A 107,602-nucleotide genomic window follows, 5' to 3' on the forward strand; every position below is an offset into this window, starting at 1 on the left:
GAACGTGCTCGACAGCGAAATGGTCATCGCGGACCTGAAACGGCACGGGTACGAAGTCGTCGATTCGCCCAATGATGCGGACTTGCTGCTCTACAACACGTGCAGCATCCGTGAACAAGCCGAAGAAAAAACGTACAGCGCGTTGGGCAAACTCCGCGAAACCAAAGCTCGCCATCCGGACAAGAAAATTGGGGTGCTCGGCTGCATGGCTCAAAAAGACCAAGAAATCATTTTCCGGCGGGCACCGTTCGTGGACATGATCGTCGGTCCCGGACAATTGCACGCCCTGCCGGAATTGATCACCAAGGTCGACGCCGGAGAGGGCCGACAAATGGCCGTTTCGCTTGGTCGCAAAGACGGCAAACAATCGCTCGTCGCCCGTTCGCACGAAACGTTCGACCCGCTCCGTGATCCGACGATGCGTCCGACGCCGTTTCAGGCTTACCTGCGGATTCAGATCGGCTGCGATAAGTTCTGTACCTACTGCGTCGTGCCCAACACCCGCGGCCCCGAACAAGGACGGGCTCCGTCGGAGATCGTCGCCGAAGCCCGCACGCTCGCCGAGCAGGGCGCCCTTGAGATCACCTTACTCGGACAAACCGTCAACAGTTATCGCCATCGTGGTGAAGACGGCGAAACCGACCTGGCCGCTCTGTTGGAACAATTGCACGAAATCGACGGCATCCGCCGCCTGAAGTTTGTGACCAGTTATCCCAAAGACATGTCCCGGAGACTGCTTGAAACCGTTCGTGACTTGCCCAAATGTTCGCCATACCTACACGTTCCCGCCCAAAGCGGCAGCGATGCGGTGTTGCGACGGATGAAACGGGGCTACACCATCGCAGAATATATGGAAATGTTCGAGCGGATCGAAGAGATCCTGCCCAACGCCGCCGTCAGCAGTGACTTCATCGTCGGTTTCTGCGGCGAAACCGATGCCGATTTTCAACAGTCCGTCGATTTGGTCCGACGATGTCGGTTTAAGAACAGCTTTATCTTTCAATACAGTGTTCGTGCCGGGACGAAAGCGGCCGAGCGTCTCGAAGACGACGTGCCTCGTGAAGTCAAAGCCCAGCGGAACAACGAACTGCTCGCCGTCCAAGACGAGGTCGCATACGATGACAACCAAAAGCTCATCGGTAGCACCGTCGAAGTGCTCGTCGAAGGCCCCAGCAAAAAGGCCAGCAAAGCCGACCCTGATGCCGCCGCCGTCCAAATGACGGGACGAACGCATTGTGATCGAATCGTGGTGTTCGACGGAAATCGTCGGCAAGCCGGTCAGTTCCTTGACATTCACGTCGACGACGCAAGCAGTCACACTTTGATCGGCCGCGTCCGCCAAGTCGAGCTGGTTTCGATCGGAGTCTGAATGACAACTCAACCCGCCGAAAAGTGTCGAACTCAAAACCTCACCATCGAAGCATCCCACTTGACGGAGTCCTGATCCTGTCCACGCTTGCCAACCCTGATATTCGTACCCGCACGCTGGCCAACGGGATGACGGTCGTTTGTCAACCGATGCCTTGGCTGCGCACGGCTTCGTACACTTTGTGGTTACCCGGCGGCATCTCGGCGGAAATCCATGGCATCGAAAACGAATCTGAATGTCTCGCTCGATGTGGACTTTCATCGTTGACCGTCGAGATGGTCCAACGCGGCGCTGGGCCGTACAACAGTCGTCAATTCGTGGCCGCCGAAGACAACCTGGGCATCGATTCGGGCGGATCGAGTTCGACCAGCGTCACGTCGTTCTCCGCCGCGATGCCCGCCGAATCGCTCGTGCCGGGAATCGGTTTGCTGGCCGACTTGGTCCGACGGCCGCACTTGCCGATCGACCAGTTCGAAGACGCCAAACTGATGATGCATCAAGAGTTGATGGCTTACCTGGACGAACCAACCCAGCGGTTGATGCGACGGTTACGAGAACGGCAATACGGGGTTCGATTGGGACGAGGTGGCATCGCCAGCGAAGAGAGTTTGGAAACGCTCACGATGGAAGACGTCCGCGAGTTCTATGAAAATCATTACCATGCCGGTCAAAGCATCCTCGCCATCGCTGGAAACTTCGACGACGATTCTCTCGACGAAGCGATCGACGAAGCATTCGGCGATTGGAAAACCGGTCAGTGGCCGGGGCTCGCGGCGGCAGAGCCGATCGACGGATACGAACACATCGAGTTACCCAGCAGCCAAACGCACATCGGTTTTTCGTTCGATAACATTCCCTATGGGCATCCCGATTACTTTGTCATGCGAGCGGGCATCGGAATCCTCAGTGACGGGATGAGCAGCCGGTTGTTCGATCGAGTTCGCGAACAGCACGGATTGTGCTACAGCGTTTGGGCAAGCACGCACTCTTTGCCACCGATCAAGAACAGCCCCGATCCCGAATCGCAAAAGCGTGGCGTCGGAGCTGTGTTCGGATACGCGGGCACGACCCCGGCGCGAGCCCAACAGACACTCGATTTGACGTTGCACGAAGTCCGCCACTTGGTCGACGATTTGGAACCCTCCGAACTGGAGCGATGGAAAGTGCGGATCCAAAGCAGCTTGATCATGGAGCAAGAATCCTCCGGCTCTCGGGCTGGTTCGCTCGCGTCAGATTTATTTCAATTGGGCCGCGTCGTGCCTACCGAAGAACTCGAACAAACGATCGAATCGATCACCTTGGAACAAATTCGACATTACTTTCAATCTCACACGCCCGATACGATTCGCGTCACCACGATCGGGCCCGAACCCCTTTCCAAGACATCTGCCGATGAGTGAGTTTCGACACGTTACGTTGCCCAACGGATTGCAAGTCGTTGCCGACATCGACACACGAGGCTATTCGGCAGCGATCGGTTATTTTGTCCGCGCCGGTGCGAAAGACGAAACCGATCCGCAGTCCGGATTGAGCCATTTCCTCGAACACATGATGTTCAAAGGAACCGCCACGCGATCGGCCGCCGACGTTAACCGCGAACTCGATGAACTCGGCGGCAACAGCAACGCCTACACGAGCGAAGAACAAACGGTCTACTACGCCTCGGTCCTTCCCAAGTATCAACGTCGGATGGTCGATTTGTTGACGGACATGTTGCGTCCGTCGCTGCGAGCGGATGATTTCGAAACCGAAAAACAGGTCATCCTCGAAGAGATCGCCAAGTACGAAGACCAACCTCCCTTCGGCGCGTTCGAACGCGTAATGGAATGTTGTTACGGCCCGCGGGGTTTAGGACGCCGGGTGCTCGGCACGACCCATTCGATCGAGAACATGCGGGTCGAAACGATGCGGGATTACTTTCACACCCGCTATCGATGCGAAAACATCGTTTTGGCGGCGTCGGGCAACGTCGATTTTGACGATCTTGTCGCGCAAGCGACCGATGCGAACGCAACATGGAACGACGTGCCTGTTCCCCCAGCGACGCCGGCGGATGACTTGGACCGATTGCCCGAAGGCATTCAAACGAATCCTCGGATCGATATTCCGGACGCCTCGCAAGCTTACCGTGTCACGTTGTCCGACGGGCCATCGATGGCCAGTCCGGATCGGTACGCGATGCGATTGCTCACGTCGATCCTTGGCGACGATGGCGGCAGCCGCCTGTTTTGGGATTTGGTGGATACCGGTCGTGCGGAGATTGCCACGCTTTGGGGCCAAGAGTTTGCCGAAACGGGCGGGCTGTTCACTTATTTGGTATGCGGCCCCGATCAAATGGAATCGAACACGCGCCTGATGAACGAGGCAATCGAGATCGTAGCCCGTGAAGGTGTCGACGAAGACGAACTGAAACAAGTCATCAACAAGACGGTAGCGGGAGTCATTATGTCTTCCGAACGTCCGTCTCAGCGTCTTTTCAGTATGGGCAGTCGATGGTTGTGTTGCCGCGAACATCTCGCACTGGACGAGTTGCTCGACGCCTATCGTGCGGTGGACGTTGATGCGATCGGACGAGTCGCCAAGGCGCATCTACAATCCGAACCGACCGAAGTCATCGCCACCGCATCGCTTGCTCACACTTAAATACACCCCTAGTGCTTTCTCAAAGTTTAAAATTAAAGTTAGTGAGCCGACGGCGCTAGCCGCGGGTTTTGCTCGACACACGGCGCTAGCGGGCTGTTGATTTAGTGGTATCGCGACCTCTTTTCGTTTAACGGCAAGCCGTAGGCGTCAATTTGGGGGCATCGCTGACGCCTTCGGCTTGCCGTTAAACGACTAAATCAACAGACAGCTAGCCGCGGGTTTTGCTCGACGCCCGACGCTAGCGCGTTCGGCTCACCCCAAAATTGAATGTTGACGAAGCACCAGTGGATCTTGTTAAAGATCCCAACCGCCGGATCTTTAACAAGATCCACTACACCGTCGGCGACGAATTTTGATCGCTCTCTTCCTTCATTGGCCACCCGCATGGACGTTCCACCTCTGCTTCGTCTCGACGATCGCACGACGGTATTGCCGATCATCCACGGCAGTGGCCAGTTTGCATGGTTGACCCGCCGGTTTTTGCTCGAGCATCCATTCGATTGCGTGGCGGTGCCGTTGCCGGAATCATTTCGCGAGCCGGTTGAACAGGGCGTCTTGGAACTTCCGCGACCTTCGATCGTGATTCAGCGACCGCTACCCTCGTTCGAGTCGATCTTCGAACATGACGGGGAAATCGACGACGAGGAAGAATCACCCGACGAGATCCCGGCCAGTTACGTGCCGATCGATCCTTGTCAGGGCGTCATCATGGCGCTCCGCGCGGCCATGGGGGAACACATTCCTCGAGCGTTCATCGATCTGGAAACGAATCATTTCCAACCGTTCAGTACCGTCATGCCCGACCCGTATGCGGTGCGGCACGTGAAGGTGGAAAAGTTTGCCGCAGCGGTCTTGCCGAGCATTCCTCGACCGAGTGACGAGCACACCCGCGAACGCATCGCGTACATGGCCGCCCGTCTCGCTGAACTGAATCAGCGGCATGAACAAACGTTGCTCGTGACGAGTGTCATGGAGTGGCCGTGGATACGCGAAGCCTACCGATTGCTCCGCGAAGGCCGAGGACGTGAACTCGATACGTTTGAACATGACAATGTGGATGTGGCGCGACTTCATTCGGTCGATCCTCGGACATTGTTGTTCCTGTTCGGTGAGATTCCGTTCATCACATCGCTTTACGAACGCGCCCGCGCCGATCTGGAAGACGACGAGAATTTACAGATCGACGGTGTGAAAGAGTTGTTGATCGCGGGCAAAGAAAAATACGTCGCCGAATTCGGCAACCGGGCACGCAACGTGACCCCGTTGTTGCTTTCCAAATGTCTGAAGTACATCCGCAATCTGTCGTTGATGAACCGCCGGATGACACCCGACATGGTCACAATCGTGACCGCGTGTCAGCAAATCTTAGGCGATCAATATGCCTTGCACATTGCCGAATCGGCCAATCGATACGAACACAGCCAACCCGAGCAGGGAACGCCTGTAACACTGGGCATTGATCAAGCTCGATTGCCTGATGGTGAGATCGTTTCATTGGTCAATCGATTGCCCGGTCCGCCATTGACTTGGCAAACGATCTCGTTGCAACGTCGCCCCACGACCGATGAAAAGCATCGATGGGAGTACAGTTGGAACCCGTATTCGCAGTGCAGTTATCCGCCTGAGGACGAACGGATCGAAATGCTCCGAAACCGCGTCTGCGAACGGGCTCAAGCGATCATGGGCCAGGACCTCGCACGGACGGAGAAGTTCACCACGAGTGTCAAAGACGGCATCGATATTCGAGATACGTTGCGACATTGGTACGAAAAGGAAATCTACGTCAAGGTGATTCCGCCAAGTCGCGGGCAACTCGACGCGTGCATCATGCTGTTCGATTCTCCCGCCGACCCGCGTGATTATCCCTGGCGCACGACCTGGTTTGCCGAACACGAATGGGAGTCCACACTCGCGTTTTTCGCAAGTGACTTCACGAGAGAGATGGTCGGCCCCGGTATCGGGTTGGGCTCGTACGGCGGAGCGATGTTCTTGTACCCGCCCGTGCCGATCAAGGATATCTGGCTGGATCGCCGATTAGATTTTACGGAAACGCTCGAGGAACGACTGATCGCGGCCGCGTGCATGCACTCACGGGGCAAACAAATTGCAATGATGAGTCCGCTGCCGCCCGGCCGAGGTTGGCGACGATTGGCACGCAAGTATAAGAAACAATTGGTTCACGTTTCGATGTCGTCGTTCAGCGACCAAGAGGTCAAGCAATTGCGAATGGTCCATGTGCTCAACGGCAGCGAAGTGCGAAGTTACGCGGCTGACTTCATCCGCAAAGCGTAACCATCGAACTCATTGATAGAACCGTTGATACTCTTCCAGGTGCTCGTCAACATGTCGCGAAAGCATCCGACCATTGAGGCGCCCCGCGATCACGGTCGCGTAATAGATCGGACTGGCGTGTTCGGGCACCAAACCGCCGAGCGTAGAACCGACATAGGTGCCAAAGGCCGGATATAGGATTCGGTTGGCTTCGATCAACCCGTCCCGATCGGCCCGGCGATAAAGATAATCCATCACATCGCGAGACGCGATCGATTCGGCCCATACGGGAAACACCGCGTATCCGATCGAGTACCATCCGATTTGAGTCCGTTGCGAAAAGTCCTTCGCGTGTGCCAGTTCATGCAACGCGATCGCGGGCACATCGCTGTAAAGATGAACCGTTTGTGTAAACGGGTTGTAATGATCACCTCCGATCAACCGACCCGGCAATAACGCTTCCCCTCCGACCGAGAGCAAACCGAACGTGTACCGGCACGGCCAACTCACGGTCTTGTTGTTGCGTAAACGATGAAGATCAGCGATCGGTGCGTATTGATTCATCCGAACTTTGACATGGCCTAGTCGGTTCGCTTGCATGTACTCCACGGCGGCCTCCACGGTCGGTTCGGTGAACCGATGGCGCGAGATTCGTCGATCCCACAACAAGAGTTTGTCGGGAACGCCCCATATCCAGCCCGCCGTGTCCAACCACGGGATCGGACGACCAAACTCGATCGGCGTGTCGTTCATCGCCGCCAATTCGGGTGCAACATGAATCGGCCCATGTTGGATCGGCATCGGCGTCAACACATGACAACCGCTCAAACCAACCAAACAAGCGGCGATCAAAGTAATCCTGATCGGAGTCGTCACGCGGGCAATCAAAAACATTGCCGGACTCCCAGGGAAAGCCCCACGTAACTGGCGTCGTCAAGGCTGCCTTCACCGCCAAGACCTCGACGAGATGAGGCCATCTCCGAAAGCGTCAGCCCGTAGAATCCAACTTGAAAGTGCGTATGCGAAAAGATGCGAACGCTCGCCCGCGCGGTTAATTCGGTGAGCATCGAGTGCGTCCACTCGTCCGATTCATAGGCGTTGACAAACGGGACGGCGAAGACGTCCCCCGCTTGATGAGCAGCGTTCAATCCAAACCCTCCGGCGAGAGCCGCCGCGATCGACCAGCGGCCGTATTCCCAATTCAACGCAAGTTTTCCTTGCGCGTAGCCGGCATGATTGCGGGCTTCGACGAGGTCATCCTGGACAGCAAATCCGGGTACGGCAGCGAGATAGTATTCGTCGCCAACGAATGTGTATCGACCACCGACCAACATTCGGGTGCGGACACCGAACACGGTCGACTCCAAGCCACCGTTGGCTTCGATCGTCGTTAATTGTGACTCAACGATCCAGTCCTCGAAGCCAACTAAGTAACGATTCTCGTCCTGCCCCCAAACAACCCCTGCTTCCCAAACTCCAGCTTGCGTTTGCCCTCGTGCATGGCCCAGCGACTTGGAGACGGCTAATCGCAATCCGCCCATGGAATCGGATTGCATGACGATCCGTTCGGCAACGGGTCCGGGGGCGAAAATGATCGTGTGCTTGTCATTTCGAATTAAGCCGAGGAACTCGGCGTCGAAGCTCCATGGCGGATCCTGAGGCGAGATGAAACCCGCATGGTGACTGACCGGCATCGGATAATCTGGTGACGGTTCGAGGCCCGCATCAATCATCGCGAATTCGTCAAATTGCGCGTGCGCAGCCGGAACGGCGATCAGCATCGCCAACCCGCCGAAACCGCATAACTGGAATAACCGGAATATGTTCACACCGAGATTATCGAACCTGCCGCGCCGGTCCCGTTAATCAGAATTCCGGAAAACACCGGGAAACACGTCTGGGCTCGCGACGTGTTGATTTGGTCGACATCGTAACCCGACGCGTGAGCGAGGGATCATTGATACTGACTCATCCCTCGCTTACGCAGCGGGTTACGATTAGATCAACAGCCCGCTTGCCTCGGCTGTCAAGACTTGAAGGTAGCGAAGGTCATGGCGACTTTCGCTACGATCTAAACAGTCGATGAAGGGTTAGGCCTTGGCCAGTTTGGCAAGCTTCTCTTTCGCAGCGCCTTCGTCGATGGCATCGGCGGCAAGCCGGCATCCGGCCTGCAGGTCGCTGACCCGATCGACCAGCCACAACGCGGCGGCGCATCCCGCGATCACGGTGTCACGTTGGGGCCCGAGTTTTCCCGAAAACACATCGCGGATAATTTCAGCGCTTGCCGCTGGATTACTCGCCGCCAATGATTCGCGATGGGCAGGCAGCAGACCAAACGTTGACGCCGTCCACTCGTGAGTTTTCTGGCCATCGGAGGTGACTTCGAGACAACGCGTCACGCCGTCCAACGACACCTCATCCTGGCCGTCTTCGGCGTGCAAGACGAAGCTTCGCCGAGTCTGCAATTGCGTCAATGCTGCCGCGATCTTGGTCTGCGTGATCGGCGATGCCGTGCCGAGCAACTGATGCGTCGCGCCGGCCGGATTGCACAAGGGGCCCAATAGATTGAAAAGCGTCGGCACGCCGAGCGACCGCCGAACCGAGACAACATGCCGCATTGCCGGATGCAGTTTCGCGGCAAAACAAAAACAGATCCCGTGTACGTCGAGCGAACGGGCCACGGCGTCGGGCTCGGATTCGATCGGCACGCCCAAGCATTCCAACACGTCGGCCGATCCGGATAAGCTTGTGGCTTTGCGATTGCCGTGTTTGGCGACCGCGACCCCGCAGGCCGACGCCAAAATGGCGACTGCGGTTGAAATATTGAAAGTCCCCGAGCCGCTGCCGCCGGTGCCGCACGTATCCAATAGGATCTCGTGGTGGTGTTCGATCCGCGTCATGTGCGCTCGCATCGCCGTGGCCGCGCCGACTAATTCACTGACCGCTTCGCCTTTCGCACGCAGTTCCAACAGCAATTCCCCGACCTTCGCCTCGGGTGCGTCACCACGAAGCATCGTGTCGATCAACGCCCCGGTTTGCGGGGCCGTCAGATCCGTGCCGGCTTGAACGGTCGCAATGGCTTCATCGAATGTCAGCATGAATGTTGGCAACAAGGGTATCAAGAAAACGCGGCCGAGGACGAAACGACAGCCTACTCGAAAATGGGTCGGCACAGGCGACGTGTTGATTTAGTCGGATTCAACAATGCGACGATTAGCCGATGGGCGTTAGCCCCGGTTAACGGTCGCGGGAACCGCCGCTAACGCGGTACGGCTAATTAAATCAACAGCCGCTAGCATCGAGGTCATATCATGTTGACCCGTCCGAGATCAATAACGCCCGATCAACGCTAATCGGTGCCGTTCGGGGGAACCCTTTCACCCGATCGGGAGAGTTCCTAAACTAGCTCTTATGACAAAAAAAATAATTCTGGATTGTGATCCCGGGATCGATGACGCGGTCGCGATCACGATGGCCCTTTTCGACCCGCGTTTGGATGTGGTCGCCATCACCGCGACCGCCGGCACGGTCGATGCCGCACAGGCCAATATCAACACGGCAGGTATCCTCGCCAAATTGGATCCGGCTCGCTATCCGCGGATCGGGACGGCGGTACCGCCCACCGACGCCCCGGTGCTCGACGACAGCCACCTCAATGGACTCGACGGATTGGGCGGATGCCATTTTCCTGCAGCCACGAAACAAAACGACCACCCCAGTGACAAGGTGATGGCGGATCTGATCCGGCAATATCCGGGCGAGATCACGCTGGTTTGTCTAGGACCGCTATCGAACTTGGCACGGCTGGCGCGTCGCGATCCGGGTGTCTTGGCAATGATCGACAAAGTCGTCATCAGCGGCGGATGCGTTTCGCATTCAGGCAACGCGACGGTGACCGCCGAAATGAATTTCTTCTTCGATCCGTCCGCCGCAAAAGAAGTGTTCGCGTCGCCAACGACTAAGAGTCTGATGCCATTGGACGTTACCGATTCGATCACGTTCGGATTGGACCTGATCGAAAAGCTACCGTCGGCGTCTTCACGAGCCGGTGAGTTGCTGCATCAATGGTTGCCCTACAAATTCCGAGTCGGCCACCAGAAACTCGGTCGCGAAGTCATGCCGATGCAAGACGCCGTGACGTTGATCTCGGTCGTCGAGCCTGAGCTTTTCCAATGGGAAGAAATGGCCGGCGATGTGGAAGTCAGTGGAACCTTGACGCGTGGCATGACGGTGTTCGATCGCCGGTTGCGTCCGGAATGGCCGATGAACATGGAAGTCGCCCGGCGAGCCAGTGTCACGGATGTTCGTGACGCGATCATCCGGGGCCTTCGCTACGCGGGACAACAAAGCGGCTGAAAACGATCAACCGGACTCATCGGTCGCGGGATGTTCGGGCAGCCAAAACGACAAAACCGCGCCGACCAAGTACACGAACAACGCCACCCAAGCCGCCGCGATCGCGGTACTGCCCGACGGCAACATCGTGGTCAACCAAGCCGTGACGGCGGCGAACGAAGTCCCCAACATCCGCCCGCCGATGTTCGCGGCAAAACTCTCGCCGGTCCCTCGCAAATGCAAGGGGAACGCTCGCGGCAAATAGTTGCCCCAAAAGCTGAACTGGGCCACCGTGAAGAAGCCCGCCAGGAAGATGCCCCACTTGAGCAACTCGAGGTTGTCGCGAGCCGGAAAGAAAAACACGAGTGGCACGATCACCAATCCAGGCCATTGGAAGACTCGCAGCAACCGCCGCCGACTGACAACCACGATCGCCAGCGAAGCCAGCGCGAAGCGACCGAGCAAACCGCCGATCTCTTGATAACCGTTCACCGTCGCGGCAACTTCTTGCTGAATCATTTTCTGTTTCGGGACCGGTAAGTCCTTGGTCAGTTCGCGGACTTGGGGAAGCCCAGGCACTATCGACGGGGTTTGTTGCAACGCACCGAATGCGGCTCCGTAACTGCATGCGAACATCAACGTCGTCACGATCGTGGTTCGTCGCAGGTCGGGCGCAAACAAAGCCGCGATGCTGGGCCGCTGCAAAGTCCCCGCCGCTTTCTTGGCCGCCCACTTGGGAGATTCGGGTAAGAAAGGTCGGATCAGGATCAATGGTATCGCGGGAATCACACCGGAGACCACGGTGTATCGCCATGCCTCGTGGCCGCCCGCGATCTCCGGCAATGACATCGCGTAGCGAATCGCCAACACATTGGCACCGGTCACCAACAAACCGCCGATCGACGAAAACGCTTGTGTGTAACCCAGTGCCGCTTCGCGTTGTTTCGGGTTGTCGAACAACTCGGCGATCCAAGCCACCGCTGCGACAAACTCCACGCACACGCCGATGAACACGAGGCAACGCAGAAACAACAGCATCGGCAGTGACGTCACGAAACCGCTCGCCAACGCCGCGAAGGCGTACAACAGAATACTGAGCGTGAGAACCCGGCGGCGTCCCCAAAGGTCCGTCAAATAACCACCGGCCAAACCGAATATCCCGCCAACGAAAGCGGGGACGAAGAACATCACTCCGCGCCAAAATTCGAACTCAGGCGTTCCCGGGGCGATGCCTCCGAGTTCCTGAAGTGCCGGTCGCAAGATCAACGGCAACATCAATAGTTCGTAAATATCAAAAGCAAACCCGATCGCCGCGATCGTGCAAACGACCCAAATCAATCCTTTGGACGTTTGAGCCGATGCCGGGGAAGCATCGTTTGTAAGTTGATTCATTCGTTCGGCACCACGCTAACATTGTCGATCATGATTTCTGCGTTCGTCGCATTGCCGAACAATCCAGGACTGCCTTGTGAGTTAGGGGAATCATCCGTGGCGGTCAAGGTCCATTGTGACGGTTCGCCTTCGTCGCGTGGCCAAACCTTGCCCTTCAAGATCGCTTGGTTATTTTCTAGCGACGCGGTAAATTTTAGCCGATACCAGCGTCCCGCCTGCCAAGCATAAGGAACGCTTCGAGCCATCCGAAGCTGGGCCGTCCACGTGCGGATCTGCAACTGTTGAGCTTCGCCCATCAAGTCCAACGTGTAGCGCTGATTGATGAGGCCCATGTCCGGCAGTTTTTCACCGGTATCCTGAGCTTGGACATCGACGGTGATGGTGTAGCCGCTCAGATCGGGTGAACCCATCCACGTTTGACTGCGAGTACCCTTGGGGATCGTCGTGATCTTAACGATCGCCGGATCGCCGTTGACGGATCGGGCTTCATGCCGATAGCGGGCACCAATCCAAGTCACCGGAACGACTTGATTTGAAAAATCGAATTTCCATGGCAACGGTGCTACCACTCGATAACGCGAACTTCCGATGACATCGCCCAAACGCACCGTCAGACTGACCGATTCGGCGATCTCGTCGGTGCGAACTTGCAGCTCATTCGAATCCGATACGGTCGCCGATCCGGTAACTTCCCAAACCAACGGCTTGTTCTCAATCGACACGCGTTGACCGAGCGAATTGAAGCCACGAACTTCCAACGCAATGGACTGGTCATTCGATAGGATCGCTTCGGCGGGGATGATTTGAAGCGAGGCGATCACGGTGTCTTCGGCCGATGGTGTTTCGAGGTCACCGAATTGAGATGCTTTAGAAATCGGTCTTGCAACCGATTCACCCGATCGATCTTCGGAATCGCTCAAACAAAACAGACCACTGGTCGTGGGCAAGTAAAGACATCCGTCGGCTACGATCGGGCTTCCGCCAACATCGTGCCCCTTGGGCAATCGAGTTTTGAAAACGGTTTCAACACCATCGGCCACCGGACGTAGCACGTAGAACAACCCGGTGCTGGTGGCGGCGTAAATCTTACCGTCGGCGTACACCAAACTGCCACGCATCGCGGTACCAAGCTTCAGCGGTTCGCCGATTTCAACTCCGGTTCGCGCATCAAGCACGTGCAAGCGGGAGGAATCCTCAACCACATAGAGTCGATCACCAAGCGATTCATCTTTGATCAAGAGCGGCGAACTTTTCCCGACGATCAATTCTTCGGTCCGCCAAACCTCGGCCGATTGGGAACCACTGTTCGCCGCCGAAATATCCACGCAAACCACCGCACCCATCGCGGTGCCTTCGGGGTTTTCTTCGCCATGACCGATGAAAGCAAACCCGTTGGAATCGATTACCGCAGTGGTGTTGATCCCGCGACGCGAGATCGCGACGTTCCAAAGACGTTCGCCGGTCCGGGGATGAAACCCATTGACCCGGCCGTCTCCGGAGCCAGCGATCATGATCGCTCGGCCATCAACCACGCCGAACACCGGAGTGCTGTACGTGGTGTCTTCGGGCAACGGATTGGTACTCGACGTCCAAACCAAAACACCGGATCGTTTGTCGAACGCAAAAAAGCGGTGAGCGGGGCGTGCCGTGAGGTCCCATCCGGTGGTCACGCCACTGATGATCACAAGGTCTTCAAAGATGACAGGAGTGTTCGTGCGGCCACCGTAGGTGCTCAGCATTCCAAACTCTTCACTCATCGAGTGTGCCCAGCGAGGCTGCCCGGTGGTCGCATCAAGACATTGCAACAAACTGCACGCACTGAGTGAATACACGCTATCGGTTTCCACGTCGCCGGTCACGTTGGACCAGCCCACTCTCTCGGCGGGCACGTCGGACAAGAACACGTTCGTCGTGTGTTGCCAGAGGACCTCGCCCGAGGCGGCGTCCAAGCAGATAACTTGTTCGCCTTCGGTCGGCGTGCTTGGCTGATGACGGACGATCGTGTACAGCCGGCCATTCATCGCGATCGGCGTCGAGATTCCGGCGGCTGCTTCGCTCTTCCACCGCACGCCCGATTCTTCACCACCACGCGGATCAAACCGTTCGATTAGTATTGCATCACGTGAACCGGCATCGGTGACCGATGCGGCGACCCCGTTTTGATGAGGACCTCGCCAAAAGGTCCAGTCTTCCGCGTCGACGAGCGTATCGCCGGCGACGGTTAACGCGAAGATTGCTGATAGAAAACAACCCAAGGAAGCCGACGATCGGCACTCCTCCAACCACAGCCGAGGCTGTAACCAAATTGTGGGCACGTTGCGGTAACTTTACCGAAGAGAGATCGCGAAGCGAAAATATTTTCCGCCGCTCGCGAGACCGTGCGGAAACTGCGTCCTCTATAATGATCCGAGTGCCAGATTGGGAAGTGGGTGAAAACAAATTTTCGCAAAAATCACCGTTCGCTTCTTAAATCGTTGACGCAACCAGTCGCGAAAGACGCCCTACCGGTCACGGCTAACGCAAAAGTACAACTCCCCCCCGTAAACGTAAACTTAAACTTAAACTTAAACTTACGCTTAAACCTAAACCTAAACCCCTCCCACCCAATTCCACCCCCCATCACCCCTTCAACGTCACTCGATCGCCCCTCTCATCACGCTTGGTTTTGCGGTCGCACCCGCTTAGCTTGGAAGAACCTAACTCACACCTTGACGCGGACCATCGTTTCGATCGGCGGCATCGGGTTTGCGATTCTGTTGATGTTCATGCAGTTGGGTTTCTTGGGCAGCGTGGGTGACACCGCGACGGTGGTATTGAACCGCATGCCGTGTCAGATCGTGGTTCGTTCGCCCGATTACCTTCATATTTACGACACCTCGTCGTTGCCAGGCAACTTGCCGCAACTGCTTGAAAGCGTTTCAGAGGTGCGGGACGCTTTGCCCTTGGACATCGGCGTAACGCAGTGGCAAAATCCGATCGACCATTCGTTTCGAGCGATCGCGATGATGGGCATCGACTTGGAACAACCCGCGTTCGAGTTACCTGAACTGACGCCAAGGATGATCTCGACGTTACGACCAGTCGGCTCGGTCCTGATCGACGATGCGAGCGCCATCGATTTTGGTCCCGCCAACCGATCCCATTTCGGACGATTGGACGTCGGAACAACCACCGACGTCGCGGGAGAATCGGCTCGTTTGGCGGGCACGTTTGAGATGGGGACCGGGTTGGCGGCCAATGGAGCGTTGCTGGCATCGCGTCAGACGTTTGAAAAGTTAGCCCCAGGCCAACGTCCCGGTCGAGTGTCATTGATCCTGATTCGCCTTGATGATCCGGCACAAATCGCAAGCGGTCTGGCGGCCGTACGCAACCGATTGCAATCCCTCGGCGGCGAAGCTTCTTACGCCCAAGCGATGACCCTTGATGAAGCCAAAGCCGCCGAGAAGGATCGGTGGTATCGCCAAACGCCCATCGGACTCATCTTCATCGTTGGCGTCGGATTAGCGGTCGTCGTCGGAGGCGTGATTAGCTATATGGTGTTGGCGTCGGACGTCGCCGCTCACTTGCCGGAATACGCGACGTTGCGAGCGATGGGCTACAGCGACGGTTACCTTGTCAAGACGCTGTTATCGCAATCAACGCTGCTCGCGTTGGTGGCTTTTCCGCCATCGGTAGTGGCGGCGATGGGACTTTACTATGTCACCTCGATCGTCTCGTCGATCCCGATTCGGATGACAAGCACTTGGATCGTCGTCGTGTTTTCACTGTCCCTTGGCATGTGCAACATCGCCGGAGTGATCGCACTGCGCAAATTGCTCAAGGCCGAGCCTGCCAATTTGTTTTAGAGCCTATCGCCTCCAAAGGATTCGCCCCCCCCTTTTTCGGATAGGCTCTTAACGTGCTAACGAGCGGCGCGGTATTTGCGTCAAGACTTGGAGACCAATTCTACCTATCCAGGCAGGTAAGTCCTTTCAGCTCGACGGCCTGCGGCTTTCGATTGAGAACCTTTCGCCGCACCGTAACCGGGTTTAGTTCCGTGAAAACCGGGGCTAACGCTCGTTGGTGAAACGAGTGGTCGATCGGCGTGCGTTCGGCGTGCCGCCTATTTCTGTCAAACGAGTGATATCGAATGCTTCCAAGCGAACGACTTTTATGATTCCGCTCGTCGCTGTTTGGTCGCTAATTATCGGAAGCGTGTTTCTGTTGGCGGCATTGGGTAAAGGCGTGTTTCGCCGATTGCCGATCTCGCTACCTGCCGTTTATTTGTTGATCGGCGTGGGAATCAGCGATGCCGGGCTGGGACTGATGTCGCTCGATTTGGTCAACGACGCCAAATTGATCGAAACGCTCACCGAGATAGGCGTGCTCGTCAGTCTATTGACTGTGGGACTGAGGTTAGTTCCCTCATGGTCTCGGTTTCGCTGTTCGGCAATTCCGTTGGCATCCGTCGCCATGGTAATGACAATCGCCGGCGTCGCCGCGGTCGGTTACTTTCTCGTCGGGTTACCGATCGGAGCGGCGGTACTACTGGGTGCCGTTCTCGCGCCGACGGATCCGGTGCTCGCGTCGGAAGTCCAGATCAATCATGATCAAGACACCGATCAATTGCGATATTCGCTAACCGGCGAGGCGGGGCTCAATGACGGCACAGCGTTCCCGTTCGTCATGCTCGGACTCGGATTGGTCGGCATACACGACCTCGGCGAGTTTGGTTGGCGGTGGGTAGCGGTCGATCTTGTCTGGGCGGTCGTCGCGGGGTGTGGATTCGGTGCGTTTGTGGGGTATCTGATTAGCCACGTAAGCAGTTGGCTGAAGAGCCATCGAATCGATCCGATTGCCGACGAAGAACTTCTCACGCTCGCGATGATCGGCTTGGCTTATGGCGGTGCGATTGCGATTCACGCTTACGGTTTTCTGTCCGTGTTTGCCGCAGGTGTCGCGATGCGAGTTTTCGCTGAATCCGACGACGATGAACAACACGAACACGCTGAGACGCTAATGAGGACCGTCGCGAGCGTCAATCAACGTTTCGGAGAGATTCTTGAAGTTGCGCTAGTGGTGCTGATCGGCGTGTTGTTGCCGACATACTGGACGCTGACCCAAGACTGGTGGTTCGCCCTGCTTCTTTTCGCCGTTTTGCGTCCGATCGCATCCTACGCAGCACTTTGGTTCTCCGACATCGGAAAGTACCAAAAACGATACATCGCATTCTTCGGCATTCGCGGGATCGGTTCCCTCTATTACCTCAGCTACTCGATCGATCACGGCCTGGACGAATCGCTCGCTCATCGGCTCGGCGGCGTTGTCTTGACCACAATCGCATTGTCGTTGTTGATTCACAGCAACATCGCGTCGCTATTGCTATCTCGGTACCAAAGACAGCAACATTGAGCATTCAACTACGAGCCTATCCGAAAAGGGGTCTGACCCTTTGGAGGCGATTCGACATTCGTTGCTTTCTTGGAATCGCCGGAGAGGGTTAGACACCTTTTCGGATAGGCTCTAAAAAAAAGCCGCCGAATGTTGCCATCCGGCGGCGATCGTCTCGTCTCACGAAAGATTCGGATAACGCGACGTCAACTAACCTCGGTCTCCGGATTGATTCCGTGATTGGAAGCGTTTGGTGTCTTCAAGACCCATGAAGAAAACGCGAAAAGAAAGAAGATGCCGATCGGCGATCGGCGGCTAGCGTTCGACCAAGCGACTCGTTAATCCGAACACACCGAGGGCTGCGCTGCTGCTGTGGTCGAGCACGAACGGTCCGATCGTGCGGTCCAAATGAAACAGTAGCACGGTTTGCTCGTCCGGTGCATGACGTTGTTCCGGAGAAAAATCCTCGTCATAGCGGGCGACTTTGGACAGACGCACCTCGTCGAGCAGGCAAGCCATCCCACGCGTCGGATTGCCGCGAGGATCCGGGTCGGCACCGAGGTACAAGGGAAGATCGTTGCGTTTCTGCTTCGCCGCCGCTTCGGTAGGCTTGAATGACTTGCTTTCAATGCTCTGCTGCTCGACCCTTGTGCCGTCAACGAACAGACTGACCGTTCGGCCATCGAATACACCTGCCAGATGCGTCCATTGATCCGCCTTCATCGGGGCTTTTCCATTGGCGATCACATAACCACCATTGAGGTGAATTGAAAACTGAGGAACGCCCTCATCGCTGAAAAGGGAGAATTCGGACGATTCGGTCTTCGCGACGATCGCTCGGAACCCGTTGATGTCTTTGGGAGAAACCCAGGCTTCCAGGGTCATCGGCCCGTCGGGAAGTTCAAAGGACTTGGAATCGACCCGAACCGCCGATGATTCCCGATCGACTAGCAGACAGCGGTTGGTGACCCCTTCGAAGTAGTTGGCCGGGACTTGACCAGGCATCAGTTCCAACTGAGTGACAACTTCGGGTAAGCGAACGCGGGCCGACGACGTCAACGCTTCGATTTGCATGGTCATCGCCGGAACTTCTCGGATTTCGCCGGCGGTCGCATCCCGACCAACTTGGTAAGTCACCGTCTCCGTTTTACCGGGAGCAATATTAGAATGGCGATGGTCCAAGGTGGTTAACCAGCGATCACGAACCGATTTAGGTTCGTCCATCAATGTGACAGCGATTTCGTGGTCGGTAGGATTGGCGATTGTCAAAGTAACCTCGCCCTGGCAGGTTCCGTCTGCATTGACGATCAATGGCCCCGAAGTTTGGCGCGGCCGAATCGTTCTCGCCTGATCGACTTCCGCCAAAAACTCAGCCGTGAATTGTTTCGGATCGATGACCGAGCCGATTGGTAAGGCTGAAACCGAGATGCGATCTTTGCGCACGGTCACCATGTTCAGATGATGCAGGTAGCCCGCGTCAGGAATATCCGCCGACAACGCCCCTCCGGTCGTCGCCAGCGTGTAATACTCGATCCCGTTCTTCGGGCCGTCGTATCGCATGTGATGCACGTGTCCGGCAAAGACTGCCGAGACATTCCCGGCCGCGACCAATTTCTTTTCGACGACCGGCCAATTGCTACCCGTGTATCCACCACCGATCCAGCGCGGATGATGTAAGAAGACGAAAACGTGGTCGACGTCTTTCAGATCTTCCAAGGCTTTGTCCAAGAACTCCAGTTGCTCGGCACTCATGTTTTGGAGAGCGCCGACGTTGAATGCTTTCAAATTCGTTCTCGCGTCCCCTTCGTCGGAGTACAAGGCGATGAACCCCGCGTTCTTGTGCCGAAAGCTATACCACAGCGGACCAAAATGCTTTTCGTAGTTGGCCTCGTGGTGTCCCTGCGGTGCGGGCCCTTCGCCTCGCCAATAGACGTCGTGGTTGCCAGCGACCGGATACCACTTCATTTTGAGTCGATCGGCGATCGCTTTGTATTCTCGCATCTGCCGCATCCATTCGGGCGACTCGTTGTAACCCTGGATCAGATCACCGACCGTCATGACCAAATCCGGGTCGAGCAAGTTCGTGTCCTTAACGGCTTGTTCAAGGACCTTCAGTCCCTCAGGCACGCCGCCGGTTCGGTCCCCATAGACCACGAAATGGAAAACGTCGTCGCCCGTCTTGGGTGGTGGCAACACGACCGAAGAGTCGCGGGTCGTCATGAATGAAGAGTTGACAGCACCTTGGGGATGATCGCCGTGCTGATGATCCGGATCATTGGCGTCGTCGTGCGCGAGCGAACGATGGACTGGCGTACAGACGCAAAGCGTCAGCAGAAGGGGCAGCAGTAGGGAACGCATGAAGAATCAGCCGAGAGTGAAAACAGGGTGGGAACATGAATGGGATCAATGGCGGGTTTCAGAATATACCAGATACTTGGCGCTGTCTGGTTGCGACCTCAGTCGTTAGAATGAACGCACTCGTTCGGGTCTCCTCGGACCGCTCCCCCCAACAATCCGCCACTGATGCGTTTATCTTTCAATCAAGTGATCGTTGCTCGATGGAAATCGCTTTGCATGACGATCGCTGTCATCTGTCAAATCGGGCTCGGCGGCCACGCATGGGTGGCCGCCGCCGAGGAACTCGATTCGTTCTTGAATACTCATTGTTCGGATTGTCATTCCGGTCCGGATGCGAGTGCTGGTTTTGACATCGATCACGTTTCCTCGGACCAAGGGTCATTCCCGGTCGAGGCTTGGGAGTTGATGCACCGGCGTCTTCTTTCGCGACAAATGCCACCGCCTGACGCCGAACGACCAAGCGAGCAGGAATACGTCGGCGCGATCGAGAGGCTCGAACGACGACTCGACCAACATGCCACCGCGTTTCCGACGGTCGGAACCGTTCCGACTTTGCGTCGGCTGACTCGCACCGAATACCAGAATGCGATACGTGATCTTCTGGCCGTCAAGATCGACGCGTCGACTTGGTTACCCGCCGACGAATCGTCCGGTGGATTTGACAACATCACGGTCGGCGAACTGTCCCCGACGCTGATCAGTCGGTACGTGACCGCGGCTCAGGTGATCGCTCGCACGGCGTTGGGGCGTCGCTCGATCGCCCCCGAAGGCATCACCGTCCGCGTGCCGGCCGACCGGACACAGGAAAGTCACCAGTCCGGATTGCCACTCGGAACACGGGGCGGAACTTCGTTCGAACACACCTTCGGTGTCTCGGGGGAGTACGAAATCGAATTGAAATTGACTCGCGATCGAGACGAGAAGGTGGAAGGACTCAACGAAGAACATCAACTCGATGTGCTGATCGATCGCGTTCTACGGCATCGATTCACCGTCAAACCACCACCGAAACGAAACGATTACACGCATTCCGATTCCCATCTTCGCACGCGACTATGGATCGACGCAGGAACACGAGAAGTCGTCGTCACGTTTCCGCAAAAGTTTCAGTCGTTGATTGAGTCGGGGCGTCAACCGTTCGACGCTCGCTTCAACCGACATCGTCATCCACGGATCACGCCTGCGTTGTTCCAAGTCTCCCTGGTCGGTCCGTTGTCGTCGGCCACCGAAGATGCCGTCGAGACCGAAAGTCGAAAAATTGTTTTGGGAGACAATGTTGTTCCTGAACCACCGGCTTCACCGGAACAAGCAAGGATGGTGGCGGAACAAATTGTCGAGCGGTTGTCGCGGCGAGCCTTTCGTCGGGCGGTCGATCGATCCGACATCGAGTCGGCGATGTTTTTCTTTGACCAGGGTTATCGAGAGAATGGATTTGATGCGGGGATTGAGTCCGCGTTGAGTTCGATCTTGGTGAATCCGAATTTCCTATTTCGAATCGAGTCCACTCCGACCGATGCGATACCGGGAAAACCGTATCGGATCGATGACTTCGAACTAGCATCACGCTTGTCGTTTTTCTTGTGGAGTAGTCTGCCCGACGATCGGTTGTTGGACCTCGCCCAAGCCGAACGGCTCAACAAACCCGAGAGTCTTCGCAATGAAGTCGCTCGCATGCTCGCCGATCAGCGGTCCGAAGCCTTGGCGACCAACTTCGCGTCGCAGTGGCTGTATCTTCGAAATCTCGACTCGATGACGCCCGACTTGCGCTTGTTTCCGGATTTTGACGACAACTTGCGTCAGGCGATGCGGATGGAAACGGAGATGCTGTTTTCAGACATAATGCGGGGCAATCGCAGCGTGTTGGATCTGATCAACGCGGATTACACTTTCTTGAATGAGCGATTGGCGACGCATTATGGCATTCCCGGCATTCTGGGCAGCGATTTCCGCAAGGTCGAACTGCCGGTCGAATCGATTCGTGGCGGTATCTTGCGTCACGGAAGTATCTTGACGGTGACGTCGTACGCGACTCGAACCTCTCCGACGATTCGCGGCCACTGGGTACTCAAAAACATTCTCGGAACGCCGACGCCCCCGCCGCCCGCGAATGTCCCCGCCCTCAAAGAAAAATCTACCGTCGTGGCGACTAGCGTCCGCGAGCGTTTGGCCAGACACCGTGAAGATCCGGCCTGTGCCAGTTGCCACGACTTGATGGATCCGATCGGATTCGCACTTGAAAACTTCGACGCCGTCGGGCGTTATCGGGTACACGATGATACCCTCGCGATCGACTCCTCGGGGGTCATGCCCGATGGTGCCGAAATCGATGGCGTCGACGCGCTCGAAGACGCTATACTTGAACGTCCCGAGTTGTTCATCACGAATCTGACCGAAAAGTTCGTCACTTACGGCATCGGCCGAATCGTCGGGCCGACTGATGGGACCCATGTTAGGAAAATCGTTCAGTCGGTACGAGAAGACGACGATCGGTTCGAAACTTTGATTCAAGCGATCGTCGCGAGCGATCTGTTTACCCACAGGAACGCGTTATGAGTCCATCAAAACCGTCAAGGTCATTGCGTCACGTTGATGCCACAGCCACGTTGCGTCGGCGAGCGATTTCCCGCCGCACGATTCTGCGAGGGGTTGGGACTGCGGTCGCTCTTCCGTTGCTCGACGCGATGATCCCTGCAATGACGGCGACCGCCGCCACCCCCGCCGCGTCGGATCGGCTCAAGCGAATTGGTTACATCTACATGCCGATGGGGTTCAACCCGGCGGCCTGGATTCCTGACGGCGAAACGCTCGATCAGCTATCGCCATCGCTTGCCTCTCTTGAGTCGGTCAAAGACCAAGTTACGGTGTTGACCGGAATGGATTTGCAAAACGCGTATCCCGGTTCTCACGCGACATCCAACGCCGCCTTCTTGAGTGCCGCGCGAGCCAAACGGACCGAGAGCACAGACTACTACCTCGGCACGACCGTCGATCAGATCGCGGCCAAGCATATTGGCGATCAATGCCAATTGCCTTCTCTCGAGTTATCGATGGACTTATTGTCAACGGTCGGGCAGTGTGACAACGGTTACGCTTGCGTTTATCAGAACAATTTGTCGTGGTCATCGCCGACAACCCCGTTGCCCAGCGAAGCCCATCCTCGGATCGTGTTTGAAACTTTGTTCGGCGAAGGCGGCACTCCGGAGCAGCGGATCGAATCGCTCAAGAAACGCGCTAGCCTCTTGGATTCGATCACATCGGAGATCAAACGCTTGAAACAACGAGTCGGCGGACAGGATCGCAACAAGATCGACGATTATTTGGAAAGCATCCGAGAGGTCGAACGACGTATCGTGAATGCCGAGGCGAATGCCCAAGACAATCCCTTGCCGGATTTGGATCGCCCCGTCGGCGTGCCACCCGCGTATGCCGATCATGCTCGGCTGATGTTCGACTTGCAATTGTTGGCCTTTCAAGGCGACATCACGCGGGTCGTGTCGTTCCAACTCGCGCGAGAAGCGAGCACGCGGACTTACCCCGAGATTGGCGTTCCCGATCCGCATCATCCGGTCACTCACCACGGAAACAATCCTGAAAAGCTTGCGAAGATCGCCAAGATCAATCAGTTCCACGTTTCGTTGTTCGCGGAGTTTTTAGAGAAGATGAAAGCGACTCCGGAAGCAGGCGGCACGTTGTTGGACCATTCGACTTATCTTTACGGCAGCGGCATGGGCGACTCGGATGCCCACGATCACACCAACCTGCCGATCTTGGTCGCCGGCGGGGCGGGTTGCGGGATGAAGGGCAATCGCCACATTCGATACGACACACCGACGCCGTTGTCGAACCTCCATCTTACCTTGCTCAATCAAGTGGGCGTTCCGCTGGAAACGTTCGCCGATAGCAACGGCAAAGTGGACGACTTGTTCGAGCCGGTAACGCTGTAACGGTGAGCGTGATGAAGCTGTTCATGTCCTGGGGTCTTGTCATCGGTTTTGCCTGCGTTAGTGCAATGGCATGCGCCGAAGATGGGGACAAAGTCAAGGCCAAGTCGGCCACGCTCGAGGGCATGACAGCACTGCACGAAGCGGTCATGCGTAACGATCTCAAAGAATGTTTGAGTTTGATCGCCGCCGGTGCCGACGTGAACGCGTCGACGATTTATTCGGTCACGCCGATGTCGATCGCCTGCACGCTTGGTAACGCCTCGATCGCCGAAGCATTCATTGATTCGGGAGCGGACGTAGGGCGAGCTTTGCCAGGCAAGACGACTTTGTTGATGATCGCCTCACGGTCGGGGAACGCCGGCTTGGTTCAGTTGCTCATCGATCATGGCGCACCGCTGGACGCGTCCGATCGCAATCAGCAAACCGCGTTGATGTGGGCAGCGGCTGCCGGCAATGCCGACGCGATCGATGTCCTCGCAAAGAACGGCGCGATGATCGACGCGGCAAGTTCATCTGACTTTACCGCGTTGGGCTTTGCCGCGCGACAGGGCCAATTATCGGCTGCCAAACATCTCGTTCAATGGGGAGCCGACCTGCATCGGGCGATGGACCCGGAGGACACCAAAGGACGCAATCCGCGTAAGGGCATGTCGGCCTTGATGTTGGCGATCGAAAGCGGGCACTTCGAATTGGCCAAATGGCTACTCGATCAGGGCGCCGACCCGAACGATCAACGCAGTGGTTACACGCCCTTGCACGCGATTACTTGGGTACGCAAGACCAATCGAGGCGATGACGTCGCCGGCGATCCGCCTCCACGGGGATCCGGTTCGTTGCACAGTCTCGAGATGGTACGTGAACTGGTCGCTGCCGGCGCGGACGTGAACACACCGCTGCGCCGGGGTCCGTCCGGTCGGGCGAAGTTGAATCATCGTGGTGCGACTGCATTTTTGCTCGCGTCCAAGACGGCGGACCTGCCGCTCTTGAAGCTTTTGCATGAATTAGGCGCCGACCCGCTGCGAACCAACATTGACGGGTGTACTGCCTTGATGGCTGCCGCGGGCGTCGGGGTGGTTGCGGTCGGCGAGGAAGCCGGCACGGAGCCCGAAGTACTCGCGGTGATCGATTGGTTGGTCGGTCTCGGCATCGATGTCAATGCGGTCGACGCCAACGGTGAGACGGCCATGCACGGGGCCGCCTATCGAAACTATCCTCTCGTCGTCGGACGGCTTTCCGAACTCGGTACCGATCCCGATGTTTGGAACCGAAAGAACCAGTATGGTTGGACGCCGGTCATGATCGCTTCAGGCCAACGCCCGGGCAGTTTCAAGCCGTCACCGGAGACGATTGCGGCGATCGAGCGGTTGCTTGATCGTTGAATTGGCAATTTTTCACTTCCGTGTCGGCATATGATTTTCGACGAAGCCAATCACAACCAACACGAGCGCAGCAAGCAGCGTAACCATGATCGCCAAGGTGACGCGTTCGACCGCGGTGGCGACACCGATCCCGGCGGTCAAGTAGATGGTCGCTGCGGTCGTCAATCCTTCCACTCCCTCGTGTTTTTCATGCACGATGGTTCCCGCGCCTAAGAAACTGATGCCGACGACGATCGCTTGTAGCACACGGATCGGATCGGTTTGTAATAGATCCCTGGATTCATTGCGTTGAAACTGGTCAACGATTTCTTGGCCGAGGATCATCATCAGTGCTGATCCGGCGCAAACAAAGATGTGCGTTCGAATCCCGGCAGGCTTTCCCGCATACTCACGCTCGATTCCCAGGATCGCGCCGCAGGCCCCTGCCGTCGCGACGATCTTCAGGCTCAGGAGATCAGATGGTTCAAGCATAATGCAGTGAGGAAAGTCGTCTGTGTTGATGAGGTCAAGGGCAAGCTTTTGGCTTAAGCAAGCAATTGTTATACCGCCGTCGCGTACGTGGATCGTCTGGCACGTCGATTGCATATACGGACCGAGCACCCCTTCGATCGCGTGACTTTTGGGGAGTCTCAACGCTTGTTCGTTTCTTATAACCGACCGCATGATCGCATTGCCTTCCCAGTCGACGCTTCAGCCCGCCGGGGAAGGCGCACGACAGATTGCAGATTTGTTCTACGTCATGGCGGCCGGTGCGGTCGTCATTTGGTTCATCGTCGTCGGGCTAGCGGTTTATGCCATTATCTATCCAGGCAAGCATGACGCCAGGAAAACGGGATTGCTCGTAATCGGAGGTGGTGCGGTATTCCCGACGGTGGTCTTAACGGCGTTGCTGACATACGGTCTTTCGATTTTGCCCGGACTGCAACGTCCGGCACCCGAAGGCAGCCAAGTCATCGAAGTCGTCGGCGTGCGTTGGTGGTGGCGCGTTTTCTATCATCTTCCCGACGGGCGTCGCGTCGAAACGGCCAACGAGATCCATTTGCCGGTCGATGAAGCGGTTGAGTTTCAATTGGCCAGTGAGGATGTGATCCACTCGTTTTGGATCCCATCATTGGGCGGCAAAACCGATATGATCCCCGGCCGTCAGAATCGTTTGAAACTATTCCCAACGAAGGCCGGTGTTTATCGCGGCGCGTGTGCGGAATTCTGTGGCGCTGCGCACGCTCAAATGGCGTTCGACGTCATCGTCGAGCCGAGAGATGAGTTCAACCAATGGCTTGCGACCATGGCCGAACCATCCACCGTGAATCATCCCGGATCTGTCGTATTCGATCGGCTCGGCTGTGGAGCCTGCCATGCGATTCGTGGTACGAACGCGAACGGCTTCGTCGGTCCTGATCTGACGCATTTCGGTCGTCGTCGCAGCCTGGGTGCGGCGATTCTGGCCAATACCCGTGAGAACCGAAAACGTTGGATCACGCACACTCATCAGGCCAAGCCCGGCGTTGAAATGCCCGCTTTTGAACACCTTGAGGAACAGGAACTCGATCAGCTGGTGGACTATCTTGGAGCGCTTCAATGATTGATCGCGAGCGAGCGGGCGACACACAATCCGAAGACCCGGCGATGAACGATCCAGTCATGGACGATCCACGTGCGCGGCGGTTGTATCAAGCATGGAAGACGCCGACGGGTTGGCGATACTGGTCTGCGGTCAACAACAGCGAAGTCGGGCTGTGGTACACGTTGACGGCGTTCGCGTTCTTTCTGTTCGGTGGCGTGTTGGCGCTGATCATGCGGATCCAACTCGCCGTTCCCGACAACGATTGGCTGACACCCGAGCAATACAATCAAGTCTTCACGATGCACGGCAGCGTGATGATGTTTCTGTTCGCTGTTCCGATTCTCGAAGCCATCTCGATCCTGTTGTTGCCGCAAATGATGGGTGCGCGTGATCTGCCATTCCCTCGTTTATCGGCGTACGGATACTGGTGCTTTTTGATCGGTGGAATCTTCGTTTGTGGTTCGCTGTTCTTTGGCGTCGGACCGAGGGGCGGTTGGTTCATGTATCCGCCGATGACGACCGAGTATCAGACCGACGTCGGACCAGATATTTGGCTGTTGGGATTGTCGTTTATCGAGATCGCGTCGATCGCTGCGGCCGTCGAACTGATTGTTGGTGCATTGAAATGCCGCCCGCCCGGCATGCGATTGAATTTGATACCGCTATACGGTTGGTACATCTTGGTCGTCGCGGCGATGATTCTGTTCGCGTTTCCACCATTGATCGCGGGCGATTTGCTGATGGAACTCGAACGTGCGTTCGATTGGCCGTTTTTCGATGTTCAGCGTGGCGGCGATCCGCTGTTGTGGCAGCACCTGTTTTGGATTTTCGGGCATCCGGAGGTTTACATTGTTTTCCTGCCTTCAGTCGCGCTGATTGCCATGATCGTCCCCACGTTCGCCCGCACGCCGATGGCGGGTTACGGGTGGATCGTCTTGGCGGCCGTCGGGACGGGATTCTTGAGCTTCGGTTTGTGGGTGCATCACATGTTCACGACCGGTCTGCCGGGAATCTCGATCGGAATATTCTCGGCCGCATCCGAAGCGGTGGCGATTCCGACGGGCGTGCAAATCTTTTGTTTCATTGCGACGTTGTTGATCGGTCGCGTCACCAAAAGCGTTTCCCTGTTGTTCGTCCTGGCGGGCTTGGCGACGTTCATCATCGGTGGATTAACCGGCGTGATGATCGCGATCGCGCCGTTCGACTACCAAGCTCACGACACTTATTTCATCGTTGGTCATTTGCACTACGTGCTCGTCGGTGGAACGATTTTCCCGATCGTGGCCGGCTTCTATTACTACTATCCTCTCGTGTCCGGCAAGCAACTTTCAGAGCGTCTCGGAATGATCACGTTTTGGTTGATGCTGGTCGGTTTTAACGTCGCATTCTTTCCGATGCATCTGACCGGTTTGATCGGAATGCCGCGACGGGTCTACACCTATCCGGCCGATATGGGTTTTGAGATCCCGAACATGATCTCGTCGGTCGGTGCGTTCATCCTAGGTCTGGGGTTTCTTTTGCTGTTATGGGATGTCTTTCGGCCCAAGGGAAAACAGCCGCTTGTACCACGAAACATCTGGAACGCGGGAACGCTTGAATGGGCCGCTCGCGTCCCGGATTTGCCATGGGGAATCCGCAGTATCCCGATCATCTCGACTCGCTATCCGATTTGGGAACAAGACAATCTCTTAGCCGACATTGATGCGGGAAAATTTTATCTTCCCGATGCCGAGGAAGGATTGCGAGAGACGATCGTGACCAGCACCGTGGACGCCGAGCCGATGCAATGTTTGCGTGTTCCCGGCCCCAGCTTTCTTCCGATGCTGGCGGCGTTGTTCACCGGCGGGATCTTTATCTTTGGTACCTATCATTGGTGGATTCTGACCGGAGTCAGTGGAGTCTTGTCGTTTGGGACCATCGTCACGTGGTTGTGGACGGGAACGGCGATCATCCCTTCGAAAGATGACAAGGAGGTCGGAATGGGTCTGACCCTTCCAACTTATGTATCCGGCCCCGGTGCGGTGGGATGGTGGGCGATGTTCATCACCATGCTCGGCGACATGACCGCGTTTATCTCGTTGGTTTTCGGATATTTTTTCTACTGGACGGTACACGAATCTTTCCCACCGGAGATGTTTGACGGTCGTCCGATCGCCGGCCCCGGTGTGACGTGGCCATTGATTTCGGTCGGTTGTGGTACGGCGGCCTGGATCGCAACCATGTTCGCAAGACGTGTGAACCGCCGTAATCAAGCTCTCGCGTTCTACGGCTTGATCGTGCTCTCGATGATCCTTGCATTGGCTTCGGCGACAGCCATGTTGTGGGGCCCTTACCAAAACGGAATGGATCCGACGCACCATGTTTATTCGGCGTCGGTGAGTGTTTTGGTGCTTTGGACGATCATTCACTTGACCGTCGGAGTGGTCATGTTGGTTTATTGTGCCGCGCGACGATTGGCCGGTCGGATGGATGCAAGACATGACGCGGATATGGTCAACGTGACGTTGTTTTGGCATTTCCTGTTGTTGACGGTTTTCATTACCGGAACGGTCATCGCCTTGTTCCCGAAGGTGGCATGATGCTAGCGGATGAATCCAAACCGAAACCGATACGACATCGACTGTGGTGGATCGTAATCGCACCGACGCTGTGGGCGATCCATTTTCTTGCCTGCTATGTGACGGTGGCGATCTGGTGTGAGAAAGCCGCCAGGCCCGATGCCGGCGGTCCGCCGCTGGTTTGGATTATGGCTTACTCGGTCGTCGCCATGGCGGGCATCATTTGGGTCGGTGTGCTGAGCTATCGAAACTTTCGCAAGGGGGATCCGCCGCTTCCGTACGATTTCGATGATCCAAGCGATCGCACACACTTCCTTGGCTTTACGGCGTTCCTGTTGGCACTTCTCAGCGGGATCGCAACGTTGTTTACGGTGTTGGTATTCGTTTTAGTGAAGACATGCGACTAATGAAAGCGTTCGTATGGAACCTCGGTTGGCTGGTCCTGTTGGTGGCCTGGATGGGACCGTTGCCGGAATTGGCTCAGGTGTCATTTGCGGCCCACATGACCTTACACATGGCGGTCGTCGCGGTGGCCGCCCCGCTGATATCGATCGGCGTCGCCGGAATGCGATTCGATCCGGTGAAGCGATTCCCATCGTGGTTCGCGCCGGTTCCGGCGTCGATCGCTGAGTTGGTCATCGTGTGGGCTTGGCACGCGCCAGGGCTGCACCATTTTGCGCGGCACACCGTTGTCGGATTCGTGATTGAACAGTCGATGTTCTTATCGGCCGGAGTTTGGGTTTGGTTGTCCGCGTTCGGAGGCTCGCGACCACGAACGCAATCTCGCAGCGGTGCGGGCGTGATCGGTTTGCTGCTGACATCCATGCACATGACGCTGCTCGGAGCCCTGTTGGTGATGTCGCCGCGACTGCTGTATTCGCATCATCAATCTTATGGTCCGTGGGACCCGATCACCGATCAACACGTCGGTGGTGCGGTGATGCTGATCGTCGGCGGGGCCGCATTCTTGGCCGGAGGATTGTGGCTTACCAAAGATTTGGTCTCCGACCGACAGTTGAAACCAGATGCCGTTGGAGTTGCCTCATGAAGATCACACTGAAACGCTTTTTGCTTGCCGTCGTAACGTTTGCCGTGATCGGCTTGGCGCTTTTGGTATCGGGTGTTTTTCCGATCAAAGCGAGTAGTGGCCATTGGCCGATTACCGCTTGGTTTCTTGATTACGCGAGCGACCGATCGGTCGCCTTTCATAGTCAGGGTATCGACGTTCCTGTCTTGGACGATCCCGAACTGGTTGTTCTTGGGGCTTCCATTTATCAATCCAATTGCCAGTTTTGTCATGGACAGCCCGGCCAATCGCAACCCCCCGTCGCGAGGGCGATGACGCCCACACCACCGCAGTTAAGCCGATCGGTCGCCGAGATTCAAGACCAAGAGTTGTTTTACATTATCAAGCACGGGATCAAGTTCGCCGGGATGCCAGCGTGGCCGACGCAACCACGCGACGACGGAGTTTGGCCGGTGGTCGCATTCGTGCGAGCCATTCCAAGCATGGACAACGAAAGCTACCGAAGCCTCGTCAATCCGCCAGCCGATGAACAATGGACGCTGGTCGCCGAAGCCTGTTCATCGTGTCATGGAATGAATGGAGAAGATTCTCTCGCCGGGTACGTTCCCATCCTTGCCGGGCAGAGCGAAGCGCATCTACGAGAGTCGTTGATTGCGTACCGAAATGGCGACCGGCATAGCGGAATCATGATGCCGATCGCTCATCGGTTAACGGATACCGAAATAGTCGACCTTGCAACTTACTTTGCTGAGAAGGCCCCAGCCATTCCCGATCCGTCCGTTACCACGGACGCTGACTTGATCGCCGATGGACAACTCCTCGCCGAATTTGGAGATCGCCAGCGCAAGATTCCCTCCTGTGTCGACTGCCACGGTCCCGACAATCCGCAACGTAACGACGACTACCCGCGTCTAGCCGGACAACCTGCCTGGTACATTGAGCGGCATCTCGAACTTTTCTCAAAACGCAATCGTGGTGGAAGCCTCAACGCGACGCTAATGCACCCCATCGCTGACAAGTTGAAACAAGAAGATCGACGAGCCCTCGCCGCATATTACGCCTCGATCGCTCCTTGATAGTTTCCCAAAGCGGCTGGAAGCGGGTGCGGATGTACGACACGCTTCCTGTTACACTGTAGCGATCACTCCTTCGACCCAGTTTGATTGCCCGCCCAGCCAATGTTTCGAGATTATCTAATCCCCGCGTTCCTTTTCGTCGTTACCTTGCCGTCCGCTTCGACACTGGCCCAAACGCTCAAGAATCCACCGACCTTGGGCGAGCAGTTGTTGGCGGCGGGCGCCGATCATCTCGCCGTCGAAGCTGATCGGCGTGGCGATCCGCGACGCGGCGCGTTGATTTTTTTTAAATCGGCTGCCGCGTGTGTCCAGTGTCATTCCAGCGGCGATGCAAACTCACCGTTGGGGCCGAATCTATCCACCCTGGGAGCGGAGATCTCCACCGGCCACGTGATCGAATCTCTGCTGAGGCCTTCGGCGCGCATTCGAAAGGGCTATGAAACGGTTTCCGTTCTGACCCTCGATGGCGAGGTACTGACCGGGTTGATCGAACGTGAATCGGCGACCGAGATCGTTCTTCGTAGTGCATCCGATTTGCTTCAATCACTCATGATTGAGAAATCCGAGATTGAATCGATCAACCTATCGAGCCGCTCGATGATGCCTGACGGTTTAATGTCAACGATGCGCGAGCTTCGCGATTTCTATGACTTGGTCAAGTACGTCACCGAGGTCGCCCACGGCGGGCCTACTCGTGCGAAGGAATTACGTCCGAGTGACGAACAGCTTGCTGTTGTTGACGATTCAGCAGACTTAGATCACGCCGGAATCATCAAGGGAATGCGAACACGCGATTTCGAAGCCGGTCAGCAAATTTATCACAGCTATTGCTTTGATTGTCACGGAACCGACGGAAGGCAGCCTTCGTTGCCGACTGCCCGAGCGTTCGCAACAGAGGAACTGAAGTATGGTGCCGATCCTTATCGCATGTTCATGACACTCACGCGCGGCAATGGTTTGATGGCTGCGATGAATCACCTGACTCCCAAAGAACGGTATCAGGTGGTTCATTACATTCGCGAACAGTTCATGAAACCCACGAACCCCGCTTATGTCCCGGTCACCAAGAACTACTTGGAACAACTCCCCAACGGAACGCGCGACGGCACCGAGATTCGCGTGGTGGACCGTGACCACGGTCCGGCGTTGGCGTCCCAGCTTCGACGAGATTTAAGCAGTGTCTTGAATGTCAAGCTCGGAGGACGCGATACGACCACGATTGCTTACGACTTGCACACGATGAATCAAGCGGGAGTGTGGCAAGGAGGTTTCGTCGACTCCGAACAGACCCAACATCAACGCGACCGGGGTGAAGGGACCATCAACCCCGGAGGCAGATCGATCGCAGGTCTCGAAGGTTGGGAGTGGGGACATGACCAATCGTTCGATTATCCAAGGGAAGGATTGCTGCCTCGTGGTCCCTATCCGGCGAATTGGATGAATTTTCACGGCTATCACTTACACAACGATGACGTCGTCTTGAGCTATGCCATTGATGAACGCGAGGTCCTTGAACGGCCCATGCTTCTCTCGACCGGCACGATCGCACACACGCTGAATCTTCAACCAGGTCAAGCACTCGTCTTGGCGGTCGCGAGTCCGGAGGTCGATCAAACGATATCGGCCTTGTCTGGTATCGCGCCCTTGGCGGACAATCTGCCTGCAGGCTCTTTGCCTCGTGTCGGTGAGGTTTCTAACAACGTAGCGTTCGTCATTGAGGATCAAGACGGATCGCCGTCTCGATCAACACTCGCGGCGGTGATCGGTGACACCGAGGGGATGCGATGGCAGATCGACTCGGCGCAACGAATGGTTCTTCAAATACCGAACGATGATGAGCCTCGCCGGATTGCCATTGTGCGGCATGCCGCCGACACTTGGGACAGGAATCAGTATCGGAACTTTGTTGACCACGTTCGCAGGTTGTCGACTCCGGACGACCTCAATACGTTCACCCATGGCGGGGACTTGCGATGGCCGCAGCCGATCAACACGGTCGGCGTTCCCGGGATCGAGCAAGGTGGATACGCCCTTGATACGCTGACGATTCCTGATTCAACGCCTTGGAACACATGGTTTCGAACGTCAGCGCTCGACTTCTTTTCAGACGGACGTATGGCGCTGGCCACTTACGGCGGTGATATCTGGATCGTTTCCGGGATCGACACCGAACTACGAAATCTACGATGGAAACGATATGCCGCCGGTTTGTACGAACCGTTCGGACTGAAGATCGTCGACGATGTCGTGCACGTCACGTGCAAGGACCGCCTCATTCGGTTGACCGACTCAAACGGTGACAACGAGGCCGACTACTACGAAAGCTTGAGTGCCGATACCGACGTATCGGTGAACTTCCATGCGTTTAACTTTGATTTGCAAACGGACCTCGACGGTAATTTCTATTACGCGAAAAGCGGTCATGGGGCCGACTTCGCTCTTCCTGGAGCTGTGATTCAAGTTTCCCCCGACGGTCGCCGGCGGAGTGTTTTTAGTACCGGCTTCCGAACTCCTAACGGGATGGGAGCCTTGCCCGACGGGCGAATCACGGTCAGTGACAATCAAGGCCAATGGACACCCGCCTCGAAGATCAGTTTGTTGCGACCGGGTGGTTATTACGGATGGGTGCCGAACTACTCGCTACCCGGTAAGTGGCATCCTGATGGCGGCAAGATCGATCTCGAGACGGTCCAACCACCGGAATCATTCGATCCGCCGATCGTTTGGATGCCGCAGAACTTCGACAATTCATCGGGCGGCCAGTTGTGGGTCGACGATGCCCGATTTGGACCGCTCAGCGGTCACTTACTTCATACGAGTTTCGGTAAGGGATGGATGTCGTACTGCATGATGCAAACGATCGACGACGTCACGCAAGCGGCGATCGTGAAATTGCCATTCGATTTCCGGACCGGGATCATGCGAGCGCGAGTCAACCCGCTCGACGGGCAGGTCTACGCCGTGGGACTGCAAGGCTGGAATGGAGGCGCGAGGCCGGGGCTGCAAGGCGAAGGCGTCCAGCGGCTGCGATATACAGGGAAAGAATTCCCGATGGTTACCGATTGCCAAGTCGTACCAGACGGATTGCGAATCTCCTTCAACTTCAATATCGACGAGAAATCGCTTCGTGGCGAATGGCTCGTCGCTGAATGTTGGAATTACCAACGGCGGTCCGATTACGGCTCGAAGCAGTATTCACCGTCGACCGGAGAGCCCGGCGTCGACACAGTAAACATCCGATCAGTAAAGCTCGGCGACGATCGTCGCAGCCTGCACTTGAGATGGGACGATATGCAGCCCGTCGATCAGGTCCACTTGGTATTCAACTTAACCGACGACAACGACCAACCATTTATGGAAGAGGTCTATTGGACTATCAATCAAGTTCCGTAAATGCCCTCAAAGTTAGTCCGTTAATTTTGGCGTTGCTATCGCTTTCAGAAAGCAATCGTTTTGGATTGTCTATAGTTCAGGTAGTGTGAACTCTCGGTCGCCGAACTCAAGACAACGTTTACACGTCGGCACCTCATGAAGCGCGCGATTGCCGTTACAATCGGCACCCCTATTAGAACAATTGGCCATCTCGATACGGGATTTTTCCCATGACGTGATGATTCTCGAGCCATGTTTAAGGTGGCACGTGAGTCGATGGATTCACGTGGCCCAAGCTGAGCAACGGGGGTAAACGTTCTTAGCAAAAAGGGATGGCGATGAAGGGCATTGTATTTACCGAGTTGATCGAGATGGTCGAGGCGGACCTCGGCATCGAAATCGTCGATCGGATGCTAACTAAGGCGGATACCCCTAGCCAGGGTTCCTATACTGCGGTCGGAACTTACGACCACGGCGAGTTAATCCGCCTGGTAATCGCTTTGTCCGGCGAGACCGGGATTCCCGTGTCGGAGTTGGTGCGATCGTTCGGACGCCATCTCTTCGGCCGCTTCGCGACACTGTATCCCCAATTCTTCCGTGGCGTCGAAGGCACGTTGGATTTTCTTCCCCTGATCGAGACGTACATTCACGTCGAGGTTCGAAAACTCTATCCGGACGCGGAGCTGCCTTCATTTGAAAGCGAGTTCGTTGGGGAGTCGTTGGAGTTCTACTACCAATCGAGTCGTCCTTTCGCAGATCTTGCCGAGGGTTTAGTGCTCGCGTGTGTCGATCACTTTAACGAGCGGCTCGATGTTCAACGAATCGATCTAGGGGATCACGACGGCCGTCATGCCAAATTCGTGATTTCGCCCGCACAGCGTTCCCCGATTGTCGCACCGGCCGCCAAGGTGATCGGGGGAATGAACCCGTGTGCGAACTAGAACTCCTTCAGAGAATGCTCGAGCGAGAGCGTTTGGCTCGTAAGACGGCCGAAATGCTGCTTGAAAATAAGTCTCGCGACTTATACGAAAGCAACGAACGACTCAAGAAGGTTGGCGAGCAAAATCGAATGATACTCGAAACCGTCGCGGACGCAATCGTTACGTTCGACGCCGAGGGCGTGATCCTGTCGTTCAACCCCGCCGCCCGTCGCATCTTTCGCTGCGAATGCCGAATCGGGCACAAAATCACGGACCTAGTTGATCGTAGAAAAGACCAAACCAAGGTCCTGTTTCCATCGCAATCATCACAGCGATCAAAAGCTGACCCGAACTGCCTTCAGTTCGAACCGCACGAAATCGACGCCCTACGCAGTGACGGAACCCTCTTCTGCGCCGAAGTTACTATCACGGTTTGCGAAGACGCCGGAAAGATCACCTACACCGCGCTCATTCGCGACCAATCCAACCGCAAGAAACTCGAACTGAGACTTCGACAAGCACAAAAGATGGAGTCCGTCGGCCAACTGGCAGCTGGGATCGCCCACGAGATCAACACACCGATTCAATTCGTAGGAGACAACATTCGATTTTTGCAGGGGGCGTTTGACGATTTCAACGGTCTGATCGAGTTGTTTGATGAACTGACGGCACGCTTGGTCGACGGAAACGCCACCGGTGAACTTCTCAAGCGGATCGACCAGCAACGACAACAGGTCGATATCGATTTCTTGCGAGAAGAATTCCCTGATGCGATCGGCCAATCGTTGGGCGGAATTGAGCGTATCGCAAAAATCGTCCGGGCATTGAAAGAGTTCTCGCAACCGCACTCGGAAAGCAAAACGACGATCGATCTGAATCGTGCGATCGAGAATACCCTCGCCATTTTAGCCAACCAGATAAGTCAGGTTGGTCAGGTCAGCACGCGTTTGGATCCCAAAATCCCGTTCGTTCCATGTCTTGCCGCGCAAATGAATCAAGTCTGGTTGAATCTGTTGTCCAATGCACTCGATGCGATCGGCGAGAATCACCCCGATGGCGATGGTTTGATCCAGATCCAGACGCTATCCGTCGGGGACGAAGTCGAAATCCGGATCCAAGACAACGGCCCGGGAATTCCAGCGAGCATTCAAGACCGCATTTTCGAACCATTCTTTACAACCAAGGAAGTCGGTAAAGGCTCTGGTCAAGGTCTTTCGTTTGTTTACGACGTCGTGGTTCAAAAGCACGACGGAAGTGTCCACGTGCAATCACCAGTCGAAGGCGGCGCGACGGTTGTCATTCGATTGCCCGCCATCATTGCGTCGTTTCAAGGGAGGCCCGATCATGTCGATGCTGTTCGTTGAACCCGAAGGAGCCTTTCGCGAGTTCGTGAATGATCGATTCCACAACGCGGCGTTTCCGGTCCATCGGGTGGCTAATTCTGATGAAGCTCGCCGGGAACTCGAGGGGACCTCATTTTTAGCGACAATCTTTCGCTGGGATGACAACTCGCCCGACCTGATCGAGCTTCTGCGTGCAAAGTCGGCCTGGTTGATCGCCACGGTCGCCGACGAATCGGAGCTGAGTCTCGCGTATCGAGCAGGAGTCCATGACGGGATCTTGGACACTTGCGTATCTGCGGTATTGGATGCCAAGCGGTCCCATATCGAGCATCTTCACCGAATGGATCAACGTTTGGCCCAAGCGCAGAAACTCGAATCGATCGGCGAACTCGCCGCCGGCATCGCGCACGAGATCAATACGCCGATCCAATACGTTGGTGACAACACCCGGTTCGTCAAGACCGCGTATGCGGATCTGACCGATGTTTTGATGCAGTGCCGTGAGCTAATTGTGGCAACCGAAACGGACCGAGACATCACCGAGATCGCCGGTCGCGCTCGAGACGCGATGGACAACGCCGACCTGGACTATCTGCTCGAGGAGATTCCTGCGGCGATCGAGCAGACTCTCGAAGGCATCGATCGGGTTTCCAATATCGTCCGAGCGATGAAGGAGTTTGCCCATCCCGGCGTTTCGGAGATGGTTCTGACCGACCTATCCAAAGCAATCCAAAACACCGTGATGGTGGCGAGGAACGAGTGGAAATACGTTGCGGAAGTCAAGACGGACTTCGATCCGGCGTTGGCTTGGGTTCCTTGTTTTCCCGGCGAACTCAATCAAGTCCTGTTGAACATGATCGTCAATGCGGCCCATGCGATTGGCGAACGTGCCGTCGGCGAGCGAAGCCATGTGAGCGGTCCCGTCGCTCCCATGGGAACGATATCCATCTCAACCCAACTCGTCGGCGGCAACGCGGTCATCCGAATCTGCGATACCGGCAACGGGATCGCCGCCAAGAACCTCGAGCGGATCTTCGATCCGTTCTTCACGACGAAGGCATCAGGCAAAGGCACCGGCCAAGGCCTCGCGATCGCGCACACCGTGATCGTGGAGCGCCACCGCGGCACGATCGGTGTCCAGAGCAAGGTCGGACAAGGAACCGAGTTTACGATCACCCTGCCGATGAATTTACCAGAGCCGATATCGTCGGCGTCAAACCACGCGATCCCGTTTGTCAACGACGGTGAACTAACCAGTCCTGCTTCTTTGTAAAAGAGTTCCGATGAAAACCAGTGTCTTATTCGTTGATGATGAAGAGAATGTGCTATCGGGCTTGAGGCGAATGCTGCGTCATCAACGATCGGCTTGGGACATTCATTTTGCGTCCGGCGGTGCCGAAGCGATCGAGTTGATGGCCACCACTGCGGTCGATGTGATCGTGTCGGATATGCGGATGCCGGGTATTGACGGAGCCGAGCTACTGACCCGCGTCGCAACGTTGTATCCACACTGCATTCGATTAGTCTTGAGTGGCCAATCCGAACACGAAAAGATCTTTCGCGCCGTCGGCCCGGCTCACCAGTTTCTTTCAAAACCCTGCGATGCCGATCGCTTGGTCAAGACGATCGAGCGGGCGTGCGGGCTGTTCTCCCATTTGCATGACAAAGGATTGCAAGAGATCATCTCTCGAATCGACTGCTTGCCGAGCCTCCCGAAGATCTACCACGACCTGGTGCGGGAGCTGCAGTCCGATGATACGTCAGTCGAACGAGTTGCCGCTATGATCGGAAACGATCTGGGGATGAGCAGCAAGGTATTGCAATTAGTCAACTCCTCGTTCTTTGGTTTGCCACACCATGTCACCTGTCCCAAGCATGCGGTCTCATTGCTTGGCTTGAACGTCATTCGTCCCTTGACGCTTTCGGCGGGGACTTTCAGTAAGTTTGAGGACCCAAAACTGGTCGGGTATTCACTTTCGCAAGCGATCGATCACGCCTTGGTAGTGGGCCTGATTTCCCGAAACATCGCCGAGTCCGAGACGAAAGACACGAACTTAATCGACGATGCGTTCATTGCCGGGATGATGCATGACATCGGCAAGCTGATTCTTGCCGTGCATTTACCTGAACGATTCCAAGAGGCGTTGACGCTCGCCGACGAAACCGAGCAGCCACTATGGCGAGCGGAAATGGCGGTTCTCGGAACGACTCATGCCGCCGTCGGTGCGCATCTGCTCGGTCTATGGGGACTGCCGAATTCGATCGTCGAAGCGGTGGCTCTACATCATCAACCAAGCCTAACCTCGGACGATCGATTCTCACCCTTGACTGCGGTTCACATGGCTAACGCGATCGACCATCAATCGGCAGCCAAAGTAAGCTACCGAACCGAACCGGCATGGGACGAGGATTACTTCGAAGCGATCGGATGCGGTGGACGATCTGAGCATTGGTTGAATTGCGTCCATCCGCAGGTGACCGCGTGACCGAAAAGATCCTGCTCGTCGACGACGATCCGAACATATTGCGTGGCTTCCAGCGACAATTACGCAAAACGTTTGACATTCACTTGGCCCTCGGCGGTCTCGACGCATTGGAGATTCTTCGCAACGAAGGCCCATTTGCGGTGGTGGTTTCGGACATGCAAATGCCGGAGATGTCCGGCGTTGAATTGTTGGCCAAAATTCGCGATCTTCACGAACATACCATCCGCATTATGCTGACCGGGAACGCCGACCAGCAGACCGCCGTTGACGCGGTCAACCAAGGACACATCTTTCGGTTCTTGAATAAACCATGTTCGCCAGAAGTCCTATCGACGTCGATCGAATCGGCACTGCACCAATACCGGTTGGTCACCGCCGAAGCAGAGTTGCTCAATCAGACGCTTGCGGGCAGCGTTCGGATGCTGACTCAGGTTCTGTCGATCGCGATGCCGCAAGTCTTTGGTCTTTCCCAAGAAGCCCGGACGTTGGCCCGAGAACTCGCGACTCGCATCGGAGTCGGACCGCTTTGGCAGATTGAAATGTCGGCGATGTTGATGCGTTTGGGCTATGTGTCGTTGCCGCCGGAGGTTGTCGCACGATACCTGCACGCACGCCCCTTAACACCCTCGGAGCAAAAACTCGTCGATCAAACACCCAAACTTGGGCATGACCTGATCGCGTCGATCCCACGGCTTCAAGGCGTCGCCCGATGGGTCGCGTCCCAAAATGATCTGCCAAAAGAGCCGACACCGATCGCGGCTCGAATTCTCAAGGCGGTCGGCGATTTTCAGCGGTATTCTCATGATCAGTCACCGCTGTCGGCGATCAATTCTATGATGCGAGATCCTCGATACGATCCGCAAGTACTGGAATCGCTAGCGATGATCGCCGACTCGATGTACGCCAACCGACAAGTTAGCGTGACGGAACTGAAAGAAGGCATGATCCTCGAAGAGCATCTGGCGGACGGGCACGGGGTGATCCTGGTCGCCAAAGGAACGGAGATCCACCAATCGCTCATCGAGAAACTCACCCGTCTGCGACGATCGGGATCCGGGGTGAAAGAACCGATCGCGGTACGCGTTGTTTCGGGTGAAAAGTTGACACTTGCTTCTTGATGTAGTGGTTATATCGATCAAGTAGATCTTGCCGATTGGCTTTCGTATCTTGATGGGTTAAATCGCTTGCCGATGTCGGGTTTTTGACCCATTTCTTTATGTTGCCCTTGTGTGCGTAATGAAATGGATCCCCAAATAATGATGCCGACTGAACGACCTTCGACCGACCGCAAAGCCCTTCAAATCAATCTCGACCCGCGACGATACGGTTCATTCGCGGAAATCGGAGCCGGTCAAGAAGTGGTCCGGTGGTTCTTTCGTGTTGGTGCCGCCGCTGGCACGATCGCCAAAAGCATGTCCGCCTACGACATGTCGGTCAGTGATGCGATTTACGGCGAATGCGAACGATATGTTTGCCGCCAACGTCTCGAAGACATGCTGACCCGCGAGCACAACCTGAACCTGGAGCGTTTGAAGGAAGAACGCGGAGATACGACCGCCTTCTTCGCATTCGCTGATACCGTGTCCGCCCGAAACTATCACGGCACCAATGAATGCCACGGTTGGATGGGAATCCGATTCCAAGCCCACCCCCGCGATGAAGATAGCCAAATCATCTTGCACGTTCGTATGCTCGACCACGAGAACGCGGCCCAGCAGGAGGCACTCGGGATCATCGGTGTCAACTTGCTCTACGGCGCGTTCTTCATGAACCACGAGCCGGATCTGTTGATCGAATCGTTGCTTGATAATTTGTCGACCAGCCGAATTGAGATCGACATGATCGAGTTCTCGGGCATCGCGTTTCGTCACGTCGACAATCGAGTCATGAGTCTGCGATTGGTACAGCTCGGCTTGAGCAAGGCCGCGATGTTCGGAGCATCGGGCGAAGTCTTGCAACCCGCCGAAGTCCTCTACAAAAAGCCGATCTTGGTAGAGAGAGGTAGTTTCCGTCCGGTCACTCACGTGAACATGGACATGCTCAGTGCGGCTCAAGATAGCTTTCGAGCTCTCGATGATGTTGACGCCGACCAAGTCGTCACGCTGGCCGAAATCACGATGAAGAACTTGCAAGCTAACGGCAAGATCGACTTAAAGGATTTCTTAGCCCGCGCCGACACGTTGGCCGCATGCGGTTTGACGGTCTTGATCAGCGACTATTTCGAGTATTACCGATTGGCGGCGTACCTTTCGCAGTACACCAAAAAGCGAATCGCGATCACGATGGGCGCGGGAAGTTTGGCCGAGTTGTTCGACGAGAAGTACTACACCCAGCTCGACGGTGGAATCCTCGAATCGTTCGGTCGCTTGTTTAAGAATGACTTGAAACTTTACGTCTATCCGCTGCAAAATCGCGAAACCGGTGAACTGTCTACTGTACAGAACTTGGCGATCGCACCCGAACTTCGCAAGCTCTACGATTACCTCGTTGAAAAACGTTGCATCGAACAACTCCACAGCTACAACCCTGAACATCTCAAGACGTTCTCCCGAGAGGTCTTGAAGATGATCCAAGCGGGAGACCAAGAATGGGTCGATCACGTCCCGGCCGAAGTCGCCTCGGTCATCAAGAAACGCGGCTTTTTCGGATGCAAACATCAAGCTCCCGAGTCGCGTTTGGCGGCGATGTTAGGGCCGGCACCGATCAGCATGGGAAGTTCCATCAACGCGGCGACAATGAGTCCCGTACATTAATCGCCAATCCGAAAAGTAGACCGATGCTTAAGACCGTCGCTAATCTCGAAACTCATCTCAACCAAGCGATCGTTCCCACTCATGTTGGTGGGACCGACGCAGAAGCAACGATGCACCGTTGCTTCGCAAATGAGCGATCCGAGCACGTCGATAAGGAAGTCTGCTTGGTACAGATCTATCCAGCCGACGTCGTGCGCGGAATGATGCTGCTCGAACAAGACGCGTTTGTGATCGGACGCGACCCGGCGAGCGATTTGGTTTTGTCTGACCATAGCGTCTCGCGGCAGCATGCGTCGATCTCCCTGGACCGCGACGGTTACTACGCGGAGGACCTCGAGAGCACCAACGGAACTTTCGTCAACGGAAATCTGATCGCCCGCTGTCGACTTGAGAGTGGCGACACGGTGCAAATCGGAACTTTCATCTTCAAGTTTCTCTCCGCCGGAAGCGTGGAGTCACACTATCACGAGACGATCTACACGGCGATGACTCGGGACGGTCTGACCGGCACGATGAACAAGCGGTATCTGCTCGAGTCGATGCAGCGTGAAATCGCCCGATGCGCTCGCCAGAGACAACCGCTCAGCGTGGTGATGATTGACATTGATCATTTCAAATCGGTCAACGACTCGCACGGCCATCTCGTTGGCGACGAAGTTTTGAGAGAGTTCGGAAGACGATTATTGAGCGTATGTCGAGAGGAAAGTCTTTTAGCAAGATACGGCGGCGAAGAGTTTTCATTATTGCTGTCATCTACCGACGGTGCCGAAGCGATCGAAGTATGCCAGCGATGTCGAGCCGAGATCGCCAATACGCGTTTTAGCACGAGCGCCGGACCGTTAGCAATCACCGCTAGTTTCGGAATCGGGTGTCTGCCCGTCGGTCAACCGATGCCCGTAACGGACCTCATCAAAATCGCCGACGATCGTCTTTATGACGCGAAGAAGCAGGGCCGGAACCGCGTCGTCATTTAGAACGTAACTGGAACCACATTCGCCGTTGGGAGTTTGCCTGGGCCCCTTTCCTTACACCCAAACGGACCGTAGGGAACTGTTCGGAGATAACTTCGGTATTTGCATCGAACGAGAGAATCGGAACCCGAAGCGTCAGTTGCGAAGTTGCACTTTTGCCTGAGGCATTGGTTTTTCGTAACCCGCTGCGTAAGCAAGGGATGAGTCAATTTCAAATATCCCTCGCTTACGCAGCGGGTTACGAAATCACGAAGTTATTTCCAACCGGTTCCTACTCATCGCGAGATCAACGAGCGATGCCGTCTGATATCTCCGTTGGCGCAACAAAAACGGGGCGAGATTCTCTTTGGAAGAATCTCGACCCCGGTTTGGCAGTTCGGTAGGACGCGTTCGTTTTTGCAGACGTTTTCCATGGGAGGACCCCAGGGATTCCGTCGCCGGCTGCTCGTTATTCGAAGAGTATCCGAGCCAGCGCGGTCGACGGGAATCGTTGGGTTTTGGTCGCGTGGAAAGCGTCCTTCTTCCTGGCGGACAAAGTTCCGGTGGGGGCCGGCGTCCGGGCGGGCTGGCCGACCGAATCATTCAGTCGACCAGCCCCAGATCATTTTTCCAGCGTGCCGGAGCTCGACTTACGATGAAGTGGAGCCGTTAGCACAACGGAAGTTTCAAACTAGCATCCGCAAGCCGGAGCAGCGTCGCAGCACTCGATGACTTCGCAACCACAAGCTGGCTTTGCGAAGATCTTGTCCAACAAGTTTTGCAGGCAACCCTTCTTTGGGGCACAGCAAGGAGCTGGTTCGCAGCACGAATCGCAACCACAAGCTGGGGCTGCATCGCAACCGCAAGCTGGGGCAGCGTCGCAACCACAAGCCGAAGCCGATCCGCAACCGCAATCCGAAGCGCTGCTGCAGCAATCATCGCTCGCAACGGCAGCACCGCAGCAAGGAGCTGGGCAGCAAACGGTAACGGGAACTTGCTTGCAAACAACACGAGGAACGCACTTGGTTACGGTGTAAGGCTCACAAACCTTGCGGCACTTGGCAACCTTGATGGTCTCTTGGTAGCACTCTTTGCGGCAGGTGGTTTCGCAAACCGTACGGGTACGGCACTCGGGAACCATCTTGCAAACTTTGTACTCACAAACCTTGGTGCGGCACTCAGGAACCATCTTGCAGACGGTGTAGTTGCAGGTCTTTTGACGGTTTTCGCAAACCATCTTGCAGACCGTGTAGTTGCAAACCTTCGTGCGGCATTCAGGAACCATCTTGCAGGTCGTGTAGTTGCAAGTCTTTTGACGGTTTTCGCAAACCATCGTGCAAACTTGGTAGCAAACTTCCTTGGTGCGGCATTCTGGGACCATCTTGCAAACGGTATAGTTGCAGGTCTTGGTGCGGCATTCAGGAACCATCTTGCAAACCTTGTACTCGCAAACCTTGGTGCGGCACTCAGGAACGCGACGGCAAACCGTGTAAGGGATTTCACGGGTGCGGCATTCGGTGACACACTTGGTGCAAGTCACTTCTTTTTGCTCACAGGTAGGAACCCAGACCTTCTTGCAGATCGTCTTGGGGCAACCTTGAACACATTCAACTCGGCACTTGCCGGGGCAGTATACGGTCTTGCAGGTGCAAGGATCGTAGTACGACGTACCGGGTTCGCGAACCGTACGACGAATCATCGGTCCGGGAACGGTTTCCGTGACGGTTTCCCAATGTCCACCGTTGACCGTGATGGTCTTGGTGTACGTTTGAGGAACTTGAACGGTGTAGTTCTCGGTGCGAACCTTTTGCTCTTGCACGGTGTTGTAGACCGTGTAGTTGATGGTGCGCTGACGAGTTTCGTACACGGGGTTCATGACCGTGTAGTTGATCGTACGAGTACGAGTTTCGTAAACCGGCTTGTTGACGGTGTAGTTGATCGTCTTCGTGCGAGTTTCATACACGGGCTTCTTGACCGTATAGTTAATCACGCGCTGATGTTGCTCGTAAACGGGCTTCATCACGGTGTAGTTGATCGTCTTTTGATGAGTTTCGTAAACCGGTTTCTGCACCGTGTAGTTGATCACCTTGGTACGAGTTTCGTACACTGGCTTGTTTACGGTGTAGTTGATGGTCTTTTGACGTGTTTCGTACGTCGGGACCATCACGGTGTACTGAACTTCTCGTTGAGTGGTTTCAGGAACCATTCGGGTACGGTTGACCACTTGGTCTTCGTAGTATGTTTCGTTGCGGGTGCGATAGCGAGTCTCTTGGACTTGCTCCATCACCGTTTCACGGACCGTACGCATCACAGTGTAGGATCCACCGGAAGCGGCAGGTGCAGCACCTTCGCTGACGATTTCGCCGCCAGCCATTCCGCCGTCGGCGATGACGGATCCGCCACCACAACTGCTACAGCCTTCGTAGCTGATCGCGCCGCAATAAGCGGCTTGAGCAGCATTGGCGCCCGATACAATCGCGATGAACGCGATTACGGGCAACAACCAAAATTTCTTCATTTCAATTCTCCACAGGAAGCAACGTTGAACGTTGCATGGACGCAGCTTTCCACTGGCCGCCGGAACCCCCCGGCAAAGCCCGTCATCGGAATCAAACCTCGCTAGCCCGTCCCGCATTGAATCGCAAGCGAACGGCAAAAGTGCCGTGATTCGCTTCCCCGCTTTGGTGTCACTTGCCCGCGCGGTGCCCGTCAGCCAAACTGAGGCTGTGGACGCGGATAAGACGGGAGGGTCGAGTTGCAATCACTCGCCAGTAACGCATGCACAAAGCTTGCGGGATAGCGAAAATGATTTCGATGCACAAACTTCATCGACTGAGGGCGAGCGGCGGTATACGTAAACAGAGCCGTGTAGGCAAAATGCGCCGACGACGCGGTGGCTTGCACCGAGTCTGCCGAATGTCACGGATGTAACGGTTGAAGGATCGGTTCGAGAAAAGAGCGATGAGCAAAGACATGAACATTCATTACGATTCGTCCAATGAGTTGTCCACTCCAGCAGTGGGGCGACTCAGTCTGTACTATCGCGAGCTGCAGCGACTTCAAGCTGCGGGTCTGACCTCGACGAACAGTCGCGACTTGGCGGCAATGGTCAACGTGTCCGCTGCGGTCGTCCGCCGCGACCTAAGCTCCATCCAATCCACCGGCCGCCGCGGCGTCGGATACGACGTGGCCGGACTCGCCGACCACATCGGTAAGGTCCTGGGCAGTGGCGTGCAATGGAAAGCCATTTTGATCGGTGTGGGATCGTTGGGCAACGCTTTGCTGCGCTACAAAGGTTTCGAGCGTTTGGGATTCACGTTGGCGGCCGCGTTCGATACCGATCCGGCAAAAATTAACCGCAATGTCGGTGGTACATCCATTTGTTCGCTCACGGAACTCGAACCGATCCTGCGGCAAACGAAACCCGAACTCGCGATCATCGCCGTTCCGAGTGAACAGGCAACGGAAGTCGCCGCACGCGTCGTCGCACTCGGCATCCAAGGCATCCTTAACTTCGCCCCCACGACCCTGAAAGTCTCATCCAACGTGGCTGTGATCAACGTGGACCTCGCCAGCGAACTGCAACAACTCGCCTTCCGCATCCAAAACCGCTAACGGCATCATCAAACACCGTACTTCTTCCTGCAATTATTTCATGCGGGGCGTATTTTGCGCGTGCATCGCGTTTATCAATTCGATAGACTTTTGAAAGCGGTCCAACCGGGGTGGCTGGATTCCCGCTTCTTGTCCAACACGTTTCCGATCGTAGCGGAGACGTACGTTCATTTTCTTCTCCGGAGTCTGATTCAAATGAATGCTACAAAAAAATTGGGTTTCACGCTTGTGGAACTTCTCGTCGTGATTGCGATTATTGGTGTTTTAGTGGGACTGCTGTTGCCCGCAGTCCAGGCTGCCCGCGAAGCGGCGCGGCGAATGAGTTGTAGTAACAACTTCAAGCAAATTGGCTTGGGCGTACATAACTATCACTCGGCCTATGATCAACTTCCCGTGTTGATGGGCGGTACGAAACAAGGTTCAACAAACTCAACCGAATTCTTTGGCGAGCCACCAGCAAGGTCGCACAATCGTTTGGAATTGAACTGGCTTGTCGGCCTGACGCCCTTTATTGAACAGCAAGCATTATGGGAGCAGATTAGCAACCCGACGCGGGATCCAATCACCGGTGGTTCGTTCGCTCCGATGGGACCGTGCCCCATGAAAGGTTTAACCGGGGCGGGCAGTCATGCCAATACACGTTACGAACCATGGCTTACCCAAGTGCCTTCGTTCCGTTGTCCTAGTGACCCGGGACAGGGACTACCAGCACAGGGTCGGACCAACTATGCGTCTTGCATCGGCGATTCTCATTTTCGCGCCAATGAAGGTGCTGCGGCAAACAATGGAACAACCGACAACACACGTTCAACGGGCGTTCGAGCGGCCTGCCGAGGTTTCTTTGTATCTCGTAAAGAAATGGCGTTTCGTGACATCTTAGACGGGCTTTCCAACACGATTTGTGCCGGTGAAATAATCACCGATTTAGGCGATCTAGATGTTCGCGGGCAGGCGGCTCAAAGTGCAATGAACGGTACAGATGGCGGTAACCCCATGTACAACGCAGGTGGAGCCGTTTCTTGCAGGACTTCTATCGACCCCGCACGACCACAATTCTGGCGAAGTACCGGAGTTACGATGGTAGGAACGACCGAGCAACGAAGAGGTTATAAATGGGCGTTGGGCCGCCCGATGTATTCCAGTTTCAACACGATCCTGCCACCTAATTCGGAAATGTGCATGTCCAATACTTACCACGGAACCTCCGGTATTTTCCCTGCAAGCAGCCGTCACCAAGGTGGCTGCCATGTTTTGATGGGCGATGGTGCGGTCAAATTCATCACCGATTCGGTCGAGGCTGGAAATAGCGGCAGTGCTCAAGTTTATGAAGGCGGGCCGATTGCTCAGGGTGCCATCAGTCCGTTCGGATTATGGGGCGCACTCGGTACACGTGCCAGCAAAGAAACTATTTCCGAGGACATTTGATCAACGGCAACCGTTGAACCAATCGCGATGGTGTTGTCGTTAGTTTTAAAGCCGCCAGTGGTTTTTCGTGACACCATCGTGGTTTGCTCCGAAGCGCATGATTTCAGTCTTTCAATTCATGCAAACCATCGACAAGATTCAGTTTCTTATCTCGATCCGCCTCAATCTCAATCCATAACTACTATGAACTACAAATCCAGGTTCTCTGTCGGTCTTTCGCACGCCTTGAGTGTACTATTTCTTGCCGGGTCCCTGTCTCTTCTCATCGGATGTGGCGGGGGTGTGGATGTGGTCGCAGACCAAGACGAGCTCTCCAGGTACATTCAAGAACATCCTGAGCTTGAGGATGCATCAGCTGAGGAGAATAAGACAGCCTCTGGTGAAGCTCCCCCAACCAAGCAAGCCGTCAAGCCGAGTGACTCTTAATCCACGGATCATTGCAATCGGCTCGAGTTTAATAATGTCAACACGGCACGTCGCTCTCATGGCGAGTGTTTTGATCGGTCCGGTCGTGGCCTCTCAAGCACTCGCCCAACGGGGGTCGATCGTTATTTCGCGCGACGGTCCGGCTGAAGGGTCGGTGGTGATTTCCGATGACTTGCTCGAAGAAAATCATTACATTGGTTCGGCTCAGTGCGTAGCGTGCCATCAAGATCAATTCCTGGGTTACCGCGACACGTTGCACAATCAGACTGCGCGGCAAACCGACGTCGCACTAGAACCAAAGCCGGGAAACTTCGTTCACCATCCCAGTCAAAACCGATACGAGGTGAAAATTTCCGGCAACCGCATGGTTCACTGTGAACAACGGTTGAGCACCGACGGGAATTTAATCGGTGAGACAGCGTTTCCGATGGATGTGACGCTGGGATCGGGTACGAACTCAACCAGCTATCTCACAAAGATTGGCTCTTTTCACATTGAGTCGCCGATCACTCACTTCAGTGATGACGAAACCTGGTATATGTCGCCCGGTTACGAGTCGCGCAGTCATCTTTCCTTTCGCCGGGCGGTCACGGTTGGATGCGTTTTCTGTCATGTCGGATCGATCCAACAAATTAATCACAATCCATACAAGTTTGAAATTAGGGAACAGACGATCGGGTGCGAGCGTTGTCACGGACCAGGGAAAGTTCACGCGGAACGCCATCGAAGCAATGACCTAAAGATTGCCGACACGATCGTGAATCCTCGGTCACTCAATCGGGAGTTATCCGAAGCGATTTGCCAGCAGTGTCATTGCCAAGGGGCTGTGGAGCTGCCGGTAGCGGGTCGTGACACTTGGGATTTTCGACCAGGCCAACGCCTTACCGACTATCGAGTCGACTTCCAGTTTCGCTCAGAGGGTTCTGATGCGATGAGTCTCGTCGGGCATGTCGAACAACTGCACTCCAGCAAGTGCTACACCCAATCAGACACGTTGACCTGCATCACTTGCCACGATCCTCATCAAACGCCAACCAAGGAAAATCGGCTCGAATTCAACCGCAGCCAGTGTCTGCAGTGCCACCAAGACGAATCGTGCGTCGTGCCGCAAATTTCAAGAATAGATGCCAATGCGAATGATTGTGTAACCTGTCACATGCCACGTCGCGATACCACGGTCGCGCACTTTGCGCTCCACAATCATCGGATCGGAATTCATTCCGATTCATCCACACCGATGGCCGCCGACTCGACGGAAGTCGAACCCATTCTTGATATCGGCGATTTGCCGTTGGCCGAGCAGAAACGTCTTCGCGCGTTGGTGAAATACGAACTGTTTCGTCGTCGTGGTGGCGATCCTCGGTTTGCAACTTTGCTTCCTTTAGCTACCGCCGAACTGATTCAGGTCAAGCAAAATGGTGCGGCGGATGCCGAGGTCGATGCCGCTTTGGTTTGGCTCGCCTGGGAACAGGGCCAGGCCCAAATCGCGGAATCGTTAGCACATGAAATCTTGGCAAACGAACCTACCGAAACAAATCCGCGCATCGTTGCGACGCACACCTTGGCGAGAATGCAATTGAATCGAGGCCAGTTCGCCCAAGCCATTGAACGCTACCATGAACTGGAAAGCATGCACCGGGATAGCAGCCATAGTTATTTCCGAGGATTGGCGGAACAGAATCACGGCAGTTCCGACAAGGCAATAGAGGCATTAAAGCGTTCGCTAGAAATTGATCCCTCTCAAATCGCCGCGCATCGCGCTCTCGAAGCGATTTACCAAAGTACGAATCAAAACTCATTGGCGGAAAAGCACAACCAAGCGGCTATGCAGAACCAGCTTCGAATGAACTCGAGCGTTGACGCGAAGCGAGGAGATTGAAGTAATTACATACACGGTCGGCATTTAAAACGAGCGCTCAACTTGGAACCCCTCCACCAAGCCTATATGGCGGTGTTGGTTGCTCTTTTGTTGACACCTTTTGATTTGGTCACCTTCCTTTTTGCCATTTTCCTTTTCAAAGCTTTCTTCTTAACGGCTTTCTTCTTTGCAGCTTTCTTCTTAACGCTTTTCTTCTTGCTCGCTTTCTTCTTGCTCGCCTTTTTCTTGCTCGTCTTTTTCTTGCTCGCCTTTTTCTTGACGGATTTCTTCTTAGCCGCTTTCTTTTTCTTCGGTAAATCTTTCGCGGGCGATGCCATTTCGATCCCGAAAATAGCTCCGAGATCGTCGCCCTCGAAGTCGGATGCGGCTTCCAAACCGAGATCGCTTTCTTGCGTTGAAATCGCGTCGGCGATCAATTCGCTTTGATCAACCCCGCGCAAGACAAACAGCAATTCCGGTTGTGAGTCTAATCTCGCGGCGACTCCGTACATGACCGCCGCGAGATGCTTGCACAGTCGCGAGTAATCCGGACAATCACAACTGAGCGACATCTCCTTGCCGATCGGAAACAATCCGTCCTTGGGATTGGTCAATCGGGCGATCACTTCTTCGCTGAGCTTGCCTCGCATCAGGTCGATCAGCGAAAGGACCGAGTGCTGACAATCCTTGCGAATTGCCTTCCACTTCTTAGCCGGTAAGGCATCGATCTGGATGTTCACATCATAAAGTTCGCTACCGCAAACCAACCCAAAAATCTTTCCAGGTGTGATTTCGAGATGACAGACCGATCCGTTGCGTGCGTACGTCTTTCCCCGAGGTAGACGGTTGGAGAAATCGCGGTAACCTTCAAAATGCTCGCACCATGCTTGGCCCCAAAACGTCTTGCTAATCTTGGTTCCCGCGATCTGAACGGGCTGGAGTGATTGCCCTTTCTTCATTCTCGTTTGGGCCTCGCGAACTCCATTGGCTTTGCGACGCGCGACCGGTACATAGGGGGCCCATCGGCCGTAGTAGCTCATATCAATCCTTACATCGCTTTTTCAAGATCCAGGGAAACAAAGCTCAGCAACTGATCATTGGACATTTCAGTCAGATTGATCTCCCCTGCCTCGTCGCCACCGAACAGTTCGCGGCTCAGTTCTTTCTTGCCGCGAATCATATCATCAATCTTTTCTTCCAGCGTCCCACGGCAAACAAATTTGTGTACCAAGACGTTTCGTTTTTGACCGATGCGAAACGCTCGATCGGTCGCTTGGTCCTCCACCGCAGGGTTCCACCAACGGTCGAAATGCACCACATGACTGGCTTGGGTAAGGTTCAAGCCCGTCCCGCCCGCTTTGACGGAGATGACCATAAAGGGCGGTCCCGATTCGTCTTGAAACGTTTCCACCAACTTGGATCGCTTCTTGGTCGCCGTCTTGCCGGTCAGGATCAGTCCTTCGCGGCCGAACACATCGGCGAGATAGTTCGCAAGTGGTTCGCACATTGATTGAAACTGACTGAATATCAAGACCTTCTCTTGTTTTTCCAGAATCGTTTCGCAGATCGACCGGAGTTCGTTGTACTTGCCGGACACGGCCTGATCGTAATCACCCTGCTTTAGATACAACGCCGGGTGATTGCAGATTTGTTTCAATTGCATGAGCGCCCCGAGCACCATACCGCGTCGTTGAATTCCCGATGCGATTTCAAGGGCCTGCTCGAGTTCACTGGTCACGGCTTGGTAAAGGGCTGCTTGAGCTTTGGTCAACCCGCAATCGACTCGCATCTCCGTCTTGGCAGGTAGGTCTGGAACGATCCGTGGATCGGTTTTCATCCGCCGCAAAACGTAAGGCTGGATCAGTTTTCGAACCGACGATAGCCTAGCCGAACGTTGTCGTTCGTCTTTCGCGTTGACGAACTTTTTGAACTGCGCCGCGGTTCCCAGCAGTCCAGGCGAACAAAAATCGAACAACGACCATAGATCCCCCAAATGGTTTTCAACCGGCGTGCCGGACAACAGGATCCGGCCGCGACTGGGGATCTTCTTGATCGCTTTGGTTTGCGCCGCACCCGCGTTCTTGATCGCTTGAGCTTCGTCCAAGATCACCAAGTTCCAATTCATCTCGCCGATCCATTTCTCGCGGCGAGCCAAACCGTAGGTCGTCGCGACTAAGTCGTACCCTGACAACGCGTCGGTCGGATCTTTGGCGATCGCCTTAAGGAGGGATGTGTCGCAAGCGGATCGGTGAGCAACCATCAGTTTCAAATCGGGGCCGAACTTCTCGACTTCACGTTGCCAATTACCCAATAAGGACGTCGGCAAAATCAGCAGGCTCGGAGGCGATTGACTTTCGGCGGCTCCCTTCCCGCCAAACTTCATTTGCAACAACAATGCGATGACTTGGATCGTTTTCCCCAATCCCATGTCGTCGGCCAAGCAAACCCCAAGCCCGAGTTGGCTGGCGAACCATAGCCAACCGACACCCTCGGTTTGGTAGGGACGCAAGGTCGCGTGGAGTCGCTTGCCGGCGTCCAAGTCCACCTTGCCGGCTGGATCGCGAAGCGTCGCCAACGTATCGCTTAGCCAATCGCCGGGTTGAATCCGCGACCATGCTTTCGTGTCCTCGTCGACGTCGCCGCCCTCGACCGACAATCCGGAAAGTAAACGCATGCCTTCGAGGAAACCGATCCCCGAGGCGTGTTCTTCCCGCAACGCTTCCCACTGGTCCATTGCCGATTGCAATCGGTCCGCATCGACTTGGACCCACTTCCCGCGCAGCAACGTCATCCCTTCACGGGCGGCCATCAATTGAGCCAACTCTTCTTGCGTTAATGGTTCGCCGTCGATGGTGACGTTGACGTCCAGGTTCAACGCATCACCGGATAGGTTTGATTCCTTTCGGGAACCGACGCGTACGGTCACTTGAGGGCGGGGCGGTTTGGACGCATTCCACCAATCAGGAATGCGAACGATCACGCCGGATTCCTCCAACCGTGGAACGCTTTGAAAAAACTCATAAGCTTGCGCGATCGTCCAAGCCTGCGGCGCGAACAAGGCTTTGGATTGCAGCATCTTGGCAATCGCCGGCGTCGACTCGGCGGCCTTGGAAACGGGTGTCAACAACGCATCGAGTTGTCGCGTATCCCCGGCGGCGATGGACGCCTTGAGCGCCTCGGACAAGGGAACGTGTTTCGGTGTCGCGTTCTTGCGCTCCCCCGATTCGGTTTGCGTGTAGGTGGCCAAGAAAGCAAACGGCCGATCGGGGTTCTTCTTGTTCTCGGCTAAGTGAAACGTGACGCGTCCCAGCAGGTTCCAATCCGAGTTGAGTGAATGCAAGTGAGCCGCCAAACCACCTTTGCGTTTTTGCGATGCCGAGCGAGTGTGAGTATCCAGTTGACCCCAGACACGCCGCAGCCCATCACGATTGAGGTACTCAAGGCCCAAGGTCGGCGGAGCGGATCGGAGCAGTTCCTCGAGCGTCTCGTCGTCCGGACAATCGGGAGATTTCCAATCCTTCGACAATGAACTCGACATCCGTCGCAACGACGTGAAGTAACGATGAGCAAATGATTGCCAATATCGAAGCGACACGGGAAGTGACGTTTCACACCGTGCGGACACCAAGTAGACCAAACCATCAACTTCCGATTTGGCGAAGGCGCTGATCAGTTCAACCGACAACTCCGACGCCAAACCAAAAGCGAGATCGTCTTCGGTGGCCCCGACCAAGCGGAGTTGACCGAGCGGCGTGATGGCGAGGCGGTGAGCTTTGATCGACAACAGGTTTCTCCATCAATGCAAGAAAACCGTTGTTCTAGTTCAATGCGTCTCTCGACTCAATCACCACTCACTCAAGCGGCGGCAAGGTGTTGGTCGCGACGTAAACCCACCCGTTTCGCTTGTTGAGGATGTACAACTCGCCGCTGGGACCTTGGCCCAATCGCAAGTCGGCGCGAATCTTACCCGCCGATGGGATTGCCTCGAAATCCGGTTCATCGTCGAGGACGTCTTTGAGCGACGCACGCACCAACGGCGTCGTCGCCTCATTCCCGTCATGATCAAACAGAATCGTCAGCTCTTGAGGATCCAACCAAGTCAGATCATCGGGACTGTTTCGGTCGGGATCGTCGGGATCGAGCGAAGTGATCTGTTGCAACATGCTTTCGAAATCAAGGTGATAGGCACGTCCGTCGGTGGCGAACTCGACAAAGATGAATTGGCCATTCAGATCACTTGACCCGTTTGCAATCACATGACCTCCCGTGATCGCTTGACCGACAAATGATTCACCAGGGACTCCTTCGTGGCCTAAGATCGAAACGGGGTAAATGAGGTCGTTCTGTGCGTCGTCTTGGGGAAGATTAGCAATATTGCCGTTGATGGCGAACTGATCACGCAGATGAACAAACACGCCTTCGCGGTCGGCCCAACCGTAGTTTCCGCCTTTGACAACAAGATTGATTTCATCAACATTGTCCCGACCGATATCGGTGACGATCAAATGAACGTTTCCACTCGAGTCCTTTGCAAAGGTCAGGCTGCCCGGATTGCGAAAACCCAGTGCGTACACTTCGCTGGGGAAGCGAAGATCATCGATGAACGGATTGGAGGGAGGATTGCGAAACGGCATCGAACCGTTTGCCAACGGGTCGACTCGCAAGATCTTGCCCAACGCGTCGCCGTTTTGGCCGTCGCCAGCGATCGCGGATTGCTCGCTACCGTCACCGTGCCCGATGTAAAGCAACCCGTAGTCCTCGTCACCGACTTGGGCGAACGGATTGAAGGTCATGTTGCGAATCGCGTGATCCAAAGCAATCATGCCGATGCGAAAAACTTCACGGTAACTTGAGGTGTCGACGCGTTGCTGGTCAAAATCGTAAGTCCACTCGGCCAACACGCTCTCAACGTCGACCGGATCGGCGGGGTCACTGAGGTAGTAATACTGTGATGGGTCGTCGGGACGTTCACCGGTAAAGGCCGTATAAAACTTGCCGTTGGTGGCAAAGTCGGGGTGAAACGCGACGCTGCGCAGACCGAACAATCCGTTGGATTGGATGATGTTCCGTCCCGTATTGGCGAACACCTCCGCGCCGACGTCCAAGAACAACTCCGGCGTCGTATTGCCCGCCTCGTCGGTGACTAATTCATAAATTTCGCCGTCGCCGTCGAGCCGTCCATCGACCACGACAAACACGCGATCCCCGATCGTCGTCAACGCGTTGGCTCGCAATTGCCGGCCGCCTTGATCAACGGGCAGCTTCGTGAGCTTCCGCACAACGAGTGTTTTCCCTGACGGCGACAACTCCGACGCGACCGCTGGGTTGATCGCCGATTGTGGTTGTTGATGCGATTGATTGACGTTGATGTTCACCACCACCGTCGCTGATTTCGCCGTACCATCGCTTGATTCGATGCGATAGCTCAACCGATCGATCCCAACGAAATCAAGGTTGGGCGTGTAAAGCAAAACACCATCGACGACGTTCGCCGCTCCACTGATTGGTGCATCGATCAACACGACGTTGGACGAAGTGGCATCGACGCCGATATCGTTGGCTTCCACCGCCAATGGCACATTGATCGAATCCTCGGGAATCGAAAACGTGTCGGGATTCGAAATGATCGTTGAACCGGTCGAGAACTGGAAACTACCATTGGCGTGCAACGTGATCCCGCGTCCGAAACCGGGTTGGATCGATTGCTCGATCGGCGACCACGTCCCATCCGAAAAAACCAACGGGCTATCGGTGATGTAGCGAACGTCGTCGATTTCGATCCAGGAAACGTTCACATTCTTATCGATTCCATTGGCCGGATCGTATTGATCGTTATTGAACACGATCCGCACGTCATCTGCGGAGATCCGCCAATCGCTTTGATAGACGAACGTTTGAGTTTGCTCGGTCAAGGCAAACGTTGCGACGGTCTGACCGTTGAGTGCCAGGTCCAACGTTTCGGTTCCTTCATCACCCGATGCGTTGATCATCAGTGTCGATGGTTGCGAGTTGAATTGCAGGTATCCGTTGCCGTGCAATGTTTCGCTTTGCCAGCTACCCGGTTCGAAACCGACTCCATCGATCCAAGTTCCAGTCGATCGCACGTCGGAGGACTCGCTCTGCAAAATCACGCCGCCCACTTCGATCCGGTCGACGACCAAGTTGCGATCCAAGACGCCAGGGATGTAGGCGTCGTTGAGAAATTCCACCCGAATGTCATCAGTCGCTAGGTCGACATCGCCGTCGTACGTGTAGGTTTGGAAATCACGCTCCGTGACTGATCCCCCGATTTCGGTCCACCGCGCAACGAGGTTCCCGTTGATCCGCAATTGCATACTCTCCATCCCGGTTTCGCCGGCGGCGTGAATCGTCAAGCGATCACTCGGTGTGGAAAACAACGCGTCCCCGACATCGGCGGCCAACATGAGGCGAGGCTCCAACGGAATCGGAGCGACCCAGGGCGATTGAGATCGACGCGAACGATGACGACGGAGGTTCTTCAGAAAGGCAAACATGACGCGAGCTATATGGAGACGAGTGAGTCAGCCCACATCGTAGTTCAAGTAGCATTTCATTTTGCGCGTTTTCGTTATTCAAAAAGTGGGCGAGAGTCGCGGAGCGATGGCAGCACTTAGCCCCATGCGTGAGCATGGGGTTGATGTGCGTGAAACGGTTTCGGAGTCGCGGTGCGACGGCAGCACTTAGCCTTTTCTAGCATGGTCAAGAGCCTTTCTGAAGATTGTTTTGTTAGTGTCTTTGCGCACCGCTTTCAGGCTGTTTTTGATTCGTTTCAAAAACTTGCGGGGTGCTTTCGTCTTTCAAGTCGCGAGGGCTGACATGATGAGTCCTTCCTAGACTACGGGGCCTATCCAACTTCAGCCGATCTTAGCGTCCTGGCTGGAAAATCGCCCTCCCAATTCTCAAACGTCATCCCAACGCCGATTAGCGTGCCTGCACCCGCCATGAACTCGGGGCCTTTAGATCACTTGTTCTATCTCTACCTGAGCGGCTAAAGTGTGTGGCCTAGAGAATTTCTGACTAAGTTGATTCATTCCATTCGTACTGCGAGGCCGGGGAAAATTCCCGTTTTTGATGTCTGATTCCAAAACCGTCGCCCAGGCCGAAATTTCTCAAAACCTAGGCGAATTGACGCGATCCGTCGACGTGGATGTCGATGCGGCGGAAACCCAGGAATGGCTCGCTTCGCTCGAGTATGTCCTGCAAAGCAAAGGCCCCGAACGCGTCAAGTTTTTGCTCGATCAGCTCCGCGACCGGGCCGCCGAAGAAGGCGTGCCGTTGTCTTCGGACACGTCGACGCCCTACATCAACACCATTTCGCCCAAAGACCAGCCCGCTTATCCCGGTAACCGAGAACTCGAACGACGTATCAAGTCGATCATTCGGTGGAACGCGATGGCGATGGTCGTCCGGGCCAATAAACGCCCCGGCGGCGTCGGCGGTCACATCAGCACCTTCGCTAGTTCGGCGACACTTTACGAAGTCGCCTTCAACCACTTTTTCAAAGGCCGCGGCGAAGACGGCTATTCAGGCGACTCGATCTATTTCCAAGGTCACGCCTCACCGGGGATGTACTCCCGAGCCTATCTGGAAGGACGCCTGAGCGACGAGAATCTCGATAACTTCCGCCGCGAATTGGCTCCCGGCGGAGGCCTATCGAGCTACCCACACCCTTGGTTGATGCCCGGTTTTTGGGAGTATCCGACCGTCTCGATGGGCCTCGGTCCGATCATGGCGATCTATCAAGCTCGATTCAACGAGTACCTCAACGATCGCGGGATCAAGAACACCAAAGGCCAAAAGGTCTGGGCGTTCCTAGGTGACGGCGAATGCGACGAACCGGAAACGCTCGGTGCGATCGGTTTGGCATCCCGCGAAAAACTCGACAATCTGATCTTCGTAATCAACTGCAATCTGCAACGTCTCGACGGCCCCGTCCGCGGCAACGGCAAGATCATCCAAGAACTCGAATCGATCTTCCACGGAGCCGGTTGGAACGTCATCAAAGTCGTTTGGGGCGGCGAGTGGGACGAACTACTCGCTCGCGACACGACGGGGCTGCTCGCCAAACGCATGAACGAAGTCGTCGACGGCCAGTACCAGAAGTACACGTCGATGCCCGGCAGCTACATCCGCGAGCATTTCTTCGGCAAGTACCCCGAACTGCTCGAGCTTGTCAAACATCTCTCCGACGAGAAGCTTGAAAAGATCCGCCGTGGCGGTCATGACCCCGAGAAGGTTTACGCGGCTTACAAACAAGCCGTTGAATCTAACAACGGAAAACCGACCGTGATCTTGGCCAAGACGGTCAAGGGATACGGACTCGGCGAAGCGGGCGAGGGCCGCAACGTGGCCCACAACCAAAAGAAAATGAACGAAGCCGAGCTGCTCGAATTCCGAACCCGGTTCGGGATTCCGATCAGTGACGAGAAAGTCGGCGACGCACCGTTCTACAAACCGCCGGCGAACAGCCAAGAGATGAAGTATCTCCGAGAACGCCGCGCCGCCCTCGGTGGTCCTGTGCCGAGTCGCCCGACGAAACACCCGACGATGGAAGTGCCGTCTCGGGAGGATTTCGCGAAACTGATCAGCAAACTCGAAGACAAGAGCTGCAGCACCACGTTCGCGTGCGTTCAAACCCTGATCGCAATGTGCCGCGATAAGAAGATCGGACAAAACGTCGTGCCGATCGTACCCGACGAGTCCCGCACATTCGGCATGGAAGGCATGTTCCGTCAGTTCGGAATCTATGCCCACGCGGGCCAGTTGTACGAGCCCGCCGACAGCGGCCAGATTTCCTATTACAAGGAAGCTCAAAACGGCCAGATCCTCGAAGAAGGCATCACCGAATGCGGGTCGATGTCGAGCTTCAATGCGGCCGGAACGGCTTACAGCTGTCACGGCATCAACATGATTCCGTTCTATATCTACTACAGCATGTTCGGGTTCCAACGCGTCGGCGATTCGATTTGGGCCGCCGCCGACATGCGAGCCAAAGGATTCTTGGTCGGCGGTACCGCCGGTCGCACAACGCTTAACGGCGAAGGATTGCAACACCAAGACGGACACAGTCTTCTTAACGCGATCGCGTTCCCGACCGTGCGAGCCTATGACCCGGCGTTCGCTTATGAAGTCGCGATCATCGTTCAAGAAGGCTTGGAACGGATGTACGCCAAGGGCGAAGAATGTCTGTACTACATCACCGCCGAGAACGAAGAATACCATCACCCCAAAATGCCCGAAGGATGCGAAGAAGGCATCATCAAGGGGATGTACAAGTTCAACAGTCGCGACGTCGAGGGTGCCAAAGCTCGCGTGCAATTATTCGGCAGCGGTGCGATCCTCAATTGTGCTTTGAAAGCCCAAGAAATTTTGGCCGAGAAGTACAACATCGCTTCGGACGTTTGGAGCGTGACCAGCTACACGTTGTTGCGTCGCGACGCCCACGCCGTCGAACGTTGGAATCGATTGCATCCGACCGAGACGCCGCGCAAGAGTTACCTCGAAGAAGTGCTCGAGGGTGTCGAAGGTCCGTTCATCTCGGCGAGTGATTACGTGCGTGCTCTTGGAGAGCAGTTGACGCCGTGGATCCCGGGTGACTACTACGTGCTCGGCACCGACGGAATGGGACGCAGCGAAACTCGCGCAGCACTCCGTCGGCATTTCGAAGTCGACGCCGAATCGATCACGATCGCAACGCTCGGTCGACTGGTCAAAACCGGCGTCTTCACCAACGAAGACGTCGCCGTGGCGATCAAAGATCTCGACTACGATCCCGACAAAGTTGACCCGTACTTCGCCTAATGTTGGTGGTCACGTTTTTCAATCTACATTCTTCAATCTGAAATCTTAAATCCTTTCCATGCAAGTCAAACTTCCTGAACTCGGCGACGGCATCGAATCCGGCGACGTGCTTGAAATTTTCGTTTCCGTCGGCGACGTGATCACCGAAGGCCAAGACATCGTCGAGATGGAAACGGACAAGGCAACCGTCCCAGTTCCGTCGGACGTAGCCGGCAAGGTGACCAAGATTTCGGTCAGTGAAGGGGACACGGTGCCGGTCGGCGGTGTATTGTTGGAAGTCGAAGCGGAATCCAGGGCGGAAAATTCGACACCGTCGGCTCCCGCTGCCCCCGCAGCGAAAACGCCTGAACCGAAAGCCGAAGCCAAGCCGGAACCAGCCGCTGCACCGGAGCCCGCATCCGAACCTGAACAGGCCTCTGCACCGGAACCAGTTGCCCGAGCTCCCAAACCCGCACCGCCTGCTCCCAAACCGGCCCCGGTTCCAGTGGCGGCACCCGCCGTGTCGGCTGACGCTCAAGAAGCCGCTGGTGCTCCGATCCCGGCCGGGCCGGCGATTCGCCGTTTCGCCCGAGAAACCGGTGTGAATTTGACAACTGTTCACGGTAGCGGCCCGGGCGGACGGATCACTCGCGATGACGTGTTGGCGGTCGTGCGTTCGGCAAGCCAAGCGAAATCGGCATCGGCCGCGCCGAGTGTGGCAAAGACAGCCGCAGCACCCTCGGGGGCAAAGGCGAGCGGTACCAGTTTGCCCGGAACGGCCGACCAAGACGAGTTTGGCCCGATTCGTGTGGAACGGATGAGTAAAATCCGCAAAACCATTGCGGCTCAGATGCACGCGTCGTGGTCCAACGTCCCTCGCGTGACCAACTTCGACGATGCCGACATCACCGATTTGGAACGATTGCGTCAAAGCAGCAAGGAAGATTACGCGGCACAGGGGTTGAAGCTGACCACGATGCCGTTCTTGATCAAGGCCGTCGCCACGGCGCTGCGTCATCATCCGTCGATGAACGCCATCATCGATTCTGAAAACGAACAAATCATCTACAAGGATTACGTCAACATCGGCATCGCCGTGGACACCGACCGTGGTTTGGTCGTCCCGGTTCTGAAGGACGCCGATCGGATGGGCATTCCGGACATCACTCGCGGACTGGCCGAGACCGCCGGAAAAGTCCGTGGCGGGCAGTTCGCCGTTAGCGATTTGAAAGGTGGTACGTTCACGATCAGTAATCTCGGTGCGATCGGTGGTCAGTACAGCACACCGATCGTGAACATTCCGGAAGTCGCCATTTTGCTAGTCGGTCGATCTCGCAAGTTGCCCGTCGTGATGCCCGACGATTCGATCGTTCCTCGCTTGATGATGCCTCTGAGCCTTTCGTATGACCATCGTTTGGTCGACGGCGGTACGGCGGCGCGTTTCCTCAACGACGTGATCGGTTACTTAGAAGCTCCCAGTCGCTTGTTGTTGGCTTTGTAGAGCCGTTGCGAAAGTCGCCAAGGCTTTCGGTAATTCGACCGGGATTGACTGAAAATCTTGGTGAGTTTCACTGCCGAATTGCCGGGTCTACGCCGAAGCGGCTTCGACCCAGCCTACTTTTTTCCTCTTACTCGAAGCCACGGACGGACCTTTGCGAATCTTGGTGGCGGTTTGCACGTACAACGAAGCCGACAACATCCATGAGGTCTTAACGCGAATCATCACCGCGGTGCCCGAAGCAGATGTGTTGGTCGTCGATGACGATTCACCTGACCAAACATCCGAACTTGTCGAGCAGTTCTCGCGATCTTGCGACGGCCAACACACGGTACGCTGTCTCGTTCGTCACGAACGGGGCTTAGGTGGCGCGATTCGACAAGCGATGAAGGTCGCCGTCGAGGAACGTTACGATTTGTTCTGCAATCTCGATGCGGATCTCTCACACGACCCAGCCGATCTGCCCGGGTTGATTGATCTGATCGCATCGGCGAAAGTGGATATCGCCGTCGGCTCTCGTTATGTTCCTGGCGGCGATATCGTGGGCTGGCCGATGCATCGCAAGTGGATGAGCCGTACGATCAACGCGGTCGCCCGACGAAAGTTGGGATTGCCGGTCAACGACGCAAGTGGCTCGTTCCGATGTTATCGCGTTTCCAGATTGGCCGAATTGGATCTCGATGCGGAATCTTCCGATGGATACTCGTTCCTGCAAGAGGTCCTCTTGCGTTTGCATCGATCCGGCGCGACGATGGCTGAACTGCCGATTAGGTTCACCGAACGCATTGCCGGCGATAGTAAATTGAATTTTCGCGAAGCCATCCGATCCGGCTGGACGGTGTTTCGATTAGGTGCAAGCGATTCGAAATAAGGCGGCTCAAGTAGGCTACCAAGTAGGCTGGGTGGAGGAGGCTTTGCGACGAACACCCGGCAATTTGGAAGGGGTTTGATCGGACTGATTCGTCAGATCAGTCATATCAGACCGATCTTTTTGAACGCGTACGGCTGAGCTGCCGGGTCTTCGCTGTCGCTGCGACCCAGCCTACGATGCGGTTGATTTGCCGGGTCTTCGCTGTCGCTGCGACCCAGCCTACGATACGGCTGACCTGCCGGGTCTCCGCTATCGCTGCGACCCAGCCTACGATGGAACTTCTATGGATTACGGCCTCGCTAGTCTGCTGCCCCCCGCCGCTGCGATCGTTTTGGCGCTCGCGACGCGGAGAGTGCTTTTGCCGTTGGCTTTGGGGATTTTGGTTGCGGCCGGACAATTGAGCGACGGGTCGGTCGTGAGCGACCGGCTTGTTAACGCAGGTAGCCTGTTCTTCATGGCGATCTATGAATCTGTTGTCGACACCGATCACTTGATGGTGCTGGCGTTCACGTTGACGCTCGGGGCGATGGTCGGTGTGATGGAAACGACAGGGACGATGCGGGCGGCGATCTCGATGATGGCATCGAAGGTGATCGACACCCGCGGTGGCCAAACCTTGATCGCCGTTACCGGACTGGCGGTATTCTTTGATGACTATGCCAATACGTTATTGGTCGGCGGAACGATGCGGACGACCGCCGACCGGCTCGGGATCTCGCGAGCCAAACTGGCTTATCTGGTCGATTCAACCGCCGCGCCCGTTGCCGGACTGGCGATCGTCAGCACATGGGTTGCGACCGAGATCAGCTACCTGCAATCCGGCATCGATGCCTCGACCAGCGGTGTCGGACTGAACGCGTTCGAGTTTTTTATCGCTAGCATTCCGTATCGTTTCTATCCTTGGTTGGCCATCGGGTTGGTCTTCATGATCGCGCGAACCGGACGCGACTTTGGCCCCATGCGACGGGAGGAATTGAAATCGCGTGAGGCATCTCGTCAATCAGTGAAGAAGCCTGATGCGGAATCGTTCGCCTCGGCATCGTGTTGGCAAACGTTACTTTCCGCCACTTTGCCGGTGTTGATTTGTTTGTTCGCCGTACTTGCAACTTTGTTAGTGACTGGCATGAGTTCGCTCGAACCGACCGACCTTCGATCAGATCGTCAACCGTCCGCCATGAACCTCATCCGGGACGCAGGCACCTTGATCGGTTCGGGCAATTCATATCTAGCGTTGGTAATCGGCGGCACGACAGGGTTGTTCGCTTCGCTGGCGATCGGTGCAGGTTGGAGTCGCTGTGGTGGGCGAACGTTATTGCAGGGAGTTTGGAACGGTTGTGGGCAAATGATGCCGGCGATGGCGGTTTTGTGGTTGGCGTGGGCGTTGTCGGCGATGACCGATCGGCTCGACACCGGAGGATACTTGTCGAGTTTACTGACGGACCGCTTGGATCCACGATGGTTGCCCACGTGTGTGTTCGTTTTGGCCGGAGCGATCGCGTTTTCGACCGGAACGAGTTGGGGGACGATGGCGATTTTGACGCCGATCGCCGTTGGGCTTGTTTTGGATATGCAATCAGCTGCCGGGGTCGTGTCGGTCGCCTCCGACCCGATCGCGTTGGCAACATTTAGCAGCGTCCTCGCGGGAGCGATTTTCGGGGACCATTGCTCACCGATCTCCGACACGACAGTGCTGTCGAGCCGCGCGAGTGGTTGCGATCACGTCGTTCACGTGACCACACAAATGCCCTATGCGATCTTAGCTGGGTTTGCCTGTATCGTAACGGGAACCATTCCGATCGCCTTTGGGGTGCCCGTGTGGTTGTGCCTGATCGCGGGACTGGTGTTGATGTACGCCGTGTTGCGTCTGATTGGTGACTAGTAGTCTGGGACAGCTAAAAGTTAGGGTAGTGGATCTTGTTAAAGATCCTGTAGCGGCAGGATCTTTAACAAGATCCACTACAGCCAACCTATTTTTTTGCTGTAACAGAACGCTATGTGGGTGAAGTCTCGTTTTGCCGTAACAAGTCGTAAGGGACTTTCCGACCTTCGGCGGGCAGTTTAGACTGGGCGTTCGCGACGGCGATACCGGATGGGTGTCCGAGTGGTCGAAGGATCCAGTCTTGAAAACTGGCGTAGGGGTAACTCTACCGTGGGTTCGAATCCCACCCCATCCGCTCTTTTTCCTTATAACTTGAACCGACGCAGGGCAGGAATCCACGATGTCCGAACCGATCCATTTCGTGATGCTCGGTGGGTTTCTTGGCGCGGGCAAGACGACATTGATTTCCAAATTGGCCAAGCGTTATCAGGCCGACGGCAAGCATGTGTGCGTCGTGACCAATGACCAAGCCGCCGGCCTCGTTGATACGCATCTGCTCCAGAGTCAAGGCATCGAGGTCAACGAAGTCGCCGGATCTTGTTTTTGCTGCAACTTCCATGGTCTCACCGACGCGATGACCGAGTTCGAAACGCGTCGTCGCCCAGACGTTATATTGGCTGAACCGGTTGGAAGTTGCACAGATTTGATGGCGACCATCGCGATGCCACTGATGCAGCGGATGGGCGAACAATTCACTCACAGCCCGTACGCCGTCATCCTCAAGCCGAGCCACGGGCTGCGGATTCTGTCTGGGAGCGGAGGCGGCTTTTCGGCCAAAGCGGAATACATTTTTCGTAAACAGATCGAAGAAGCCGAAGTCGTTTTGATCAATCGAATCGACGAATTGACATCCGACCAAGTCGATGAATTGGCAGGTTATCTGGCCGAGCAGTATCCGGCCAAGCGTATCGTACGGGTTTCCGCCAAGACGGACGAGAATCTGGATGAAGTGTATTCGATCGTCCAAAGTCGATCCGAAGCGCCCGCCGCGATGATGGAGGTCGACTACGACGTTTACGCCGAAGGCGAGGCTGAATTGGGATGGCTCAACGCATCACTGACTCTTGTCGCGACGAATCCCTACTCGCTTGATGAAATGACTATGTCGTTGGTTGAGCTGATTCGGAAAGCGCTGTTGTCCAAAGATGCCGAGCCCGCACACTTGAAAGTGCTTTCGTCGACCGGCGGACACGTGAGCGTCGCCAATTTGGTCAGCAGTGAATCGCCCGCGATCCTATCGATGGAGTCAGGTGAATCAACGTCGCAAGCGAGCGTTATTGTTAACGCTCGAGTTTGCATGTCGCCGGATACGTTACGCCCGTTGGTGGAGGAGGTACTGGAACAGATCGCTGATCGTTTCCATGCTGTGATGACAGTCGAGCGGATCGAAGCGTTTCGTCCAGGTCGGCCTGTACCGACCTATCGAGTAACGGCGAGCTAAGCATCGCGTGAACATTAAGTGGTGGCGACTTTCAGTCGCCAAACCCTGAAACGTCGACTGAAAGTCGACGCCACGTTAAGAATCCATCACTTATTGTTCACGCGATGCTAACGCATTTTTCCGCTGCATTCGTCGGGTAGCGAAACTCGAATTCTACCTTCACATCTCTCGGTCGATATCGGCAACGTGTCGTAAGAGTCGCTGCAATGTCGGCGAGACTCGGGTTTCATTTTGCGTTTCGCACTGTCGATGATTGATCCAAAACTCTCGGCCGTGAACGCCTGAGACGATCACTTCCAAAATCACCGGTAAGGTTGAGTTCTTTTCGAGTGGCTTGATCAACAACCCATCGCCACCGAGCTTTTGGACGGCGCCTTCGACGTCGCGGTCATCAAGGCTTGTCATCACCAAAACTGGAGTCGTAGCAATTCGCTGGTCTGGCGAATTTCGGATCCGTTGAAGCAATTCCAAGCCGGAGCATTGCGGCATCTCAATATCGGTAATCAACAGATCCACATCAAGGGACTGCAGACGTTCCCAGGCGACGTGGCCATCACTGGCCGATTCGCATTGGAGCCCGCAGTCGCGAAGCCAGCGCGAAAGCACCCGATGGGTGGATCGCACGTCATCGGCGATGAGACAACGATTGGCACGGCGAGCGTCAGCCGTACGTGGTTGGGGCTCGGCCATGAACGCGTTTCCTGTTTCCTAAGTCTAAACCGAACGACTGCGTCGACCGAAAATGAGACTAATCAGAAACAGGACGACAAACACGACGAATAGGATTTGAGCGATTGTGGAAGCTCCACCGGCGATCCCACCGAAGCCAAGGAGACCGGCGATCAGAGCGATAACGAAAAAGACGGCTGCCCAGTAAAGCATTTTTTTATTCCTCGAAGAGTGGCATTGGCGATCGCCGCATGCGATCGTCCGAACAACTCAAGGGGAATGCATTTCACATGCCAATGGCGTACAGAGAACCCTCAGAGAATAAAAAAAGCCCGGTCCTCCCCCCGAAGGACCGAGCTTGTTTTGTGGTACCGCGATCACTCGCTGGACCACTCATTCGTCCGACTCCCGTTAGTGCAAAGTGATTGGGATGATCGTTTTGTCGCAGACCGAAGCATCACCGGCTCCCGAGCGGTCGCGAACGATCATCCGAGGCACCTCGATCGAGGAGTCGAACGATGGATCGATGGATGTTTACAAAATGCAGAGCTTATAGCTGAGGAACGGCACCAGCGCGAAATCATTCTCCGGTGCTGTGGTCCCGCCTGCACCGCCAACGATCACCTGGATCGTTTCGTTGGCTGCGTCAGCCGGGGTCGCCGAGGGGCCGGCCGTTTCCAGACCGTCGTTGAAGTACTCTGGCAAGGTCAGGCGTTGAACGTTGTAAGTCCCCGCAATCAGGTCATCAAATTGATAGACACCATTGGCGTCGGTGGTGGTTCGACGTCCGGCGGCTCCGAGATCACCGCCGGTCAGTAACAATTCAATGCCCGCGAGCGGGTTATCCATGCCATTGAGGATGCCGTCATTGTTGAAGTCGCGGAAGATCGTTCCCGACAATTCATTGATGGCTTGGTCGATGGCAGTGGTTGCGGTAGCCGAGTTGTCGCTTGAGTTGGTTTCGGCGGTGCTTGTCGTAACATTGACGGTGTTGACCTGCGAGGCGATGGTGCCCGCGTTGACGCTCGCGACGATCGTAAATTGGAACGAACCTCCCGATGCGAGTGTTCCTCCGTTGACGGTCACGGTTTGTCCGGTTGCCGAGAGTGCCGCACCTCCGGGACCGACGCCGCTGACAAACGTTACACCGGCAGGCAGCGTATCAACGGCGGTGACATTGGCCGCCGGGGACGGGCCATCATTGTTGACGATCACCGTGTAGGTCAATTGCGAACCTGCCTGAGCCGTCGCGATATCGACGCTCTTGCTGACCCTTACATTGGCTTGAGGCGTGACGGTAACGACGGCTGACGCTGAGTTATTGTTCGTATCGGTTTCACCAGCGGCAGTGACGAAAGAAACATTATTGGTCAGCGGACCGTTTGCATCATCATTCACCGAAGCGGTGATCGTGTAGGTTTGTGTTGCACCAGGTGCCAAGTCGAACGCGGGGAAAACTAACGTGCCATTGGTGTTGGTCGGAGTCACAGCGGCCCCCGCGGCCGTTGCGGACGTGAATGTCAACCCGGCAGGCAAAACATCTGTCAAGACCACGTTCGTGGCCCGAGAGGGACTCTGCCCGTTGTCCGCTTCGGTTCCGTCATCGTCGGTGTCGTGCGAAACCACGATCGTGTAGGTCACGTTGTCGAGTGGTCCGACGGTGGTGTTTCCGGTCACGGCCTTGCTAACGACCAAGTCGAATTGCGGTGTTAGGGTGATTGTGGCGGTGTCGGAATTATTGGCCGTATCGAGTTCGGTCACACCGGGAACCACCACCGAGGCGGAGTTCACGATGGTGCCAGTGGCGTCGTTGTTGATGTCGGCGGTTACCGTGAAGGTGCGAGTTTCACCTACCGGGATCGAGGCGTATTCGACCAGCAAAGCCCGAGTAGTCGTGTTGAAGTTTTGGTTGGTGATTCCGGTCCCGGTGATCGTAACGCCGGTTAAACCGGCCGGCAGAGTATCGGTCACGTCAACGTTGATCGCGTCGGAAAGACTGTCGGTGTCGTGGCTCACGGTGAACGTGTAGACAACTTGATCTTGTCCTGGTACCGCAGTGGTCGGGGCGACAGTCTTGTCCAAGATCAAGTCGATTCGTGGGTCGGGGTCGATCGAGACCGTGCCGGTGTTATTGGTCGAGTCGGACTCGGGGTCGGTCGAACTGATGGTTGCCGTGTTGGCGATCGGATCGAACTGGTTCGAAGCAACTTGAACTTCAAATGTGAACGTTCGTGATTCACCGACACCAAGGTCGGGAAGGTTGAACGTTAAAGCTTGTCCGGTCGGTGGCACCAGGGTCGCGCCACTGGTTCCCGCATCGAAACTACCGGCAACGAGTGTCAGCGATCCGTTGAGCGTGTCGGTCACCTGGACCCCGCGAGCGACCGAAGGTCCGGAGTTGGTTGCCGTGATTTGGTAAGTCACGAAGCCGCCCGCAGAAATGCTAAAGGGATCTGTCGAGTCGATGATATCGTCGGTGTCATCGCCGTCGGTGCGATCATCAGGTGTTCGTGTGCTTAGAACCGTTTTGGTCACGGTAACGTCCGTCAAGCGGGTCACTGCAGTGTCATCGGTCGCAGTGGCGTCGGGAGCGTTGTCCGCTGTTACGGTGACTGAGTTGCCCAGCGGCGAGTCTCCATCGGCCAAGTCTGGATCGACGTCGACGATGATCGTGAATGTTTCATCTTCGCCAGGTGCAAGGCTGCCCAAGACAGCGCGGATTTTACCATCGTCTGCACCGCCAACTACCGGATCAACCGTACCGGTGCCGTCAGTGAACGTGCCAGAAACGAACGTCGTGCCCACCGGCAACGTGTCCAACGCGACCACGTTGGCCGCCGCGTCGGCACCGGCATCATTGGTGACGGTGATCGTGTACGTGATTTGAGTTCCCGCTGCCGTCGTTGTCAGCGAGTCAGTCTTGGTGACCGAGATATCGGCGAACGGAATATCAACTGTTTCCAGCGCGATGTTGTTCTCGAGCGCTCCGTCGAGCGGATCGCCGGGATTGCGGTCGGCAGGTACGGTGTCGATGTTGGCTTCGACTTGGAATCCGCTGACTTGCGCTTCGTTAATCGGATCTGAGGAGATTGCTCCGTCGATAGTCGCAGTAACGGTGAAGGTCGCCGACGCGCCAGCGGCAAGACTACCGACATTGAACGATTGAGCCGGTCGTCCGCCGATCGTGCTGGTGGTGAAGGAAACCGGATCGGGAACGCTGTCTTGAACGCTCGTGATCGTCAATCCGACCGGCGCGAAGTCATCGACGACCACATTGGTGGCCTCATTAAGACCGAGGTTCGAAACCGTGATCGTGAAGACGGCAGTGCCACCTGGCTGCAGCGTGCTGGCGCCGGCGTTAATCGTCTTGTCAATTCGCAGATCAACCTCCGGCAAGACGCCAAAGTCCACCGTCGTATTGGTATTGCCGGTCGTCGGTTCCCCACCGATCGTTAATGTGATCGGACCGCTGACGAAACCCACACCGGCAACCAACGAGCCGTCATTGTCATTGTCGGCATCGTCATCGGTGACACCGACGGGCGTGTCGACGCTACTGCCACGGAAGCCGACCAAAGGTTCGCCGGTCGTGAATTCACTCTCCGGGATCACAACGAAGTAGGTGCCCGGTCCGAGCGGATCAGCACCCACGGTGTCAAAGAGATAGGATCCCGGGTTTGCGCCGCCAGCAGGATCGACGGTCGTCGTGGCGATCGGGGTTGCGCCCACACCGCTTGGATCGGTGTCGTACAAATGCACTTCGATTTCGTTGCCGCCTGTTGCTAGGAAAACTGGCTCGCCAGCATCCAATAGACCGTTGTCTTGTTCGGCTTGATCAACGCCACCACCGTTGTCGACGAACACTTCTCCGCCCAGGAACAGCGGCACTGTCGCGGCCGAGTTTGCAACGGTTTCGTTGGAACGTCGTGATTCCAGAATGCTGACGCTGAAGTCCAAGCCGAACGTGACTAAGTCGCTGTCGAGCGAGGCCTCAATCGCCCCAACGTCACTGAAGTCGGCTCCCGTTCCGCCGCCCAATCCATCCTCGTCACCAACGATGAAGGCGGTGAATGGAACAAAAATTTCCGCCGGGTTTGGATCGGCCAGATTGTTCGGAAGGTCGATCGTGGCAGTCGAGAAATTGGCGCCGTCGGTGTAGATCGTCACGATCAAAGCATCTGCGATGATGTTGTCGGCGCGAATCGCCAGCATCAATCCGGCTGCCGCGTCGCCGTCGTTGAGGCTGACCCCGTTGGCGCCGCCGTTGCGAAGTCCGATCGGATCAAGGACCAGTCCCGCACCGTCCGCGTCGATCCCGTCGTACTGAACCAGGAACGAGGCGCGAACGTCCGATCCGACGTCCAACGACAACCGATTGGTGACTGCCGAAACACTGAGATCGGCGCTGGCGTTGCCTGGATCGTTGTGCCCGAGCACCACCACTTCAACGTCGCGTTCTTGCCCAAGAACGTTGCTTCCCACACCGAGGTCGCCACTCGAATCAGTCGCCGTTCCGACCACCGATTGACTGATCGGTTGCCCCGGTTGAGCGGTCGTGAAGCCGTCGACGGTTTGCTGTACCACGCCTGTATCGTCAGTGACTTGAGCGCCTACGTCGCCCGAAAGCTGAACACCGGTCAGAACCGCTCCGCCTGAATCCTGAACCCCACCGACTCCCGCAGCGAAACGTAAAATGTAAAACCCATCGTCTGTCGCGACGATCGGAAGCGTTGGTGTGTCAACGTCATTGCCGTCGAGGTTGTTGAACGTGTAAACACCGTCGGGACCCGTTGTCATCGTCCCCACGAACGTTTCGCCCGCGTCGAATTGACCGTTCTGCACCACGTCGTCGAGGTACAGTTCGACCTCGACGTTTTGCAGTCGTGTTTCTCCCGCGTCAACAACACCGTCACCATCGGCGTCGATGTACGCGATCCCGGTGATTGACCCCATGTCGGCCGCGAGCAGTTCTCGTTTCTGCAACGACTCCAAACGCAAACCGCGAGAACGCTTGCCGCGATTGGGATGACCGCTGGCACGTTTGGAAGGACGATCGAAACCGATCAGACGGTCGAGGATGCGTTGAAATTTCATCTGGGTGATACCTTGGAAAGGTAAATGTTCGACGGGTGGGAGCTTTTCCGGACTGCATTGGATGCCGTTGCCGGAAAAATGGTTTCATCAAAACCAAACGCCACGATTGCTCTCTTCGGTGTAATCGGCGTTTTCGTTACAGTCCGTGAGGTCCAACCGGCGAAAAACGTGCGGTCGGCCCAAGCGATTCAAATTACCAGCGGTAATCCAGCCCGAAGCTCAGTCCTTGAGCCCAATAGTCGGTATTGTCGAACGCGAACCGGGGGAACACCCGATCGGTTGGCGTGGGGGCGTTGGAATTGGGGATCTGATCTTGATCAACGATCCGTTCGATCTGGTCACCAGGCCGGACGACATTGGACCAATACAAGAATGTGTAACCAAACGTCGCTTTGAGCTGGTCTGTCAATTGATACCCAAGCTTGAGGTTCAATTCAGGGATGATCGAGAACTCGTCGCGTTCGTAGGTACCGATATTTGAGTTCAGTGCAAGAAGCCCGCCCGAAACAGCGGGTGCCGTTCCGTTGACCACTGTGTCGCCAGCAATGCGAACCTGCTGGTTGGTGTTACCAGCGGCCAAACGCAGCCCGATGTCAAAGTTCCAGTAGTCGATCGAGCGGGTGTGGAACCAGCCCACGTCAATTCCGTTGAACTGATTGCGAGTCCGGAAACTCTCATTGAGCACGAACGACAAGGCGGGGTTGGGGGTTTGATCGATAAGCACGCTACTGTTGATGGCGATGCCCTCGTCCAGCTCGACTTGACGGAAACCGAAGCGGTGTTCACTGCGGGTACACCAAGCGGTCGGGCAACCGCAGGGACCGGTGCAAGCACATCCGGATTGGCCACGAGTGAAGTGACGGACATATAAATCCCATCCGCTCAATTCACTGTTAACGTCGATATTGAGCGACCCGTTGTGGTCTCGGGTCGGATCGTTGACCAATGCGACGGCTTCTTCCAAATCACCCAATGCGGTCGGGTCGGCGAGATTAGGAAGTACCGTAATGATCGGTCGGACCAATGTCGAATTGTCGTTGCCTCCGGAGAAGCCTTCGGTCTCTCGATCGAGCCCAAAGAACCCGGCGCCGATCCCCCACGTGTGGCAGTTATCGAACCAGAATCCAAAATCGAATCGATAGCCGTCCATGCGACCGTCAAGCACTTCGTCGTCTCCGTACAAAACCGTTCCGTTGGCAAGCGGGGCGCGATCGGAAAGGCGACCGGTCGAGGCCAGCGGTGGCAGGTCCATTCCATCTTGCCACCACATCAGATATTCGGCTGAGAACCAGCCGTCTTGCGGCCAGCAAATCGTGACACAGGGACGCAAAGTGTCGCAATCTCGGTATTCGCCACACATGGGGTCGCCATTGCAACAGTTTCCCGTCGAGCAACCGATTCCGTCGCATCCGCCCATCGAGATTCCGCAGGTACCGTGGCAACCACCGACACCGCAACCGCAACCCATGGGCATCGCGTCGCAGCCGCCGTCATGAATGGGGTCGAAGTAGATTTCGCCGTCCAGCGGGACGCTTTCTTGAACCACAGGATGGGATATGATCGAAGCCGATGCGGGGCGAGCCGACACCGGCTTGCGAGCCGAAGGCATCGGACGGACCGATGCCGTCTTGGTCGGGGTCGGCCTTTCGACCGTCGTTCGGGTGGATGCCGGTTGGGCGAGTGTGGGCTCTTGATGATCGACCAAGCGAACCTGTGTGGACTGCGGACGACGTTTAATCGTCGTTTGCGATAGATCGCGAACAGGTTGCCAGGACGCCCGGGCGGCATTCTCTAAGTCACCCGAGTTTGGCCGATCTTGTCTGTTCGTTTGGGCTTGGACGTTTGGGCTCACGGTGATCACCGCCAGGGCGATGATCGCACCCAGAGTAATTCGGAATCGTTTGGTCAGTAGGTTCGACACAGTCGTCATCCAGCAGATGAAAGTCGGGGGGGAAAATGATTCGCGGACCAGTTTCACGACCTTCGTAAAAGTCGTTGCCCCGGCCAAGAATCATTGGCTCACCAGCGATATCGTCGAACTGGAAGAAGAAACTCAAAGCAAAATCGTTAAAATCCGAAAAATCGGCAAAGATCCCCCAGGCAGGAGAGCCGGTACAACCGGCAAAGTTTGCCAAGGCGGTCGGCGATTGGCGGTTGGCGGTTGGCGGTTGGCGGTTGCGCGTAGGCTGGGTGGAGGAGGCTTTGCGACGAACACCCGGCGGGGAGTGAAGAATGAAGAATGAAGAATGAAGAATGAAGAGTGAAGAGTGAAGAGTGAAGAGTGAAGAGATCGGTCGGATCGTCGATCGACGGGAAACTGGGAACCGCAAGGACTTGCCGGGTCTCCGCCGAAGCGGCTGCGACCCAGCCTACTCCCAGCTCGCTACTCGCTACTCGTCGCTTCTGGCGCTGGTTCCGGCTCGACCGCGTCTTCCTTGCTCTTCTTGCGGCTTTTTCGCTCGGGTTTGGGGGGGGTTTCGCCGAAGACGCGATCGGTCGTCACGACGATTCGTTCGGCCTTCACTTTCGTGTCGTCGGGGGGTTGATAGAAACCGGTGACGGTGACCAAGTCGCCGGGTTGGGCGAGAGCCAAACTGTTGGCGCGGATCTCGACCTTGGCGTCCGGCGCAACCATCGTCTGCACTGGGACCTTACCGGCTTGAACGGCCAGTTCGCCATTGGGCCCGAGCATCATCAAACTGCCGATCACGTAAACTTTACCCGTCATGGGACCTTGATTGGGTTTAGCGTGACGGTCGGCGGAGTTGACTCCTGGCGTGAATCGCATTTTTTGACTGTTGGCGATCAAGCTCATGTTCACCGGCGCGATGATCTCGATCTTGTCGACAGGCGTCAGTGGCATACCGGTCGGACCTAACGTGGTTGTGAACCGCACGGGCATCCCGCGACGAAGATACGCTGGCAAGGCCGGGGCAACGAACTCCAGGGCGTTCAGTTCGTCGGGGAACATCACAAAGCACTCGACGTCGTCTTCGCGGGTCACGGTCAGAATATTGCCCCGCACGCCGTTCAGCTTGCCTTTAAACTCAGTGACCTCGTTCGCTGGTGCGTTGGGATTGGCACCGCCACCAAATCCGCCGGCCGGGTATGCCTGGGCCAAAAGCGGCGACTCGGCCGCCGCACCGGCGACGACCGCTAAGGCGGTCACTAATAGAAAACGAACGATGCGAGTCAGCGGCATTGCCTGGGTTCCCCAACGTGGAAAATCATGAAACGAGGTTCCACGTATGTTAACTCATTCGTCGTCCGCACGCATGAACGGAGTTAAGTTCATCGAGTATTCGCAGAATTCGTTGGGCTGGAAATACAGGTTTAGTTCCCGCTCGGCCGATTCAGGCGAATCACTCGCGTGGACCAAATTCATCTGGCGACTGCTGCTGAAGTCGCCGCGGATCGTTCCGGGAGCGGCTTTGAGCCCGTTGGTGGCCCCGAGCATGTCGCGAACGACGGTGATCGCTTCGAGTCCTTCGAGAGCTACCGCGACGACCGGTGCCGAGGTGATGAAATCCTCGAGCGATTGATAAAAAGGTTTTTCGACGTGCTCGGCGTAATGTTGGCGCGACAATTCGGGCGTGACTTGGATCATCTTCAGTCCGACGATCTGCAGCCCTTTGGCTTCAAAACGAGACAAGATTTCGCCGATCAAGCGGCGTTGGACGCAATCGGGCTTGAGCAGAATCAACGAGCGTTGCATGGAGGTTGGGTTTGGGTGGGAGGAAACGGGGAAACAGGGAAACAGGGAAGTCGATCGAAGAAAACCATTCGAAAGGATGCGGAAAAGATAGCCAACTGAACCGTGTTTTCAAAGCCGGGCGATGGCTGGCCGATGGCCCGATGCCCTCCTGCCGACACGAAATGCACCCCCATCGGGAAAATCCCTCCCGTAAAATGCGATTTGACGTTGCGTTCGTATGGGGGGCCGCTAAACTTCCCGGCTTGCAACGAATCCGTTAGATTTCTCAATTCAGATATTGAAACAAAGAAGGAACAGTTTTTCGGTATGACGATCTCGAAAGAACGCAAGAACGAAGTGGTCGGCGAGTACGGCTCGACCCAAAACGATACCGGATCACCCGAAGTTCAGATCGCGATTCTGACCGAGCGGATCAACGGATTGACCGAGCACATGCGGACCCACCGCAAAGATTACGCTTCACGGCGTGGTTTGTTGGGTTTGGTGTCGCGTCGCCGTCGACTGCTGGACTATGTCCGTGGTCAAGACCCGCAGCGTTATCTGGATATCATCGGTAAGCTCGGTATCCGTAAGTAATTGAAGGTCTCGGTGGTGTGTCGGCGGTGGCCACAACCACCCGACGCGGACAACCACCGGGTATTTCCCCCGGATGGGACCAGATTGGTTAAATCAGGAAAAAATTCATGTCAACGTCGCTCAATCATTGAGCGGCTTCACGTCCACGCGAGTGCCCCGGCATCGACGCTAGACATAACGGTAGACTCGACGGCAAGGCCGACTCGAGCATCGGACGTCTTTCTTGGTGCATCCGCTGGTGGAGGCGTCACGGTGTTTCTCGAACCGTGTCGCATAACTCTCGCTCCAACGCCCGCCGCGTCGATCGCTATCGGAATTTTGGTCGCAAGGAAACAAGAATGTTTGTTGACCAGACCCCCGGTACCTTTGATCGACTTCCGATCGCGTGTTGGAGTTCGGGATTGTCGGCGGAATCGTCCGTCATTTTGTTGTTTGTAGGAAAATAGAAAAGAAAATTGAGGTAGTTGTGAGTGTTCACAAAATTCGCGTAGAGCGAAAAATCGGCGATCAAATCATGTCCCTGGAAACAGGTCATATCGCCAAACAGGCCGCCGGCAGCGTGTTGGTGCAGTACGGAGAAACGGTGGTCTTGGTCGCGGCCGCTTCCGGCGCCGCCCGACCTGGTATCGACTTCTTTCCACTCATGTGTGACTACCGCGAGCGGCTCGCCGCAGCGGGTAAATTCCCCGGTGGTTTCTTGAAACGAGAAGGCCGCCCGAGTACCAAGGAAACCTTGACCGCTCGCTTGATGGACCGCCCGATCCGACCGTTGTGGCCGAAGGGGTTCAATGACGAAGTCCAAATTCAAGCCTTCGTGATGGCCAGTGACATGCAAAACGATGGCGACGTGCTCGCCATGAACGGTGCTGCGGCAGCACTGCATTGCAGCCCATTGCCATTCAAGGGGCCTTTGGGCAGCGTTCGTGTTGGCAAAGTCGATGGCAAGTTGATCGCCTTCCCGACTTACGATCAACTCGAAGAATCGGAACTCGATATGATCGTCAGCGGCGATCATGACACCGTCTGCATGATCGAAGGCTTCGCCAACGAAATGCCTGAAGACGAGATGATGGAAGCGATCATGTTCGCACACAAGGTGATCCAAGATTGCATCGCGTTGCAGAACGAGTTGTATGAAAAAGTGAACCCGCAAAAGGTTCCCTTCGTCGAGCCCGAAGACGATGGCTTGTTCGACCGACTCAACAACGCGTACTACAGCGATTTCAAATCGGCTCAACAAACATCCGGCAAGCAAGACCGCGCCGATGCCGTGCGTGCTCTTCGCGATCGCGCGATGTCGGAAGTCATTCCCGATCCGTCGGCTGACGGTGCGATCTGCGTCAATCGTTTCAAGACGGTTTGGCATGACCTCGAAGAAAAGGTCGTTCGCGACTTGATCAGCGCCGGAACCCGCCCCGACGGCCGCGATCGCAAATCGCTACGTGCGATTCACTGCGAAACGGACCTACTACCCCGCGTTCACGGCTCGGCGTTGTTCCAACGCGGCGAGACTCAAGCCCTGATCACGATCGCTTTGGGAACGAGCCGCGACGAACAACGCGTCGACGGTCTGCAAGAAGAATTCAGCAAGAAGTTCATGCTGGACTATAACTTCCCGTCGTTTTCGGTCGGCGAATGCCGCCCGATCCGCGGCCCCGGTCGTCGTGAAATCGGCCACGGTGCCTTGGCCGAACGCAGCGTCGCGCCGGTTCTGCCGCCCGCCGATGCGTTCCCTTACACGATCCGTGTGATCAGCGACATCACCGAATCCAACGGCTCTTCGTCGATGGCGTCGGTTTGCGGAGCAACGCTCGGCCTGATGGCTTCGGGCGTTCCGATCAGCAACCCGGTTGCCGGTATTTCGGTCGGCCTGGTGCAAAACTCTCCCGACGATTGGCACTTGTTGACCGATATTTTGGGAACCGAAGACCACTTCGGCGACATGGACTTCAAAATCGCGGGAACCCAAAACGGGATCACCGGAATTCAATTGGATCTCAAGATCACCGGTGTGAGCGAAGAAATCATTCGCGCGACGCTCAAGCAATCTCGCGAAGCCCGGATCGAAATCCTCAAGAAGATGTTGACGGCGATTCCTCGTCCGCGTCGTGAAATTTCGCCGACCGCACCTCGCTTGCTCCGCACGAAGATCGATCCGTCCAAGATCGGTGCTCTGATCGGCCCCGGCGGCAAGAACATCCGTGGTATCCAAGAGTCGACCGGCGCGGTCATCGAAGTCGATGACGACGGCACCGTCTTGGTCGCTTCGAGCAATAAAGAATCCGCTCAAGAAGCGATGAAGCAAGTCGAAGCCTGCACGGCGACCGTCCAGATCGGCAAGATCTACGACGGCATCGTCAGTAGCATCAAGGAATTCGGCGCGTTCGTCGAAATCATGCCGGGCCGCGACGGACTCGTCCACATCAGTGAAATGAGTGGCGGTTACATCAGTAGCCTGGATCGCGTGATCGCCGTCGGCGACGAGATGAAAGTCTTGGTCATCGACGTTGATGAACACGATCGCGTCAAACTGAGCCGTCGCCGTGCACTCGAAGAACTCGGCGTCGAAGACCCCTTGGCCGCCGAACTGGAAGAAGCCGGTGGCGATCGTGGCGGAGACGGCGATGCTGATGGCGATGACCGACCGCGTCGTCGACGTGGCGGCGGGCGTGGACGTGGTCCCCGCAGTGGCGGCGACCGTGGTGGCCGTTCACGCGATTGATCCAAGACGATAACGTTTGATTGATTTGACGCCGGCCCGGAGTTCACACTCCGGGCCGGTTTTTTGGAACGCAAACGTATCGATCGCGTTGGGGCGGCAACAAGGCTTGCCAACGTGTTGATTTAATCTGCATCGTAACCCGAAGCGTGAGCGAGGGATGAGTTAATATCAATGATCCCTCGCTTACGCTTCGGGTTACGAAAAAAACGCAACTTCAAAAAGCGTGAGTGAGGGATGAGTCAATATCAATGATCCCTCGCTCACGCTTCGGGTTACGATTAAATCAACAGCCCCTGGTGCCATCGGCTGACAAGAAAACGCCATGATTAGAAACAAGCGTGACGATCATGGATCGTCGGCGTATTAGATCGGTAATGTTGAATCGGCAATCTTTCATCGGTAACGGAACATGGGCATAAACGATCGCGACTATGGTCGCGCCGAACGGACACCGTGGGATCGGATCGAGAACCCGCGTAGCGTGTTGGTGATCTTGATCGTCATCAACGTGGCGTTTTTTATTGGACAACACCTCTTTAAGTACGACGAACTGCTTGCGGTTTCGCCGGGATCGTTGCTGCGCCCTTGGCTATGGTTTCAAACGCTGACATATGGCTTTCTACACGACACTGATAAAATCTGGCACCTCGCGTTTAACATGTTCGTGTTGTACATCTTCGGTAAACCAGTCGAACAACGACTTGGTGGGCCTGAGTTCCTTAAGGTCTACCTGATCTCAATTATCTTCGGCGGTTTCGTCGCCATGCTCGTGCCCTGGTTGGTCGGACTGGCGACCGGAAGTCCGGTTAATCTTTCGGGCATCACGCTCGGGGCCAGCGGCGGGGTGACAACGGCATTGATCCTGTTTGCGTGTTACTACCCACATCAAGAAATTCGGTTGATGTTTGTCTTTCCGGTGAAAGCGTGGGTGGTTGCGTGCGGAATCGTTGTCATGGATATGTTCGGCGCGACGGGACTGTCCGGCGGCACGACCGCCTACGAAGTGCACCTCGCCGGGGCCTTGTTCGGTTACTTGTATTTCCGGCGTCACTGGCGGTTCGATTGGCTGGATTTTTCCGGGTTGAGCGAACTTCCCGACCGGATTCGCTCCCGTTCGCGGCGGACTCGGTTAAAATTGCATGACCCTGAGCGGAAAATTCGAGCCGAAGCCGAAGAAGCGGATCGGATTTTGGCTAAAATTCATGAGTCCGGCGAAGCCAGTTTGACGTCGGCCGAACGCAAGACTCTCGAACGTTACAGTCGTCGGCAACGTCAAAAACGCGAACAGTAAACAAGATCGAATGCTCTCCAACGAAATCCAGTCCGCCATGAACGCCTCCTTCAATCGGCGTCACGCCGCGAAACTTGTGGCCGCCGGGTCGCTGGCCGCTTACTTCAACCGAGTCACCCACGCCGACGACTTGGCAACCGACTCGCCTCCCGACGCGGACGCCGCGCCGAGCGAGCAAGGTCAACCGGCCCCGAAAGCCGAGCTGCCGTATTTTGACCGGATCGGGTTGCAGCTTTACACGCTTCGCAATCAAATGGCCGACGCCCCTCAAGCAACGCTCGAAGCAGTCGCCAAGGCGGGTTATTTCCAAGTCGAACTGATGAACATCGACGAGGACGCGGTCAAGATCGCCTCCATGGCCCGCGATGCCGGGCTGGCAATCCACAGCGGCTTCTTGGACTTCAACGTCATCACCGAGCCGGGCAAGGACGGCGTGGCCTCGATCGAGCAGGTCTTGGACTTGGCCGAACGGATCGGGTTGCGACACGTCGTATTTGGTTACATCGCGAAGCATCAACGCGACACCGCCGACAAATGCCGAGCGATCGCGGATCGTGCCAACGATGCGGCGAGAAAAACCCGTGAAGCGGGAATGCGAATGTGCTACCACAACCATTCGTTCGAGTTCCAGAAGTTCGCCGGTGACAACAGCGATCAACCGTTAACCGCGTTTGATCTTTTTGTTGAACGGTTTGACCCGCATCAGTTGGAGTTCGAACTCGATGTGTTTTGGGTCAAAGTCGGTGGCCATGATCCGCTGGCAATGATGAAACGACTCGCCGGTCGCATCAGCCAAGTGCATTTGAAAGACATGCAGCAGGGAACACCGGTGATCACGGACGAAGGTCAAGTTCCCGACGACGCGTTTCAGGAACTCGGCGACGGTGTAATCAATATCCCCGCCGTCGTTCGATTGGCCCGCGAGATCGGCGTCGAACAATGCCACGTCGAGCAAGACCAATCACCTGCGCCGCTTGAAAGCATTGTGCAGAGCTACCAGTATTTGCAAGGCAAAGCATGAACCGAGATGGAGAACGTTCAGGTGCAAGCAGTGGTAATTCGCAGTCCTCGTCAGCGACGGTACAAATCGTCGGCATCGGTGACGACGGCTACGGTGGGCTGACGGGTCTGGCCCGCACTCGAATCGCGGATGCCAAACGCCTGCTCGGCACTGCCCCACTTCTGAAACAAATCCCACCCACCGATGGCGAGCGCATCGTCGTCGCCGGGGACTTGGAGTCGCTCCGTCGCACCATCGAAGTGCTGCCCCAAGATGGCTACAGCAGCGTCTTGTTGGCCAGCGGCGATCCGCTTTTTTATGGCATCACTCGTTTTCTAATCGAATCGCTGGGCAAGGATCTTTTCGAAGTCGTCCCGCACGTTTCGACGATGCAACTCGCTTTTGCTCGGGTGAAGGAGAGTTGGGACGATGCTTACCTGACGTCGCTCGCGACCGAGTCGCTCGACCGTGTCGTCGATCAAATTCGCACGGCCGAACGGGTCGGCTTGTTCACGACCGAGGAAGCTTCCCCGTCAGTCGTGGCCTCGTCATTGTTGGATCGCCGCATTGATTACTTCACCGCTTTCGTATGTGAAAACCTGGGCACTCCTGCCGAGACGGTAACGCAAGCTTCGTTGAAAAGCATCGTCGGCCAGACATTCTCGCCGCTCAATGTGATGGTGCTCGTTCGTAAGCACGGATCCGCCGATCAACCTGATACATCGCGGCCCAAACGCATCTTCGGGAATCCCGACGAGACTTATCTGCAGTCGCGACCCAAACGCGGTTTGATCACACCGCAAGAAGTCCGCTGTATCGCACTCGCGGAACTTGCCATCCAGCGTGACTCGGTGGTCTGGGACGTCGGCGCGGGCAGCGGTTCACTCGCGATCGAGGCGGCCAATCTTGCGACATCGGGACAGGTTTACGCGATCGAAATGGATGCCGAAGACTACGGCTTGATGCTGCAAAACGCATCGGCGATGAACGCCAAAACTTTGATCCCCGTCCACGGACGGGCTCCTGAAGCGTTCGCCGACTTGCCCGATCCCGATGCGATTTTTGTCGGCGGTAGCGGTCGGTTCATACCCGATTTAACACTCGCGGCCGCCAAGCGACTCAAGCGAACAGGTCATATCGTCGTCAATGTTAACAGCCTGGACAATCTCACGACCGTCCAACAGGTCCTTGATGATCAAGGACTACGATGTGACGTTCGCATGATCAACATCGCTCGCGGTTGCTACCAGTTGCAACGGGTTCGATTCGAATCGCTCAACCCCACCTTCCTCGTTTTTGCGCACCGTGATTGATGAGTTTTTGGAATCGTTTACCGCTAAAGGTCATCTTGCCCCTGTGTGCAGCGTGGTTATTTTCGCCGACGCCACATTTGATTCATGGTCAAGATGAAACGCCCAATCCCGATAAGGAAGCGTTCGAAGCGTCCGATGAGGTGAAGTCGATTCTCGTGCCTCTGTTTTCGCAGATTTCGAAAGCGGACATGTCCCGCGCCAAGGTCGAATTGGCTGTCGAGACGGTAATGAACGGCGAGATCGTGTCGAAGGAAGAGTCGACGTTTCAGATCGCGTCCAAGTATCCCGCGAGTTACACGATTTATTACAAATCCGCTGAAGATCGCATGCGGATTTTTTCCGATGGGCAACTGAGCACCGTCGCGATGTCACCGGAGGCTTTTTTCGAACTTCCTGATGTGCTGGATTGCCAAGCCGTGGTGCGGTCGTCGCCGATCACCTTGGGTCCCTATCCCGAACCGATGCTCGCGCTAACCATGGCGGGAGTCGATCCGGCGCTCACGTTTCTTAGCGGCATGAACTCAGTCGACGTGATCGGCCCCACCAAGTTTCGAGGTCGTACCGATTCGATCCGCCTGCGTGGGCAACAGGACGACGGTGTCACGTGGGACTTTTGGGTGACCGACGATGCACAACATCGCCCCTTGCGGTTGTTGATCAACCTGACGCCGATGCTGGTCGCCACCGGGCAAGTGAGGGTTCCACAAGGCTATGAACTTTCCCTGCGATATGATTTTGTTTCGTGGCGTATCACGGGGGAAGTCGATGAGAATCTGTTTCGGTTTTCCGCTGACCAAGAAGCGACAAAGTACGCTTCGTTGGAAGACTACAACAAAAAGAAAGAGCTCAAGCTCGGCCACCACCCGCTGCTCGGAAAATCCGTGCCGGCTTATACATTGCGGATGCTCGACGGAAGCGAACTTTCATCGGAAGAGTTGAAAGACAAGATTGTTGTTTTGGATTTCTGGGCGACGTGGTGTACCCCGTGCATGAAAGCGATGCCCGTCATCGCCAAGACGGTCAACTCGTACGCGGATCAAGACGTCGTGTTTTTCGCCGTGAACGTCGGCGAGAACGCGAACCTCGTCAAAGGTTTCGCCGAAGAACAAGATTGGGGCGTCGATGTCGCCGTGGATCCCCAAGGTGACATGATCGAAGCACTCTCAGCGAAGCGAATCCCGCTGACGCTGGTGATCGGTAAAGGTGGTGTTGTCGAAGCCGCCCACGTCGGATACCCCGGCCCCGAAGCACTCGCCCAACGATTCAAAGACGAACTCGACGTACTCGTCCAAGGAGGCCGCATCGCCAGTTCGAAAGAGTAAGCTGCTTTTGTAATTCTTGTAGGCTGGGTCGTAGCGATAGCGAAGACCCGGCATCCGCCAACTCTTCTCGCATTGAGTTGATTTGCCATTCTCCCACCCCCAATTCCCCACCGAAAGATCTCCCATGAAGTCCCTACCACTTCTACTCACGTTTATCTGCCTCGTCGGCACATCGCACGCCGACGACCTCCGTTTTGATGTTCGCCTGCTCGCCGTCGACGGCAACGAAGGCATCGCGGCGGGTGATTTTGACGGCGACGGTAAGTTGGACTTGGTCGCCGGGCGAAACTGGTTCCGCAACGGCGACTGGGCCGCGCGGCCGGTCCGCAGCATCGAGGATTGGAACGGGTATGTCGAAAGCAACGGCGATTACGTGATGGACGTCGATCAAGACGGCCGTTTGGATGTCGTCGCCGGATCGTTCTTGCCCACCAAAGTTTTCTGGTACCAAAACCCAGGCGAGGAGAACCTTCGGTTGGGCAAACAGTGGCCGCAGCAACTACTCGTCGATACGGGAGCAAGCGCCAACGAAGGTCAATTACTCGAAGACATCGACGGCGACGGAAAACCGGAATGGATCGTTAATTCGTGGAAGCCACAAAACCCGATGGTTGTGTGGCGAATGGAAACCACCGGTGCCCAAACGGGCGGTGCCGCCTACGAAATGAAACGACACGAACTCGGTCCGACCAATGGTCACGGCGTCGCCGTGGGGGACCTCAACGGCGATGGCCGCAACGACGTCCTCGTCGGACACGGCTGGTACGAACAGCCTGCCGACGGGGCATGGTCAGGGCCTTGGGCGTTTCACGAAGACTGGAAGTTGCATTCGAGTTTGCCGATGGTGGTTACCGATCTCGACAAGGACGGCGACAGCGATTTAATTTTCGGCAATGGCCATGACTTCGGATTGCAATGGTGGGAACAAACCGGCACCGACGAGTCCGGAAAGATCCAGTGGGAAGAACATCTGATTGACAAAAGCTTTTCGCAGCCGCATTGCCTCGTCTGGAAAGATCTTAACGGCGACGGCCAACCCGATTTGATCACCGGCAAACGCTACTTCGCCCACAACGGAAAAGACCCAGGCGGTATGGATGTGCCATGTTTGTATTGGTACCAATGGGATGCCGAAAAGAAATCCTTCACCCGCCATACGATCGACGAAGGCCGTGTCGGTACCGGTTTGCAAATCTTGGTCGAGGACTTCAACGAAGACGGCGCGATGGACATCGCCGTCGCTGGCAAGAGCGGTACTTACCTGTTAACGGCGAAACCGTGAAACACGCTTCGACGGACCCAACCAATCCGTTAACGATCGGTCAAGCTCAAGTGATCGTCGACGAGTGGATCCAAACGATCGGCGTGCGATACTTCGACGAGTTAACCAATTTGGCTCAGCTCGTCGAGGAAGTCGGCGAAGTCGCTCGGATTCTTTCGCGAACGTGCGGCGAACAATCCTGTAAAACCGGCGTGAATCCAGCTCATCTGAAGGAACAACTTCCCGACGAATTGGCCGACGTATTGTTTGTCGTGATCTGCTTGGCCAATCAATCCGGAATCGATCTGACCGAGGCGCTGCGTCGCAATTTAGAGAAAAAGACCCAGCGTGATTCGACCCGCCACCGCGACAATCCCAAACTCTCAAGCGGATAATTCAGACTCATCCGAGCATGCCTGCGGTTTGCCGGGGCGAGCCAGGAACGGAAGGGTTACCGTCTCAGCAAAGATTGGTGTGGACTTCGAGGGCCGTCGGAATTCTAACGGTTAGATCGTTCGGGTTGATCCGGATGAATCGATCAGACGAACTAGGTTGAGTCTCAGGGGCCGAAAGTGGCGAAACGTGAACGCCTCGTTTGAGTCACGGTATCTCGATGGCCGATAGGACCGACGGTGTCTATTAGTCCCGACGACTCGCATGATGGCTTACGATAATCGAATGGCAAATCTTGTTATGGGCAGTGCCGAGGACCGTGGTTTGACCAAAGCGGCGATTCTGCTGATGTGCCTTCCCACTAAGGCCGCCGCTCGCGTAATGGGTCAATTACCGCCTCGACTGATTGAAAAAATCAGCATCAAGATCGCCCAAATCGACTCGGTCGGCGGTGACGAACAGGAAGTCGTCATCGCGGAGTTCTTGACTAGTAAAGCGAGTTCGATCTACGCCAGCCCTGGTGGACTCGAGCGTGCGAAGGAATTGATCAAGGAAGCCCTCGGCCGCGACGCGGCGGAGATGATCGGCAATCTGCAACAAACCATCGAGGCGATGCCTTTCGGGTTTGTCAAGAAAGTCGATACCCAAACGCTGTTGCAGTTCATCGGCGAAGAACATCCGCAAACGATCGCGTTGTTACTCAGTCACGTGCCGTCGAGTTATGCGGCCGAGGTAATGGCCGGGTTACCTGCCGAGAAGCAACTCGAAGTGATTCGACGAATCGCCCATATCGGACGGACCAGCCCCACGGCCGTTTCGGAGCTCGAACGTGGTCTGGAGATGCGGCTCAGCAGCATGGTCAACCAACAACAATCCAACATGGGTGGCGTCGAGAGCGTCGCCGAGATCCTCAACGTGGTCGAGCGATCGGTCGAGCGTTTGATCATGGAGTCGCTCGGCCGCGAAGACCCCGAGTTGTCCGAGGAAATTCGTCGCTTGATGTTCGTGTTTGAGGACATCGCCAAACTCGGCGACCGCGACATCCAAGCGCTGCTCAAGAACGTCGAGACGGCGCAGTGGGCGATGGCGCTCAAGGGGGCCAGCGAGGCGTTGCAGGAGAAAGTGCTGCGAAACATGAGTTCGCGGGCGGCCGAAAACTTGCGAGAAGAGATGGGCTATCTCGGCAGCGTTCGGATCAGCGAAGTCGAAGCGGTGCAGCAAAAAATCGTCGACGTCGTCCGGCATCTGGAAGATACCGGCGAAATATCTCGACCGACCGGCGAAGCCGAAGAGGAATACGTATCTTAGTGAACGTTACCCGTTCGACTTGCTGTACCCGAGGCTACTGAGCACGACGAGCATCTCGTCGCAAGTGATGTATCGACGACGGTGTTCGAGTTTATAGGCATCGATCGCGGCGGCCAATTCACGGCCTTCGCCTGACAACCCGGTGTGTGAACTTCCGAACTGGCGTCGTTCCACACCGCTGCGTCCGCCGCGTGCATCACGTGCCGCGGATCCGCCCCGTCGACGGTCGACGTTCGGACCGCTGTCGGATTCCGATTCGCTCGACGTGGAAGCGGAATAGACGAACGGAGCCGCCGCAGACGACGAACGATCGACGCTGTTGCTGGTCGGGAAGTGCGACGCCAAAGCGTCCGAAAATTGAGGGGTCAGCGACATTGAAAAGGTTTCCTTCATGGCTTGAAACGATGGGTCTCACTGGAACGCTACGTCAGGTTTTCTACGCGTGAGGCTAGAAAATTGCGGAACAGGATCGTTTTCGCGCCAATTGTTCAGGTAGTGAGGACTGGAAAAACTGGCAGGTGGTCTGTTGCCGCATGCTGTGTTTTCTGAACGTGTTTGATACAAGCCCGACGCGCGAGTTTCGAAGTCGCGTTTTTTTCGTAACCCGCTGCGTAAGCGAGGGATAATTGATATTGACTCATCCCTCGCTTACGCGTCGGGTTACGATAAACCAATGCCACAGGCAAAAGCGCAACTTCAAAAAGCGTGAGCGAGGGATACATACAAAGGACTTAATGGCGATGAATCCCTCGCTCACGCTTCGGGTTACGATTAAATCGACACGCCCGTAAACGAGGGATCCCTCGCAGCCGGTGAAGGTCGCGTGATCCCTCGCTGACGCGTCGGGTTACGATAGAATCAACAAGCCCTGAGCGCCGCCGGCTCGTAAAATCAATACGTCGTTGCGCATCGGGCTTATGGGTATGCGGCGTAGCCGCCTCCAGATTTCGACTTCACAAATCACTCATCGCCCCCCACGGGCGAGTGGCAGTTTTTTGCCTGTCAGCGATGAGATGGGCTGGTTTTTTCCTGCAAATGGCTACAATGACCCGCTGCTAAATCGGGCCAGCGGGAGTCCCTGTGATCGGTCTGTTGAGTTTCGTTTGTTCCTCCTCAACCCCTTTCAGAGAGTTAACGTTCGCTATGTCGCAAGTTGCCGCAGAAAAGCTGCCCTACAAAGTCAAAGACATCTCGCTGGCCGGTTACGGCCGCAAAGAGATCAACATGGCCGAAAACGAAATGCCTGGTTTGATGGCGCTTCGCAAGAAATACGGCCCCACCAAACCGCTCGCCGGTGCCCGCATCGCCGGGTGTCTGCACATGACGATCCAGACCGCAGTATTGATCGAAACGCTGCTCGAACTCGGTGCGGAAGTCACCTGGAGCAGTTGCAATATCTTCAGCACCCAGGACCACGCCGCCGCCGCGATCGCCGCCGCCGGAGTTCCCGTCTATGCCTGGAAGGGCATGACCGACGCTGAATTCGATTGGTGCATCGAGCAAACCTTGACGTTCCCCTCGGGCGAGCCGATCAACATGATCCTCGACGACGGCGGTGACTTGACCGCGATGGTACACGACCGTTACCCCGAATTGCTCGAAAACATCCGCGGCATCAGCGAAGAAACCACCGCCGGAATTCATCGCCTCGAAGTTCTCAACCGGACGGGCAAACTTCGCGTACCGGCGATCAACGTGAACGATTCCGCAACCAAGAGCAAGTTCGATAACCTCTACGGTTGTCGCGAATCGCTCGCCGACGGCGTCAAACGAGCCACCGACGTGATGTTGGCCGGCAAGGTCGCGGTCGTGTGCGGATACGGCGATGTCGGCAAGGGATGTGCCCACAGTCTGCAACGCTACGGATGCCGCGTTCTCGTCACCGAAATCGATCCGATCAACGCGTTGCAAGCCGCGATGGAAGGTTTCGAAGTCACGACGATGGAAGAAGCCTGCAAAGAAGGCAAACTGTTCGTTACCACGACGGGCAACAAGGACATCATCCTCGGCAAACACATGGTCGAGATGAAGAACGATTCGATCCTTTGCAACATCGGTCACTTCGATACCGAAATCGATGTCGCTTGGTTGGAAGACCAAGTCGAACAAGGCAAGGTCACCAAAGACGAGATCAAACCCGCCGACGTCGGTGCGGTCGATCGCTACACGTTCACCGAATCCGGACGCAGCGTCATCATCTTGGCCAAGGGACGTTTGGTGAACTTGGGCTGTGCCACCGGTCACCCTTCGTTCGTCATGAGCACCTCGTTCACCAACCAAGTGCTCGCTCAACTCGAACTGTGGGAACGAGCCGAACAGTACGAGAACAAGGTTTACATGTTGCCCAAGAAGCTCGACGAAGAAGTCGCACGCTTGCACTTGGGCCAACTCGGCGTGAAGTTGACGACGCTGTCACAAGACCAAGCCGACTACCTCGGGGTGCCCGTCGAAGGCCCCTACAAGCCGGATCACTACCGCTACTAAGCATCAGTCATTCAGAAAACACGTAGGCGAGTCTCTCCGAGACTCGCAGGGTTCAACGTCTCGGAGAGACGTTGCTGCGTGGGTTTGGTAGCACGTCTTTCGGCTAAGCAAGCGGTGGTCAGTGCGGTTTTCGGGCCAACGGCCCATCCGTTTGCCTAGCCCAGTCCGAAGGGCTGGGAGATCGATGGCACGTTACAAGTAGGACCAACGGTCCGGCCGTTTGTTCGCGTCGCTAGCAAACGGCCGGACCTTCGGCCCTTCATGGATCGCTCGCACATTCAACCCAGCCCTGCGGGCTGGGCTAGGTAAACTGCCGGGCCTTTGGCCCTGAAAGACTAACCTTAGGTTAGCGTGCTTCGCGGCGACATCGGCAGCTTATAGGTGCACGAACCTGTTTCAAGTAGCATGCAATGCATCTCATGCACGTTCGTACGAAGGCACTGTTCGGAAATAGCTTCGGTATTTGCATCAAGCACGAGAATCGGCACCCGAAGCGTCAGTTTTGAAGTTGCGTTTTTTTCGTAACCCGCTGCGTAAGCGAGGGATCATTGAAATTGACTCATCCCTCGCTCACGCTTCGGGTTACCATTAAATCAACGAGCCGTGACGCGTCGGGTTTCGTAATCAGGAAGTTATTTCCGAACAGTTCCTGAGTGAAACGGTGCTCGTGCTCGTGCTCAGTGAAACGGTACTCGAAATCGAAATGAGTCGTTAACGAACGCTCCAAACTTCAACCAAGTCCGACTCGGTGTTGTTGACGTGTCGATCGATGACGAGCACGAGCACTGCGAGGCTGAGCGCGAGCACGATCAGAAATCGTTGTTGAAGGATCCCGCGATCCTCAAGTGACCCGATCGGGCTTGCTATCATGTGGAGAGTCCGCGAAGCCAAATCCGATGATTCGAGGTGAAACCATGAGCCCGAGCCCCAAGCCGATCAGGACGCGATGTCCGCATTGCAGCGCCATCAATACGGTCAACGATGCCGACACCGACGGCGTCTTTGAGTGCGCACATTGTGAGAAGAGGTTCCGGCTTCGCAAGAAGGTCACCGGCCCGCCGCCGGCACCCACGATCGAACCGGTCGTCAAGCGGTTCCCGATCCGTTGCACCTGTCAGGCGAAGTTGCTTGTTACCTATGCGGACTTCGGTAAGCGGGTACAGTGCCAATCGTGTAAACAGACGATCCGCATTCCGGACTGGGTCGCCGAATCTAAATTCACGGAAGCAGAATTCGACGACATGTTCAGTGCCCAAGAACTGCAAGCGATTCGCAAGTGAGCCCTACAATCAAGAGTTGACGGGCTGTTGATTTAATCGTAATCCACTTGCTCAGCTGCGGTGAATGCACTCGCGCAAATCCTCGACGAACCGCCTCGTCACTGAGTCGCACACACAGAGTTGGTAGTGCTGCGATCAAACGAGTGAAGCCGCCTTTGCTGTGTTGACGCTCCAGCTGCTTGAAGCGACCGAAAAGCGATTCCAGAATTTCAGTGGACAACCACGCACGTTCACCTGCGTTGAGCCTGCTCGACGAGTCGCCAATCCACTGGATCAGTTGTAGGCCGATTCGGCTTGCCGAAGAGCTTCCCCGATTCCAATTCGCATCATGGTTTGTCAAGGAGCAACGAACAACCTCCGCCGTCTCGTGAGCGAGCCCTTCTCGGTTGATTACTTCAAGGGATCGATCGATGACGACTTGGCATTGATTCCAATTGGCAACGTCATCGGCAAAATCGCGGAGCCAACCAAGTTTCTCTTCCATCCGTTGGTCGCTGACACCGGTTCGTGAATCGCTCCCCGGATCATCCAAATGATGCAAAACCATCGACGCCCAATTTAAAAGCGAACCGAGGTTCATGAACCGGCTTTTCTGTTTGATCGGTGGCGGTGCAAAGTGACTCAGTTCGGTTTGCTGGACGCGATTGCGAGTCAACCCGACTTGGCTCATGAAACTTTGAAAACGCTCATCTCGGCCGATCTCCTTTTCCAGAACATTCGCCGCGTGATGCTTTAAGTCTCCTAAGACGATCGTCTTTTGGCCGTTTTTTCCGAGTTTCTCGGCCGGTTCACGAAGTTCAACTGCTCCGTCACAAAGCAGATACACCGGTGGTCCGATGCGCTCGGCGAGTTTTTGGTATTCCCGCTCGACGTCCTCTTTCTTCCAGGATTCGCCCGGCACGATCGCGAGCACCCTCATCTTTTCAAGACACAACGTCTCTCCCGATATCGGTAAGTCATCCAGTGCGATACCGATGATCAACAGCACTTTTTCTTTGCCGATCTGGCTGGAATGATCGCTCATCCACAAGACGCGATCCTCTTTGGTGAACGTATCCTGAAGGCTTGCCACGCCGAGTCTGAGCGTCCATTGTTCGATTGCGTCATGGGAGGGAACTTTCATATCGACGTTTAACAAATCAAACAGGATCGCGATCACGTCAGCGGCTGCGCGAAAGCCAACTCGTCGAGCCAATTCAATCGCTGCGGCAATCAGGGTGACACCGAACTGGTGTCCCGGCAGCGGTTTTTCGCACTCGATCCGGTGATCCATCATGGGTTGTTCGATGGAGGATCGCTGAAGCAATTGGGCTTGAGCATTTTCGAGCTGTGAGTTGGCGTTGCTCAGGCGTTTTTCAAGTTCGTGAACTCTTTGTTGCAAATGGTCATTTCGTGACTGCAATTTCTCGACACGTCGGTTTCGTCGCCGCAATCGACGACGCATTGCCGATCGGCTGGTAACGGAATTTCGGCTTTCGTTTTTCGGCTCAAAGTTACATACTTTCATGGTGGTCGCGTTCCTTCGCGGATTGAGATTTGAGAAACCCAACTCTAACGAATGGACGCGACCACTTTCAAATCAAGAATCCCTCCCCCATTTGCCCAAACCCCCACCGATTCGTCAGGCCACCCAGAGGGAGGGGTTCATGGGAATCGTGGTACTCGTCAATCAACTAGTGAACCAGAGCACTGGGTGAACCATCATTCGCGTGCCGAACTGAATGTCCAGCCCACAGTTTTGTCGTCCTCACAAGACACGACAGATGTGTGGTACAGTGAGCTGGGCTAGCGAGGGATGAGTCCATATCAATGATCCCTCGCTTACGCATCGGGTTTCGATGAGGATTAAATCAACAGCCCGTTAACTGCCAATCACTACCGATCAACCAATCCAAAAACACGTAGGCGAGCCTCTCCGAGGCTCGCAGGGTTCAACGTCTCCGAGAGACGCTGCTACGTGGGTTCAGCCCGATGACGTTGGTTCGGGTGTTTCGCTCGACTGAATTCGATCGGTCTTCGTTTTACCGCGATGCCGATTGTTCTAAACGTTCGAGCATCCTCAACAACTCGCTGCGTATTTTCTCTTCCGCATCGGCAGCGAGATAGCTGGATTTGGCTCGCCAGGTTTCGTAGCCGCCCAAAGCGTGATGTTCGGCGGTGGGCAAGTAACCGTTGTAGCCGTTGGCCAATTCGATCGTGAACGTCGGTTTGAACGGACTGAGCTTCTTGATCGCCAATCCCGTTTCGACAAACGTTTCGCACGGGGTCGTGACGATGGCCAATCCTCCGATCCGGATCGCCTGCAACTTGACTTTGACCGTGTCGGGATAGTTTGCCATGTCGAGTGTTTCACCCGCGTAAATTAGGCGCCGGTCATTCCAGGGACCGGGGCCGGCTTGTTCGATGAGTCGGTTGGCTCGGGCCAGTTCCTCGTTATCGGGTTTGCGAACAGCTAACTCGATCACCGACTCCGACATATCCAGCGTTGCCGAATCGTCGTACTCAATCCGCTTGTACGCGACGACGGCGGACCGGGCGACGTCGTTGGCGACGATTCGAATTTGTTCGAACGGCTCTTGGCGATCGCTGCCTTCAAAAAAATTGATGTTGTTGATGTCACCGCTGGTTCCGTTGGTCATCGCGGCGACAAACGGCGGATCGGACGGTTCGGCACCGATCATGGATTCAAACTGACTAGCAAACTCGCCGAAATAGTCAGCCGACAACATGTCGCCGGGAACACCGCCGACGTAGTGCAGCGAATAGTTCGCCCACGTCGCGATCGGCCGACCGTCGAGCGAACGTACCGACAGGACCACCACTTCGGGATCAATCGGACCTGCCGGTTGCAACAAACTGGGATGGTTTCTAGGCGGATTCATTTGTACCCGGTCGGTACCACGTTCGAACGGGTCGTCAATCTTGATCCTCGAACGCAAGTACCAACGTCGATTGAAAACTTGACGTGGATTGCTTCCGATCGCCCAACCGATCTCGGCCGGGGCCGCTTGTGAATCGGCACTCACGATCCCCTCGGCGATCCGGTCGATCAGGAACGGAAGATAATCATCCTGCGCGGGGCTTTGAAACACGGGCGTTGCCGAAACCGCCGAATGCGTATGGGTTGCCGAGCACAGAATATGATCCGCTGCGATACCCGTCGCCACCGAGGCCTTTTGTTTCGCCGCGTCAAATACCTCGCGAGGAATCATACAACTATCGCAGGTCACCAAAGCGATTCGTGTTTTGCCGTCGTTGAGGACCAGACAACGGGCGTGCAGCGGATCATGTGCGTGGCGAACTGAACGCGGCGTCATGCTGCCGGCGGACTCGACGGGATAGGTTTGTGGTGTGATGTCGACCACAACCGCACCGGCACGCAAGCCAGAGTCCGACGCATCTTGGGACGCGACGTTACGCGTCGCCAATCCAAACAGACAGATGGCAAATACGACCACGTAGGCATTCAATCGACGATGCATTTAGAGGTACCTAAGGAATAAAAAGTTTCAAAGCGTTCGTTGACCACCCACCACCGAATCAACCGCGGCGCGATCACATTCGGCGTCCACGATCAACACACCCGTGTGGGCCGACAGCATGATCATAACCCAAGGCGTGATCGTTGAGGTTGTTCGTTTCTGATGCCCGTACTCGCGGATCCGAAAGTGGTATCTTTTGAGTTTGATCGCGGCGTAGGCACGCTAAGAACGTGTTTTAAAAAGGGGTCTGACCCTCTCCGGCGGGGCCAAAAACCCAATGAAATCGACTCGCCTCCAAAGGGTCAGACCCCTTTTTACAACACGTTCTAACAGTTCGCAGTTTAGAATAAGGTATCGGATAGGCTCTGAAGTCTTTGCGAGTTTTGCTACCTTAGGATGAAGCGGTAACAGATTCTTAGTCGGTTTATATCAGTCATGAGCATGCTTGTTAAATTATCGGGAACCGAGTTCGACTCGATGGTCGATCGCGGTGCGTTTGACGGTCTCGAGCCCAAAAAAATTGAGTTGATTCGGGGAGAACTACGATTTATGAGTCCCGCTGGCCCGATCCACGATGATTTGATCCGTTACCTAACCAACTGGTCGGTGCGAAGTACGAGTGAGGAGGTTTGCTCCGTTCAGGTGCAGTCTGGATTTGTCTGCCACGATGACCGCCCAGAACCCGACATTCTTTGGCTCAAACCGCGTCGTTACGGCAGTACCCGACCCAGTGCGGCGGACGCGCTGCTGTTGATTGAGGTTGCCGACTCCAGTTTGGCCTCGGACCTGCAGGAGAAAGCGGAAATTTACGCCGAGGCAGGTGTCGTCGAGTATTGGGTCGTCGATATTCCCAACCGGCGGATTCACGTGATGAGTGACATTCAATCCCGTCTCTACCAATCGATCACGATTCACACGACATCGGACCGCATTTCGCCGCAGTGCCATCGCGCCGCGATACTTCCTATCGCTGAATTATTCGACTTCGATTGACTTCGTATCGTCGCCGCGTGCAGTCAGCAAGATCTCAATCGAACTGGATCGTTCGGCCGGAGCGTTTGGGGCTGACGAGAAACGCGTCGCGGGTGGTGTGAGTCCAAGTATCGCAGAAATGCCAAGCTGATGTCGGATCGGAAAACCACACGAACACGCCCGGCCCCCAACTGCTTTGGCCGACACCGACGTGACCGTTTTTCAGTAGTCCGGCGATCAAATCACTGGTTTCGGCACCGTTGTAGGGGCCACCTTGGACCGCCGCGAATAGCTCGCCACTGCTGCGGTTGTAGCGAGTCACCGCATCACCGAACGCCTCGAATCGTCGACCGCGAATCGCCGGAACGATCTCATCGAGCATGATTCGTTTCAAGTTTTCACGCATTTGTGCCGCCGGGGCGAGCTGGTCGAACTTGGCTTGCTCGTCGCTGCCGGAAACGGTTTCGGGGCTGTCGATCGAATCAGTTCGGTCTCGTTTTAGTAACAGCACCACCGCCCGCCAAGGCGACGGCATATCCAAACGTTGGTCCATTCGATTGAGTTTCGCGGATTCGTGTCCATCGAGTCCCTCGGCGATGAAACCGCCCGCAAAGTAACCATGCGTTCCGACGGCCGATCGCAACCCACGGTCGGCGGCCGCGATCAATCGCTCGCGGTCGACAGGTGAGCCGTGCGATGCGAGTAGGATCGCTTCGGCAATCGCGAGAGACAATTGCGTGCCACTGCCCAAGCCGTTGTGCGAGGGTGCCGCTTGCACGATCCGAACCTCCACCTCGGGTAGCGAGCCCCCGGACATGAGCCGTCCGGCAATGGCCTCGGCCTTTCGCAAATGCTCGGTCGATCCGGCGCGGGTCGTTGCACAACGAAACGTCGCCGCCGGTCTGGCTTCCACGATCGTTTCGGGGCGATCGGTCATCACGCCACAACCGCCGAACGGTTCGGCAACGTCGAGCAGCCCGAAATGCAAACGTGCCCCCGTCGAAATCCGTACCAACCCGCTCATAACAAACGCTCACTGACAAATTGAACAATCATCTCGAAAGCTTCCGCCTCGTCTAAGCCGGCCGTTTTTTCAACCGGTGTGCGCAGTGCCTCGATCGAATCACGGATCACTTGCGAGTCAATGATACCGATCCGGGTGGCCAAAATAGCCGCTTCGATGACCGCATGTTTGGCTCGATTGAAACCGAAGAACGGACGTTGGACACCATCGACAACACATCTCGCTTTCATTTCGTGACGCGGTGGCGTGCCGCCATAACTCGTGACTTCGACGGCGAACCAACGATGGCAATCCACGAGTCGTTGATGGTGTGTTGATCCACCGACAGCCTGACAAACCAGACCATCGGCGGGGACGTGTCCGATCGCGGTCTTTGCCAACAACAAAACATCGTCAGTGACATGAATGACCGCCTTTCCATTGGCCAACAAGTTTTCACAAGTCTTGGACCCTTGATAAGGTCGCAACAAAAACGACGGCAACAGCTCATCCGGATCGGGTGGCAAAACGATCGGTCCCAACGGAGCGATATTGACAACGCCGTTTTCGTCGACGGTCGTGACGATGGATTCCAGAATCAAGGTGTCGCGTCCTCCGGCAATGCGGCGGATACGGCCTTGGCCCCCGATCGTTTTCGCGGGGCCGCGATCGACATCGGTGCGAAGCCGGTTTGCAATCCGGTGGACCGGAGATCATCGGTGGCATTCTCGGGCGAAAAATTCTCGGGCGAAAAATCGATCGCCGACATCCACGCGACCGGCCGGCCATTTCCAATGACACCGGTGACGTGGCGACGGCGGCGGTGATGCCGATCGACCAACGTGAAGAATTGATTCAATAAGGTTTGGCCGTGCTCGGTCAACAACGATTCGGGATGAAACTGCAACCCGTGTACGCAACGAGCATGATCGGCGATCCCCATCACCACTCTTTGCCCGGCATGGTTGGTTGACTCGATCGTCCACGCGGTCACCTGCAGTGACGGCGGCAAAGTGGATTCCTCGACACACAACGAATGGTATCGGCCGACCTTCATCGTCTCCGGCAAACCGGCAAACACGCTGGTTCCGTCATGGGCGATGGTCGACGCGATCGCGTGATGAGGCGGAGTGATTTGAATCGTTCCACCATAGGCGGCGGCGATGGCTTGATGTCCCAAGCAAATGCCCAGCATCGGGATCTCACCCGCCAATCGGCTGATGACTTCTAAACAGCAACCCGCAGCATCGGGACCGTGAGGGCCGGGCGATAACACGATCGCCTCGGGTTGCAATCGCCAACATTGTTCCGCCGTGATCGCATCGCTGCGGATGACTCGGGTCGCCTTGCCGCCGAGTCGCAAGTACCTTGCGATGTTGTGAACGAAGGAGTCGTAATTATCCAGCAGAAGGATCATTAACGTCGCGGCTTGGCGAACTTGATTTTCTCGATCAGTTTGACGACTTGGTCGCCGTCTTTGAATCCGCTCACCGCCGTGATCGCCCGAATGACGTATTCGTATCGCAAGTTGTAATCGGTGTCGATTTCAATCTCCGGTCCCTCACCGGCTTCCTCCTCGACCGGTGCGGACGATCCGAGCAAACCGATCACGTTGCCGCGAAGCTTATCGAACGCGTCGACGCCACTGCCCATCTCGATATCGTTGAGCGCCATCCCGGCGAGTGAACCCGAATCGTCCGAACGCAACCGAAGTTTCAGCGGCAAATCCGTCGGGTCGACGACGGCGCTGGCGCTTCCCGCCAACGGCATCTTGACACTGAAGTCGCCTTCCATCTCGACGATCTTGAACGTCATGACGAAGAAAATCAGCAACAGGAACACGATATCGATCATGCTCGTCATGTTCAGCTCGTTCTTCTGGCCCGATTCGCGATTTCGGATCTTCATGATCGGTCCTCTTTGACACGCAAGGCGAAGTTGATCAATTTCGAGTCTTGGCAAACCCGCACGATCTCTTGGATCTCGCCGGCGGCACAATCCTTGTGGCCTCGGATGACGACGTTGGCATCACCGGCCGTTTTGCCTTCGCCGCGAATCACGGCGAGTTCCCGATCGAGTCCGATCCGCAAGGTTTCGGCGGTGTAGTCGTCGCCGCCCAAGTAGACGCGTCCGTCAGCGGCGACGTGCAGGATGATCGGAAATTCTAGGGCGACTTCAGGCGGCTTGACGAGTTTCGAGTTGGGCAACACGACGTGGTCGTTCGCTTCGGTTTGGGCGAAATTGATCAGCACCATGAAGAACGCGATCAATTGAAACGTCATGTCGATCATCGGCGTCATGTCGCCTTCGGCCATGTCGACTTTTTGTTGTTTGACTCGCATGATTAACGCGCCCCGGTCTTGGGTGTCATGTCTTCGAACTTACTCATCAAATTTTCGCTCTCCACGCCGACTTCCAACATCAAGCGTGACACGCGGTTTCTCAAAATATTGTAAGCGGCGATCGCGGGAATCGCGACGGCCAATCCGACCAAAGTCGTGAACAACGCCGTCGAAATACCACCGGCCAGATCGGACGGTTTGGGCGTTGCTCCTCCGGTGGCGATGACCTGGAACGACGAGATCATCCCCTGAACGGTTCCAAACAATCCGATCATCGGGCTGAGGTTGCCGATCAACGCCATGTAACTAAGACGGTGCTCGAGCTTCATGCTTTCTTCTTCGCCGACTTCCTGCATCGCTTCGAGGGCTTTGTTGTATCCTCGAGAGATTTTCGCAAGCCCGGCGGCAAGAACTTGGCCGAGAACGGACTCGTCGCTTTTGGCCAAATCGTAGGCGCCCTGGTTGTCGTTTTCGGCCAGCCGTTGGCCGAACTCTTCGATCAGATCGCCTGGACACAATGTATCGCGTCGTGCGGCCAACATATTCATCACAAACAAAGACACGAACGTGACCGACAACGCCAAGAACACGATCACGTAGCCCCAACCGAGCGACTCGATGGTCCAAGCGAGCAATGATTGATCCGACGCGGGCGGCGCTCCGCCGCCTGCGGCCGGTGCCGCCGCACCGTCGGCGGCAGGTTCCATTGCGGCGGGGCCCGGTGGTTCCGGTTCGCCGAATTCGGCCGCCGCGTCGTCTTGTCCAAAGGCAGGGGTGTGGGTGAGTGCAAAACCGCCGCTCAAAAGCAAAACCCATACGAGCATCCAGCTCAACGGCGACCGTAGGCTGGAAGGGATGCCGAAGGGGCGAGTCATTCGTTCCATGGAAGGCTCTATTTCAATCAGAAGGGTGTTGGATGGCCGATAGAGATAGAATAATCGACATTGAACGATTTCGCATCACCCCGGTGGGAACAATGCCATGACCTACGACGACGACGAATGGGATGATGACGATTACGATGAGTTCATCGCCCGCGAATTTCCCGATCACGAGTCCGCCGAGACTTCTCGCGGCGGCCTTTCCTCGTGGTTCGGGGCGACATCGGGTGGAGCCTCCTCGCTTGCCCCCGTGTGGCGATGGACCGCGTGGGGAATCTTGGCTCTATTAGTTTTCGCTTGGATTTTCTCGCTCGTTTGATACCGATGAACTCACCCGCCGACACCTCCACAGCCGCTAAGTCTCCGTCCGATGCCGCCTCTTCGGCACCGCCGCCGGCCCACGTCGTGTTGTATCAACCCGAAATCCCACAAAATACGGGCAATATCGGCCGAACCTGTGTGGCCCTCGGGATCAAGCTTTGGATCGTCGAGCCGGCCTCGTTTTCCTTTGATGAAAAACGCCTCCGTCGGGCCGGGCTAGACTATTGGCAACATTTGGACATCGAGATGGTCCCGGACTGGACCTCGCTGACCGAGAAACTCGATCCGCAGCGGTTTTATTTCTTGTCCAAATTCGCCAAACGGACCCTGTGGGACTGCCCGCTGAAACTGGGGGACGTGTTCGTCTTCGGACGCGAAACCAGCGGTCTGCCGCGGGACATCCTTGACCCCGACGATCCGCGATCGTTGCGATTGCCGACCGACCCTAGGGTGCGCAGCTTGAACTTGGCCACGACCACCGGAATCGTTGTTTACGAGCACCAACGACAGTGCTTTTACGCAGGCAAGGCAACCTGAGGCGTCGCATTGAAACTTCCTGTCCAATCCATCAACAAGCTATTTCGCGAATGCTTCCCGGGCGAATCGCCGATCCAGGTGGATCTGAAGAAACGGACGGAGCTAGCCAAGCAATGGTACGAAAAACTTAGCCGAATCGACGGCGTCCGACTCGCCAACCATCCCGGCGATCGAGACTCACGAAGTCGGACGCTGTGCCGTTTTACGATTCCCGAACCGCACCTGGATCATCAGTACTGGCGGACCGATGAACTGCGTTTGGAAACCAACGACGACCATCAGCTGATCCTGACGCTGGGCAATTGGCGTCGCGGTGATCACGTCGCCGTTGTTAGCAGTATTGACGAGATCGCTGATCTGGTTCGCCAAACTCTGCAGCGTTACGCGCGACGTCAAGCCAGCGACCAAAAACGCGATAAGGTTCGCCAGTTCAAATCCAAAGCGATCTTGGCTCAGGTCGAAAAGATGGCCGATGAAGACCGATTCGACTACGCGGCCACCACCGACACGAAGAAACTGAAACTCTATGTGCGATTGTCAAAAACCGACTTGATCGAGATCGTCATCCCGTTTGCTCGATTCGAACAGGTTGTTCCGAAGCTTCGCGACACCATCACAACGATGCGAGAACTCCATCAAAACGGTTTGCGTTTTCGAACGTCGACCAAGCAACGACTCCCCTACGATGTCCGGTGGGTTGTGAAATCGGACGCCTGAAAGCGAATCGACGCGCCGTGGTCGCCGAAGAACGAATCATCCAAGCATCCAGCGAGCGATCGCAGTGCACTAAAAACCCTCGTCAATCTCATCATCGCTTGCGGCGGTACCAAGCTTCCCCCACAGTCCGTACGGTGTCGGCGGTTTGATGTTTCCTTCAGCAAGTATTGGCACGGGTAGAGATGGATCACCGGCTTCGATGCTGTCGGTGATGAACTTGATCGCTCCATCGCCCATCAAGACATGGACGCCGCCTTGGTGATGACTGGCCGTGCTGTAGATTCCGTCGGTTGCGTCCGCACCGACCGCCGCACTGGGTTGGTTCGGCGTCAAGATTGTGTTGAACAAAGATCCCCCTGCGGTTCCGTCCGCCCAGTTCGTACCGCGACCGCGCTCGGACAATGGTGTGGTCAAGGAGTAGAAGCTTGGTCGACTAGGATCGATTGTTTCTTTCACCAAGATAGGCGAGTCCAGGATCGCCGAGGTTCGGTCGATCGCATATTGTCCAGAGACGCATCGGTCCTTGAGGTCGACGGTGATCTCGCCCATCGCGATCGTATTGGCGAGTCCGTCGGTGATATCCTTGAAGCGACGGACGCGTTCGCTGCCGAACATTCCGCGTTGCGTTTGGTCGTTGGACTGATGCAAGTCATGGGCGGCATCCCCGAGACAAAACGTGTAGTTCGTTAGCGCAAACGTTTCTGCCAATGCGGGGTCGCTTGGGCATCGATAGGCATTGGTTTGCGTTCGCCATGGCGGGTAGTTCGGATCGAGAACCGAAGGCCCCATCGGCGGATAGTTCGTTGAACCACTTGGCAACGGATTGCTGATTTCCTCCCACAAACTTTGTGCTTCGATGAACGGCACCAAGCCGACCAATCCGCTGAGCCGTCCTCCGTTATCGATCACGCCCGAGAATACCTCATCGCCAAACTGGCCGGTCCCGCCGAAGGCCGCGGGCAATTGTTGGTAAGCGGCGTGATAGTTGTGCATCGCCAAACCAACCTGTTTCATGTTGTTCGAACACATCATCCGGCGGGCCGACTCTCGCGTGCCCCGGGTCGCCGGCAAAAGCAGCCCCACCAAAACACCGATGATCGCGATCACCACGAGCATCTCCACCAACGTAAAACCGAGTCGTTGCCGACCGACCGTGCAAACATTCATGGCATCACCTTTTGATAGGAAACAGTCTGACTAGAAACCGGAGAATCGGGAAAGTGAGTGTGCGCCATCGTCGCGTCGAGAGCAGAAGCACCTGATGGCATTCGCCGTGGCAACAGCCTGAATTCGTAAATCGCCAACGGAATCATCCAGCTGGCCCAGGCGTTGAATTGATAGAACGTTTCGCTTTCGAACGCGAGCGTGATCGACACTCCCATGCTGACTCGCAGGATCAAGGGCGAGACCAAGCATAGGAAACAGCGTGTCGCCCAAAGTCGATGAGCCTCGAAATCGCCGCTGATTGCTTTTCGTATCGCCATCAACATCGTTGCCGCAGTCGCGATCGATAGCGATCCAAATCCCCAACCGGCGATCGGTCCGGTGTGAGCATCCCATGCCATCACCAAGCCACTGGGAACGAGGATCCCGAGCACCAAGATCGCCTGCACCCGACCGACTCGGCGATGCGATTGCCTCGCTCGGGTTGTCGACCGCCGACGAGTGAGCTTTTGGCCTCCGAACAACAGCCAAGCTGCCAAGATCAACGCGATCGGACCGACCACGATGTGGCTATAGAACGCGAAGCGATACAACCCATCAAACACCTCTTCGCGACCGATCAAGAAAGCGGCCGAAAAGTCGGCGGGAAAATAGAGCGGATACTCGGTGAGGATGGACACCCAAACTTTCACGGCAAGAGCCATGACGGCGAGTCGCAAGGTCGCGACCAGAGCGGCGGTCCGGATCGGCGTGTTCACACGCGTTCCCCCAAGCCAAAGATTGAAGAAGAGACCCTTAGCGTATCAGATCGCGCGACGGGTGTCGAAGAAAATCAACCCGAAAGTTTTGTCCGCTTGATTTGCGCTAGCGGGCTGTCGATTGAATCGTATCCCGACGCGTGAGTTTCGAAGTTGCACTTTTTTCGTAACCCGCTGCGTGAGGGCTTGTTGATTGAATCGTAACCCGAAGCGTGAGCGAGGGATTCAGCGCCAGTAAGGCCTCTGTATGTATCCCTCGCTCACGCTGCGGGTTTCGATGAGGACTCAATCAACACGTCGGTAAGCGAGGGATCGTTGATATTGAGTCATCCCTCGCTTACGCTGCGGGTTACGAAAAAAGTTTGTCCGCGTGATTTGCACTAGCCCTCAATCAAGCGACTGCTGACTGAGGTTTTGGCTGAATTTTGGCGTTCAGTACAGGCGGACCGGGGGCTCGGCTTGGTATTGGTTCGTGATCGAATTGGCATGGCGGTGGTCTTTCGTGGCTGGGTGGTTGCGGCGGTACTGAAGCATCCAGACTTCAGCTTCAACGTGCGTTGTGCAGTCAACTTCGCAGCGGCATCGAGACGTGTACACTGACATCCGGCCAAACTCGTTCGAACTGTCGCCGTTGGGACACGACGAACTATCCGATCCACGGCAGCGGCCAGGACGCTATATTGGAACTTCCAACTTTTTACCGGCCGCTCCGTGATCGGTGGTGTTCGTCGGTGCTGCAACGCCCGGCCCCGGCCCGAATCCAGGACTGAATCAACGCTCGTTGAACACTGGTTCGTCAACGTTCGATACACTGGCATGCGGCCAAACTCGTTCGAACTGTCGCCGTTGGGACACGACGAACTATCCCGATGCACGGCAGCGGCCAGGACGACTTTTTACAACTTCCAACCTTTCACCGGCCGCTCCGTGATCGGCGGTGTTCGTCGGCTAAAGAATCGATGCTCAGAACACTATTCCCGAATGGCCGATTCTCGCCTCCCGCTACTGAAGCTGCGATCGTCGAAGCCGAGTCGCAGCTTGGAGTTCAGCTTCCAACCCAACTGCGTGCGCTCTACCTGATCTGTGACGGTTTCCGGGAGGACAAAGGCAACGCAAAGTACCTCTTCTCGCTGACTGATGAAGATTACATTGGGTCTCTGGTGAGCATTACAAAACACATGTGGACCGAATGGAACACGCCAGACCTTCGACCGTTTCTGTTCTTTGGGTCTTCCAGCGGTGATGATTTCTGGGGAATCAATCTTCGGCAGCCAGATGAAATCATTGCTTTCCACCACCAAATGGAAGATCATTACGAAATTGTCGGTACTGACATCGTGCAGGTCTTTCGCGAAGACTACTCGCAATATGATGAACTCGAGTGACGCCGACGAACCATCGCATGCACGGGAGTGGCGGTGGCCAGTCGATTTTGAAATCAACATCAACTCCCGCCACCCCGTGATGCGGGTCGTTCGTCGATGCTGGAGACCGCGAAGACCGACGCCGTCGTGTCGACGACTCCGTTGCGACGTGGGGGCTGGATTAGTGTTCGATTAGCGCGGATTAGTGTTCCCGAAAAACAGGCTGCGCTGAACGCTAATCTGCACTAATCACACACTAATTCAACGTTCGTGATTTCCGGCGTCCGGAATTGCACTTCCTGAAATTTGCTTGAGGTTGGCGGAGCGAATCGGTACGATTGCGGCAATGTCAACCGCATTGCGTGATCCCATCGGACACGACGAACAATCCGATCCACGGCAGCGGCCAAGACGACTTTTTACAGCTTCCAACTTTTCACCGGCCGCTCCGTGATCGGTGGTGTTCGTCGATGCTGGAGACCGCGAAGACCGACGCCGTCGTGTCGAAGACTCCGTTGCGACGTGGGGGCTGGATTAGTGTTCGATTAGCGCGGATTAGTGTTCCCGAAAAACAGGCTGCGCTGAACGCTAATGTGCACTGATCACACACTAATTCAACGTTCGTGATTTCCGGCATCCGAAAGTGCACTGCCTGAAATTTGCTTGAGGTTGGCGGAGCGAATCGGTACGATTGCGGCAATGTCAACCGCATTGCGTGATCCCATCGGACACGACGAACAATCCGATCCACGGCAGCGGCCAAGACGACTTTTTTACAACTTCCAACTTTTCACCGGCCGCTCCGTGATCGGTGGCGTTCCCCGACAAAACTGACTTCAAGTCTTTAATGATCCGAAACTGGTTTGGCATGATTCGCGTTCTAATTCCGCTCCTTGCGGGATGCTCGCTCCTGGTGTCGTTGATCGCGACTGTTCTCACTGCCGACTTTCTTCGCGACGCAAAACGCACCACCGGCACTGTCGTCGATTTGCACACTACGACCAATGATGACGGTGACCTGCTGTTCAAGCCTACGTTCACCTTTGCTGCTAACGGGCGTGATTACTCGGTTGAAGCATACGGTCACGTCTCGCCATCGCCCGGCGACGTTGGCGACCGCATCGATGTGCTGTATGATCCGACTTCGCCATCGAATGCTCGCATCGACACGTTCGCTTACACTTGGCTGATTCCATTCGTTACCTTCGTGCTCGGCTGCGTCCTCGGTGCGATCCATTTTGCCCTTGCTTGGTGTGCTCGCAATTTCCGCTACGTTGGCCAAGACGGCGGGGAACCATGACATGCACGGGAGCACGGCTTGCGGCTTTTTTTGCGATGGATAGTTCACTCTCCGTGCCCCGTGATGTCCGCCGTTCGTCGATGTGGCAACGCCCGGCCCCGACCCGAATCCAGGACTGAATCAACGCTCGTTGAACACTGGTTCGTCAACGTTCGATACAATGACATCCGGCCAAACTCGTTCGAACTGTCGCCGTTGGGACACGACGAACAATCCGAATCGGGATAGGGGCCCGGTTGCCCGGGACCCCTCCCACACCACCGTACATGCGGGTCCGCATACGGCGGTTGAGCACGAGTTTTAAATCGCCATGTTGCCATGACGACCCAAGCCATTGGGACCGTTGTCATGCCGCTTAGAAAACGCCGTACGGCGATGATTCTTTCGCGAATGACAACGGACACGTACTTGCTCGTTCCCTTCGGGCCTTCGACGACCGCGTGGGTCGAATACTATGCCCTCTGCTGACTTCTCTTTGCACGAGGTGCGTTGCCGCACTCGTCCCGCCTTTCGGGCAAGCCCTACTCACGGGTACGCATCGAGATCTCCCCAAATAAGGGACGTCGCGGATTGATGCGATCGCACCGAGACACGTGATCTGTCCCCGCCCAAGTGCCCGATCTACCTGCGCCCGTTCTTCCGGTTTGGTTTCGTGGTCAGCAGCCCACTCACCTCGAGTCGTCGGCCTCGTATCGGGTTTCTGTTCGTCACCTGGCGGGTCTTGGCGTGAATGTGGCTGGGACGGTTTGCGTTAAAACTCGCCTGATTCGGTCATTGTTGAACCAGAACTGTTCTCGGCGTTTTCCAGCTTCACGAGCACATTCGCAGGCTTCCTCCCCACGGTTGGTCACCCTTCCGCAGTTGCCTTCGCCTCGTACTGTCTTTCGTAAGAGTTACATTTGGTATACTGCCTCGTGTTGAAAGAAACCGGAAATAAGTACAGGGGACTTTCACCCCACAAGATCACGCCCATGTTGGGCGTACTGCACCGGAGCCGGGCTTGCGTGGTTTCACGAATGGGCAATCAAACTTCCCGGCCCGGTGACGGGTACCGTTATTTTGCAGAACATGCCTCATCCAACCCAACCACTCACCGTTATTGTCTTGTTGCTCGTGAGCGTCTGCGGGTGCGACCGCTCCCAGCCAGTGTCACCGGCGACACCGCCACAGACTTCGGCATCCGAGCGCGAGCAGTTACTCGCCGCTGTTGCTGAAGCCGAGCGTGAAGCGCAGAACACGGAACCGCCAAAACCAAACATTACACTTGCAACTCCACCTGGTTGGATACGAAGTGAAACACGTGCGTTACCGCCAGACGATCACGGATTCACCGTCGCCTACGAGCATGATTCAGGATTGGCGGTCACGCTCTACCAGTTTACTCGTGGCCTCACTTCAATACCGAATGACGTGAATGCGACACCTGTCAAAGAAGAGATGCGTCACGCAAAGAACGGAATCGAACAGGCAGTACAGCTCGGTTATTGGCAAGCTGCCAAAGAGACTGAATCCAAGACGGTAGAATTGGGCGACTCACAGCAGCAAGCGTTGTGGTCACAGTATCACTTGACCGTCGACGATATGGTTCTGGCTTCTGATATTTATGTGTGGGCGCAGGGAAACACGTTGTTCAAACTCCGGTGCACGTGCCGATCGGAAGATGTGCCCTCAAATCAGGCAATCCTCGGTCCGCTACTGACTGCGTTTGGCTCGTTCGATCCTGACGTTCACGAGGAAGCAAAATAACCATGCGGTGAACGGGAGCCGCCGATTACGCGGGTTTTGAAATCATAGTTTTCTGGCGGCGGCCCCGTTACCGCCGTCGTTATCCGACTGAGATCCACGCTATCTCCTGGCTCACGGCATGGAACCAACTGAAGCCGAATTGAAAGCAGCGCTAGTTTCCACATCTCGTTCGCGGTGGGCGATTCTGCGTGCTGCCAAGCACGAATCTGTCGTCAATGCTTTGATTGACTTTGTGCACACTTTCGGCTCGTATCCTGCGGACGCCGCCACCCGCCAAGACGGGAAAATCATCGTATTCGATCCTGCGTTAGTGCTTGAAGATGATGGTACATACTCGCTATACAACTGTTGCTTCTTTGACAACGTTACCGCCCAAGGGCGCTCCGTGCCGGTTCGGAACTTGCGGTCCGCGAAAGACGCCGCTAACCTCTTCCTGATTGCTGAGCCAATCGCCGGACACTATCGCAATTTTGGCCTGTTTCGTTTTTTTCGGTAGGTTGCCTCTGCCCGCCCGCGCCTGATGGCGGATAACCATGGCGATCGGGATAGGGGCCCGGTTGCCCGGGACCCCTCCCACACCACCGTACATGCGGGTCCGCATACGGCGGTTGAGCACGAGTTTTAAATCGCCATGTTGCCATGACGACCCAAGCCATTGGGACC

General features: G+C 55.9%; 80 protein-coding genes and 1 tRNA gene (1 of these 81 only partly in view). 50 read left to right on the forward strand and 31 right to left on the reverse strand.

The features are described from left to right. From miaB to Pla100_RS18825, 4 genes are all read left to right on the forward strand, one after another. On the forward strand, nucleotides 1-1,369 hold the 3' portion of the coding sequence (gene miaB, locus Pla100_RS18810; RefSeq protein ID WP_146579221.1) for a tRNA (N6-isopentenyl adenosine(37)-C2)-methylthiotransferase MiaB. It extends 41 nt beyond the left edge of the window; 1,369 of the gene's 1,410 nt are visible here — the last part of the coding sequence; the start codon falls outside the window, past its left edge; its stop codon occupies nucleotides 1,367-1,369. A gap of 23 nt (nucleotides 1,370-1,392) precedes the next feature. Then, on the forward strand, nucleotides 1,393-2,769 hold the full coding sequence (locus Pla100_RS18815) for a M16 family metallopeptidase (protein ID WP_231603221.1): 1,377 nt from the start codon (nucleotides 1,393-1,395) through the stop codon (nucleotides 2,767-2,769). Continuing rightward, complete coding sequence (locus Pla100_RS18820) at nucleotides 2,762-4,012, forward strand: M16 family metallopeptidase (protein WP_146579222.1); 1,251 nt, start codon at nucleotides 2,762-2,764, stop codon at nucleotides 4,010-4,012. The genes Pla100_RS18815 and Pla100_RS18820 overlap by 8 nt, the downstream gene beginning before the upstream one ends. 384 nt (nucleotides 4,013-4,396) lie before the next feature. After that, nucleotides 4,397-6,304 carry a hypothetical protein gene (locus tag Pla100_RS18825; RefSeq protein ID WP_146579223.1) on the forward strand — a complete coding sequence of 636 codons (1,908 nt, stop codon included), beginning with the start codon at nucleotides 4,397-4,399 and terminating at the stop codon, nucleotides 6,302-6,304. A gap of 9 nt (nucleotides 6,305-6,313) precedes the next feature. Here the strand turns inward: Pla100_RS18825 and Pla100_RS18830 are convergent, their stop codons facing one another. The 3 genes from Pla100_RS18830 to trpD form a co-directional block, all read right to left on the reverse strand. Continuing rightward, nucleotides 6,314-7,177: a hypothetical protein gene (locus Pla100_RS18830; RefSeq protein ID WP_231603222.1), complete on the reverse strand. Its 864-nt coding sequence runs from the start codon at nucleotides 7,175-7,177 to the stop codon at nucleotides 6,314-6,316. After that, nucleotides 7,168-8,112, reverse strand: a complete 945-nt coding sequence (locus Pla100_RS18835) for a hypothetical protein (RefSeq protein ID WP_146579224.1) — start codon at nucleotides 8,110-8,112, stop codon at nucleotides 7,168-7,170. Before Pla100_RS18835 ends, Pla100_RS18830 begins: the two co-directional genes overlap by 10 nt. A gap of 261 nt (nucleotides 8,113-8,373) precedes the next feature. After that, nucleotides 8,374-9,393 (reverse strand): anthranilate phosphoribosyltransferase, encoded by a 1,020-nt coding sequence (gene trpD / locus Pla100_RS18840; protein WP_231603223.1) that lies wholly within the window; start codon nucleotides 9,391-9,393, stop codon nucleotides 8,374-8,376. Between the two features lie 301 nt (nucleotides 9,394-9,694). Between trpD and Pla100_RS18845 the strand changes: the two genes are divergently transcribed. After that, nucleotides 9,695-10,639, forward strand: a complete 945-nt coding sequence (locus Pla100_RS18845) for a nucleoside hydrolase (RefSeq protein WP_146579225.1) — start codon at nucleotides 9,695-9,697, stop codon at nucleotides 10,637-10,639. Nucleotides 10,640-10,645: 6 nt separating this feature from the next. Here Pla100_RS18845 and Pla100_RS18850 read toward each other — a convergent pair whose 3' ends face one another. Together Pla100_RS18850 and Pla100_RS18855 are read right to left on the reverse strand one after the other, a co-directional pair. After that, nucleotides 10,646-12,010, reverse strand: a complete 1,365-nt coding sequence (locus Pla100_RS18850) for an MFS transporter (protein ID WP_146579226.1) — start codon at nucleotides 12,008-12,010, stop codon at nucleotides 10,646-10,648. Beyond that, nucleotides 12,007-14,325, reverse strand: a complete 2,319-nt coding sequence (locus Pla100_RS18855) for an outer membrane protein assembly factor BamB family protein (protein WP_315853484.1) — start codon at nucleotides 14,323-14,325, stop codon at nucleotides 12,007-12,009. The genes Pla100_RS18850 and Pla100_RS18855 overlap by 4 nt, the downstream gene beginning before the upstream one ends. 393 nt (nucleotides 14,326-14,718) lie before the next feature. Between Pla100_RS18855 and Pla100_RS18860 the strand changes: the two genes are divergently transcribed. Together Pla100_RS18860 and Pla100_RS18865 are read left to right on the forward strand one after the other, a co-directional pair. Next, nucleotides 14,719-15,855: an FtsX-like permease family protein gene (locus tag Pla100_RS18860; protein WP_231603224.1), complete on the forward strand. Its 1,137-nt coding sequence runs from the start codon at nucleotides 14,719-14,721 to the stop codon at nucleotides 15,853-15,855. Between the two features lie 307 nt (nucleotides 15,856-16,162). Continuing rightward, nucleotides 16,163-17,401, forward strand: coding sequence for a cation:proton antiporter (locus Pla100_RS18865; RefSeq protein WP_146579227.1), 1,239 nt, complete (start codon nucleotides 16,163-16,165; stop codon nucleotides 17,399-17,401). Nucleotides 17,402-17,695: 294 nt separating this feature from the next. Here the strand turns inward: Pla100_RS18865 and Pla100_RS18870 are convergent, their stop codons facing one another. Next, the gene (locus tag Pla100_RS18870; RefSeq protein ID WP_146579228.1) at nucleotides 17,696-19,738 is read right to left on the reverse strand and encodes a LamG-like jellyroll fold domain-containing protein; all 2,043 of its coding nucleotides are present in this window, start codon (nucleotides 19,736-19,738) and stop codon (nucleotides 17,696-17,698) included. 165 nt (nucleotides 19,739-19,903) lie between these two features. On the opposite strand from Pla100_RS18870, the gene Pla100_RS18875 reads away from it, so the two are divergent. The 3 genes from Pla100_RS18875 to Pla100_RS18885 are packed head-to-tail and all read left to right on the forward strand — an operon-like array spanning nucleotide 19,904 to nucleotide 25,061. Continuing rightward, the gene (locus Pla100_RS18875) at nucleotides 19,904-22,291 is read left to right on the forward strand and encodes a DUF1592 domain-containing protein (protein WP_231603225.1); all 2,388 of its coding nucleotides are present in this window, start codon (nucleotides 19,904-19,906) and stop codon (nucleotides 22,289-22,291) included. Next, on the forward strand, nucleotides 22,288-23,682 hold the full coding sequence (locus Pla100_RS18880; RefSeq protein ID WP_231603226.1) for a DUF1552 domain-containing protein: 1,395 nt from the start codon (nucleotides 22,288-22,290) through the stop codon (nucleotides 23,680-23,682). Before Pla100_RS18875 ends, Pla100_RS18880 begins: the two co-directional genes overlap by 4 nt. Before the next feature lie 23 nt (nucleotides 23,683-23,705). After that, nucleotides 23,706-25,061 carry an ankyrin repeat domain-containing protein gene (locus Pla100_RS18885; protein ID WP_197168066.1) on the forward strand — a complete coding sequence of 452 codons (1,356 nt, stop codon included), beginning with the start codon at nucleotides 23,706-23,708 and terminating at the stop codon, nucleotides 25,059-25,061. A 12-nt stretch (nucleotides 25,062-25,073) separates the two neighbouring features. On the opposite strand, the gene Pla100_RS18890 is transcribed toward Pla100_RS18885, so the two are convergent. Further along, on the reverse strand, nucleotides 25,074-25,694 hold the full coding sequence (locus Pla100_RS18890; protein ID WP_231603227.1) for an MgtC/SapB family protein: 621 nt from the start codon (nucleotides 25,692-25,694) through the stop codon (nucleotides 25,074-25,076). 28 nt (nucleotides 25,695-25,722) lie between these two features. Here Pla100_RS18890 and coxB point away from each other — a divergent pair, with 28 nt between their 5' ends. The 13 genes from coxB (at nucleotide 25,723) to Pla100_RS18955 (ending at nucleotide 43,134) form a co-directional block, all read left to right on the forward strand. Beyond that, a complete protein-coding gene (gene coxB, locus Pla100_RS18895; RefSeq protein WP_146579230.1) occupies nucleotides 25,723-26,643 on the forward strand; it encodes a cytochrome c oxidase subunit II in 921 nt (306 codons plus the stop codon). A gap of 59 nt (nucleotides 26,644-26,702) precedes the next feature. After that, nucleotides 26,703-29,204, forward strand: coding sequence for a cytochrome c oxidase subunit I (ctaD, locus tag Pla100_RS18900; RefSeq protein WP_146579317.1), 2,502 nt, complete (start codon nucleotides 26,703-26,705; stop codon nucleotides 29,202-29,204). After that, nucleotides 29,201-29,590 (forward strand): transmembrane prediction, encoded by a 390-nt coding sequence (locus tag Pla100_RS18905; RefSeq protein ID WP_197168067.1) that lies wholly within the window; start codon nucleotides 29,201-29,203, stop codon nucleotides 29,588-29,590. Before ctaD ends, Pla100_RS18905 begins: the two co-directional genes overlap by 4 nt. Then, nucleotides 29,590-30,231, forward strand: coding sequence for a cytochrome c oxidase assembly protein (locus Pla100_RS18910; RefSeq protein ID WP_146579318.1), 642 nt, complete (start codon nucleotides 29,590-29,592; stop codon nucleotides 30,229-30,231). The genes Pla100_RS18905 and Pla100_RS18910 overlap by 1 nt, the downstream gene beginning before the upstream one ends. Then, nucleotides 30,228-31,286, forward strand: a complete 1,059-nt coding sequence (locus tag Pla100_RS18915; RefSeq protein WP_146579231.1) for a c-type cytochrome — start codon at nucleotides 30,228-30,230, stop codon at nucleotides 31,284-31,286. The genes Pla100_RS18910 and Pla100_RS18915 overlap by 4 nt, the downstream gene beginning before the upstream one ends. A gap of 87 nt (nucleotides 31,287-31,373) precedes the next feature. Further along, the gene (locus Pla100_RS31720) at nucleotides 31,374-34,679 is read left to right on the forward strand and encodes a DUF6797 domain-containing protein (protein WP_231603229.1); all 3,306 of its coding nucleotides are present in this window, start codon (nucleotides 31,374-31,376) and stop codon (nucleotides 34,677-34,679) included. Nucleotides 34,680-34,996: 317 nt separating this feature from the next. Then, nucleotides 34,997-35,599, forward strand: coding sequence for a heme NO-binding domain-containing protein (locus Pla100_RS18925; protein ID WP_146579232.1), 603 nt, complete (start codon nucleotides 34,997-34,999; stop codon nucleotides 35,597-35,599). A 53-nt stretch (nucleotides 35,600-35,652) separates the two neighbouring features. After that, nucleotides 35,653-36,942 carry a PAS domain-containing sensor histidine kinase gene (locus tag Pla100_RS18930; RefSeq protein WP_231603230.1) on the forward strand — a complete coding sequence of 430 codons (1,290 nt, stop codon included), beginning with the start codon at nucleotides 35,653-35,655 and terminating at the stop codon, nucleotides 36,940-36,942. After that, nucleotides 36,923-38,194, forward strand: coding sequence for a sensor histidine kinase (locus tag Pla100_RS18935; RefSeq protein ID WP_146579234.1), 1,272 nt, complete (start codon nucleotides 36,923-36,925; stop codon nucleotides 38,192-38,194). The genes Pla100_RS18930 and Pla100_RS18935 overlap by 20 nt, the downstream gene beginning before the upstream one ends. Before the next feature lie 10 nt (nucleotides 38,195-38,204). Then, nucleotides 38,205-39,407, forward strand: coding sequence for a response regulator (locus tag Pla100_RS18940; protein WP_146579235.1), 1,203 nt, complete (start codon nucleotides 38,205-38,207; stop codon nucleotides 39,405-39,407). Continuing rightward, nucleotides 39,371-40,525, forward strand: coding sequence for a response regulator (locus Pla100_RS18945; RefSeq protein WP_146579236.1), 1,155 nt, complete (start codon nucleotides 39,371-39,373; stop codon nucleotides 40,523-40,525). The genes Pla100_RS18940 and Pla100_RS18945 overlap by 37 nt, the downstream gene beginning before the upstream one ends. A gap of 141 nt (nucleotides 40,526-40,666) precedes the next feature. Next, nucleotides 40,667-42,160, forward strand: coding sequence for a TonB-dependent receptor (locus Pla100_RS18950; protein WP_231603244.1), 1,494 nt, complete (start codon nucleotides 40,667-40,669; stop codon nucleotides 42,158-42,160). Between the two features lie 23 nt (nucleotides 42,161-42,183). Further along, nucleotides 42,184-43,134: a GGDEF domain-containing protein gene (locus tag Pla100_RS18955; RefSeq protein ID WP_146579237.1), complete on the forward strand. Its 951-nt coding sequence runs from the start codon at nucleotides 42,184-42,186 to the stop codon at nucleotides 43,132-43,134. 667 nt (nucleotides 43,135-43,801) lie between these two features. Here Pla100_RS18955 and Pla100_RS18960 read toward each other — a convergent pair. Further along, nucleotides 43,802-45,628 (reverse strand): hypothetical protein, encoded by a 1,827-nt coding sequence (locus tag Pla100_RS18960; RefSeq protein ID WP_146579238.1) that lies wholly within the window; start codon nucleotides 45,626-45,628, stop codon nucleotides 43,802-43,804. A 443-nt stretch (nucleotides 45,629-46,071) separates the two neighbouring features. On the opposite strand from Pla100_RS18960, the gene Pla100_RS18965 reads away from it, so the two are divergent. From Pla100_RS18965 to Pla100_RS18975, 3 genes are all read left to right on the forward strand, one after another. Continuing rightward, entirely contained in the window at nucleotides 46,072-46,725 is a 654-nt protein-coding gene (locus tag Pla100_RS18965) for a redox-sensing transcriptional repressor Rex (protein WP_146579239.1), read from the forward strand. Nucleotides 46,726-46,920: 195 nt separating this feature from the next. Then, a complete protein-coding gene (locus tag Pla100_RS18970; RefSeq protein WP_146579321.1) occupies nucleotides 46,921-48,150 on the forward strand; it encodes a DUF1559 domain-containing protein in 1,230 nt (409 codons plus the stop codon). A 460-nt stretch (nucleotides 48,151-48,610) separates the two neighbouring features. Further along, the gene (locus Pla100_RS18975) at nucleotides 48,611-50,455 is read left to right on the forward strand and encodes a cytochrome c3 family protein (RefSeq protein WP_146579240.1); all 1,845 of its coding nucleotides are present in this window, start codon (nucleotides 48,611-48,613) and stop codon (nucleotides 50,453-50,455) included. A 62-nt stretch (nucleotides 50,456-50,517) separates the two neighbouring features. Here the strand turns inward: Pla100_RS18975 and Pla100_RS18980 are convergent, their stop codons facing one another. The 3 genes from Pla100_RS18980 to Pla100_RS18990 form a co-directional block, all read right to left on the reverse strand. Beyond that, complete coding sequence (locus Pla100_RS18980; protein ID WP_146579241.1) at nucleotides 50,518-51,474, reverse strand: SWIM zinc finger family protein; 957 nt, start codon at nucleotides 51,472-51,474, stop codon at nucleotides 50,518-50,520. An 8-nt stretch (nucleotides 51,475-51,482) separates the two neighbouring features. Next, nucleotides 51,483-54,218, reverse strand: a complete 2,736-nt coding sequence (locus Pla100_RS18985) for a DEAD/DEAH box helicase (protein ID WP_146579242.1) — start codon at nucleotides 54,216-54,218, stop codon at nucleotides 51,483-51,485. 67 nt (nucleotides 54,219-54,285) lie between these two features. Continuing rightward, nucleotides 54,286-56,859: a carbohydrate-binding domain-containing protein gene (locus Pla100_RS18990; protein ID WP_231603231.1), complete on the reverse strand. Its 2,574-nt coding sequence runs from the start codon at nucleotides 56,857-56,859 to the stop codon at nucleotides 54,286-54,288. A 667-nt stretch (nucleotides 56,860-57,526) separates the two neighbouring features. On the opposite strand from Pla100_RS18990, the gene aceE reads away from it, so the two are divergent. The 6 genes from aceE (at nucleotide 57,527) to Pla100_RS19020 (ending at nucleotide 65,924) form a co-directional block, all read left to right on the forward strand. Beyond that, nucleotides 57,527-60,256, forward strand: a complete 2,730-nt coding sequence (gene aceE, locus Pla100_RS18995; RefSeq protein ID WP_146579244.1) for a pyruvate dehydrogenase (acetyl-transferring), homodimeric type — start codon at nucleotides 57,527-57,529, stop codon at nucleotides 60,254-60,256. 58 nt (nucleotides 60,257-60,314) lie between these two features. Then, complete coding sequence (locus tag Pla100_RS19000; RefSeq protein WP_146579245.1) at nucleotides 60,315-61,736, forward strand: 2-oxo acid dehydrogenase subunit E2; 1,422 nt, start codon at nucleotides 60,315-60,317, stop codon at nucleotides 61,734-61,736. 151 nt (nucleotides 61,737-61,887) lie between these two features. Continuing rightward, nucleotides 61,888-62,604 (forward strand): polyprenol monophosphomannose synthase, encoded by a 717-nt coding sequence (locus Pla100_RS19005; RefSeq protein ID WP_231603232.1) that lies wholly within the window; start codon nucleotides 61,888-61,890, stop codon nucleotides 62,602-62,604. Nucleotides 62,605-62,887: 283 nt separating this feature from the next. Next, on the forward strand, nucleotides 62,888-64,483 hold the full coding sequence (locus tag Pla100_RS19010) for a Na+/H+ antiporter NhaC family protein (RefSeq protein ID WP_146579246.1): 1,596 nt from the start codon (nucleotides 62,888-62,890) through the stop codon (nucleotides 64,481-64,483). A gap of 208 nt (nucleotides 64,484-64,691) precedes the next feature. Beyond that, a tRNA-Ser gene (locus tag Pla100_RS19015) sits at nucleotides 64,692-64,778 on the forward strand. Nucleotides 64,779-64,823: 45 nt separating this feature from the next. Continuing rightward, nucleotides 64,824-65,924, forward strand: coding sequence for a GTP-binding protein (locus tag Pla100_RS19020; protein WP_231603233.1), 1,101 nt, complete (start codon nucleotides 64,824-64,826; stop codon nucleotides 65,922-65,924). Nucleotides 65,925-66,083: 159 nt separating this feature from the next. Here Pla100_RS19020 and Pla100_RS19025 read toward each other — a convergent pair whose 3' ends face one another. The 6 genes from Pla100_RS19025 to ndk form a co-directional block, all read right to left on the reverse strand. Beyond that, the gene (locus tag Pla100_RS19025; RefSeq protein WP_146579247.1) at nucleotides 66,084-66,614 is read right to left on the reverse strand and encodes a response regulator; all 531 of its coding nucleotides are present in this window, start codon (nucleotides 66,612-66,614) and stop codon (nucleotides 66,084-66,086) included. A 24-nt stretch (nucleotides 66,615-66,638) separates the two neighbouring features. After that, a complete protein-coding gene (locus Pla100_RS19030) occupies nucleotides 66,639-66,806 on the reverse strand; it encodes a DUF1328 domain-containing protein (RefSeq protein WP_146579248.1) in 168 nt (55 codons plus the stop codon). A 321-nt stretch (nucleotides 66,807-67,127) separates the two neighbouring features. Further along, on the reverse strand, nucleotides 67,128-71,687 hold the full coding sequence (locus Pla100_RS19035; protein ID WP_146579249.1) for a beta strand repeat-containing protein: 4,560 nt from the start codon (nucleotides 71,685-71,687) through the stop codon (nucleotides 67,128-67,130). A gap of 193 nt (nucleotides 71,688-71,880) precedes the next feature. After that, nucleotides 71,881-73,617 carry a BBP7 family outer membrane beta-barrel protein gene (locus tag Pla100_RS19040; protein WP_146579250.1) on the reverse strand — a complete coding sequence of 579 codons (1,737 nt, stop codon included), beginning with the start codon at nucleotides 73,615-73,617 and terminating at the stop codon, nucleotides 71,881-71,883. A 453-nt stretch (nucleotides 73,618-74,070) separates the two neighbouring features. After that, on the reverse strand, nucleotides 74,071-74,889 hold the full coding sequence (locus tag Pla100_RS19050) for a hypothetical protein (protein WP_146579251.1): 819 nt from the start codon (nucleotides 74,887-74,889) through the stop codon (nucleotides 74,071-74,073). A 54-nt stretch (nucleotides 74,890-74,943) separates the two neighbouring features. Next, nucleotides 74,944-75,402 (reverse strand): nucleoside-diphosphate kinase, encoded by a 459-nt coding sequence (ndk, locus tag Pla100_RS19055; RefSeq protein ID WP_146579252.1) that lies wholly within the window; start codon nucleotides 75,400-75,402, stop codon nucleotides 74,944-74,946. A gap of 306 nt (nucleotides 75,403-75,708) precedes the next feature. Between ndk and rpsO the strand changes: the two genes are divergently transcribed. The 9 genes from rpsO (at nucleotide 75,709) to fliG (ending at nucleotide 86,588) form a co-directional block, all read left to right on the forward strand. Next, on the forward strand, nucleotides 75,709-75,978 hold the full coding sequence (gene rpsO / locus Pla100_RS19060) for a 30S ribosomal protein S15 (RefSeq protein WP_146579253.1): 270 nt from the start codon (nucleotides 75,709-75,711) through the stop codon (nucleotides 75,976-75,978). 466 nt (nucleotides 75,979-76,444) lie between these two features. Beyond that, entirely contained in the window at nucleotides 76,445-78,700 is a 2,256-nt protein-coding gene (locus Pla100_RS19065) for a polyribonucleotide nucleotidyltransferase (RefSeq protein WP_146579254.1), read from the forward strand. Nucleotides 78,701-79,109: 409 nt separating this feature from the next. Next, on the forward strand, nucleotides 79,110-79,991 hold the full coding sequence (locus tag Pla100_RS19070; RefSeq protein ID WP_146579255.1) for a rhomboid family intramembrane serine protease: 882 nt from the start codon (nucleotides 79,110-79,112) through the stop codon (nucleotides 79,989-79,991). Nucleotides 79,992-80,001: 10 nt separating this feature from the next. Then, nucleotides 80,002-81,012 carry a sugar phosphate isomerase/epimerase family protein gene (locus Pla100_RS19075; protein ID WP_231603235.1) on the forward strand — a complete coding sequence of 337 codons (1,011 nt, stop codon included), beginning with the start codon at nucleotides 80,002-80,004 and terminating at the stop codon, nucleotides 81,010-81,012. Next, entirely contained in the window at nucleotides 81,009-82,304 is a 1,296-nt protein-coding gene (gene cbiE, locus Pla100_RS19080; protein WP_146579256.1) for a precorrin-6y C5,15-methyltransferase (decarboxylating) subunit CbiE, read from the forward strand. Before Pla100_RS19075 ends, cbiE begins: the two co-directional genes overlap by 4 nt. Next, nucleotides 82,304-83,626 (forward strand): redoxin family protein, encoded by a 1,323-nt coding sequence (locus tag Pla100_RS19085; protein ID WP_146579257.1) that lies wholly within the window; start codon nucleotides 82,304-82,306, stop codon nucleotides 83,624-83,626. Before cbiE ends, Pla100_RS19085 begins: the two co-directional genes overlap by 1 nt. A gap of 124 nt (nucleotides 83,627-83,750) precedes the next feature. Next, nucleotides 83,751-84,908, forward strand: coding sequence for an FG-GAP repeat domain-containing protein (locus Pla100_RS19090; protein ID WP_146579258.1), 1,158 nt, complete (start codon nucleotides 83,751-83,753; stop codon nucleotides 84,906-84,908). Next, nucleotides 84,905-85,282 (forward strand): nucleotide pyrophosphohydrolase, encoded by a 378-nt coding sequence (locus tag Pla100_RS19095; RefSeq protein WP_146579259.1) that lies wholly within the window; start codon nucleotides 84,905-84,907, stop codon nucleotides 85,280-85,282. The genes Pla100_RS19090 and Pla100_RS19095 overlap by 4 nt, the downstream gene beginning before the upstream one ends. Nucleotides 85,283-85,580: 298 nt before the next feature. Beyond that, entirely contained in the window at nucleotides 85,581-86,588 is a 1,008-nt protein-coding gene (gene fliG / locus Pla100_RS19100; RefSeq protein WP_146579325.1) for a flagellar motor switch protein FliG, read from the forward strand. A 6-nt stretch (nucleotides 86,589-86,594) separates the two neighbouring features. On the opposite strand, the gene Pla100_RS19105 is transcribed toward fliG, so the two are convergent. Next, nucleotides 86,595-86,963, reverse strand: a complete 369-nt coding sequence (locus tag Pla100_RS19105; RefSeq protein ID WP_146579260.1) for a hypothetical protein — start codon at nucleotides 86,961-86,963, stop codon at nucleotides 86,595-86,597. Between the two features lie 768 nt (nucleotides 86,964-87,731). Here Pla100_RS19105 and ahcY point away from each other — a divergent pair. Beyond that, nucleotides 87,732-89,072 carry an adenosylhomocysteinase gene (ahcY, locus tag Pla100_RS19110; protein WP_146579261.1) on the forward strand — a complete coding sequence of 447 codons (1,341 nt, stop codon included), beginning with the start codon at nucleotides 87,732-87,734 and terminating at the stop codon, nucleotides 89,070-89,072. 711 nt (nucleotides 89,073-89,783) lie between these two features. Here the strand turns inward: ahcY and Pla100_RS30945 are convergent. Beyond that, the gene (locus Pla100_RS30945; protein ID WP_197168069.1) at nucleotides 89,784-89,942 is read right to left on the reverse strand and encodes a hypothetical protein; all 159 of its coding nucleotides are present in this window, start codon (nucleotides 89,940-89,942) and stop codon (nucleotides 89,784-89,786) included. Nucleotides 89,943-89,986: 44 nt separating this feature from the next. On the opposite strand from Pla100_RS30945, the gene Pla100_RS19115 reads away from it, so the two are divergent. Next, complete coding sequence (locus tag Pla100_RS19115; RefSeq protein ID WP_146579262.1) at nucleotides 89,987-90,352, forward strand: hypothetical protein; 366 nt, start codon at nucleotides 89,987-89,989, stop codon at nucleotides 90,350-90,352. Here Pla100_RS19115 and Pla100_RS19120 read toward each other — a convergent pair. Both Pla100_RS19120 and Pla100_RS19125 read right to left on the reverse strand, forming a co-directional pair. After that, nucleotides 90,318-91,859, reverse strand: coding sequence for a hypothetical protein (locus tag Pla100_RS19120; protein ID WP_146579263.1), 1,542 nt, complete (start codon nucleotides 91,857-91,859; stop codon nucleotides 90,318-90,320). The genes Pla100_RS19115 and Pla100_RS19120 overlap by 35 nt on opposite strands. A gap of 514 nt (nucleotides 91,860-92,373) precedes the next feature. Beyond that, nucleotides 92,374-93,834, reverse strand: a complete 1,461-nt coding sequence (locus tag Pla100_RS19125; protein ID WP_231603236.1) for a hypothetical protein — start codon at nucleotides 93,832-93,834, stop codon at nucleotides 92,374-92,376. Nucleotides 93,835-94,275: 441 nt separating this feature from the next. Between Pla100_RS19125 and Pla100_RS19130 the strand changes: the two genes are divergently transcribed. Then, the gene (locus Pla100_RS19130; protein ID WP_231603237.1) at nucleotides 94,276-94,827 is read left to right on the forward strand and encodes a Uma2 family endonuclease; all 552 of its coding nucleotides are present in this window, start codon (nucleotides 94,276-94,278) and stop codon (nucleotides 94,825-94,827) included. A gap of 34 nt (nucleotides 94,828-94,861) precedes the next feature. On the opposite strand, the gene Pla100_RS19135 is transcribed toward Pla100_RS19130, so the two are convergent. The 6 genes from Pla100_RS19135 to Pla100_RS19160 are packed head-to-tail and all read right to left on the reverse strand — an operon-like array spanning nucleotide 94,862 to nucleotide 99,035. Continuing rightward, nucleotides 94,862-95,830 (reverse strand): GHMP family kinase ATP-binding protein, encoded by a 969-nt coding sequence (locus Pla100_RS19135; RefSeq protein WP_146579265.1) that lies wholly within the window; start codon nucleotides 95,828-95,830, stop codon nucleotides 94,862-94,864. Further along, the gene (locus Pla100_RS19140) at nucleotides 95,827-96,411 is read right to left on the reverse strand and encodes a DUF447 domain-containing protein (RefSeq protein ID WP_146579266.1); all 585 of its coding nucleotides are present in this window, start codon (nucleotides 96,409-96,411) and stop codon (nucleotides 95,827-95,829) included. Before Pla100_RS19140 ends, Pla100_RS19135 begins: the two co-directional genes overlap by 4 nt. Further along, nucleotides 96,408-97,226 carry an anthranilate synthase component II gene (locus Pla100_RS19145; protein ID WP_146579267.1) on the reverse strand — a complete coding sequence of 273 codons (819 nt, stop codon included), beginning with the start codon at nucleotides 97,224-97,226 and terminating at the stop codon, nucleotides 96,408-96,410. Before Pla100_RS19145 ends, Pla100_RS19140 begins: the two co-directional genes overlap by 4 nt. Next, entirely contained in the window at nucleotides 97,226-97,717 is a 492-nt protein-coding gene (locus tag Pla100_RS19150; RefSeq protein ID WP_146579268.1) for an ExbD/TolR family protein, read from the reverse strand. The genes Pla100_RS19145 and Pla100_RS19150 overlap by 1 nt, the downstream gene beginning before the upstream one ends. Next, complete coding sequence (locus Pla100_RS19155) at nucleotides 97,714-98,151, reverse strand: ExbD/TolR family protein (RefSeq protein ID WP_146579269.1); 438 nt, start codon at nucleotides 98,149-98,151, stop codon at nucleotides 97,714-97,716. The genes Pla100_RS19150 and Pla100_RS19155 overlap by 4 nt, the downstream gene beginning before the upstream one ends. A 2-nt stretch (nucleotides 98,152-98,153) precedes the next feature. Then, nucleotides 98,154-99,035, reverse strand: coding sequence for a MotA/TolQ/ExbB proton channel family protein (locus tag Pla100_RS19160; protein WP_231603238.1), 882 nt, complete (start codon nucleotides 99,033-99,035; stop codon nucleotides 98,154-98,156). A 97-nt stretch (nucleotides 99,036-99,132) separates the two neighbouring features. On the opposite strand from Pla100_RS19160, the gene Pla100_RS19165 reads away from it, so the two are divergent. The 3 genes from Pla100_RS19165 to Pla100_RS19175 are packed head-to-tail and all read left to right on the forward strand — an operon-like array spanning nucleotide 99,133 to nucleotide 100,607. Beyond that, nucleotides 99,133-99,351, forward strand: coding sequence for a hypothetical protein (locus tag Pla100_RS19165; protein WP_146579271.1), 219 nt, complete (start codon nucleotides 99,133-99,135; stop codon nucleotides 99,349-99,351). Between the two features lie 5 nt (nucleotides 99,352-99,356). Beyond that, on the forward strand, nucleotides 99,357-99,890 hold the full coding sequence (locus tag Pla100_RS19170; RefSeq protein WP_146579272.1) for a tRNA (cytidine(34)-2'-O)-methyltransferase: 534 nt from the start codon (nucleotides 99,357-99,359) through the stop codon (nucleotides 99,888-99,890). Nucleotides 99,891-99,899: 9 nt separating this feature from the next. Then, nucleotides 99,900-100,607 (forward strand): hypothetical protein, encoded by a 708-nt coding sequence (locus tag Pla100_RS19175; protein ID WP_146579273.1) that lies wholly within the window; start codon nucleotides 99,900-99,902, stop codon nucleotides 100,605-100,607. 69 nt (nucleotides 100,608-100,676) lie between these two features. Here Pla100_RS19175 and Pla100_RS19180 read toward each other — a convergent pair whose 3' ends face one another. Next, entirely contained in the window at nucleotides 100,677-101,774 is a 1,098-nt protein-coding gene (locus Pla100_RS19180) for a DUF1559 domain-containing protein (RefSeq protein ID WP_146579274.1), read from the reverse strand. Continuing rightward, nucleotides 101,771-102,529, reverse strand: coding sequence for a DUF2306 domain-containing protein (locus Pla100_RS19185; protein WP_146579275.1), 759 nt, complete (start codon nucleotides 102,527-102,529; stop codon nucleotides 101,771-101,773). The genes Pla100_RS19180 and Pla100_RS19185 overlap by 4 nt, the downstream gene beginning before the upstream one ends. An 869-nt stretch (nucleotides 102,530-103,398) precedes the next feature. Between Pla100_RS19185 and Pla100_RS19190 the strand changes: the two genes are divergently transcribed. After that, nucleotides 103,399-103,914 carry an SMI1/KNR4 family protein gene (locus Pla100_RS19190; RefSeq protein ID WP_146579276.1) on the forward strand — a complete coding sequence of 172 codons (516 nt, stop codon included), beginning with the start codon at nucleotides 103,399-103,401 and terminating at the stop codon, nucleotides 103,912-103,914. Between the two features lie 681 nt (nucleotides 103,915-104,595). On the opposite strand, the gene Pla100_RS30950 is transcribed toward Pla100_RS19190, so the two are convergent. Continuing rightward, on the reverse strand, nucleotides 104,596-104,763 hold the full coding sequence (locus Pla100_RS30950; protein WP_197168070.1) for a hypothetical protein: 168 nt from the start codon (nucleotides 104,761-104,763) through the stop codon (nucleotides 104,596-104,598). Here Pla100_RS30950 and Pla100_RS19195 point away from each other — a divergent pair. After that, complete coding sequence (locus Pla100_RS19195; protein WP_146579277.1) at nucleotides 104,762-105,193, forward strand: DUF3592 domain-containing protein; 432 nt, start codon at nucleotides 104,762-104,764, stop codon at nucleotides 105,191-105,193. The genes Pla100_RS30950 and Pla100_RS19195 overlap by 2 nt on opposite strands. Nucleotides 105,194-106,261: 1,068 nt before the next feature. After that, on the forward strand, nucleotides 106,262-106,939 hold the full coding sequence (locus tag Pla100_RS19200; protein WP_146521551.1) for a hypothetical protein: 678 nt from the start codon (nucleotides 106,262-106,264) through the stop codon (nucleotides 106,937-106,939). Between the two features lie 337 nt (nucleotides 106,940-107,276). Here Pla100_RS19200 and Pla100_RS31725 read toward each other — a convergent pair. Beyond that, nucleotides 107,277-107,602 (reverse strand): hypothetical protein (locus Pla100_RS31725; protein WP_231603239.1); only part of this gene is annotated, 326 nt, incomplete at its 5' end.

The sequence above is a fragment of the Neorhodopirellula pilleata genome (genome assembly GCF_007859915.1).
In the GTDB taxonomy this organism is placed as follows: domain Bacteria; phylum Planctomycetota; class Planctomycetia; order Pirellulales; family Pirellulaceae; genus Rhodopirellula; species Rhodopirellula pilleata.

Bases quoted from the DNA above. Each gene is read 5' to 3' on its own strand.
- Pla100_RS18820 (WP_146579222.1), top strand. From the start codon at position 2,762: ATGAGTGAGTTTCGACACGTTACGTTGCCCAACGGATTGCAAGTCGTT.
- Pla100_RS18825 (WP_146579223.1), top strand. From the start codon at position 4,397: ATGGACGTTCCACCTCTGCTTCGTCTCGACGATCGCACGACGGTATTG.
- Pla100_RS18830 (WP_231603222.1), bottom strand. From the start codon at position 7,177: ATGTTTTTGATTGCCCGCGTGACGACTCCGATCAGGATTACTTTGATC.
- Pla100_RS18845 (WP_146579225.1), top strand. From the start codon at position 9,695: ATGACAAAAAAAATAATTCTGGATTGTGATCCCGGGATCGATGACGCG.
- Pla100_RS18850 (WP_146579226.1), bottom strand. From the start codon at position 12,010: ATGAATCAACTTACAAACGATGCTTCCCCGGCATCGGCTCAAACGTCC.
- Pla100_RS18865 (WP_146579227.1), top strand. From the start codon at position 16,163: ATGATTCCGCTCGTCGCTGTTTGGTCGCTAATTATCGGAAGCGTGTTT.
- Pla100_RS18870 (WP_146579228.1), bottom strand. From the start codon at position 19,738: ATGCGTTCCCTACTGCTGCCCCTTCTGCTGACGCTTTGCGTCTGTACG.
- Pla100_RS18875 (WP_231603225.1), top strand. From the start codon at position 19,904: ATGCGTTTATCTTTCAATCAAGTGATCGTTGCTCGATGGAAATCGCTT.
- Pla100_RS18880 (WP_231603226.1), top strand. From the start codon at position 22,288: ATGAGTCCATCAAAACCGTCAAGGTCATTGCGTCACGTTGATGCCACA.
- Pla100_RS18885 (WP_197168066.1), top strand. From the start codon at position 23,706: ATGTCCTGGGGTCTTGTCATCGGTTTTGCCTGCGTTAGTGCAATGGCA.
- coxB (WP_146579230.1), top strand. From the start codon at position 25,723: ATGATCGCATTGCCTTCCCAGTCGACGCTTCAGCCCGCCGGGGAAGGC.
- ctaD (WP_146579317.1), top strand. From the start codon at position 26,703: ATGGACGATCCACGTGCGCGGCGGTTGTATCAAGCATGGAAGACGCCG.
- Pla100_RS18905 (WP_197168067.1), top strand. From the start codon at position 29,201: ATGATGCTAGCGGATGAATCCAAACCGAAACCGATACGACATCGACTG.
- Pla100_RS18910 (WP_146579318.1), top strand. From the start codon at position 29,590: ATGAAAGCGTTCGTATGGAACCTCGGTTGGCTGGTCCTGTTGGTGGCC.
- Pla100_RS18915 (WP_146579231.1), top strand. From the start codon at position 30,228: ATGAAGATCACACTGAAACGCTTTTTGCTTGCCGTCGTAACGTTTGCC.
- Pla100_RS18925 (WP_146579232.1), top strand. From the start codon at position 34,997: ATGAAGGGCATTGTATTTACCGAGTTGATCGAGATGGTCGAGGCGGAC.
- Pla100_RS18930 (WP_231603230.1), top strand. From the start codon at position 35,653: ATGCTGCTTGAAAATAAGTCTCGCGACTTATACGAAAGCAACGAACGA.
- Pla100_RS18935 (WP_146579234.1), top strand. From the start codon at position 36,923: ATGTCGATGCTGTTCGTTGAACCCGAAGGAGCCTTTCGCGAGTTCGTG.
- Pla100_RS18940 (WP_146579235.1), top strand. From the start codon at position 38,205: ATGAAAACCAGTGTCTTATTCGTTGATGATGAAGAGAATGTGCTATCG.
- Pla100_RS18950 (WP_231603244.1), top strand. From the start codon at position 40,667: ATGCCGACTGAACGACCTTCGACCGACCGCAAAGCCCTTCAAATCAAT.
- Pla100_RS18955 (WP_146579237.1), top strand. From the start codon at position 42,184: ATGCTTAAGACCGTCGCTAATCTCGAAACTCATCTCAACCAAGCGATC.
- Pla100_RS18960 (WP_146579238.1), bottom strand. From the start codon at position 45,628: ATGAAGAAATTTTGGTTGTTGCCCGTAATCGCGTTCATCGCGATTGTA.
- Pla100_RS18965 (WP_146579239.1), top strand. From the start codon at position 46,072: ATGAGCAAAGACATGAACATTCATTACGATTCGTCCAATGAGTTGTCC.
- Pla100_RS18970 (WP_146579321.1), top strand. From the start codon at position 46,921: ATGAATGCTACAAAAAAATTGGGTTTCACGCTTGTGGAACTTCTCGTC.
- Pla100_RS18975 (WP_146579240.1), top strand. From the start codon at position 48,611: ATGTCAACACGGCACGTCGCTCTCATGGCGAGTGTTTTGATCGGTCCG.
- Pla100_RS18980 (WP_146579241.1), bottom strand. From the start codon at position 51,474: ATGAGCTACTACGGCCGATGGGCCCCCTATGTACCGGTCGCGCGTCGC.
- Pla100_RS18990 (WP_231603231.1), bottom strand. From the start codon at position 56,859: ATGTTGGCCGCCGATGTCGGGGACGCGTTGTTTTCCACACCGAGTGAT.
- aceE (WP_146579244.1), top strand. From the start codon at position 57,527: ATGTCTGATTCCAAAACCGTCGCCCAGGCCGAAATTTCTCAAAACCTA.
- Pla100_RS19000 (WP_146579245.1), top strand. From the start codon at position 60,315: ATGCAAGTCAAACTTCCTGAACTCGGCGACGGCATCGAATCCGGCGAC.
- Pla100_RS19010 (WP_146579246.1), top strand. From the start codon at position 62,888: ATGGATTACGGCCTCGCTAGTCTGCTGCCCCCCGCCGCTGCGATCGTT.
- Pla100_RS19020 (WP_231603233.1), top strand. From the start codon at position 64,824: ATGTCCGAACCGATCCATTTCGTGATGCTCGGTGGGTTTCTTGGCGCG.
- Pla100_RS19025 (WP_146579247.1), bottom strand. From the start codon at position 66,614: ATGGCCGAGCCCCAACCACGTACGGCTGACGCTCGCCGTGCCAATCGT.
- Pla100_RS19030 (WP_146579248.1), bottom strand. From the start codon at position 66,806: ATGCTTTACTGGGCAGCCGTCTTTTTCGTTATCGCTCTGATCGCCGGT.
- Pla100_RS19035 (WP_146579249.1), bottom strand. From the start codon at position 71,687: ATGAAATTTCAACGCATCCTCGACCGTCTGATCGGTTTCGATCGTCCT.
- Pla100_RS19040 (WP_146579250.1), bottom strand. From the start codon at position 73,617: ATGACGACTGTGTCGAACCTACTGACCAAACGATTCCGAATTACTCTG.
- Pla100_RS19050 (WP_146579251.1), bottom strand. From the start codon at position 74,889: ATGCCGCTGACTCGCATCGTTCGTTTTCTATTAGTGACCGCCTTAGCG.
- ndk (WP_146579252.1), bottom strand. From the start codon at position 75,402: ATGCAACGCTCGTTGATTCTGCTCAAGCCCGATTGCGTCCAACGCCGC.
- rpsO (WP_146579253.1), top strand. From the start codon at position 75,709: ATGACGATCTCGAAAGAACGCAAGAACGAAGTGGTCGGCGAGTACGGC.
- Pla100_RS19070 (WP_146579255.1), top strand. From the start codon at position 79,110: ATGGGCATAAACGATCGCGACTATGGTCGCGCCGAACGGACACCGTGG.
- Pla100_RS19075 (WP_231603235.1), top strand. From the start codon at position 80,002: ATGCTCTCCAACGAAATCCAGTCCGCCATGAACGCCTCCTTCAATCGG.
- cbiE (WP_146579256.1), top strand. From the start codon at position 81,009: ATGAACCGAGATGGAGAACGTTCAGGTGCAAGCAGTGGTAATTCGCAG.
- Pla100_RS19085 (WP_146579257.1), top strand. From the start codon at position 82,304: ATGAGTTTTTGGAATCGTTTACCGCTAAAGGTCATCTTGCCCCTGTGT.
- Pla100_RS19090 (WP_146579258.1), top strand. From the start codon at position 83,751: ATGAAGTCCCTACCACTTCTACTCACGTTTATCTGCCTCGTCGGCACA.
- fliG (WP_146579325.1), top strand. From the start codon at position 85,581: ATGGGCAGTGCCGAGGACCGTGGTTTGACCAAAGCGGCGATTCTGCTG.
- Pla100_RS19105 (WP_146579260.1), bottom strand. From the start codon at position 86,963: ATGTCGCTGACCCCTCAATTTTCGGACGCTTTGGCGTCGCACTTCCCG.
- ahcY (WP_146579261.1), top strand. From the start codon at position 87,732: ATGTCGCAAGTTGCCGCAGAAAAGCTGCCCTACAAAGTCAAAGACATC.
- Pla100_RS30945 (WP_197168069.1), bottom strand. From the start codon at position 89,942: ATGATAGCAAGCCCGATCGGGTCACTTGAGGATCGCGGGATCCTTCAA.
- Pla100_RS19115 (WP_146579262.1), top strand. From the start codon at position 89,987: ATGAGCCCGAGCCCCAAGCCGATCAGGACGCGATGTCCGCATTGCAGC.
- Pla100_RS19120 (WP_146579263.1), bottom strand. From the start codon at position 91,859: ATGAAAGTATGTAACTTTGAGCCGAAAAACGAAAGCCGAAATTCCGTT.
- Pla100_RS19125 (WP_231603236.1), bottom strand. From the start codon at position 93,834: ATGCATCGTCGATTGAATGCCTACGTGGTCGTATTTGCCATCTGTCTG.
- Pla100_RS19130 (WP_231603237.1), top strand. From the start codon at position 94,276: ATGCTTGTTAAATTATCGGGAACCGAGTTCGACTCGATGGTCGATCGC.
- Pla100_RS19135 (WP_146579265.1), bottom strand. From the start codon at position 95,830: ATGAGCGGGTTGGTACGGATTTCGACGGGGGCACGTTTGCATTTCGGG.
- Pla100_RS19145 (WP_146579267.1), bottom strand. From the start codon at position 97,226: ATGATCCTTCTGCTGGATAATTACGACTCCTTCGTTCACAACATCGCA.
- Pla100_RS19150 (WP_146579268.1), bottom strand. From the start codon at position 97,717: ATGAAGATCCGAAATCGCGAATCGGGCCAGAAGAACGAGCTGAACATG.
- Pla100_RS19155 (WP_146579269.1), bottom strand. From the start codon at position 98,151: ATGCGAGTCAAACAACAAAAAGTCGACATGGCCGAAGGCGACATGACG.
- Pla100_RS19160 (WP_231603238.1), bottom strand. From the start codon at position 99,035: ATGGAACGAATGACTCGCCCCTTCGGCATCCCTTCCAGCCTACGGTCG.
- Pla100_RS19165 (WP_146579271.1), top strand. From the start codon at position 99,133: ATGACCTACGACGACGACGAATGGGATGATGACGATTACGATGAGTTC.
- Pla100_RS19170 (WP_146579272.1), top strand. From the start codon at position 99,357: ATGAACTCACCCGCCGACACCTCCACAGCCGCTAAGTCTCCGTCCGAT.
- Pla100_RS19180 (WP_146579274.1), bottom strand. From the start codon at position 101,774: ATGAATGTTTGCACGGTCGGTCGGCAACGACTCGGTTTTACGTTGGTG.
- Pla100_RS19190 (WP_146579276.1), top strand. From the start codon at position 103,399: ATGCACGGCAGCGGCCAGGACGACTTTTTACAACTTCCAACCTTTCAC.
- Pla100_RS19195 (WP_146579277.1), top strand. From the start codon at position 104,762: ATGATTCGCGTTCTAATTCCGCTCCTTGCGGGATGCTCGCTCCTGGTG.
- Pla100_RS30950 (WP_197168070.1), bottom strand. From the start codon at position 104,763: ATGCCAAACCAGTTTCGGATCATTAAAGACTTGAAGTCAGTTTTGTCG.
- Pla100_RS19200 (WP_146521551.1), top strand. From the start codon at position 106,262: ATGCCTCATCCAACCCAACCACTCACCGTTATTGTCTTGTTGCTCGTG.